This window comes from Streptosporangium sp. NPDC049644 (assembly GCF_040675205.1).
Lineage (GTDB): Bacteria > Actinomycetota > Actinomycetes > Streptosporangiales > Streptosporangiaceae > Streptosporangium > Streptosporangium fukuiense.
In genome coordinates, this window is sequence record NZ_JBFAOJ010000013.1 from 57,512 (window position 1) to 145,312 (window position 87,801).

Below are 87,801 nucleotides of genomic sequence, written 5' to 3' on the forward strand. Positions count from 1 at the left end.
ACCGAGCTCCAGGGCCAGGTCGGCGACCGCGTCCACATCGTCGTCCGCCAGGTCGGGCGCTATCTTGACCAGCAGCGGGGTGCGCTTGGGGGTGGCGTCGGCGACCTCCTTCACCGCCCGCAGCAGCGGGCCGAGCAGTTCCACGGCCTGGAGGTCGCGCAGCCCGGGGGTGTTGGGCGAGCTGACGTTGACGACCAGGTAGTCGGCCAGCGGAGCGAGCTTTCTGGCGCTGGTCACGTAGTCGTCGACGGCCCCCGACTCGGGCACCACCTTGGTCTTGCCGATGTTGACGCCGACGATCGCCGGAACGCCCCTGGGCCTGCTCAGCAGCCGGGCCGCCGCGGAGGCTCCGGCGTTGTTGAAACCCATCCTGTTGATGATCGCCCGGTTTCCCACGAGGCGGAACAGCCGGGGCCGGGCGTTGCCCGGCTGCGCGTGGGCGGTGATCGTGCCGACCTCGACGTGGCCGAAGCCGAGCGCGGACACGGCCTCCACACAGCCGGCGTCCTTGTCGAAGCCGGCCGCCAGCCCGAACGGGCCGGGGAAGTGCACGCCGAAGGCCTGCACGCGCAGTGCGGTATCGCGCGGCGCGAGGCTGCGGTGGAGCAGCCTCTTGACCACGGGCATGACCGAGAGGGCGCGGAGCGCGCGCACCGTCAGATGGTGCGCGTCCTCCGCGTCGAGGCGGCTGAGGACCTGCGAGAAGACGAATCTGTACATCACCGATCAGGTTAGTGCCGACTCGCGCCGACCAGGTCACCGGTGTGCCTGATCAGCGGGCATTCGCCGGGTTCAGCCCCAAGACGTGAGCAGGATCACCGCATCTCTCCGGCTCCTTCGCCGAGCAGTTCGGCCGCGAGGTCGGCGACCCGGCGACGGCTGTCCCTGGCCTGCTTGCGCAGACCGGTGAATGCCTGGGTGGCGGTCAGGTCGTGCTTTCCCATCAGATAGCCGATCGCCCGCTCGATGACCACGCGGTAGTCGAGGGCGTACTGGAGCTGCTCGGCCAGCGCGCTCTTCTCCTCGGCGGCCATCGCGGCGGCGAGCAGTTGCTCGATCACGTCCGCGTAGCCGTAGAGGGCTTGAATGTCCGACTCGTCCCACTGGTAAACCGTGGCCTGGTAGACGTTCAACGTACCCACCGGCTCGCTGCCGAGCCGGACGGGCACCCCTGCCACCGCCCGCACCTCCGGGTGGAGCCGGTCGGCGAGCTTCGGCCAGCGCGGGTCGACACGCACGTCGCTCGAGGTCACCGCGCAATTCTCTTCAAACGCGGAAATGCACGGTCCCTGACCAAGATGGAGCTGCGCGCCCTCAAGACTCCGCCCCGGGTCGTCGGTGGCGACCAAATAGCGAAGATCCTTTCCCTCCTCCGCGAACATCAGCCCCGCACCCGAATACCCGAACAGCGAGTTCACCACGTCCACGGCACGCTCCAGCTGATGGACTATGCCTATGGCGGGCGAGGTCGTCCTGAGCTTTCTCAAGCTCGCGACCAGCGCTTCCGGATCAATGTGAGTCATATGCGGGGCGCCTTTCAGCGTCGACCTGGTTACTTGACACGCACACTACGACTGCCCAGAAATAGGAGATCTATTGGCCAGCGCCTGGAGAACCATCACCATGAGCTCGCCGAGGCGTTCCCCGGCCCGGACTTTCGCGGGTTGCCATTCATGGCTCATCCGGTCGTAGAAATTCAGGGTGCCGATCAGCCGTTCCTCGGTTCGCAACGGCACCGAGAGCACCGCGCGGACCTCCGAGACCCGCGCGGCCACGCCGGGGAACCCGAGGGGCCTGGCCGCCCTCAGGTCGTCGACCGTGACGTCCTCCCCCCGGGCCAGGCTCTCGATGGCCGGCCCGGAGCCGATCTGCTCCTGGATCAGCTCCAGGCGCCGGCCGTGGTCGTCGGAACCGCCGATCGCCCGCAACCGGTCGTGGTCGTCTATCAGCATGAGCGCCGCGCCGTCGGCGCCGAGAACGTCGGCGAGCGCACCGAGGGTGCGATCGATGAGCCGGGAGAATTCGAGGACCTGTGTCATGGGCGGGCTTCCTCCACGTCGAGGTAGCTCCGCGGACACAGGGCGGAATGATCTGCGGATCAGAGCCTAGTGCTGCCCGATGACTCCGGCCAAGCGGTTCCTTTCCCCGGCCGCATATCGCCGTCAACACATCGTCAAGCGTTCGGCAAACAGAGATCGGCAGGGTGGACCGCATGAACACCCTGTCACGTTCGGCCATCGCCCGGCGGCGGCGCACCCTGGCGCACACCGTGCTCCGCGACCTCACGGAAACCGGTGACGTCACGGTCCCTGTCTGGTGGGAGGAGGAGATCCAGCGGGAGTTCGGCGGGCTCGGCGGGTTTCTGGCCGAGCTGAGCCGGCAGTGGTGGACCGCCTACGCCGCACACCTGGACGCGCTGATCGAGCTCGGCGTCGACGACCCCTCCCAGGCGTGGGACGACGTCGCGGCACAGATGCCGCGGCTACGGGCCGTCCTCGACGCCTACCCGGACGAGGCGTCGCTCGCCGAGGCCGAGCGACGGCACTGCGACGTCCTGCGCTGGACCACCCGGCGCGAATCCAAGCCCGCGGCCTGAGGCTTTACCCGGGGTGAAAAGAATATTCACCGGAAATCGGGTAGCCATGAACGATGGTTCGATCTGTCCAAGGTGAGTCACCACCTCACGGAAATCCCGATGATCACTCCGCCGACCTGCGCCTGGGCATACGCCTGACGCTGGCGGTGGTGGCAGTGGCGATCTTCACGGTGCCGTTCGTGGTCCTGCTCGTACTTGTGAAGACCTCCTCCTCACCGCTCAGGAGCTTCGACGAGGGCATCGCCCTCCAGCTGCACGCCCAGGCACTGGAGCACCCCGGCTACACGGCCTTCCTCAACGTGGCGACCGAGGTCTTCGGCCCCTGGACATGGCGTGGGCTGGTGCTGCTGACCGCCGCCTGGCTCTGGTACCGGGGCGCGCCGCGGCTGGCCGTCTGGGCGGTCGCCACGATCACCTTCGGCGGCCTGCTGAACCTCGCGGTCAAGGGGATCGTCGACCGCGCCCGGCCCGACCTGCCCGATCCGGTGGCCTCGGCGCCCGGCGCCTCCTTCCCCTCCGGCCACGCGATGGGCGCCGCGCTGGGCGCGTGCATCCTCGTGCTCATCCTGCTGCCCTTCCTGCGGACTCCGGCCTCCCGGATCGCCGCCTGGATCGTCGCGGCGGTCATCGTGGTGTTCGTCGCCTACAGCCGGGTGGCGCTCGGCGTCCACTGGACCAGTGACGTCGTCGCCGGGGTCGCGCTGGGCGTGGTGGTCGTGGTGGGAACGGCCGTGGGCTTCGAGGCCTGGCGCCGGGGAGAGGGCCGCAAACCCGTCGAACCGCCCATGGAAGGCATCGAACCCGAGGCGTTCCGGTGAGGCCATTCGGGGTAGCTGGCGCGCCATGTCGAAAATGTCGGTGGACTTCAAAGGCGTGACGCGCCTCATCCTGGTACCGCTGGCCATCATGGCCGTCCTGACGATCGGCGTCGGACTCCTCATCACCAAGGTCCTGCAGACGACGACCCTCGTGGCGAACGATCAGGGGGTCAACGAGCAGCTGGCCCAGGGCCGCACCGCCTACTGGAGTTCGATCACCGATGTGATGTCGGGCCTGTCCGACACCCCGGTGATCATCACTGCGACCGCGTTGCTCGTCATCGGCTTCCGGCTGGTCTTCAGGCGCTGGAACGAATCGATCTTCCTCGCGCTGGCGGTCTTCTCCCAGTCGGCGATCTTCCTGCTGGCCACCGTCTTCGCCCAGCGCAAGCGGCCCGCCGTCGAGCATCTCGACCCTGCCCCGCCCACCTCCAGCTTCCCCTCGGGCCACACCAGCGCCGCTGTCGCCTTCTACTGCGGCGTCGCCCTGGTGCTGACCGTCCACACCCACCGCTACAGGATCCTGAACGTGCTGTGGTGGCTGGTCGGCCTGGGCGTCCCCCTCGGCATCGGCTACTCGCGCATGTACCGCGGCATGCACCACCTGAGCGACGTGAGCTGGGGCTTCCTGCTCGGCCTGGTCTGCATCGCGGTGGCGGCCAACGCGCTGCTGTTCCGCCCGGTGGTACGGGAGAGGGAGAAGGCCCCGAGGCCATCGGGAGCCGCCCGGTCGTACCGGGAATCAGCCGGGGGGTGAGAGAGACATTCCCCACCCACGGGGTCGCTTCACATGAGACCGTTATGAAGCAGCGCCACCAAGTCTCACACCTGTCACTTGGGGTCGCTCAATGATCGCCCTGCGCTACGAAGTAAGATAGAAACCCCAATAGGGAGATTCACCTCTCTCCGGCGGGGCACGAACAGCCAGCCGGCCGGACAGAGAGACGTTCGACGGCTACCCTCAAGGAAGGAAGCCGGTCCATGGATCATCAATCCGTCGTCTGCGCCAAATGTACGGGCGTTCTCCTCGCCACCGACTCTCGCACCTACACGGCGCAGCGGGGTCGCCTGATCCTGACCAACGGCTACTGCGGCTGCCCTGCCACGCAGGCCCCTGCCGAGCAGGTCGCCGAGCAGCAGCCCCAGCCCGTCGCGGAACAGCCCGTGTACACCCCTCAGCAGAACGCGCAGCCCGCAGGCCAGAACTCGATGGTGGTCGCCTAGCGACATCCTCGGAGGGAGCGGTCGCGGCGTCGGGGGGCGTGCGCGACGGCTCGGCCACTCAGCGGCTCCGTGTTCAGCCGCTGAGTCCCCAGGCCAGCACCACCGACAGACCGCTCGTCGCGAGCAGGCCGACGAGCACGACTATCGCAATCACCCGACGGTTCATACCCGAAAGCCTAGCCAGGCCGTTCGGGTGCTCTCGTACGTCCGCGTGCGGTCATAACCGCCGCTACGTCGGCCAGGCGGTCGGGATGAACTGCTCGCGCTCCGCGCGGATGATGTGGATCACCGCGTTGATGAGTGCCAGGTGGGTGAACGCCTGGGGAAAGTTGCCGAGGTGGCGCCCGGTCACCGGATCGATCTCCTCGGCGTAGAGTCCGAGGGCGCTGGCGAAGGAGAGGACCCGCTCGCATAGCCTGCGGGCCCGGGTGTACTCCCCGATGTCGACCAGCGCCGAGACGAGCCAGAACGAGCAGATCGTGAAGGTGCCCTCCTCGCCCGACATGCCGTCGTCCGTGTGCTCCGTCCGGTAGCGCAGGACCAGGTCGTCGGCGGTCAGCTCGTCGGCGATGGCCAGAACGGTGGCGCGGACCCGGGGATCGCTGGGCGGCAGGAAGTGCACCAGCGAGACGAGCAGGAGTGACGCGTCGAGAGCGTCGGTGTCGTAGTGCTGCTTGAACACGCCTCGCTCGCTGACGCCGTTGGCGCACACGTCGACGTGGATCTCGTCGGCGATCGCCTGCCAGCGCGTGGCCAGCTCGAACTCCTCCCTGAGCAGGGCGAGCCGGGTGCCCCTGTCGATCGCCACCCAGCACATGATCTTCGAGGAGGTGAAGTGCCGCGGCTCTCCGCGCACCTCCCAGATGCCCCGGTCAGGCTCCTGCCAGTGTCTGATGGCCGACTCGACCTGCCGCTTCAGGACAGGCCAGATCCGCTCGTCCAGGCGGTCCCGCGACCGGGTGTGGATGTAGAAGGAGTCGAGGACGGCGCCCCAGACGTCGTTCTGGCGGTGCTGGTAGGCGTCGTTGCCGGTCCGGACGGGCCTGGCCCCCTCGTATCCGTGAAGATGGTCGAGGATGTGCTCCTTCAGCTCGCGCTCACCGTCGACGCCGTACATGACCTGGAGCTCCTCGTCCCGCTCCGCGACGTCGGCGATGAACCAGAAGAAGTCGTCTGCCTCCCAGTCGAAGCCCAGCGTGTAGAGGCCCCAGAGGGCGAGGGTCGAGTCCCTGATCCAGGAGTAGCGGTAGTCCCAGTTGCGGCTGCCCCCCGGGGTCTCGGGCAGGGAGGTGGTCGCCGCCGCGATGAGCGCGCCCGTCGGGGCGAAGGTCAGGCCCTTGAGGGTGAGGGCGCTGCGCTCCAGGTAGCTCCGCCAGTGGTGGTCGGGAAAGTTTCCCCTGGCGAGCCAGTGCTGCCAGTGGTGGGCGGTCCACACCAGCCGCTCGTAGGCCTCCGCGAAGGTGTACGGCGGCTCGTGCACCGTCCACGACAGCGCGCAGAAGCGCGTGTCCCCCTCCTTGAGGAGGGTGCGCGCCGTCGCCCGCCCGGCCTCGAACCCCAGCCGCAGGTCCGTGGTGAGTTTGAGCTCCAGACTCTGCCCCGCCGCCCTCGCGACACCCTGGTGGTAGCCCCTGTCGGTGTACGACCAGCGGGCGGGGATGCGGCCGTAGTCGAACATCGGCTCGCAGCCGAGCGTGACCTGTGCCTCCCCGCTGACGCAGCGCACCGTGCGGAGCAGCACGTGGGAGGCGTCGTAGTCGGTCGGCGCCCTCCGATGCGTGTGGGAGAGCTCCTCGTGGTGGTGCCAGGGTCCGACCAGGAGCAGGTCGCGCACGATGATCCAGCCGGTGGGCGTGCCCCAGCTCGTCTCCAGGATCATGGTGCCGGGCAGGTAGCGGCGCGCCGCGGGCACCCTCATGTCCGCGGGACCGAACCGGAAGCCTCCCGCGCCCCGGTCCAGGATGGCGGCGAAGACGCTGGGGGAGTCCATCCTGGGCAGGCAGAGCCACTCGACGTTCCCGCTCGGCGCGACCAGCGCGGTGACCTCGCAGTCGGACAGGAACGCGTACTCGGCGATGGGCGGGAAAGGGGAAGGGCCGTGCGGCGCGCTCATCGATGGATTCGCGGTCATAAGCCCTTTCCTCTCCCCGGCCGCCCTGCCGGGAACGGCTGTCACCTGCCGGACATATCCGCTCGTCACGCCCGTCGTTATGAGATTTCCGGCCCGCGGCGGGGAACCGGGCTGTCCGCTTCGCCAGGCCCCCGCCCGCCGGCCCCCCGGGTCAGGTGGTGGTCTCCACCATCTCCTGGAATTCCCCGGGAAGCTGTGCCAGAACATGGTGGAAAACCTCGCCGTCGATCAGCTCACGCAGCGTGGTCAGCACCGCTCGCACCCCGGCGGTGGCCTCCTTCGTGGTCAGGCCGGTGTGCTTGCCGACCCGGGTGACGAAGTCGCGCAGCCCGAAGTCCTCGATCCTGTCCCGTACGTGAAGCGAACCCCGCAGGGGTTCCGGCAGTGATGCCGCGAGACGCCGGGCCACCCCCGCGCTCAGCCGATCTCCCAGCGTCTCCACGGTCGCGCGGGCGAGGTCCGCCGCCTCCTCACGCGACAGGGCCGCGCGCTCCGCCACGGTGTGAACGAAGTCCCTGTATTCCATGTCGTCCCCCTCGACCGGCTAGCCTTCCCGGTCGGTGCGAGAATGAACGCCCAGGTCACGACCTGTGTCCACGTCTCGGGGAAGCCGTCTGCCTCGCCCCGGCGCGGTACCCCTGCGGGCTGACCCCGCGTACCCGCTTGAAGGCCGTGCTGAGCGCGAACGAACTGCCGTACCCGACCTGAGCGGCCACCGCGCCGACCGTGGCGTCGGTCTCGCGCAGCAGGTCGGCGGCCATGGCCAGCCGCCAGCCGGTGAGGAAGGCCATCGGGGACTCGCCGACCAGCTCGGTGAAGCGACGGGCCAGGGCCGCGCGGGAGACGCCGGCCCCGGCTGCCAGGGCGGCCACGGTCCAGGGGTGGGCGGGGTTGTTGTGCAGCATGCGCAGGGCCTTGCCCACCACGGGATCGCTGTGGGCGCGGTACCAGGCGGGGGCACCGGCCTCGGGACGGGAGAACCAGGCCCGCAGGACGGCGATGAGCAGCAGGTCGAGCAGCCGGTCCAGAACGGCCTCCTGACCCGGCTCGTCCTTGACGATCTCGTCGGCGAGCAGCGGGATGATGGGGCAGCTCCAGGCACCTTCCGGCAGGACCAGCAGCGTGGGCAGCGCCTCCAGCAGACGCCGGCTGATCTCCCCGCGCATCTGGTAGGCGCCGGTGAGGATCACCGCCGACCCGTCCGGGCTGTTGCCCCAGGTGCGGACGCCCAGGTCCATCGCCTGGGCCAGGTCCCGCCCGTCGAGGGTGGTGCAGTGCTGCCCGGGGTGGATCACCACCTGGGGAGGTGTGGCCGGGTCGTCGGCGACGGTGTAGGGATCGGGACCACGGATGATCGCGACGTCCCCGGGCCCCAGGCGCACCGCTTCGCCGCCGTCGGGGACCACCCACGCCTCGCCCCGCACCATGGCCGCCAGGGCGAGCGGCGCCCGATCCCGGATGCGGAGGGACCAGGGCGGGCTCAGGATCGAGCGGAGCAGGAACGCTCCCCGGGCCCTCGGCCCGTCCAGGAGGTCGGTGAGTGCGTCCACGGATTCACCCTAGACGCTGAAACATGGAATCGAGCTTCTCAGCCATGGACCGTCTCACCGTGACCCGGTTCACTGAGGGTATGAGGGAGCCCGGGGATTTCACCGGCTACCCGCGCGAGACCGCCGCCACCGGCGTCTGGGGCGGTCGGCGGGGCGCACGGGCGCCGTCCCGCTGGAATTTCGACGACGGTCATGGAGGATGTGATGTTGATGCTGTTCCGGGGTGTCGCATTGGTCGCGGCGACGATCACCGTGGGGCTCATGGCGGGCCTCTTCTACGCCTACACCTGCTCCGTCATGCCCGGCCTGGGCCGAACGGACGACCGGACCTTCGTCGGCGCCATGCGGCGGATCAACGTGGCGATCCTCAACGGCTGGTTCGCCGTCTGCTTCGGCGGTGCGCTGGTGCTGACCGTCCTGGCCGCGCTGCTCCACCTGCACCGGGAGGGACGCCCCGTGCTGCCCTGGATCGTGGCCGCGCTCGTCCTGTACGCGGTGGTGCTCGTCATCACCATGCGGGTCAACGTGCCGCTCAACAACGCGCTCGACGCGGCCGGGGAGCCCGACGGCGTCGCCGACCTCGCGGCGGTGCGCGAGCGGTTCGAGGCGGTGTGGGTTCGCTGGAACCTCGCCCGCACCGTGGCGTGCGTCGCCGCCTTCGGCTGCCTCACCTGGGCCCTCGTGCTGTACGGGCGCATCGGTCCGCCGGGCGGCTCGTGACACGGTCGGGCTACCCACCCTCCCGGATTCCCGTTACGGGCCCTGACGCCAGGCGGCGAGGGCCGCGTCAGCGGGCCAACATCAGCGCACCGCTCAAGCCCGCGGCGCCGCCGCCGATCACCACAACGTCCACGGTCTCACCGGGCAGTACGTCGCTCGCGTAGCGGGAAGTCCGCACAGACATGTCGCGCCCTTTCCTCGTGCGTGGCCCCGGCCGTTCCGGGCCTTCCGCAAACGACGTTGAACCCGCTTTGCGGGAGGGGCATAGAATATTGCGTATGACGCGAGAAAATGGAGAGCTGGACGGCCTCGTACGCAAACGCATTCGCGCCCTGCGGGTCGCGCAGGGCTGGTCCCTGGAAGAACTGGCCACCCGCGCCAACCTCAGCCAGTCCTCACTGAGCCGCATCGAGAACGGTCAGCGCCGCCTCGCCCTGGACCAGCTCGTCACTCTCGCCCGAGCCCTGGACACCACCCTCGACCAGCTCGTCGAGACCGCCACCGACGACGTCGTCACCAGCCCGATGATCGACGGCGCCCACGGCCTGATGCGCTGGCCGGTGAAGGCCGACCCCGGCATGAGCGTGGTACGCCAGCGCATGACCGAACCACCGCCCGACAATCCCGCCCGCATGCGCGCCCACCCCGGCCGGGAATGGCTGGTCGTACTCTCCGGCACCGCGCTCCTCATGCTGGGCCACCGGCGCTTCCGCCTCGAGACCAACCAGGCCGCCGAGTTCCCCACCATGATGCCGCACGCCATCGGCGCCGAAGGCGGGCCGTGTGAGGTTCTGGGCATCTTCGACCGCGATGCCCGCCGCGGACACCAGCGCGACACCCCTGACATCCGCGAATGACGACGACGCGCGCCCTCGGCACGGGTGCGTCTTGCGCGTCGGGCACCGCCACACGCTGACATCTTGCGCATTCCGGGAGCCGTCCTGCCGGGTAAGCAAACCCGGCTTACGGTGACGACATGACCCATGGACACCCGCACACCCGCCCCCACGGCGCGCAGCACGGTACGCAGCACGGCGCGCAGCACGGCCACCACCGGCAGGACGACGCCGACCAGGCGGAAATCCTCGACCTGGACGCGGAGATCCTCGCCGAGCACATCGCCGCCATCACCGCGTGGCTGCCCCTGAAAACCGGCCCGCGCCGGATCGTCGACCTGGGCTGCGGCACGGGAGCGGGCACCTTCGCCCTGCTGAACCGTTTCCCCGAGGCCCACGTCATCGCCGTCGACACCTCGCCCGGCCACCTCCAGCGCCTGCGGGAGAAGGCGCGCGCCCAAGCTCTGGACGACCGTGTGCGCACCGTGCGGGCCGACCTCGACGCCGCCGACTGGCCCGATCTCGGCACGCCGGACCTGGTGTGGGCCTCGGCCTCGATGCACCACATGGCCGACCCCGGCCGCGCCCTGCGCAACGTCCACGACATGCTCCCGTCCGGCGGCCTGTTCGCCGTCGTCGAGCTGGCCGGGCTCCCCCGCTTCCTGCCGGAAGGCGCCCCCGAGGACCGGCCCGGCCTGGAAGAGCGCTGCCACGCCTCGACCGACCACTTCCACGCCGAACACATGCCCTACCGCGGCGCCGACTGGGGACCGATGCTCACCGCCGCCGGGTTCACCCTCGACGACGAGCACACCGTCACCGTGAACATCGACGGTGCCCACAGCGATGCCATCGGCCACTACGCCCTGAACGCCCTTCGGCGCATCCGCGGCGCCGCCGCCGAAGCGCTCCCGGCCGAAGACCTCGCCGCGCTCGACCGGCTGCTCGACACGGACGGCCCGCACAGCGTCCTGCGCCGCGACGACCTCTCGGTACGCACCGAACGCACCGTCTGGGCCGCACGCCGCACCTGACCCTCGACGACCGCGTTCCGCGCCGTGGCCGCCGAGGTGCCGACACCCCTAGTGTGATCCGCCGCGCAGCAGCTCGACGATCGCGCCGATGTCGGCGCCCTCCCAGCCGCGCTCGGCCGCCTCCTCGTAACGCCGCTCGACCAGCCGGGCGATGGGCAGCTCAAGGCCGCTCGACTCGGCCAGTTCGGCGGCGAGCCGCACGTCCTTGGCGGCGAGCCTCGTCGTGAACCACCCCCGGTGGTCGCCGGCCAGGACGTCGTCGATCCGGTTGTGCAGGGCGGGCGCGACGGTGGGCCACTGGAAGAGGAAGTCGTGCAGCAGCATGTTGTCGAGGCCGGCTGCCTGGCTCGTGGCCGTCACCTCGGCGAGCACCGCGATCCCGGACATGAGCAGGTAGTTGTTCAGCAGCTTGAAGGCGAGCGCGGCGCCGGGGTCGGCGCCGCAGTAGGAGTAGGAGGCGAAGGCCTCCGTCCACACCGGCTTCAGCGCGTCGACGAGGTCGCGCTCGCCGCCCACCAGGACCGTGGCCTTCCCTTCGGCGACGGCCGAGGGACCGCCGAGCACGGGGGCCGCCACGAATCGGCCTCCCGGCACCAGGTCTCGTATCTCGCGGGCCGTGGCCGGGGCGACGGTGCTCAGGTCGGCCACGACCGGCCTGGTCGACTCGATCGGACCGGCCTGGACGAGCTGGGCCATCACCTCGCGGACCGCCCGGCCGTCGGCGAGTGACAGCAGCACCGCCTCGGCCGCCCGCGCCGCCTGGCCGAGCGAGGCCGCCTCGACGGCGCCGAGGCTGACCGGCTCGTCCGCTCTGCCCGGCGTGCGGTTCCACACCGTGACCTGGAAACCGAGCCCCAGCAGCCGCCGGGCCAGCGCCCGCCCCATCATGCCCATCCCGAGCACGGCAACGCGCATAGGTCATCCCCCCTCCACGTCATTATGCTCACCGGGGTTCCGGCGGCCGTGCCGCCACGCGGACCGCCGGCCACTCCACCGGCGGTGGCCTCAGAACGGGTAGACGTGGGTCTCGGTGGCCTTGACCGACGCCCAGATCCGCTGCCCGGGGGTGAGGTCGAGGTCGGCGACGGCGGCGGGGGTGATGTCGGCCGCGGCGGCGATCGGCCCGGCCAGGTGGATGCGGACGCTGTCGCCGTGCCGTTCGATGCCCTCGATCGTGGCCTGCCAGAGGTTGCGCGGGCTGCCGTCGGGGCGGGTCCGGTACAGCGCGACCGCGCTGGGCGGGAAGGCGACGAACGCGGGGCCCTCCAGATGCTCGGCGACGCTGAAGAGCACCTCTCCGACGGAGACCTGCTGTCCGGCGGCGGTGCCCCGGTAGAGGTTGAGGCCGACCAGGCGGGCGACGTAGTCGGTGCGTGGGCGCCGGGCGACCTCGGCGGGGGTGCCGTGCTGCACGACGGCGCCGTTCTCGATGACGACCAGGCGGTCGGCGAGCACCATGGCGTCCAGCGGATCGTGGGTGACCAGGACCGTCGCGCCGCCGAAGTCGGCCAGGTGGCGGCGGAGCTGGGAGCGGATCTCCAGGCGGGTGTGGGCGTCCAGGGCCGCCAGCGGCTCGTCCATCAGCAGCAGGCGAGGCTGCACGGCCAGGGCGCGGGCCAGTGCGACGCGCTGGGCCTGACCGCCGGAGAGCTGCCGGGGTCTCATCGTGGCGTGCCCGGCCAGTCCGACGCGCTCCAGCCAGGCCGCGGCACCGCGCCGCGCCTCCGTCCTGGAGGCGCCACGGCAGCGGGGCCCGAAGGCGACGTTGTCCAGCGCGGACAGGTGCGGGAAGAGCAGGTAGTCCTGGAAGACCACGCCGATCGGGCGTCGTTCGGCCGCCATGGTGTGCAGCGCCTCGCCGTCCAGGCTGATCCGCCCGCCGGACAGGGCGGTGAGCCCGGCCAGCGCGCGCAGCGCCGTGGTCTTGCCCGCGCCGTTGGGGCCGAGCAGGGCGACGACCTGTCCCGCGGCGACCTCCAGCTCGATGTCCAGGTGGAAGTGTGGCCTGGTGACGACCAGATGCGCGCTCAGGGTCACGGGGCACTCACCCACCGCTCGCGCAGACCGGCCAGGATGATCACCGAGACGGCGAGCAGGACGAGGCTGAGCACGATCGCGGCCTCGGGTTCGGTCTCCAGGGCCAGATAGACGGCCAGCGGCATGGTCTGGGTCCGGCCGGGGAAGTTGCCGGCGAAGGTGATGGTGGCGCCGAACTCACCGAGCGCGCGGGCCCAGCACAGCACGGCTCCGGCGACGATTCCGGGGGCGATCAGGGGCAGGGTGACCCGGCGGAAGATGATCCAGCGGGACGCTCCCAGCGTCGCGGCGGCCTCCTCGAAGCGCAGGTCGGCCGCGCGCAGTGCGCCCTCGACGCTGATGACCAGGAACGGCATGGCGACGAACGCCTCGGCGACGACGACTCCCGCCGTGGTGAACGGCAGGGTGACGCCGAAGGTGGCGTCCAGCCACTGGCCGATCAGGCCGCGCCGCCCCAGCACGAGCAGCAGGGCGACGCCGCCGACCACCGGGGGCAGCACGAGGGGAACCGTGATCAGCGCCCGCACCAGGCGACGGCCGGGAAAGTCGACACGGGCCAGCAGCCAGGCCAGCGGCACGCCGAGCAGCAGGCATACCAGCGTGGCCAGGGTCGCGGTCACCAGCGACAGGCGCAGCGCCTCCAGCACGTGGGGCTCGCCCAGCCTCTCGACCAGCGTGGACCAGGGGGCGCGTACCAGCAGCCCGGCCAGAGGCAGTGTCAGGAAGACCATGCCGGCCATCGCGGGCAGCACCAGCACCCAGGGCAGGCGCCCCGCCACCCCACCGGAAGAGGCACCCGTCACGCCACGTGCCCTGCCGCTCACCTGGCTGTCAGCTCGCCGTACGGGCGTGGTCGGGGATCTCCACCACGACGTTGGTGGACTTGATCACGGCGACCGCCATCACCCCCACCTCCAGGCCCAGCTCGTCGGCGGCCTGGCGGCTCATCAGCGACACCACCCGGTAGGGACCCGCGGCGATCTCCACCTGGGCCATCACCGCGTCCTTGATCACCTCGGTCACGATCCCGCGGAAACGGTTCCGCGCCGAGGAGAGCCCGGAGCCGTTCTCCGACTCGATCTGGGCACGCGCGAACGCCGCCAGATCCGCGCCCGCCACCATCCGGTGACCGTGCTCGTCCCGCCGGGCCGCGAGCCGCCCGGCGTCCACCCAGCGGCGGACGGTGTCGGGGCTCACCCCCAGCAGCGCGGCGGCCTCACTGATCCGAAACGTCGTCACGCCAATCACCATACCTTTGCATATGCGGGCCTTTATCCCCATATCTCATGGCAGGCGCCCGCCCCGGGGCGGGCGCCCATGATCTAGCACCTCATCCTCGCCCTCCACGGAAGCCGGTCGAGCCCTCCCGCTCACCCGTCGTCGTGTTCGGCGACTCCCCGGCATGCTTCCGAGGGGCCGAAACGCTCGGCGGGAGCGGGTGGGCCGTTTCGGAGGCCCTCGTCAGTCACCGGTCAGAACGGTTCCGAGGCTCAGCGCGAGCCGGCGGGCGAGCCCGGTGTTGCGGCGGTGGCCGAGCCGCTGGACGGCCGTTTCCAGAGCCTTGCGCTCACCGACGACCACCACCCAGGACCGCGCCCGGGTGATCAGGGTGTAGAGCAGCTTGCGGCGGAGCATGACACCGCCGGACTCGGTGACCAGCGGCGCGACCACGAAGGGATATTCGCTGCCCTGGGAGCGGTGGACGCTGATGGCGTACGTGTGGGTCAGCTCGTCGAGCTCGCCGAAGCCGTACTTCACGATCTGCCCGTCGTCGGTGCGGATCTCGACGAGCCGCTCCTCGGGGGTGATGGCGGTGACCGTGCCGGTGTCCCCGTTGAAGACACCCTTGTCGTAGTTGTTGCGGATCGGCATGACCCGGTCGCCGACCCGGAAGACCGAGGCGCCCGACCAGTGCTCCGCGACCCCCTCGCGAGCCGGGTTGAGCCGCTCCTGGATCATCCGGCCGATCTCGGCGGTCCCGGTCAGGCCCCTGCGCATCGGGCACAGCACCTGGACCTGGTCCGGACTCACCCCCTGCTTGCGCGGGATCGCCACCGTCGCCAGGTGCATCACCCGCTCGGCGACCTGCTCGGGATCGTCGACCTCCTCGAACCAGAAGCCCCCGCCACCGGGGGTCGGAGGCACCTCTCCGGCCCGGATCCGGTGAGCGGCCCTGATGATCCCGCTCCCCTCGGCCTGGCGGAAGACACGGGTCAGTCGGATCCGCGCGATCTCCTCGACGCGCAGCAGGTCGGCCAGCACGCTGCCGGGGGCGATGCTGGGTAGCTGATCACTGTCGCCCACGATCAGCAGGTGGCTGCCCACCGGGATGACCGCGGTGAGCCGGGTGGCCAGGTGCAGGTCCAGCATGGAGGCCTCGTCGACCACGATCAGGTCGGCCTGCGCGGGCGTCTGCTCGAACAGCGCGCCGCTGTCGGGGTCCGGCTGGTGGGCCAGCATCCGGTGCACGGTCATCGCGGGCATGCCGGTGAGCTCCGACAGGCGCTTGGCCGCCTTGCCGGTCGGCGCGGTAAGGGTCACCGAGCCGCCCATCGCCTTCGCGGTCGCCGCGATGGTCCTGACGGTATGGCTCTTCCCGCAGCCCGGACCGCCGGTGATGATGGACACGGTGCTGGTCAGCGCCATGTTCACCGCCGCCCGCTGATCCTCGTCCAGCCCGGGATCCTCCTGGAAGGCGCGCATGGGCAGCGTCGAAGTGGCCTGGATGAGCCTGGTCAGCTGGGCGGTCAGGGTGAGTTCGCGGCTGTGCGTCTCCTTCAGGTACACCACGGCCTGCCCCCGGTCGTCGGGCGACACCTCGACGACCACCCTGCGGTCGGCGACGAGGGCGTCGACCGCCCGGCGGACGAGGTCGTGGTCCTGCTCGACCAGTTCGGCGGACTGGGTGACCAGCGCGACCAGCCGTACGTAGCAGTGCCCGTCGCGGCCGGCCGCCGTCTCCAGCCTGTCCAGGATCGCCGCCTTGATCCGCTGCGGGCTGCTCTCGGAGACCCCGGAGCGCAGGGCGATCCTGTCGGCCGTGGCGAACGCGATGCCCCTGACCTTGCCGATGAGCCGGTACGGGTCACAGGTGAGGACGTCGCCCGACTCGGCGCCGAACACCTGGTAGATCCTGGCCGCGAGCAGCGGGCTGATCCCGAACCCCTGCAGGGTCACCATCAGCTCGGCGATCGCCTTCTGCTCATGCCACGCGTCGGCGATCTGGGCCTGCCGCGCGGGGCCGATGTTGACGACCTCGGTGAGCCGTTCGGGCTCGGTGTCGATCACGGTCAGCGTCGTCTCGCCGAAGTGGCTGACGATGGCGTGGGCGAGTCGCGGCCCGATACCCCGGATCAGACCGGAGCCCAGATAGATCCGGATGGCCCTGACCGTGGCCGGGACCAGCCGCTCGCAGGCCGTGACCTCGAAACGCCTGCCGTGACGCGGATGCTCGCCCCAGCCGCCGATGAGCCGGAGCGTCTCCCCCGGCTGGACCCCGCCCAGCGCCCGGCCGGAGGCGACGAAGCCGGGCATGCCCTCGGCGCTCATCCGCGCGATCGTGTACTCGTCCTCCCGGACGTACACCAACTGCTCGACAGACGCCTCCACGACAGAGAGCCAACCCTCCTCTTCGCCCTTAGCGCATCAGACTAGGTGACCCGGTATCCCCGCAAGGCGTCATGCCCCGGACATCGCGCGCTCGGCGGGGCGGGTCAGGGGCACTGTGCTTTGCCGCTCTGAGGGCTCCTGCCTGAAAAACGCGGGCATGCCGCGTCACGTACCCGCACGGGGTGCTTCCTCACCCCCGTGCGGTACGTCTTCGACGGCACGGTGGCCCCGGACCAGGGCTACCGTGCCCGCTCAGAAGTGGCCGATGCCGGCCGAGGTGGAGGTCAGCGCCCAGCGGTGCGGCAGGGCCGTCTCCACCTCCCGCATCTGCGCCTTCAACCCTTCGATCGTCCGGTCACACAGGAGCACCGGCTCGGGGGTCGTCCAGGTGGCGATGGCGTGGAAGAGGCGGCTGCCGGTGTCGTACAGGACGGCCCAGCCGGGCCAGGTGATCTCCAGCATGGCGGCCTCGGCACGGGCCTCGTGGTCCCAGGTGTAGTGCGGGACCGGGACGGCGGCGTGGCCGTCGCGGTGGCGTCCGCGAGGGCGAACGGGTCGTCGCCGGATCACGAGATCACCTGCCTGGCCTGCTCCTGCGCCTGCTGGGCGATGGCCTCCTGCCGGTCGGTCTCGGCCCGCAGCGCCTCCAGACTGTCGGCGTCGACCGTGCGCTCGGCTCCGGCGTGGAACGCGGCCGGGGAGAAGGGCTTCTCCCGACTGGCCCACAGCCGTCCGGCATCGCTGAGGATCAGCCGCCAGCCGGGAATGGTGGTGGATTCCGGGGTGGCGGACCTACCATCGTCCATTGATTGGATCTCCATCCGATCAAGGGCCCGTCTGTTCGTTGGTAGCGGAGGACGGGCCCGCTTCATGTGGTGGGGAAAGGCGTGGAGGGGTGTGCCGTACGGGCCAGGTGGCCGGTACGGAGACGGGGTGATCGCTACACGGTGCAGGACACAGACGGCCGGTCGCCGGGGACGGGGCGCAAGGCGACGTACGGTGCCGAACCGGGACGCTCTGAGGTGGACGCGCGCAGGGCGAAGGCGGCAGGGCTCCTGTCTGAGCGACGGCGCCGATACGGCGGGCACGACAACCGTGGCCTGCTCGGAACAACGCTGGACGGGTACCGGCGGAACCACCTTGGCCGGGGCCACTGAAGCGGGCGACTCGAAGCAGGGCAGGGAGCGGTCCCCGGTACGGCGGGCCTCCAAGCGCGTAGCCATCAGACCTTCGGAGGGCTGTGCGTACTCGTGATCGGCGGGCTGGCCGGGGCAGCCGTGCGCGTAGGGGGCGTGTCCGCAGGCGGCACACCCCATCGGCATCGGCGGCGCGTCCAGAAAGCAGCCGCAGCCACTCGCCGTGGCCCGGTCGAGAACCGGAGCACTAGGGTTGTTCACGGATCAGGACTCACTTCCTGCTCAAGGGCCCGTTGTCGGTGGGCAATACCGATGGCGGGCCCGATTTCTGTTGATAACTTTGCTGGCCTACTTGCCTGTTGGCCAGCAGGCGAACTGGGGTGCAGGCCTAGTGGCATGGTGTGATGCCCATCGACCCTGATTCCTATGAACCCCTGTACCGTCAGGTCGCCGGCGATCTACGCCAGCGGATCACCAGCGGTGCCCTGCCCCCTGGCCAGAGGCTTCGGTCGGAGCCTGATCTGGCACATGAGTACGGCGTGGGAGTTGACGCGCTGCGTGATGCTCTCGCGGTGCTCCGAAGTGAAGGCCTCATCCGGACAGTGAGCCGCGAGGGTTCCTACATCCGTGAGCAGACAGAGCCGACCGTGGTCCCCGTCGAGGGTCCGGCGCGAATCCGGGTGCGCCTCCCGACTCTGGCCGAGCGGAAACGTCTGCGACTGGCAGAGGGAGTGCCTGTCCTGGTCGTAGACGACGGAGAGACGCATGTCCTGGCAGCATATGAGACAGAGATCGAGATCTCATGACGTGCCACGTGCAACCCCCCTTTCAGGGTTGCGCCCTCTGGGCCTCCTATGATGGCGCGGGAATCCCACGAAGACAATCACATTTAATAAATGACCGATAAGTCCATGCGCCGGGAAGATCAATGCGGAAAACTATCCGCATGAAGCACTCCACCGTTCGGCTGCGCCGCCTGTCACGCGAGCTACGCATATTGCGCGCGACCACAGGAATGACGACAGAAGCCGCCGCCGAACAGCTCGGCTGGTCGCGGAGCAAGCTAAATCGGTTCGAAACAGGAAAAGGCGCACCAACACCTGCCGATGTGACAGCGATCTGCCACCTGTACTGCGCGGAAGCGGCAACCACCGAAGCCATGGTGCAACTCACCCGCGAAGTCGCCCGACGCGGCTGGTGGACGGCTTACTCCGATGTGTTCACCGGGTCGTACGTCGAGTTCGAAGCAGCAGCCAAGACGATCTGCCACTGGGCACCACTGGTAATCCCCGGCCTGCTCCAGACCGAGAACTACGCCCGAGAGATCATCAGAGCAGGTCACCCGGATCGGCCTGACATCGAACTGACGCGCCGCGTCGATGCCCGCATGCAGCGCAAGACCACCTTGCTCGGCACCCATGCCCCGATGTTGCACGTCCTCATCGGCGAAGGTGTCCTCCACTACCCGGTGGGCTCAGCCAACGTCATGGCCCATCAGCTTGGCGAAATCCTGCACGCTATGGACCAGCCGAACATCACCATCCAGCTCCTCCCATTGAAGGCCGGCGTTCATGGCGGCACGGAGGGAGCCTTCTCGGTGCTGTCCTTCGGCGACGACGATCCAGATCTGGGCTATGCCGAATGCCCAGCGGGCGAGGTATACGTTGAGGACAGCGAGCAGATCCGGCGACTTGTGCTGACATTCAAGCGTCTTACCGACGCGTGCCTGTCCCCCGAAGAGTCCGCGGCGTTCATCGCCGCGACGAGGAGCAAACATGATCTCCCCTGACCTGTCCAGCGCCACATTCCGCAAGTCCACCCTCAGTGGACCCAACAATGATTGCGTCGAGGTGGCGACCAACCTTCCCGGCATCATCGCCGTACGCGACAGCAAGAACCCCTCCAGCCCCATGCTGACCTTCACCCCGGCCGCCTGGAGCAACTTCCTGACCGGCATCCGCAACGGAGAGATCTGACCGGACACCGAGCGCCACATGATCGGCGCCATCCGGTCGTGCGGCAACACGAGCCCTCATCGAGCACCTAGTGCGGTGTCCACGTACGTTCGCCGGGTTCGACAGCACACCGTCTCAGAGATGACTTCGGCCAGGGCCGTCCCGGACGCCCGGAAAAGGTTCGTGGTCACCGCACCAGACGATCGCTGTGACTTGTATCCAAGCTGCCCGAGCTGACTTCTCGATCGGGCGGGTCAAAGACCTAAACCGTAAAAAACAGACACCTTGCCCCCTCCTGCCACTCCGGGCAGGCTGTTCACCTTGTCCACGATCGATGGGACGAGTGCCTGGTCGTCAAGTTTGACATAGTAGCTCTCGTAGTACTCATCCAACGGCTTGGGCTTGGCATCGTCGTCCTTGCCCTGAGGATCAGGATTCACCGCGCGCGACAACAGGGTGTCGAACTTCTTGGACATCCACATGTTATGCGCCTGATCCGCGAAATAGATGCGCTTGACGCCCTTCATTCTCTTCAGTAGATCCTCGATCGCCTTTCTCTCGCCGGCCGTCGCCCTGGCTCGCTCCTCGCAATATCCCGGTCTTCTGCTGTTGTCACACAGGATGACGGCTATATCGGCCTTACCCTCCCAGAAAGGGGTGGGTATGACACGGGCAATGTGGATACCGGGCAGTGCCTTGATCGCCGAGTCGAAGGCAGGTGCGTCACTCCACCGATGTAGTCTTCCGGTGAATGCCTCTGGCACATCGTTTTCTTCTATGACCCCCGTCAGACCGGGAGCGTCCGCCAGCATCTTGGCCAGCGCCTCTTGTTTACTCTTATAGTGGAGATCTAAAATCTGCGGCATCTGCCGTAGTCTCTGCTCGATCGCGCGTCTCTGTACCGGAGTCGTTTCCTTGCCTCCGCAGGCGTCCGAAATGCCGCCCTTGATGCACAGATGAATGAAGAACTGGCCACCTTCCGGCCAAGGACTGACCGGGGCCGCGAGGATTTTCGGGAACCGGTCTGCCTCGGCAGCCGAGGTGCCGAGCAGGAGAGCTGTCATCGCTACAAAAACGAGAAGTACGCGGAACACAGGGGCAACTATGTCAGAAAATCCTAATACACCCATGCAAAACTCTAAAAGGTCAACACCAGCCCCACCGTCCGTAGAAGAGTTCACATCCATGTCGTAGTCATCGCCGTGCTTCTCTCCCGCCGCGCCCAGGAACCCCACCGAGAGCTCAACGTCCTTTGCGTCGACGGACTTGGTGAAGCAGTACACCCCTTCGCCGTCATCTTCCGGAGAGGGCGTCCCCCCATCCTTGAACGCGATGTCTCGGTAGAAGGACAGCACGTCGGCTCGCAGACCCGAGGAGCGACAGGTCTGCCAGACGGTCGTTATCCGGTCGTCGTTTTCACAAGAGCTGCGGCATTCCTCCCGTGGGGGGAAGCTCAGCGACGAGCAGGCGCGTGGACGTCACCGGTAACACCAGCGCCGACGGCACCCGCCTCCAGCTGTGGGACTGCGCCGGCGGCGCGAACCAGAAGTGGACGATCTCCTGACCTGAGTGTCGCGGACCTGCCCCGTCCAGCCGACGGGGCAGGTCCGCGGCCTTTTGTTGCCGGCTCGCCGGTACGGTGCCCCGCCACCGCATTCCTGGACGGTCTGACGATTCCGCGGAGTTCACCAAGAACCTAGAATCACCATTGTCGTCAGGCACAACGGCGGCAGCCCCGAGTCGTCAGGATCCCCACGATGCTGAAAGCCGGTCCGTCCCAGGAGGAGATCCGCCGGCACAATCTGGGCACCCTGCTCCGGCATGTCCACCTGGGCGGCCCGATCTCCCGCACGGTGCTGGCCGACCGGATGGGCCTGAACCGCAGCACGATCATGGCACTGACCGCGGAGCTCACCTCGGCGGGCCTGGTCCGCGAGGAACTTCCCACCGACACCCGCCGGGCGGGCCGGCCGTCGCTGGTGGTCCGGCCGGAGTCCGACCGGGTGTACGTGCTGGCGTTCGACGTCGCCGTGGACCGGCTGGTCGCCGCCAGGGTCGGGCTGGGCGGAAAGATCCTGGACCGCAGGGAGGCGGTCCGGACCCGCGCCGGGGCCGACCTCGACGACGTGGTCGAGGTGCTCGCCGGGCTGGCCCGCCGGATACACCGCGAGGCGGCTCCGGACTCGGTCTGCGTCGGAGTCGGCGCGGCCTACTGCGGCATGATCCGGCCCGGCGACGGGATGGTGCGTTTCGGGCCGAACATGGGCTGGGTGGATCAGGCCTTCGGTGCCGAACTCGGCCTCAGGCTGGGGCTCGGACTGCCGGTCTCGGTGGGCAACGAGGCCCACCTGGGCGCGCTGGCCGAGCACGAACGCGGGGTGGGCATCGGCTTCGCGAACCTGGTCTACCTGCACGGGGATGTCGGCGTGGGCGGCGGGATCATCGTCGGCGGCAAGCTGCTGGACGGCGACGGCGGGTACGGCTGCGAGCTCGGACACATGATCGTGAACCCGTACAACGGGCGGCCCTGCGGATGCGGCTCGCGGGGCTGCCTTGAGGCGGAGGTCGGCGAGCAGGCCCTGCTCGACGCCGCCGGCCGGGCCTCCGAGCTGGTCGGCCACGACGGCATACGGGCCGTGGTGGACGCCGCCGACCACGGCGACCTCGCGGCCCAGAACGCGCTGGACCGGATCGGCGACTGGCTCGGCATCGGGGTGGCGAACCTGATCAACCTCTTCAACCCCGGATTGGTGATCTTCGGCGGAATGCTGCGTGACATCTACCGGGGCTCGGCGGCCCAGGTCCATCGCCGGGTGGCGGCCAACGGGCTGCTGATCTCCCGGGAGAAGGTACAGCTCCGCACCTCGGCTCTCGGGAACGACGTCACCCTGATCGGCGCGGCCGAACTCGCCTTCTCCGAGATACTGGCCAGCCCCCTGGAAGTGCTCGCCCGTACGACGTCATGACCAGGCGTTCTCCCTGACCGTCACCGATCGAGCCGCTGCCCGCGACCTCCCGGGGAACCGGTCGGCCCCATTTTGTAACAGACCCTTAACCACCATATGGCCCATGTCCCGATTGACTTGGCAGTCGGCGACCCACCACCGCACCTGAGCACCCGCAGACACCCCCACCCGATCCGGGTCGAGGCTCACCCGCCCGCTCCGGCCGTGCTTCGAGGACCTCTCTCACCCCCGACATTCCACACATGTGCGGAAATGCCGTGGGCACAACTGGTTGACAACCATACATTCATGACCAAGACTAACTGAAAGTTTGCAATCAACGGTCGATGGCCGGTTATCCAAGAGCGCTCCCGAAAGAACAGAGCGGGAAGCAGCATGCGTTTCTGATGCCAATTCGTCCGTGGTTAGAAAGGTTCTTTTCAGCATGTCCTCAAGAGACTCGCAGTCCCCCATGGCCTGGAGCGCCAAGAAACGCTTTTTGACGCTCGCGTTGAGCGTCGGACTTCTGGGAAGTCTCAGCATTCCGGCGGCCACCACCACCTTCGCCGAGTCCACCGACATCGCAGCGACCGCCCAGTTGCTGGCAGCGCAGTCAACGACGCTGCCCAGCGGCCGGACCACCTACCGGACGATCACCGACTACAACGACGAGATGCTCGCGCTGAGCAATCAGCACCCCGACCTCGTCAAGCACATCACGCTGCCGCACAAGACCCGCCAGGGCCGCGATGTTCACGGCATCGAGGTGACCCGCGACGTCAACGCCTCCGACGGCAAGCCCGTTCTGTTCATGATGGGAATACACCACGGGAACGAATGGCCCTCGGGTGAGCACACCCTGGAATTCGCCTACGACCTGGTGAACAACTCCGGAAAGGATCCGAAGATCAAGCGCCTGCTCGACCAGGCGCGGGTCATCTTCGTCCCGGTCGTCAACGTGGACGGGTTCGTCATCAACCGGCGCACCAGCTGCGGCATCTCGCCGACGTGCGCCAGCAGCGGCGGAGTCGACCTCAACCGCAACTACCCCTTCGGCTGGGGCAGCAACGCGGGCTCCAACGTGACGAACCGCGGCCCGGCACCGGCCTCCGAGCCCGAGGTGCGGAACATCATGGACCTGACCACGGCCAACCAGGTCACCGTCCTGATCACGAACCACACCTCCGGTCACACCCTCCTCCGTCCGCCGCTGGAGAAGCGTGCGGGCGACACCCCGGACGAGGCCGTCTACGCCGCCCTGACCGACGCGATGGCGGCCAAGAACGGCTACACGGGCATGAAGTCGGGCTTCGACTACGAGACGACCGGCGAGACCCCGGATTGGTCGTACTACGCCACCCGCGGCCTCGGGTTCACGTACGAGATCATGAAGACCCAGTCGACCAACAACACCTACCCCGAGGTGATCGAGGACTACCTCGGCACCGGTCGCTACGAGGGCAAGTCGAACCGTGAGGCGTTCATGGTGGCCCTGGAGTACGCGGCGGACCCGGCGGGACATTCCGTGATCACCGGCAAGGCGCCGAAGGGCGCGGTGCTGACGATCACGAAGGACTTCGATCTGTGGACCGCGCCGATCCGGCAGTCCAGCACCGTCCTCGACCCGCCCCAGGCGGTCCCCACCCACCTGGAGTCCAGCCTGATCGCCCCGACCAACGGCAAGTTCACCTGGCACGTCAACCCGTCGGTGCGGCCGGTCCCGGCCTACACCGAGAACGGTGTCGTCGCCACCGGCCCGGGCAACTTCCTCCAGGAGAGCTGGACGCTCACCTGTGCCCGCCCGAACGGTGAGGTCCTTGAGACGGTGAAGGTCACCGTCGACAGGGGCGAGCAGGTCGATGTGCGGCTGCAGGAGTGCAAGACCCGCTTCAACGGCAACGGCCCGAAGCACTGAGCGTGCCCCGATAAGCCGGGCGGTCCCCTGTGGGGGGCCGCCCGGTACCGCTTTCGCCCACACTCTTGAAGTCATGCGGCCAAAACCCGATCACCTTGCCCGCCGGGCGGTGAGAATCATCGCTGGGTCCGTCACTCCACGGGGAAGGGAAGTTCAGGAATGGGGCACGCCAGGGAGACCGGCCAGCCGCTCGCCGTGCCGGACGCGTCGCGGATCGCCGCGAACCTGCGCGGGCTCTTCGACGATCACCGGCTCTCCCCCTCACAGCGCCGGATCGCGCGCTACCTGCTTGAACACGCGCAGGAGGCCGTCTTCTTCACCAGTGCCGACATCGCCGAGCGGGTGGGCGTCAGCCAGCCGTCGGTCACCCGCTTCGCCGCCGCGCTCGGATTCAGGGGGTTCCCTGAGTTCCGGGACGCGCTTCGCTCATCGGTGTTCGGCGGCGTACAGCCGGCGCCGCCCGCGGAGGACCTCAACGAGATCCAGGAACTGGTCAACTCCGAGATCCGCGACCTTGAGCGGCTGCGGGACAACCTCCGGGACCTGAGTCAGCTCCGCGAGGTGGCGGGTCGACTGGCCAGGTCGCGTCCTCTCCTCGTGATGGGACTGCGGATCTCCGCACCGCTGGCGCACCTGTTCGGCCATCTCGCGGAGAAGGTGCTCCCAGACGTACGGGTACTGGACATCGCGGGCTCGATCGCGGAGGACCGGCTGAGCCGGGCGGCGGAGTCCGGAGCCGAATGGGTGCTCGCCATCGGGCTGCCGCGCTACCCGCGCGAGCTGGAACAGGGGCTCACCTGGGCGCGTCGGGTCGGGCTGAAGATCGCCCTCATCACCGACCAGCCGGTGGGCCGGCTCACCGAGCTCGCGGACGAGGTCCTGCTCGCGCCGGTGAGCTCTGATTTCGCCTTCGACTCCCACGCCGGTCCCACGGTTCTGTGCACCGCGCTGCTCCACACCATGCTGGACACCCTGGCCACCGAAGGACAGACCCGGCTGGAGTCCTTCGACGACAGCGCGACGGAGCGCCAGATCTTCCTCCCCTACTGAAGGCACCTAACGGGGCCGCTCGTTCACGTTCAGAGGAGATCGGCGTCGCGCACCTTCATGGCGACCTGGACACGGTTGTCGGCCCCCAGCTTGGCGAAGATCCGGGTGATGTTCGCCTTCACCGTCGCGACGCTCATGTAGAGACGTTCGGCGATCTCGGCGTTCGAGCCGCCCCGGGCCACCTCGATCGCGACCTCGCGCTCGCGTTCGGTGAGCTTGGCCAGCTCCCGCCGCGCCTCCGCGCGCCGCGGTTCGTGCCTGCCGGTGGCAGCCGCGATCACCTGGTGTGTGACACTCGGCGACAGCACCGGCTCCCCCTTCGCCACGGCGCGGACCGCCTCGATCATCTTCGGTGGCGGCGTGTCCTTCAGCAGAAAGCCGTCGGCGCCGAGCCGCAGGGCCCGGAGCACCATGTCGTCGGCGTCGAAGGTGGTGAGCACGAGGATCCGGGGCGGGGTCGGCCGGGCCAGCAGCAGCTCGGTGGTGGTCAGCCCGTCCTGGTTGGGCATCCGGATGTCCATCAGCACGACATCGGGCCGCAGGTCACGGATCACGCCCATGGCCTGCAGGCCATCCCCGGCCTCGCCGACGAGCTCCAGGTCGGGCCCGCCACCGAGAATGAGACGCAGCCCGGTCCGTACCATCGGGTCGTCATCCACGATCACCAGTCGGATCACAGTGTCAAGCCTCCCATGGCAGCCGAACGTCGAGGACGAAGCGTCCGTTCTGGACGGCATGGCTGATGGTGCCACCGGCCATCCGGGTCCGTTCGGCCAGGCCGATCAGCCCCAGCCTCCCGCCGGGGCCGGCGGACGTCCCGGCCGGCGCCGGGTTGCTCACCCGAATTCGCAGACCGTCACCCGGCCGCCCGCCTAGCTCGGCCGTCACCCGGCTGCCCGGCGCGTGCTTGCGCGCATTGGTGAGGGCCTCCTGCACGATCCGGTACGCGTGCCGGCCGGTCTGCGTCGGCAGCAGTTCCCGGTCGTCGATGGTGTCGTCCACCTCGACCTGCTGGCCGGCGGCGCGCACCTCGTCGAACAGGGCGTCCACGTGGGCCAAATTCGGCTGCGGGGCCTCCAGGGCGCCGTCGGACCGGAGCGTGCCGAGCACGCCGCGTAGCTCGTTCAGCGACTGGTGCGCGTTCTCCTGGATGGCCAACGCGGTCTCGCGGGTCTCCTCGGCAGTGAGGTCGGTCCGGTACGCCAGGCCGCCGGCGAGCATCGACAGCAGGGAGATACGGTGCGCCAGGACGTCATGCATCTCCTGGGCGATCTTGGCCCGTTCCGCCAGCTTGGCCTGCTCGATCCGCTGCAGTTGCTCGCGCCCCGCGGCCAGTGCCGCCTCTCGCTGTGAGACGGCCAGGTCACGGCGCCCGCGCAGGTACAGGCCGAAGACGGCCAGCCCGCCGAGGACGACGGTTCCGGTCACCACGGAGACGACGGTCGCCTGGTTGACGCCGTTCCAGCTGGAACGTGCCACCAAACACAGCCAGGACACGACCATGACCGGGATGAACTGGCGCCACCGACGATGCGTTCCCAGGGACACGTACGCGACCTGGGCGGGGCCGGTCGCCGTGGTGGAGAAAACGGTCAGCAGAGCAGTCGCCAGCGCGGTCTGCCACGGCCGGCGACGCCGCCAGCGGATCAGGACCAGCCCGATCACGCCGAGCCCCACATCGGCCAGTGCCCATGCGAGCCGGTCACGGTCCTGGGAGACGACCACGGCCAGGATGACGCCGTAGAACAGCATCGGCAGCACGGCGCACAGGTAGCGCAGCGCGATGCCCAGCTGATTCTCCGTACGGCCATCCACAGCCCACAGCTTAGGGAGCGGCGGGCCGATGCCTTAGCGACCTGGGTCGATACCCAGATCGCCACAGGTCGAGAACCGGGGAGAGGGATCTGGCCCCGCGTCCGGTCGCCTTCGACCTGGGTTCGATGGCCTGTGGCCGCACATCCGGTGGACTGGATCCGTGATCGAATTCAGCCACGTCAGCAAGGTCTACAGAGGTGTCAAGGCACTCGACGACGTGTCCTTCACCGTCGGAGCGGGAAGCATCACCGGCTTCCTCGGGCCCAACGGCGCCGGAAAGTCGACGGCCATGCGCATCCTGGTCGGGCTCTCCCGCGCCACCTCGGGCGCGGCCACCGTGCTGGGCCGGCCGTACACCGAGCTGGACTGCCCGGGTTCCCAGGTCGGCACGCTGCTCGACGCCGGCGCCCAGCATCCCGGCCGCACCGGGCGGGAGATCCTGACCCTGGGCGCGATGACGCTCGGCCTGCCGAGGTCGCGGGTCGACGAGGTCCTCGACCTGGTCGGGCTGACCGGCCGGGAGAGCCGGCGGACTGCCGGCGGCTACTCGCTCGGCATGAGGCAACGTCTCGGCATCGGTCACGCGCTCCTCGGCCGGCCCAGGGTGCTCATCCTGGACGAGCCCGCCAACGGTCTCGACCCCCAGGGCATCCAGTGGATGCGCGGGTTGCTCCGTGGCCTCTCCGGCTCGGGTTGCTCAGTGCTGCTCAGCTCGCACCTGCTGCACGAGGTGGAGCAGGTCGCCGACCACATCGTGATGATCGGCCGCGGCCACGTCCTCGCCCAGGGCACCGTCGGCGAGCTCAGCCGGGGCCGGAGCCTCGAACAGACCTTCCTCGAACTGACCGCGAACGCCGACCGGAGCCCCGAATGACCTCCTCCCGGAAAGACTCGATGAACGGCACCAGGACGGACGACGCCAGGAGTGTCGGCTCGAAGACCCGGGCACCGATCCCGTTCCGCCGGCTGCTGTCGGTCGAGACCCGCAAGCTCTTCGACACCCGCAGCAGCAAGATCATGACCGTGAGCCTGGCCACCCTGGTGATCGCGTCCATCATCGGTCGCGGCGTCGTCTCCGGTCCGGAGCTGCACACCTTGATCGGAACCGCCGGAATCGGACTCGGGACCTTGCTCCCCGTGCTCGGCATCCTTACGGTGACCGGCGAATGGAGCCACCGCACCGCCCTGACCACCTTCGTGCTCGAACCCCGGCGCCGGCGGGTGCTGGCCGCCAAGTGCCTGCCGCCGTTGATCACGGCCGTGACCGCCTCCCTGTTCGCGATGCTGGTCGCGGTGCCGGCGACGGCTGTCATCGCCGGTGTTCAGAACGTCCCGGCCGGCTGGGGGGTCGCGCCCCTCGCCCTGCTCGGCTGGACCGGGACGAACGTTCTCGTGGTCGCGATGGGGCTCGCCGTGGGCATGCTGCTGCTGAACGCGCCGGCCGCGATCGTGATCTGCCTGTCGACCCCGATCCTGTGGGCCGTGGTCGGCAGGCTCGGTGCCGTCGGCGAGGTCCTGACCGAGTGGTTCGACCTGAACACCACCGTCACTCCCCTGACGGCCGGCGACATGACCGGCGACGACGCCGCCCGGCTGGCCGTGTCGACGATCTTCTGGATCGTCATCCCGATGACGGCCGGCGCGGTGCGCGTGATCCACAGGGAGGTGAACTGACCCGGGGCTGGGTGATCAGCCCGGCTCCGGCCCGGCCCTCCTTCGCCTGCCCACCGGCTTCCGAGGTCGGCGGGCCCGGACGCTCGTGCACCATGAGGCCGAGCCGTTCGGCCTTCACCCAGGCGAGGATCTCGTCACGGTCCATGTCCGACCCTCCTTGTTCTCCAGCCCTCAGGTGTCGGCCGGACCTGCCGTCGTGACCGCGCTCAGCCTGCGCCGCAGGTGGGCACGTTCGGGTTCGGTGCCGGCCAGGTCGAGCGCCTCCCGGTAGGCCGCCGCTGCCTCCGGGAACGAGTAGCCGGCCGTGTTCCTCACGGAACATCGACTCCACGGACGACCTGGCACCGGCGGCCCGCTCGTCCATCGGGGTCAGACCTCGAACTCGGCGACCGGCCGCACGCAGAACTCCTCTCATCACCGGAATGTTCCGAGAGACGCCCCTGACCTGGGCAAACGATCTACCTGGCGACTCGGCGCGGGAATCCGAACCGTCCGTCAACGACGGGACAACGCAAAGTTACGAATCCAGGATGGCGACAGGCCCCGGACGGCGCATTGCAGTTAGCGGGTATGCCGGGACTGCCGTTGGCACCGGGCCCGAATGGATGCTGCCGGCGCAGACAACGGGCGGCGGGCGCGGCATCGTAGAAGGCGAAAGCAGCTCACTGGACCGGACCGCCGGCGATGACCGTCAAGCCGGAGCCGGTGTCCTTCGAAAACCCCTGTGATCGTCAAGGATCGAGGTAACGGTCATGTGTCAGCACAAGCCTCCGTGCCCGCCCGCGAACGCCCCTGATCACGACGCGGCCCGCCTCGTGTCGTTCCATCCGGAACAGGGATGGGGGCTGCTCTGCAACGGCGTGGTGCTGTTCGAGGACAGCGGCGAGCTTCTGCCCGACGGGCGCAGCATCCCCGCTCACCGGGATTCCTATGCGCAGGCGGCCTGAACTCGCGTGCCGCCGGTGTCCCGCGGCGCCTGGCCGGTCGGCTTCCCCGGCCCTGCCGGGGAACGGCTGCCCGGGGGGATGGCACCGGCTACGGCGGCTCCTTCGTGGACTCGGCGAGCCCGTGGCCCGAGCCGTCCGCGCGACGCGCGCCCGGCGGGCCTCATGGACGCTGTCGCCCGACATCTCGTCGACGCCCGTGGCGCGGCATCTCGTCCGCGCCCAGCTCACCGACTGGGGATACGACGGGGAGAGCGACATCGCCGAACTGCTCGTCAGCGAGCTGGTCACCAATGCCCTGCTCCATGGACAGGGGGTACCGGTCATCACCCTTTCCTTCCGGGAGGGCACGCTGCGCTGCGAGGTCGAGGACGAGAGTCCGGCCCTGCTCCAGGTGCGCGAGGAACCCGACAACGACGAGAACGGCCGCGGGTTGCTCCTCGTCGACATGCTGTCCCGTTCCTGGGGCACCGGCCGCACGCGCACGGGAAGGCCCGGAAAGGCCGTCTGGTTCGAGTTGCCCGCCCATCCGGCGTACCAGGCTTCTTGACCGGCCATCCGCGATGATCCTCGGCGGAGGCCGGGAGCCCGACCGATAGCGGTCACTCGCGCGGGCGAGGTCATCCCAGTGATCGACAAGTCGTCCTTCAGGATCGGACCCTAACCTCGCTCCTGGGTTCCGCGCCTGACGCGACAGGCACTGGGCCCGGGCATACGAGCGACGATGAGGAGCTAGATCTTGACGACGTCCGGAAGCAGGCGGGCGATGGTCCTCAGCATGACCCGGCTGTTCTCGATCCTGCAGCTTCGCGCCCCGCTTGTGGGACTCCTCGGCGTCACGGTGATGATGGTCGTGGGTATGCGGTTTGGGTTTCGTGACTGGGACCAGGGCCCCGGCGCTGCCTGGCTTGTCTCCCTCGGCATACCGGCCGCGGCGTTGCTGGTGGCTTTGTCCATCTTCGCGGTGGCGCTACAGCCGCAGACGCAGTTGCGGGACATGAACCGGATGCTGACCGGCCAGAGTTGGGCGCACTGGCACTACGACGAGGCCGACTGGAAGGCCGCGAACTATATCGAGGGTCGCCGCGAACGGGAACAACGGAACCCGTACACCGTCCCGTTGTGCGCGGCGGCGGTCGGTCTGGTGATGGTGGCCGCCGGAGCCGCCGCAGGCGCGCACGGGGTCATCGTCATCGGTGTAACGATCGCCTTCGTAGCGCTCCTGTACCTCGCGGCCGTGGGAACCGCCCTGCTGAGTCACGGCACCCTGATGGCGCGCGGCCGCCCACGGGGCGAGGTCTACATCAGCTCGCTCGGCGTCTACCGTCGGCCGGGCGGCTATGCGGCACTGCATGCGTTCGGCTTCAGGCTGCGCGAGGTGGATTTCGTCGACGCCACCAACGAGACCCCCGCATACTTGCGGTTCACCGTGAGGGCGAAGGGCGAACTGTGGCCGCTCACTGACGTCGTGGTGCCTCCCGGGCGAGAGGAGGAGGCGCGGGCGCTGGTCCAGCGGTTCCAGACCGAGGTGCTCACGTCGCGCTGAAACGGCGGCCTTCTCCCGAACGTCGGCGGGCCGAGCGGCGCGCGCGTGCCCGAAGTCGGCAATCACGGCAGGGGAGTGATCCAGGCCGACCACGTCGTAGCCGAGCGCTGCCGACCGCAACGCCCGGGTGCCCTGGCGGCAGCCCGCACACACGGCCGGCCCCGAAAGGGAAGCATTCTGGCACCGTTCGGCAACTGTTTGCACTGTTATATTCAAAAGCAAACAGTTGGAGGTTGAGCCATGTGCATCCCCATCCCCTCCGCGTCCCCCTACCACCCCGATCACGCCGCGCCAGGCAGGGTCCGCCGTCTGATCCTGACGGCCGCCGGCCCGCTACTCCTGCTGATCGTGCCCATGACCCTGGTCACCCTGTACGGGGAGCGCCTTCCCGACCGCGTTCACATCCAGAACTGGGCCGTCGACACCGGCCACGAACCCACCTGGCAGGGTTGGGTCTCACAACCTCTCTGGGGGGTGATGGTGTGGTTCGAAGCGCTGCTCATCGTCTCGTTCCTGCGCCACTGGCGCCTACCTCAGGTCCAGCGGGCCCTGGTGGCCGGGAGCTTCCTCATCGGCGTGGCCGCTCCGGTGTCCGGCGCGCTGTGGCTGCTGATGCTGCTCGACGCCCCGGGTGCCGTGGCCCGGCCCGCCTGGCTCCTGACGGTGGAGATCGCCGCCGCCGCGGGGGCGCTCGCCCTGGGCTGGGCTGCGGCGGGTCCGCTGCCGCCGTCGCCCGAGACCACCGCCGTACCGCCGCCGCATGCGCCCACCATGACGCTCGGCCCGTGGCAGCGTGCCATGTTCGTGACCTCCGCCTGGTCGGCGCGGAGACTGCTGGTCGCCACGGTGCTGGCCGCGGTCACCGCATGGACCGTGTCCGAGGGCTCCGGTGCGTGGCAGGGTACGACGGTGCTGGCGCTGTGGACGGTCTTTGAAATGGCACAGGCGCGTACCCGTCTGCAGATCGACGGCTCGGGGGTCACGGTGAGGGTCCCCTGGCTACCCGCCCTACGCCGGACGGTACCGTACCCGAGAATACGATTCGCTGAGGCCAGGAGCGAAGCTCCCGCCGGGCGGTACAGGCTGGACGACAGCGATGCGGGCTGGGGTGTCGTCGGCGGGAAGGGGCCGGTGCTCGTCCTGTCGTTGAGTGACGGCCGGCGGTTCGTCTACTCCACGCGCGAAGCGAAGACGGCGGCCGCGCTGGTCAACGGATGGTTGAGCAGACAGCGACAGGTGGAGACGACGTAGTGCTGATCACAGTTGACCCCTCATCGGCACAGTCGCTCGCCGACCAGGTGGCGGCCTCCGTACGCGCCGCGCTGGCCAATGGCACGGCGGCCCCCGGAGACCGGCTCCCTTCGGCGCGCAACGTGGCCACCACCCTCGGCATCAACCTGCACACCGTGCTACGGGGCTACCAGCAGTTGCGCGACGAGGGACTGGTGGAACTACGTCGTGGCCGAGCGGCTGTCATCACCGACACGGCCGACCGGTTCCGCCTCCGACTCGCCGCGGCGGCCGAGGAGTTCGCCAGGGTCGCTCTGCACACCGGAGCCTCCGAGGAGGAAGCACTCGTCGCAGCCCGGAAGGCGTTGCTCGCCATGCGAGCCTGAGCGGCAGCCTCCCGCCCCGACGCCTCGCACCGCGGCACGGTCGCAGCCGACGATGTCCTCCGATGTCCTCCCCGCATGACGAGTCCCAGAGTTCAACCGGCGGCTATCCACCGGTCAGATCCACGGCAATCTTCGTCGGGCACGCTCGAACACGTGACCCACATCCTGAAAGCCGCGCTGTCGGTCGGCACAGTCGCCGCCGCCCTGCTCGCCGCCTCCCCCGCGGCGGCCTTTCCCGCCGTTGGGCATCGGGGCGATCCCGCGGTCGTGACGACGGACAACGAGACGCCCGCCCTTTATGACGACGAAGAGGGAGGCAACGCCTCCGGTGACGACCCCGCCATCTGGGTCCACCCGAAGGACTCCCACAGGTCGATCGTGATCGTGACCGCCAAGGAGGGGGGCCTGCGCGTCTACGACATGAGATCCCGGGAACTCCAGTCGCTGGCCGCGACCGAGGCCCCGCGGGCCGACACGGCCACAGGCCGGTACAACAACGTCGACATCGCCTACGACATCACGCTCGCCGGCCGTGTGGTCGACGTCGCGGTCGTCTCGGACCGCTACAACGACCAGCTCCGGTTCTTCGTCATCGACCCGGCCGGCGCCGCGGCGCGTACGCCGCTGACCGAGGTCACCGCGGCTGATCAGCGGTTCCTGTTCAACCCTGACCGTAAAGCCGTCGACGAGGAGCACACGGCGTACGGACTCGCCGTCTGGCAGCCGAAGCGCGGTGAGACGTATGCCGTCGTCACCCAGGAAGGTGCCACGACCCTCGCGACCGCGCGCATCGTCGAGGTCGACGGCAGGCTCGGCTACACGAGCGTCAGGAAGCTGACGATGCCGAGCACCTTCAAGCTGCCGGACGGTTCGACCTGGTCCCCGTGCGAGGAGCCGGGCGTACTGCCGCAGTTCGAGGGTGTCGCGGTGGACCAGAAGTCGGGCGTTCTCTATGCCGCGCAGGAGGATGTCGGCCTGTGGCGGCTGCGGCTGCCGCTCGGCTCGGGCGGGCAGCCGACGCTCATCGACAAGGTCACCGACTTCGGCGTCCACGACGCCTACGACGAGGAGTCCGAAGAGTGCCGGCCGATCGACCCGAAGGCCAAGGGATTCGGCGGCAACCGGCTGACCGCTGACGCCGAGGGCGTCGACGTCTACTACGGCCCGGGCTCGACCGGATACGTCATCGTGTCGAGCCAGGGAGACGACACGTTCGCGGTCTACGACCGGCAGGGCAAGAACGCTCCGGTGGGCGGCTTCCGGGTCAAGGGCGCCAAGGGGGCCGACGACGTCAACGGCTCTGACGGGCTTGCCGTGACGAACCGTCCTGTCGGTGACTACCGCCGGGGCCTGCTGGTCACGCACGACGAGCCCGAGACCGGGCCCGACGTCGACGACGAACGTGACGCCACGAACTTCTCCTACGTCTCGTGGGGTGAGATCGCCGACGCCCTGTCGCTCAAGGTGACCACGAAGGCCGGAAACGACCCGCGGTTCCGCTGAGGCGGACCGCCACAGACCGATCGCGTGAATCAGGGACGCTCTCGGCTGACAAGGATCTCAATCGGAACGCCTCGGGGCATGGTCCTCCGAGGCGTTTCCGTTTTTCCGCTCGGTCGATCCCCGGTAGCCCCGGAAGCGGCACCTCAGGCGAAGCCCGCCGCCGCGTGGGCCTGGAAGCCCTCGCTGAGCCGTCTCCGCGTCCCCGCCGGCGACACCGTCTCCGTGGATGTGCCCCCTGCCGCCGTATGCGGCGAACGAGAGGAACGCAACCGTTCGGCCCGCGCACTCGAAGACAAGGTCAGGAAGAGCCCGGCGCGGCTCGCAACACGCCGAGTTCCCCGTTCATAGCGTCGAGAAAGGCTGCCACGGTGCGCAACTCCTCCGGGCTGAAACGCCGCAGGGCGTTGTCCGTGCTACGGCCGAGCGGGCCGAAGAAGGCCGCGGCGAACTCCCTCGCCGCGTCGAGGTAGTGCAGGTGGACCACCCGCCTGTCGTACACATCGCGAACCCGGCGAATGTGCCCGGCCCGCTCCAGCCGGTCGAGGCACGCGGTGACGGCACCCGACGTGAGGTTCAACTCCTCCCGCAGCCGCCCCGGAGTGATCGGCGACGGAGCGTCGAAGATCTTGATGAGTGCCTGGACATCGGTGATGTGCAGGCCGTGCTCGTGGGCGAACTCGTGGGCGACCCGGTTGAACTCGGCGTTCATCCTGCGCATTCGCACCGCGAAGGACTGCAGGTCGATGCCTACCTCACGATCGCCGTTCATACCGCCATGCTACATTAATTCAACGATTGAGTATCTTGATAGTTGAGCTACATAGCATCACGGAAAGGTGATCTTCATGGCACGGCAACCGATCCGCTGGCTTGTTCCGGCACTGCTGGTGCTGGTCTGGCTGGCCGTCGGCGGGGGGCTGGGGCCGTTCGCCGGCAAACTCACAGAGGTGTCCACCAACGACCAGGCTTCGTTCCTACCGCAGAGCGCGGAGTCCACACGCGTACTGGAGGTGCAGGAAGGATTCCGCCAGGGTGAGACGCAGCCACTCATCGTGGTGTGGACCGCGGGCGGGAAGAAGATCACTCCCGAGCAGAGCGCAGCGGCGACTCGGGCGCTCGCCTCGCTGCGCGGCACGGAGGGCGTCGTCGGAACCCCCACTCCCGCCATCGGATCGAAGGACGGCCAGGCCCTGCAGGGCGTGATCCAGTTCAGTCCCGACCTTGAAGGCCCGCTCGGGGAGATCCTGGACCGGACCGGTTCGGCGGTGGCGGTCGACGGCCTGCGGGCTCAGCTCGCGGGACCGTTGGCCACCCGAGCCGACCTGTCCGGCGCTTTCGCCGGGATCGACGGCCTGCTTCTCGGGGTGGCGCTGATCACCGTGTTGATCATTCTGCTGGTGGTGTACCGAAGCGTGCTGCTGCCTCTCATCATCGTCACGGGCTCGGTCTTCGCGCTGGGCCTGGCATGCGCGGTGGTGTACTTCCTGGCCGACCGCGACATCGTCCGGGTCGACGGCCAGGTGCAGGGCATCCTGTTCATCCTGGTCATCGGCGCGGCCACCGACTACGCGTTGTTGCTGACCGCCCGATTCCAGGAGGAACTGGCCGCGACCGGCGACCGCTTCGCCGCAGGCCGGGTCGCGCTGCGGCGCTCGTTCGAGCCGATCGTCGCCAGTGCCGCCACGGTGGCCCTGGCCCTGCTCGCGCTGCTGCTCAGCAACCTGACCAACAACCGCGCGCTCGGCCCGGTGGGTGCCATCGGCATCGTGTGCGCCGCCCTCAGCGCGCTCACCTTCCTGCCCGCGGCTCTCGTCCTGCTGGGCCGCGCCGCCATGTGGCCGGCGAAGCCGCGGCCGGCCAACGCCGAGGCCCGCGGGATCTGGGGCCGGGTGGCCGCCCTGGTCGACCGCCATCCGCGCCGGCTCTGGATCGCGACCATCCTGCCTCTCATCGCCCTCGCCCTCTTCGCGCCGCAACTGAACGCCAGAGGCGTGCCGCTGGACGAGACCTTCGTGAACGACACACCGTCGGTGGCGGCACAGGCGGCGCTGAGCGAGCACTTCCCCGGAGGCTCGGGGCAGCCCGCGGTCATCGTCACCCCCGCCGAGCGTGCCTCGGCCGTGGAGAAGGCGGCCGACGGCGTCGAGGGCGTGTCCGACGCCGCGGCGGTGACCCAGAGCGGGCGACCGGGCGACACCACCAAGATCGTCGATGGACTCGCGCTGGTGGAGGCGACGTTGAGCGACGCGCCGGACAGCGAAGCCGCCCAGAACACGGTCAAGCGACTGCGCGCCGCACTCGCCTCCGAGAACGGCGTCATGGTCGGCGGGTACAGTGCCCAGCAGTACGACACGACGGAGACCGCGAAGAACGACACGCTGCTCATCGTCCCGGTCGTCCTGGCGATCATCCTGCTCATCCTGATCGTCCTGCTGCGCTCGCTGGTGGCGCCCGTGCTCCTGGTCGTCACCGTGGCGCTGAACTTCCTGGCCACCCTCGGCGTCTCCACGCTGGTCTTCACGCACGTGTTCGGATTCACCGGCAGTGACGCGTCCGTGCCGCTGTACGGCTTCGTCTTCCTGGTCGCGCTGGGGGTGGACTACAACATCTTCCTCATGTCCAGGGTGCGCGAGGAAACCGCGCACCACGGGGCGGAGAAGGGGGTGCTGCGCGGGCTGGTCACCACCGGCGGGGTGATCACCTCGGCGGGCGTCGTGCTCGCCGCCACCTTCGCCGCGCTGGTGGTGATCCCCCTCGCCTTCCTCGTGCAGATCGCCTTCATCGTCGCCTTCGGCGTCCTGCTCGACACCCTGGTGGTGCGGTCTCTGCTGGTCCCGGCGCTGGTACGGGACCTGGGCCCGCGGGCTTGGTGGCCCAGCCGCCTGGGCCGTACCGAGGTACGGCAGGAGTCCCGGGAACTGACCGGGGCGTCAAGGTGACACCCGGCCTGGGCGGCGGCGATCCCCTCGTCTCGTGAGTCGGCGGTAGCGGCCGAGGGCGGCGGCGGCCAAGGAGCCGCAGCCCTCGGCCCGGCGTTCGTGGCGGCGGCACAGGCGGGGCGGCCGGGATCTGGTCTGCGGCCCGGCCTCGGGTTACCCTGATCGCACTGTGCTCTGAGCTTCAACGTGTCCGAATCCCATCCGCGCTGGAGAGCGTGTGCCCGTCTCTAGGAGCCCGTGGCGGGCGCCGGTCGCCCTGGCGTACGCGACCTTTGTGCTGGCCGGGTTGAACGCCGGTGTGGGCGGAGTGCTGCTGCCCGCGCTGATCGGCGACTACGGCGTCGACATGACGACGATCGGTATCACCTTCTTCGTGTCCTCCGCCGGGTTCATGCTCGCCGGATCCGCTACGGGCCCGCTGCTTGAGCGCCTCGGTACGCGCCTGGCCCTCGCCATCGGCGGCGGCCTGTACGTGATGGCCACGCTGTACATGGCAAGCCGCCCGCCGTTCGTGGCCTTCCTGGCAGTGCAGCTGATGGCCGGCTACGGCATCGGCGTGCTGGAGTCGGTGCTCAACGCCTACCTCACAGAGCTGCCCTCGGCCACGACGCTGCTCAACCGCCTGCACGCGTTCTTTGGTGTCGGCGCGCTTCTCGGCCCGTTGACGGCCGCCTGGATGCTGACCTTCCTGCAGTGGACGGCCGTGTGGCTGGTGCTGGCGGTGACGTGCCTTCCGCTGGTGGCCGGCTTCCTGATGGCCTATCCCAGGCGCACCCCCGCGGGTGACGGTGCGGCCGAGCATCCCGTGCCGGCGGGGCCTCCGTACCCAGACGCCTTGCCGCCTCCAGCAGACCCCGAGGGCTCCGAACCGGAGCGGGGCGGCCTGCTGACCGCCGTCATGCGCTCGCCCGCGGTGGCACTGGCCTCGGGGTTTCTCGCCGTGTACGTCGGTCTGGAGATCAGTGTAGGCAACTGGGGGTTCACCTTCCTGGTCGAGGAGCACGCGCAGACCGGCCTGACCGCCGGGTACATCTCCAGCGGTTACTGGCTCGGGCTGACCCTGGGCCGGTTCCTGATCAGTCCGGTCGCCACCAGGATGGGACTGACCGCGGTCGGCATGACCTACGCCTGCCTGGCCGGCGTGACGGCGAGCGCGGTCCTCACCTGGGCGGCACCGGGGGCGGCCGTGGCCACCGCCGGTTTCCTCCTGCTCGGCTTCTTTCTCGGGCCCGTCTTCCCGACGGCCATGGCGGTGGTGCCTGACCTGACCACGGCCCGGCTGGTGCCGACTGCCATCGGCATCATGAACGGGATATCGGTCATCGGCGGCGCGGTGCTCCCCTGGCTGACCGGCGCCATCGGACAGAGCGCCGGGATCTGGACCCTGATGCCCTCCGCCGTGCTCCTCGCCCTGCTGCAGTTCGCCCTTTGGCGGATGATCGTCGCCCGGATGACCGCAGAGAGACCCGACTCTGTCATATAAAGCATCCTTTTCACATACCGCAGAAGTTGTACTCGACATACCGCAATAAGCGCAGAAAAGATCAATTTTGTGCGGTATTAGAGGGTGGCCATCCGGCCGGATAGGATCGCATCGATCTTAAACCCCGGCACGGATCATGCCCGTAGCGTATGTGCGCCGTGGGCACCCACAGAAAGGTCGATGCGCGCAGTCAGCGTGATCGAGCCGAGTAAAGACCGGTTCTGAGTGACGGCACCGCTGCCCTGAATCAATTCGCAGCAGTCACCCGGTCCCCATCAAGCCGAGCGGTTCATTTATTTCATCAAGCCAGGAGAACACATGCAATTACGTCATGCTGCTCTGTCGGTATTCACATCCTTACTTGTACTCGCGTCCGGTGCGGCGGTGACCGCGTCCCCGGTTTCCGCCACAGCGGCCTCGGTGACCTCGACCACCTCGGTGCAGAGCACCTCGGCGGCGACAGGGGGCCGGTACTTCCCGGCACGGGTGCGCCTGCTGACCAACCAGGCGGTCGAGCCCGGCGCGACGCTGACGGTGCCGGTCGCGGGTGTCTCCTCGCTGCCCGTCTCGGGAATCGAGTCCGTCGCGATCAACGTGACCGCGAAGGGCAACGGCGACTCCGGTTCGGTGGTGGTCTACCCGTCCGGAGAAGCGGAGCCGAACTCGGCCTCCGCCGGCTACGACAGGGTGCACTACGCCGCCACGATGCTGGTGACCAAGATCGGGGCAGACGGCCAGATCAACATCGCCAACCAGGGCACGACCAACGTGAACGTGTTCTTCGACCTTCTGGGCTACACCCTGAAGGAGCCCAACGGCCAAGGCCTGGCGTACGTCGGTCTGAACCAGCAGCGGATCCTCTCCCCCACCGGCATCGGCGCCGCCGGGAACATGGAACTTCAGCCGATGGGCAAGGGAGGGGTCCCTTCCTCGGGTGTCAAGGCCGTGGCACTGATGGTCACCGCCAAGGGCTCCTCGACCGGTACGGTGCGGGTCTACCCCGCCGGCGCCGGCTGGCCGCTTGAGGCCAGCATCGACTACCCGCAGAACGTCCCCCAGCACAACCTGGTCATCGCCGAGCTCGGTACCGACGGCAAGGTGAACGTCCACAACCTGAGCTGGGGCAGTGCCGAAGTCGCGGTCGACGTGGTCGGCTACTTCACCGCCACCGCCGACGCGCCGCGGAGCGCGGTTCTGCGCTCGGTCTCTCCCCTCCGGATCGCGGAGAAGCTGGTGATCCCGGCAGGCGGTGACAAGGTCGTGGACCCCCGCGGCATCAACGGAGTCCCGGTTCTCAACACCACCTCCGTCGGGCTCGGCGTCACCGCCCTCGGCGTCGGCTCGGGCACCGTGCAGGTCCACCCCGCCGGCACCACCACCCCGGCGGGGCAGACGCTCAGCTACGCCCCCGACACCGAGGTCACCGGTTTCACGCTGACCCAGCTCGGGAGCGACGGAAAGGTCAATCTCCACAACACCGGATCCAGCCCCGTCACCGTCTGGGTCGACGCCCTCTCCTACGCCGAGCTGGTCAACCGTGTCTTCCCCACCCCGGCGAGTCCCGGTGAGGCCATCGAGAACATCACCGGTGTCGCGGACCTGAACACCGGCGTCACCAGCGACAGCGACAACATCGCCATCACCTCCAAGACCGACGACTCCGGCACCACCACGCTGAAGGTCTCCCGGAACCCGCAGCAGGGCGTCACCGTGACCGGTGACGCCGGGACCACCAACCTGAAGCTGCCCGCCTCCGGGACCGCGTCGCGCACCGCGGCCGGCACCATCATCTACAGGGGCACCACCGACAACTACTCCATCGGAGTCCAGCCCACCGCCGACGGCGGCTTCCGTACCTTCGCGCACCTGAACAACGCCTCCGCCCCCACCGGCTACTCCTTCCCGATGTCCCTTCCCAGCGGAGCGCGCCTGGCCATCGACGACCTGGACGGCAGCGCGCTCATCGTCAAGGAACACGAAACCGGCGTCGAAGAAGTCGAACTGCTCGAAGAGGTCACCCGTATCGAGAAGCCGTGGGCCAAGGACGCCTCCGGCCGTAGCTGGCCCACCAGCTACTCCATCGAGGGGAACACCCTCAAGCTGAACATCGACCTCACCCCGGCCGCGGGCGCGTCCGGCAGCACCGTCTCACCGGCCTTCCCTGTCGTCGCCGACCCCTCGGTGAAGCGGAACTGCGGCATCATCACCTGCTCCTGGTACTTCAGCAAGGCGACCACCCGCTCGATCAAGTCCAAGTTCGACACCCGGGGCTGGACGGTGGGTACGGCCAGTGGCATCATCTGCGGCCTCATCCCGCACGCCGTGGCCAAGGGTGCCTGCGCGATCGCCGTCGCCTACTACTACAACAGCGCCTTCAACAACACCCGGGCCGCCTACGACCGCGGCGGGTGCCTGGTGGTGAGAGTCAACGTCTTCAACGGCGCGACTCCCTACACCGCCTGGAGAACCGTCCGCTTCGCCAACGTCGGAATCACCAACAAGTACTGCTACAGCAAGTAATCGACGGCCTTTCGCAGCGGACCGGTCGTGAGGAAGGCCCAAGAGCTGGATATACCAGCAGACCCACCGGGGTCTACCTGGAATCGAACCAGGTTAGAAGGAAGCTCTCAGATGGCCTCACGACCGGAATGCAAGGAAAGCGGGAAGGCTAGGAGCCAAATCGGGTGTGAGAAGGAAGCCCTCCCATGGCCTCGCGATCTTCACGATATCAGGCGGGAATCAGTTCGTGCAGCGTCCCGGGCGTGTACACCCGCGAGCCCGGCGGCAGGTCGGCCGGCGCCGCCAATCCGATGTAGGTGGTGTGCTCCGCCGAAGAGCCTCTCTTACCCAGCAGATCTGCCAGGTATCGGACTCGCAGGTAGTCGCGTTCCACGATCGAACGCGTCAGCAACGAAGTGGTGACCCGGTTGCCCTCCACCTGGTTGAAGCCGGGACGCCCCTTCAGGTAGAGGTGCAGCCACTTCACCCGCCATTCGCCGTTGTCATCACGGAGAAAGACAAGCGGCAGGGCGATCCGGCCCGAGCCCCGCAGGTCGGACTTCGTACGCACGGTACGCGGCTCGAACGGTCTGCCTTCCTGCCCGGCGTCCCTGGTCATATAGCCGAAGAACGCCTCGGCGGCCTCGTCGAACGGCTCTCCGTCGTAGATGTTGACCTGCGGAATGATGATCGGTCGAGTCGCGTCGGCGAGACGGATGTTGATGAACTCCGACGCGCCGTGGGGTGCCTCGGTGAGGTCGCCGGAGTACTCGGCGAAGTCGTTGCCGTAGTTCGTCCACGAGATGTGCGTCGCGTTGCCGTAGGAGGCGTCGAGCATGAGCGCGGACAGGTCGTAGTCGGTGCGCCGCTCAGCCTGCCGCCAGTGGACGAAGAATCTGAGCAACTCCCCGTCCACCGTCGAAAGTGAGCCGCGGGGCAGCATGCCGAGCCCGGGCGAGACGGCCTTGCCCGAGAGCGGCAGGGCGACGTCGAGCACGTCGGGATCGACGATCAGTTCGCCGGGATCGGGGAGGCGGCGGACGATCTCCTCGTCCAGGATGGCGAGCGCCCGCGACAGGATCTCCTCCTCAAGCGGCGAGCGGGAGTCGGGCGTCGTCCATGCCCTGCCGTACCGGTTGGTGAAGACGCGGCCGGAGGCGGGGGCGAGCCGGTTCTGGAGGTGCTCGCGCAGGGACAACAGGAGGCGGCCGGAGGCGCCCGCCACGGCGTTCTCCGCGGCGTCCAGCACGGTCGGCGCGGAAAGGCCGATCCGCAGCAGGTGGTCGAGGCGGCGCAGCAGCGCACCGGGCGCCTTCCCCAGCAGTTCGACGGCGTCGGAGGTACGGCCCGCCGACAGGGCGGCCTCGACGCGGCTGTCGAAGCCGACGGCCCTACGCACGCCTCTGGCCACCTCGAAGACGGCGGCGGCACGTGGGAACCGCGGGTACTCGTGGGGATGCAGCCGCTCGCCGAGCCGCTTCCACTGCTCCCGATGGCGTGGCACGTCACCGAGCTTGGCCGGGGAGGCGACGGTGTCCAAGGCCTGCAGCAGGGCGCGACGCTCGGCGCGGCGGAACGAGCGGATCCTGGTGGGGGTGGCCAGCGTGACATCGCCGCCGGAGCAGCCGCAGGCGAGCCGGAGCACGTCGGTCACCGTGTCGACGAGCAGCGGCCGGCCGGCGGCCAGCCGTACCTCGTTGATGACCGCGCGGTTCTCACGCATGGGGATGCGCTCCGGCTGGTCAGCGCAGAACGACGCCAGGGAGCGCAGCGCCGCCAGATCCTCGGCGGCCGGCGGCACCTCGGAGCCCGCCAGCGAGAAGTAGAGCTCACGCGCCTCCGATTCCAGGCTCCCGCCCAGCTCCAGCACGGTCACCCGGTCCCCGGCCAGCGGGATCAGCTCGGCGTGAGCGGCCAGCAGGTCGGCGTAGGTGTGCCGGTAGCGGCCATAGCCCGGCAGAGTCAGCAGGTCGAGCGTCGGCGACTGGACCCGCGCGGCGGCGACCGGGTCGAGCAGGGCCTCACGCAGCAGACCGGCCCAGAACTCCAGGGTGTCGGGCACGTTCGCGGGAAAGTCGACGAAGTAGGCGTTGTGCTGGACGTGGTCGCCCACCAGGCCGCGGACGGTGGCCAGGACCCGTACGCCGAGATCCGACACGGTCTCGCCGGGCAGTCTCGTCAGGTGTTCGAGCAGAGCCGCCGAGCACTTGAAGCCGACGCTCAGCAGCGCGGCGTCGAGCTGACGGGCGGCCGCCTCCCCCCGGCCCGGCGCGAAGGCGTCGGGAGCGTCGACGGGAACCCGAAGCCGCCTGGCGATGACGAGACTTTCAAGATTTTCCACGAGCGCACTTTATAACCGGAACACGCCTGTATTCTGCGGGTTTTCCGGGAGGCGATGACGTCTGTCACCTCAGTCGATCCGACTTCGGAAGGCGAAAGCCGACGTCTGCTCCCGAACCATCCGAAGCGGGACCGGAACGCAGCATTTTCAATGCACTTCCAGCCCGTCTCCATGTGGTTCCGCGGCGGTCTCGCGAAGACGCGTGGTTGCCTTCTTCGGTGACAGACCGGTGTGTTCTCCGGCGAAGGCCAGGATGTCCGCGGTCAGGGCGCGCTCTTTGCTCGCGGGAGAGGCGGCGTGGGCGGTGTCGGGCTCTCGACGCATGAGGATCGGCCGGTCACCGCTGGTGGCGTGTTGGAGGGCCGCGCACATCTTGGTGACGTGCGCCTCTCCGGTCTGCAGATCGGTCACCGCGCCGGTGAGCAGGAATGCGGGATAGGAGTCTCCGGGGGTGACGTTGTGGTACGGGGAGTACCCGAGTAGCCATTGGAGTTGTTCGGGCTGGGAGGCGGTCCCGAATTCGTCGGTCCATGTGCACCCCAGGCCGAAGTGTTCGTAGCGCACCATGTCGCACAGCGGGCCTTCGGCGATGACCGCGGCGTACAGGTCCGGCCGCTGTGTGGCGGCGGCGGTGACCAGTAGCCCGCCGGCGGATTGGCCAAAGATCGCCAGTTGGTCGCGGGTGGTTCGGCCGGTGTCGATGAGCCAGGTCGCGGCGTCGTTGAAGTCGCTGACCGCGCGATGTTTGTGTGCTCCGCGGCCTGCGTCGTGCCAGCGTTGGCCTTCTTCGCCGCCTCCACGTACACAGGCGACCGCGTAGGTGCCGCCGGCGCCGACCCACGCGGCCGCCGCGGGGAAGAACCACGGGCGCATCGGCATACCGAAGCTGCCGTAGCCGTAGAGGAGGGTGGGGCGGGGGCCCTGATGTTCTTCAGCCGGGGTGAACAGGAACAGGGTGATCTCGGTACCGTCGCCGGCGCGATAGCGAACGCTGCGGCTGTGAATCTCCGGAGTGTGTCCGGCTGTCGTGGCACCGGTTTCCTGTTCCGTCCTCCCGCTGGTGGCGTCGTAGCGATAGATGGTGGGGGGCGTGGTCGCGTCACAGTAGCTGAACCACGCGTGATGCCCGTGTGGGACGTTCGTGCGCAGGGACGACACGACGCCCGCACCGGGAAGGGGCAGACCGGTGAGCAACCGGCCACTGGCCAGGTCGTGCAGTGTCAGGGTGGAGATGCCGTGGCGGGTGCGTGCCACCAGCAGAAGGGGCCGTGGAAGCGCCGGGTCGTCCAGGACCAGGCACTCGTCCAAGGGGGCTTGGGGATCCTCGGCTACCAGCGCGCGCCACGCGGCCGGGTCGGTGTCGTGCCGGTGCGCCACACAGATGCGGCCACACGGGGCCTGGTGGTCGGTGACCAGCAGCAGATCGTTGTCCGCGAGGAAGCGCGGGAGGACACGGGCGCCTATGGCGCGTCCGTCCACGGCCTTGACGAAATGCGGGGCTTCCGGATCGACGAGCTCGGCCACGTACACATCGTTGTGTGAGGCGGGGCCGGCCATCGCGGTGATCGCCAGACAACGGCCGTCGGCGCTGACCGTGAGCCCGTAATAGTGGTCCGGGGCATCGTCGCCGCCGAACACCACCGCGTCGGTCTGCCAGGGTGAACAGATCCGGTGCAACCTCACCCGCCGCTGCAGACGCATGTCGCCCGGGGCCAGTTCCTCATCGGGAACACGGCTGACGTAGTAGAACGCGTCCCCTCCGGGCAGCCAGGCGAGCGAGGTGTTACGGGCGCGCGGCAACGGCCCGTCCAGCACCTCACCGGTACGCGCGTCCAGCACCAGGATGTCGCTGCCGGGCTGCTCGGCGACCTCCATCTGGACGGCCACACGTTCGCCCTCGCGCGACGGCCACCAGGCATACAGCCCGGTGTGGCCGGACGGATCGATCGCTACCGGATCGACCAGCACCCGCCTGTTCCCCTCGGTGTCAACGACGAGCAGGCGCCGTTGCTCGTCCCCACGGAGCTGCTCGGCAAGGAACATGACCGAACCGCGCACCACCGGAGGCTCCGACACGCCGAAGGATGACACCTGATCCACCAAGGACGCCCACGATCGCCTCTCACGCCATCCGGCGCGATACGCGCGGAAGAGATGATCCTGTGCCGCGGCCCAGTCCCGCACGCGCGCGTCATCGCCGTCTTCCAACCACCGGTAGGGATCGGGGACCGGGAATCCGAACAGATCCTCCACCGCATCGCTGCGCCAGACGGCAGGGTAGAACAATCGCACCACAGACGCCCCCCGATGCATAGCCCCGCCTGCAACAGGTCGAGGCACTGCGGCCTTTACGCACCGCAGCACCTCGGCTCATTCAGCTACGACTCGCCGCGAAGAATGTCCGCCTGCCAGCCGCGTACGCCCCCAAGGCGGGTAGTCGGAGTGGAATCACGATACGGTAGGTAGCCATTCATGTCAGCCTCCCGGATTCGTCGATTCGCCCGGAATGAGCGATTACGACGACAAGTATCCCCGGGCTCGGGATCGATAAACACCGGCGTCGCCCTCGACGGTGAGCGCCAATCCTCACTGGATCCTCGGCGCACGGACCTGCCATATCGACTATCCTCCCGCTAAAATTTCAGGTAAAAGAAAAAGGCATACTGGAACGCCCTGTTCGGATCGATCTCAATTCGGAGCCTTTCGAGATGGCCCCAGGGCTGACGGTGTTCTCGAATCGTGAGACCGAGAACGACCGGCAGGTCGCCGAAATCACCGCGGGCCCGGCGGTTTCCCTCGGACCCGCCGGCGTCCGGCGGATCCGCGCCCCGGACGAGGACGGCCTGCGGATCGCCGCGTGACATCCCCCTTGGACGTACCACCGATCTTCGCCGCCAAGAATCAGCGATGATCAGCTAAGCAACGGTCAAAGACCGACATTTCCCGACAGCGAGCCGGGAACGTCACCGCCGGCCAGAACCCCGCCTCGTCCGCTCCGCTCGCGGCCGAACCCAAGGAACATCTCCTCGCATTTTCGCCTTTGGAATAAGCGATCTACCTTACCGTGCGAGCAAGTTGGCGGAAGTGAGATGGATTGCATTCCATTCACACGTTAAATTGCGGATACATCCGACTCTGAGACTGTTTTTCCGAGGTCGCGTCGGTAGAGAGGGATCACGACCGGGGAGGACCGACTCGAAGTCGCTCGAAGGACGCACGCTATGACGGTATATGCCTATCGATGTCCGCACTGCTCAGAAATCGAGGTCACTTTTCGGATAGGCACCGCACCCGCTGCGGTGCCGTGCCCGGACTGCGGCGCGGCCTCGGTTCGGGCGTTCTCAGCGCCGATGCTGGCGCGCACCCCGGCCGCCGTGGCCGCTCGGTTGCAGCGCGCGGAGCGCAGCGCCTCCGAGCCCGAAGTCGTCACGTCCCTGCCGCGGCGCCGCGCCGGAGGCGCGGTGGCCGTCCATCCCGCTACCAGCCGCCTGCCGCGGCCGTGACCGTCTCGCAGCGCCGAAAGGAACCCAGCCGTGCCAGAGTTGATTTTCCCGCTCGACTCGAAGAGGAAGTTCACCGACCAGGCCAAGATCGGTCACAACCGTTGGCACCCCGAGATCCCGCCGGTGGCATGGGTCAAGCCCGGCGACAGCTTCCGGGTCCACTGCCGGGAGTGGTTCGACGGTGCGATCCACAACGACGACTCCGCCGAGGACATCCGTGACGCCCCGTTGACGAAGGTGCACGCGCTCAGCGGCCCGTTCGCGGTGGAGGGAGCCGAGCCGGGCGACCTGCTGGTCGTGGACATCCTCGACCTGGGGCCCATCCCTCAGGAGGACAGCGGCCCGCTGGCCGGCCAGGGCTGGGGTTACACCGGAATCTTCCCCACCAGGAACGGCGGCGGGTTCCTCACCGAGCAGTTCCCCGACGCCTACAAGGCAGTCTGGGACTTCTCCGGTCAGGCTGCCACATCACGCCATATCCCGGCGGTGTCGTTCACCGGCATCACCCACCCCGGACTCATGGGCACCGCGCCGTCAGCGGCGCTGCTGTCGAAATGGAACGCGCGGGAGTCGGCGCTGAGGGCCACGGACCCGCAGAGAGTGCCGCCGCTGGCCCTGCCTCCCGAGCCCCAGGACGCCGTCCTCGGCTCCGCTTCCCCGTCCGAGTTCGACCGGATCGCGGCCGAGGCGGCCCGCACGGCACCGCCGCGAGAGAACGGCGGCAACCAGGACATCAAGAACCTCACCCGGGGTTCCCGAGTCTTCTACCCGGTGTACGTATCCGGCGCGAACCTGTCGGTCGGCGACCTGCACTTCTCGCAGGGCGACGGCGAGATCACCTTTTGCGGTGCCATCGAGATGGGCGGGTTCATCGACCTGCGGGTCGACGTCATCAAGGAGGGCATGCAGACGTACCGTGTCGGCGAGAACGCCATCTTCATGCCGGGCCGCACCGGCCCTCAGTACAGCGAGTGGCTCGCCTTCTCCGGGGTGTCCGTCACCCTGGACGGCGAGCAGCGCTATCTCGACTCGCAACTGGCCTACCAGCGGGCCTGCCTGCACGCGATCGACTACCTGACGGCGTTCGGCTACAGCCCCGAGCAGGCGTATCTGTTGCTCGGCGCCGCGCCGATCGAGGGCCGGCTGTCAGGGGTGGTGGATATTCCCAACTCCTGCGCCACCGTCTACCTGCCAACCGCGATCTTCGACTTCGACGTCCGTCCCGGCGCGTCCGGCCCGCTCCGCGTGCCGCAGGGCACCAGCGCACCGCACGCCGGCTTCGACTGAACCGCTGCCCGCCTCCCACGGCCCGATCACGGGGACCCGCATCGTGGACCCGTCGTCCCGAACGCGGGCATGTGCGGCATGCCCGCCGGCCGGCCCGTCCTCACCCCGTCCGCAGGCCTTCGTCGTGTTCCAGGAGGTCGAAGCTCAACACCGACTCCTGCCGCTCACGGAGGAGCTCACGTTCACCTCGTAGTCATCGTCCTCCGTTTCCAGGAACAACACCGAGAGGTGAACATCTCTACCGTCGACGGATTTGACAAAGCAGTTCACCACTCCGCCTTCATCCTTCGGAGAGGGTTTCCAACCGTCCACGGTCGCGGCGTCTTGATAAAAGGACAGCATCTCGGCCACCTGGCCCGAAGGGCGGTAAGCCTGCCTGACAGTCACCGTCCGGTAGACACTGTCACAACCGGATCCGCGTCCCCCCTGGGGCTTCGCGTGCGCCGGATGAGCATCGAGGATGTCGAGCTTGCCCAGGGAGGCGATGAGCCGGTCATCCTCAGCGGTACACCCATCGGTTGACGCCGAAAAAGCGACAAAAGCCACTAAGGCGGCACCGACCCCCATGCAGACGGCCACGAGCACCGCGATCGTTGAGCGCTTCATCATCAAAATCTAGCGCCCCTGCGCATTCATTCAACTGGGAAGCCCTGGCCACTCTGGAATGCCCCGGAGTCATGCGGTCGTTTCATTCGACCGACCCGCGAGGGCCCCGTATCGGCCGACCCGCCCTGCCGGCAGCGCCGCCGTCGACCAGAACCAAGAAAGCCCCGGCCGTGATCGGCTCGGGGCGTTCGTGCTGCTCAGCCGCTGCGCTCAGAGGCGGGGTCGAACCGCCGACCTTCCGCTTTTCAGGCGGCGCGATCAGCCTGCTCCGCTCGTTCGGGGGCGAAAAGGCGATGACGTCATCCGCCTTGGGCGCGTACGTCCCGTCGGCCGCCTTGCCGGTGACCGCGTCACTCATCTTCAGTGTGGGCGTCACCGCTCCGCTCGGTTCGCTATAGGACTCTTTTCCGGTCATCTTGGAAATCAACGGCCGAGGCATGGCCGGGCAGGCGGAAGCCTCGGGCCGGCCCCGAACCGGGCGACCTCAACTCCCGAACGGCCAGACGGAGATGCGTAACAGGCCCTAAACCCGAGGCCGGAATCCCAACACGATATTGTCTGACTTCATCGATTTACCACTCTGAAAACACATGTCAAGACATTGATCGCGCCGTAAATTCATGAAATATCAGACGTATCCCCGCAAGTGAAACACAGAGGAGCATCCGGTGAAAATCCCCCCGATCACCGCAAGAGCCTCACGATCCGCCGGTCGTCCGGCAGTGGCGCTGGGAGTCGCCCTCGCCTTGGTCGCGATGAGCGCCATCCAGGCCACCGCGGCCCCCGCTCCCGCCTCCCCCGAGAACGCCATCACCCGAGCCATCGAGCCGGCCGGCGAGGTCCCGGGCGGTTTCGCCTCCTGGAAGGACCTGGTGGCCACCCAGGAGAAGCTGGTCAAGGCCGCAGACCGCGTCACCGCCGCCGTCAGGACGCAGGGCGACATCGGGTTCGCCGGCATCATCGCGGCGCCGGAGAACCGCGAACTGCGCGTCTACTGGAAGGGAGACACCCCCGAGCGCATCGACGACCTGGTCGGCCGACTGCGCCGGGACGTCCCGGTCAGTGTCCTGCCCGCGGCCTACTCGGCCCGGGAGCTGGAGAGCGAGATGAACCGTCTCGGCCGCACCTCCGGCGGCGCGATCACCTCGATCGCGCCGAACGTCGACGGCTCTGGCCTGACGGTCTCGGGCGCCGCCTACGGCCTGACCCGCTCGAGGGTCGCCGGCTCGGCGGTACCGGTCACCGTGGAGGCCGGCGTCACACCGACCCCGGCCAGCCGCTGGGACGACGCCGCGCCCTGGCTGGGCGGCGCGGCCTGGCGCACCACCGGCACCGGCCGCGGCTGCTCGACGGGCTTCGCCGTCACCGCCGGCGGGACGAGCTGGATGCTGTCCGCGGCCCACTGCGGCAGCATCGGGCAGACGGCCACCGACCCGACCGGCCAGGTGATCGGCCCGATCACCTATGCCAACACCAGCCGCGACGTGATGCTGATCCGCGCGAGCACCGCCGGCCGCGTCTACAACAACAACCCCGGCACCGTATCGCCGGAGTTCAGCAACCCGGTCGTCGGCACCTCCGCCTCCTACGTGGGCATGTGGCTCTGCACCTCCGGCGCCTACTCGGGCACCGTCTGCCTTTGCCAGGTGAAGATGACCAACGTCACGATCTACCTTGCCGAGAGCGCGCTCTACGGCCTGGCCCTTCTTGAGAATCCGACGCGCAAGAACGCGGCCGGCCAGGGCGACAGCGGCGGCCCGGTGGAGACTCCCGAACCGTCCGGCACCACCCGGCAGTACGCGGTGGGGGTCATCTCCCTGATCGACACCGGCGCTCAGGTGCCCTGCACCGGCTACGTCCCCACCGGCCGCGTCTGCTCCTGGCGGCTGTACTACGCGCCGTGGAGCAACGCAACCGCCGCCTTCCCGGGAATCGCCATCGCGACCGGCTGACGAATCGATCAAGCCGATCACCGCGTGAGCCGCGGTAGCGGCCATCTGAAGCGTGACGTGCATGGCAGGCATCAGGCCTCGTGTTGATACCTTCCGTCATCAGGAAGAAAACCCGCTTCGTACGGCGCCGCACCAGGACGGCTGCGACATCATGGCCAGGAGGTTCCCGCTTGCCTGCCACGCGAGTACGTCCCCATGTCGCGCGAGTACTGGAGCGCACCCGCGCCATGGTGTTCGTTTTCGACAGCGTGATCTGCGACCTGTTCGCCGGTGTGGACACGTCGGCGATCACCGACGACATCCGCGCGCGCCTCCCGGCCCCACATCCTGCGCCGCTGCTGGACAGCATCGCCTTCCTCACCGCGACCAGTCCGCTGTGGCTGGTGGCCTACGCCCACCAGGTCAGTGCCGCCCACGGCGACGAGGCGGAGGACATCCTGCGCGCGGCCGAGACGACCGCGGTCACCACGGCCGTTCCCACGCCCGGCGTACGCGAGGCTCTGCTGGCCTGTCAGGCCGGTGGTAGGAGCGTCGCCGTGGTGGGCAGTCGCTACTCCGCCACCATCGAGTCCTATCTGGACCGGCACGAGCTGCGGCAGTTGGTGGGACCGGTCATCGGGTACCGGCATCACCGTCCTTCGAGCGGATCGATGGGAACCGCCCTCGTACGACGGGCGAGAAAGGCACTGGCCGTGAAACCCGCCGAATGCGCCGTGGTCGGCGCCTCCGTCCGGGCGATGATGATCGCGGCGGACCTCGGCACCCGGGCGATCGGCGTCGCCGGCCTGCGTGACAGCCGCAAGCACATGACCGAGATCAACGGCTCGGTCGTCGTCTCGTCCCTGCCCCACTTGGCCGACGCCGTCGCCACGGTCCCCATCAATGAGGGCATCACAACATCACCCATGTAGTGCGACCCCCTCCAACGTCACCATGGGGAGCGACCTACCCGTATGAGATCACCTGTACGGGACCGCCTGTCCTACTTCGGCTGATGCTTTACGGGCAGCCTTGCACCTCACCCCATTCATCCGGCTCCCGGACAGGGACCGGCGAAGCGAACCGATCGGCCGGGAATCGACGTCTATGGACTGTGAGGCTTTCCACTTCGATCGGTCTCGGCCTGACGGCGGCCGGGGTGTGCGCGGCGGCCGTGGTGCTCTCGGGAGCGATCAGCGAGTCATCGCCCGTACCGGCCACCTGCCCGCAACGCTGGGGCAGCGACGACATCGGCGGCTGGGTACCCACCGCCGCCGACATCGACGGCGTGGAGGAGTCACTCGTCCCCGGCTCACCGGTGAAGGCTCTCATCTGCGCCTATCCCGGGGACAACACGCGTCCGGGTGGTGAGCGACTGGCCGGTTCGCGAACGCTCACGGACCAGGCGGCGGCGATGGCCGGTGACCTCGCATACCTCCCGGTGACTACCGCCGACGCGGGTCGGGCATGCACGGCGATGGGGGGACCGATGACCAACTACCTCATCCGGTTCGCCTACCCCGACGGCCGCGCCCTGTGGGTGGGCAGCGCCGAGGAGGTCAATCGCTGCGTGAGGACCACCAACGGCACTGTCAGCAGCAACTCGTACGCCGGGCCCGCCATCACCACCGCCTACAAGGACGGAATCTGGCGGCCCGTACCGCCGGACGACCCCTGCCGAGGCCCCGGCGACCGCCGAGGTCAGGACGAGCTGATGGTTCCCGGACGACCCGGCCGACTCACCGTGTGCAGGGACGCCACGTACGTGAGGCCGCCCTACCGGAAACGGCATGGCAGGGACGTCGCCCGCGCGCTGGCCGCGACACTGAACTCTCTGGACACCTTGCCGAGCCAGAACACATGCCAGGGACTCGGCGGCGCCAACGAACGCGGCATCCGGCTCGTATTCGACTATCCGCAAGGACCGGCCGCCGCAGTAACGATCTCGATGAACTGCGCCCCCGCCATCAACAACGGCCTGCTCCAGGCCGACCTGGGCGACCCCGTCCGCGACCAGATCCTCCGCCTCGCCCCATCTTGACAATGGACCATGCGGGCGAACCCTGATGATCTTGAGCGCATGGCGACCGTCATGATGCCCTCACCTGGTACTTCACCGGTTCTCGCTGGACGGGCCGCCGTGTGCGGGTACGGCGGGTTTGGTGCGGCAACGACGACTGCGGCGCAAAGACCTTCGCCGAGCAGGTCCGAGCAGGTGTCCGGGCTGACCGTCCGCTGCGACCTTCCGCCCTTGGCTCAGCGATCGCGGTCGAAGCGATCGCGGTCGATGTGTTCCCGGGCGAGCAGCTGGGTGAGAACCTGCTGCAGCTCGTGTTCCGGCTGCTGGGCCAGGACACCGGCGCGCCAGGCGACGAATCCGTCCGGCCGGACGAGGCTCATGCCGGTGCTCGCGATGCCATAGGTGTCCAGGAATCGGTCCTCGGGGTCGTGGAGCTCGACACCGATATGGTGAATGTCCAGCTCGACGCCCAGCGATGCCGCCGCCGTCCTGGCCGCCGCCGTCCAGTCCCCGCCATCCGGGGCGACCAGGACGGTGAACGCACCGGTGAACAGGTCGAGCGTGGACAACTTCGTCCGAGCCCGGTCCAGCCATACATGCGGTGCGCGCAGACCGGGACGCCCGCTGGGCTCGCGAGGGTCTTCGACCGGCTCGTCCGGGGTGGAGGTTTCAACGCGGACTGCTGCGGAGTCGTACCGGTATCCGAAGATCATGGTCAGGTCCTCGATCGCCGTGAGATCGTCCGCCGTTCCTTCGTGACGGGCGTTCAGCAGCCGCATCGCCTGGTCCAGGGTGACCTGCGCGACCGGTCGGCGCTCGTTCTCGTAGGTGTCCAGCAGCGACTGTCCTGCCTGGCCCTTGAGGACGGCGGCGAGCTTCCACGCCAGGTTGTGCGCGTCCGCGATGCCGGTGCCGGCGCCGTAGGACCCTGTCGGGGGGAAGACGTGGGCCGAGTCGCCGACGAGGAACACCTGGCCGGCCCGGTATCGGCGGGCCACGGACGCAGCGAGCCTGACATCCATCGGCTTCCGGCTCCAGCCGGGTACGGGGGGCACCAACGTGATGTCCAGGTCCGCGATTCCCACGGCGCGACGGGCCAGTTCGACACAGCGCTGCTCGGTGAAGTCCTCGATGCTGTCACCTTGCCTCGGTTGGAAGGGCACCCCGAGCATCCACCGTCCGGCCTGCCGCAACGGCGCCAGGGCCGTGCCGGCCGTCGGCTGGTCGAAGTAGGCGAGCAGAAACCCGCGTCCCCGCAGCGCGTCGCCGAGGTCGGCATCGAAGAGGAAGTGCGCGGCATGGCCCAGGACTCCGGGGCCGTCCACGCCGATGCCAAGCCGGTCACGGATGCCCGCGCGGTTGCCGTCCGCGGCGACGAGGTAGTCGGCATGAACGTGGTATTCGGCACCGCTGCCGAGATCCCGCACGATGGCCCGTACATCGTCCCCGTCGGAGTCGAAGGAGACCAGCTCGGCGCCGAACCGCACGTCGGCGCCGCCGCGCTCGGCGGCGGCGCGCACGACGAGCTCCAACTCGTCCTGGTCGATCAGTCCCCAGTCGGTGGGGCTGAGCGACTGTGGCGGGCGGACGTGAGCGAGCAGATCGATGCGGAAGCGCTCCTGGCCGACCAGGGTGTCCGCGCCGATCATCTCCGGCCTGTCGGCCAGGATCGAGGTGCGGGTGCGGATCTCCTCTTCCAGGCCGACGGCGCGGTAGATCTCCATCGAGCGCGGGTTGAACGCCCGCGCCTGCGGCATGATCGCCGTGGACGGGTGCCGTTCGACCAGTATCGGGCGGATGCCAAGACGCGCGAGGAACAGCGCCGTGGACAGGCCGGTGATGCCTCCTCCCACGATGAGCACGGCGGTGGTGTGGTCGTGCGGTGCGGCCATCGTTTGCCATCTCCTGTCTGTTTCTGTTTCACCGCGCAAAACGGACGAATCACGTCAGGTCTGGACCTGCGGCGGCCGTAACGACCTTGCGGTGACTACCGCGTCGACTGAACTCCCCAAGCTACGATCAACCGTTCACTCCACTGTGTCAAGTAGATGCTTGATTAGTAGGAGTGTTCAGTTGATTGTCTTGAGTGCGACTATGATCGTGGCGTGTCCACGTCGAAGCCACGTCGCTCGCCCAAGCCGCAAGAGCGGCAGCGCGATCCGGACCGCACCCGCAAGCTCATCCTGGACGCGGCGGCGGCCGAGTTCGCCGCCCACGGGTTCGCGGGCACCCGGACCGGCGCGATCGCAGCCCGGGCCGGCGTCAACCAACAGCTGATCTGGTACTACTTCGACGGCAAGGAAGGCCTGTACCAGGCCATCTCGGAACGCTGGCGGCAGCGCGAAAGCGAACTGGTCACGTCCGACACGCCATTGCCCGAACAGATCCGCCGGTACGCACTGGAGGCGTTGAACAACCCGGACGGTGTCCGGCTGCTGGCCTGGGGCGGCCTGGAGTACACCGGCCCTGAAGACGATCCCGACCAGGCACCCCGCGCGGAGCGGCTGCAGCGCTTCATCGACCAGGTCCGCGCCCAGCAAGAAGCAGGCCGGCTACCCGCCGAGATGGACCCGGCCTGCCTGACGATCATGCTGGTCGCCGCCGCCATGGCCACTACCAGCCTCCCGCACGTCATCGAGGGCGTCTGCCGGGTCGATCCCCGCGCTCCCGAGTTCGTCCACCACTACGCCGAGCAGCTCGCCGTCCTCGCCCGGCTCCTGGGACTCGATCCGCCATAGAGCGAGGGCCCGGCCAGGGGTGCGGTACGCCGGTCCGGTATTCGAGTGCTCCGCGGTTCAACCTGTCACCTGCTCGCGGCGCTCGTCGAACTGGATCGCACGGTAGGCGCCGATGCTTACCCGCACCGCCACGTCACCCCCCGACCTGATGTCACAGGACCTCCGTGACCTCCTCGGCCCGGCCCCGCCTGGCGTAGCGCGGTGCCCGGCCTTGCCGGGTACACCAGGCCATGGCGATCGGGTGGGCACGCAGCTCGCGCCTACCGGATCCCGGCTGCCGAGCGACCCGTTGCGGTCAGCCGGGTGTGCTGATCCTCCAGTGGTAGCCGTCGGGGTCGGTGCAGTGCCCGGCGTAATCACCCCGGTCGGTTCGGGCCGCTGCGGCGGTGACCCGGCCGCCGGCAGAGTCCGCGGCGGCTAGAAGAGCGTCGACGTCGTCACGGGAAGCGGCGATGTGGGTGAGTACGAGCGCCGAGAAGCCGTCACCGTGCTCGTCGACGCCGGCGTCCTTGGCAAGGGCTTTGCGTGGCAGCAGGCCCAGCCGACACACGCCGTCGGCGATGGCGAAGTCGAGGAATTTGTCGCCGTAGTCATGTTTGACGCTCATGCCCAGCGTCTCATAGAACGCCCTGGATGCCATCGGCTTGGCGACGCCGAGGTAGATGGCGGTCTCGATCGGCTTCGGCGGGTCGGGGACGGGATCGGTGTCCTTCTTGGAGGCCGCGGTCAGCTTCCACACGGCCCCGTCCGGTGCCTGGTAGACGGCGGTGAACTCACCGAAGAACTGCTTCCTCGCCGGCTTGACGACCGTCGCGCCCTTGGCTGTGGCGGCATCGAGAAGGGCCTTGACCTCGGCGGGCCGGTTGACGATGGAGGACAGGACGTAGCCACGGAAACCCAAGGTCGCCGGGTCCGTACTGGAGTCGGTGGCGAGCGCGTCGATCTGGCGGAGGGCGAGCCGCCCGGTGCCGTGAAGGTCGAGGCCGGCGGTGTGGTCGTCGTCCGTGGCCGTGGCTGAGAACGCGGACGTGTAGAAGGCACGTGCGGCTTCTACCTGCGGTACACCGAGAGTGATGATGTCGACAGAGAGCGGCATCGGTGGTCCTTTCGTGCTTTCAGTGTGAAAGTCGTGCGGGTCGGCTCAGGCGGATGCGCTGGTTATGCGGATGAGGTTGCCGGCGGGATCACGGAAGGCGCAGTCACGGACTCCGTAGTCCTGGTCGATGGGTTCCTGGACCACATCGGCACCTGCGGCCTGCAGACGGTCGAACAGCCCGTTGAGGTCGTCGGTGGCCAGTGTGACGGCGGTGTAGGCGCCCTTGGTGATGAGTTCCAAGATGGTGCGGCGCTCCTCATCGGTGATGCCCGGATCGGCCGCCGGCGGGTGCAACACGATGGAGGTGCCGGGCTGTCCGACCGGGCCGACGGTGATCCAGCGCATGTCTTCGTAGCCGGCATCGGCCCGGACCTCGAAGCCCAGGATGTCGCGATAGAAACCTAGAGCGGTCTCGGGGTCGGTGTGCGGGAGGAAGGCGTGCTGAATGGTGACGTTCATGCCCGGCACGCTACGCATGACTACCGGGCGCGGGCTTCTCGATTCTTGACCGGTCTGGTCACCTGCTTGCTCAGACACGGCGGAATACCCGCTGCGGCCTGGGAATGGTCACGCCGGTAGACGCTCGGCGGCACGCCGACCAGTTCGGTGAACCTCGTACTGAACGTGCCCAGTGAGGAGAAACCCACCTCGAAACACACTTCAGTGACGCTGAGGTCTCCGCGGCGCAGCAGCGTCATCGCCCGTTCGATCCGCCTGGTCATCAGATACGAGTACGGAGACTCACCGTAGACGCGACGGAACTCTCGACTCAGGTGCCCGACCGACATATGCGCCCCAGCGGCCAGCGCCTGAAGGTTCAGCGGCTTGGCGTACTCACGATCGATCCGGTCCCGGACACGACGGATCACGGCGATGTCCTGCAACCGTTGCGCCTCCGCACGCCCGAGACCCATACGCACCATCTTCCACCTCGCCTGCCGCGCGGGCGACAGCCGGCAGTGTGGGCCCGTGCGACGAGGTGCGTCCCGGAAGCGCGGGGCGAGCATCGATCAAGAATCGAGAAGCGCCGGCTTCGCGGCACGGCTAGCGTCACAACCACTTCACAGCGATGACGACGAGGAGAGTGACAGCGGTGAGCAAGAAAAGCACGGACGGTTTCTCCGAGGAAGAGCATGCCGCCATTAAGGAGCGCGCCGCGGAACTGAGGAAGGAGGCGAACCGCGGCCGTGGCAACAAGGCAGCCGCCGAGGAACTCGATGTGCTGTCGAAGATCGCGGAGATGGAACCGTCGGACCGCACGATGGCCGAACGCATCCACGCCATTGTCACCACCAACGCCCCAGAGCTGTCGCCGAAGCTGTGGTACGGACAGCCGGCCTACGCCAGAAAAGGGAAGGTTGTGTGCTTCTTCCGTAGCGGGAACACGGACAAAGAGCCCTACTCAACCTTCAGCTTCACCTCCGCAGCAAAGCTCGCCGACGACAGCGGCCTGTGGCCCACCTCCTTCGCTGTGACCGAGTTGAGCGACGAAGTCGCGAAGACGATCACCGCCCTCGTCAAGAAGGCCGTGAGCTGAGGCGCCGCCTCGACGGTAGTCAGCGAGGCCGGGAGCCGACGCCGTACTTCGCCTGGCAGCGTGCCTGATGGGCGCGGGCTCGTGAGGTCGCCGGGCGGCCGGAAAAGGGGCGCGACACCTACAACCCCGAGCTCGAACCGGCCAACGTCGCGGTTCACCAGGTGGCGGTGGCGGCCGAACTGGAGGACGCCGGTCACACGCTCCGGGTCGGGACAGCGGTCGGCACCTCCCCGCTTTCGAGTGAACGACGTGCTCGGCGCAGAACCCCGCGGCCAGCAGGCCACGCCATCGGGCACGGTCGAAACCCAGGTGAATGGCCAGTTCGGTGGAGTTGGGGCCGGGAATGAGGTTGGCGGCGTCCATCAGGTCGACGAAACGCTCGTCACTGACCCAACCGCGTCGCCGTACCAGCTCATCGCGCATCAGCGCGGTGCGGTGTGCGCGGCCGGCCCGCCGAAGGCGATTGTCCCCAGCGTGAGGAACAGCAGCGCCACCTCCAGCGTCGTACGCCAGGATCCGCCGCTTGGTTCGGGATCACCGCTCCGATCGCCGACCTCGCTCTCATCTGCCACTGTCGCTCTTTCCTCGGCCTTGGGGATCCGCCGGACCGCAGCCAGGTCGGTGAGACGAGGGCCCGCGGTCGCACGGCGAGTCCAATACGTCAAATTCGTTTGATGTATTATCACGTCATGGCATCCCCCGCTCAAGTGGTTCCAGACTTCGTACAACTGGCCGCACACCCCGTGCGGTGGCGACTGCTGAGCGAACTGGCCACCGGCGACTATCGGGTGCGTGAGCTGGTGGAGCTGATCGGTCAGCCGCAGAACCTGCTCTCCTACCATCTGCGGTTGCTACGCGGCGGCAAGCTGGTGAGCGCGCGCCGCAGCAGCGCGGATGCGCGTGACACCTATTACCACTTGGATCTGGAACGCTGCGCTCAGGCGCTGACCGATGCCGGCGCCGCTCTGCATCCGGCGCTCTACCCCGACCCCACCCCGCCGCCACGCCATACGGGACCTGCGCCCGCCGTACTGTTCACCTGCACCGGCAACAGCGCCCGCTCGCCGATCGCCGAAGCCCTGCTCCGCCGCCACGCCGACCACGTCGAGGTCACCAGCGCGGGAAGCCACCCCCGGCCGCAGCTCCACCCCCATGCTGTGCAGGCCTTAAACGAGGGCTACGGCATTGACCTGACAGGACAGCGCCCACGATCCCTGGCGACCATGACCGACCGCCACTTCGACTACGTGATCAGCCTGTGCGACAAGGTCCGCGAGGTCTGCCCCGACTTCGGCGGCCGCACCCGGCGCATCCACTGGAGCATCCCCGACCCCGCAGCGCCCAAGGCCGCCCAGAAGGACGCCCACCGCGCCTTCGTCCATACCGCGGCAGAGATCGATACCCGTGTCCGCCACCTACTTCCGGTCCTGACCCCCTAGGAGGCCCTGCCATGACCGCACCCGATCAGCTCGCCGGCGTCCGCTACCTCGTCGACGACGTGCGCGCCTCGATCGACTTCTACACCACCCACCTGGGCTTCACCTTGCACCTGGACGCCGCGCCCGCCTTCGCCGACGTGGTCCGTGGTCCCCTGCGGCTGCTGCTATCCGGACCCACCAGCTCCGGCGCCCGCGCCACCCCCTCGGGCACCCCCGCCGGCCGAAACCGCATCCACCTCATCGTCGAGGACCTCGACACCACGATCGACCGGCTCCGCAAGGCCGAACTGCCATTCCGCAGTGACGTGGTCGCCGGCCCCGGAGGACGCCAGATCCTGCTCACCGATCCCGCCGGCAACCTCGTCGAGCTGTTCGAACCAGGCCCCACTCCAACCAGCCGCCTGCCAGCTTGACCCTGATTCGCCACCTGCCGCGCTCCCCGTTCCCGATCGGCCCGCACACGAGCAGAATCGGACTGCGTCGAACACGGCTCACTGCGGCGATCATTGGCATGAGCTCGTCTCACCGCCGCGGGCAACCGGCGCACCGCAAGCAGCAGTTCACCGAACGCTCCGATTGCTGGAAGGAGCACGGCCTGGTCTTCCCGTCCCTACGCGGGACCCCCATGGAGCCGGAGTGAGTCCATGTGCGGGGACGTTGCTGTCAGGGCTGCTGTCACCTCAACCATGGTCACCGGTGGCAAGTCCCGACGAAGGAGGGGCTTGGCGTCGATCACCCCGGCAGCCAACGGTGGCTACCGAAGTCAGCGATCGTCACGGCCTCAACCCTGATCACCTGATCCGTAGTCGAAACCAGATCGTCCACCGACGTCTCGTCGCACCTGGTGAGAACGTCTTTGACCGTGATCAGCGCCTCTGGGCGTCTACCGCCGTCTCAGGGCGCCGTCAGCACCCGCGTTGGCAAGGTCCCGCCCTGCTCGCCCCTCCGATCTACCGGCACACGGCAGTCCACAGGCAACGGCCCTACAACGGACCCACAGAAGGTATGTACGGCAGGGCCGTGGAGCGGGCGGCGGCGTCGGCCGGTGACGGAGCCGGGCAGAAGCGGTCCCGCCCAGGCAGTGCCCCGGTGGCTAGGAAGGAGCTCATCGCCTCGTCGGCGCAGCTGCCCAGCCCGACGACGCCGTGGCCGCCCTGGTCGACCGTGATCATGGCGGCCCGCCGCCCGAGGGCGGCGCGCAGGCCGCGCGCGCTCGCCAGGGGCGTGGCCGGGTCGCGGGTGTTCTGCAGGATCAGCACGTTGCGCGGCCCGTGACCGGTGACCGTCACCGGCGGCTCCGCCGGTCGGGTGGACCACGCCGCGCACGGCCAGAGGTTCGAGGGCATGCCCGCCGTCACCGGCCACACCTGCCGGTCGGCTGCGACCTGCCGGGCGTGCAACGCCACGCTGCGCGGCCAGGCGACGTCGTCGCAGAGCACCGCGTAGAGCGCGGCGACGCGGTTGTCCGCCGGTATCTGCGCCGTCCCGGTGCCATTGCCGCCGACGGCGCCGTCGGCAGCCCTGCCGACAGAGCCCAGCCGGTCCAGTCGCCTCAGGATGGCGGGGTCCACGGTGGATCCTGAGACGGCGGCCGTGAGCTCCTGCCAGAACTCGGCGATGAAAGGGAGGTCGCCGTCGAGGTAAAGCCCCACTCGGGTGATCTCGCGCAGTGCGTTGCCGTCGAACACGGGGCCGCCCGGGTTCGGCAGGGGCCGCCTGTCGAGGGCCGCGAGCAGCCGGTCGTAGGTGCGCCGCACCTCGTCCGGTGTCGCGCCGAGGTGGTAGACGGCGTCCCGCTCGGCTGCGAAGGCCAGCAGGTCGGGCAGGCGCACCGCGATCGCCTGGCTCCAGGTTCGCCACATGTCCCGCCACACCAGGTCCGGATCGACGGCGCTGTCCAGCACGATCCGATCGGCGCGTCCCGGGAACATCGAGACGTAGACGGCTCCCAGATAGGTGCCGTAGGAGAGGCCGAAGTAGGACAGTTTCGGCTCACCGAGTGCGGCTCGGATGCGATCCATGTCCCGGGCTGTGTTGGCCGTGGTGATGAACGGAAGCAGATCGCCGGAATACTCGGCGCACGCGGCTGCGGTGTCCCGTGCGAAGGCGACGTTGCGCCCGATGCCGCCATCCGGCCCCGGGTAGGGCAACAGCAGCGTGAACTGCCTCATGAGATCGAGGCCACAGGTGACCGGGGTGCTGTGGCCGACCCCGCGCGGATCGAAGCCGATCAGGTCGTACCGATCCAGGACCTCGCGCGGCAGTACGACCGCCAGCCGGCTGGGCAGGTCCAGGCCGCTACCGCCCGGGCCGCCCGGATTGGAGAGCAGGATCCCGCGACGCGCCCCGGGGAGCGCCGTGCCGATCCGGGAGATCGCGATCTCGATGCTCCGCCCGCGCGGGGCACGGTAGTCCAGCGGCACCTGCAACGTCGCGCACTGCTGGCGTGGGTCGCGCGAGACGCCGCCGGATTCCACCGGCAAGCACTCGCCCCAAACCGGAGCCGCTCCCCTGGCTTCGGCCACCGCCGACTCCGGCGTGCCGATCCGGGCCTCGGCCGACGTGGGCACACCTGCCGCCACGATGGCCACCGTCGCCACGGCGATGAACGATGTCAGATTTGATCGCACTGATACCCCTTTTCGAAAGGAACAGCTGCTTTCTCAATGACTGTGAAATCGGCACCGCCGGGTACATGAGACTCTTCGCTTGATCACGCGGAGAAACAGGGGCCGTGGTTCGCGGTGGGAGTCGAGCAGGCGGACGCCACCCGTGACGCCCTTCGTCCAACGATCCGGAGCGCCGCCTTGATGAGAGTCGGCCGGGAAAACGACCGATTCCACGGGAATTCCCGTGCGCCTGACGGCCGGCGGAGATAACGTCCGCCACCGCCACCCGTGATTCGACCGCTCTCAGCAGGTCACGGGGCCTGATCGGCCACTACACCGACGTCGTGCGTTCGACGATGTGACCCCCGCGGCCGGGTCGCGGTCATGACGAGGCCGGTGCTGCCGCGCCGGACGTCAGAGCCGCCTGTACGATGCGGATCGCCTCGCCCGTGTCGATGCCGACGCTGGCGATCACGGCCGCGTAGTCGGCGGCGGCCCGGCGAGCTCGCTCCCGGCTCTCCTCGCCGGCGGCCGAAACGAACGAGCCCGCCCGCCCGCGTGTCTCGATCAGCCCCGCCTCCTCCAGTTCCCGGTAGGCCCGGCCGACCGTGTTGACGGCCAGGCCGAGGTCGGCCGCGAGGTGGCGGATGGTCGGCAGCCGGGCGCCCACGGCCAGCGTGCGGTCCTGGATCTGCCGGGCGAGCTGGGCTCGTAGCTGCTCGAACGGCGGCACCGGCGAGGTCGCGTCGATGACGATCATCGGACGCTCATGACCTGTCGGGCCACCGTCGCGCTCGGCGGCGTCCTGAAGCGGAGCGCGACGAGGGCGACCATGCTCAGGATCACGTAGGCGACCGCAGCGGCGCCCCACCAGCCGGGCGCGGCGCCGAACAGCAGCACCATGGGCAGCGACCACTGCACGTTCGGCGTGGTGAGCTCGCGGGCGTCCTCGACGCGCATGATGACGTCGGCGGTGAGCGACTCCTCGTCCTCCGCCACGACCGGGTGCCGTAGCAGGTGGCGCAGCTGCAGGGCGGTGATGCCCGTCGCGCCGAGCAGGCCGATCAGCACGACGACGGCCAGCTGCCGCACGGTGGGGTCGGGAACGGCCAGGGCGCTGCCTGCCAACACCATCGCACCGGCGAACGTCACGACCGCGAAAACGGCGTACGGCCGGCCGAGCACGGTCCGCCAGCCGGGCTGGATCGGATGGGCGGCCCTGCGCGACAGCGTCGCGCCCGCCCGCTGGTCGACGCGTCGCACCCACCGGTCGAGCAGCGACTGTGCCAGCAGTAGCCCGGCCACCGACGCGGCCAAGGCCAGCAGCGGCAGCGGGCGATACGGCTGGAGGTCGCCGAAAGCGGAAGTGGCGGCCAGCGCGCTAACGATGATCAGCGTGGCCAGGATGACGTAGGTGGCCAGGCGGGCGCGGCTGCGGACCGCTAGCCGGCCGGCGAGCAGCGGGGTCGGGCGGGCGTCGGCCAGGCCGTGCCGGGCCAGCCACGCGCTCGCCAGTCGCAGATCGGTCGCACGCGCCGGCGGGCCGTCGTCCGGTAACGGCTCACGGGTCATAGCGCCTCCTTTTGTCGCAAGCTTTGTAGCATTATGTTGCGTCATACTTTGCGACAAAGTCAATGCCTCCTGGGCTCTCGTCGTTCCGGTGGCGCGAGCCCCGGCTCAGCGGCGGCCGTCGCCGTGGACCATCAAGTGGACGGCGGCCGGCGTCGTCACCGCCTCGGGCATCTCCTCCCTGGTGGCGGTGATTTCGAAGATGCACCGCGGCAGTGTGCGCCCCCACCCGGCCGTGGCGTCGGCGGCCTCTTCATTGGCCCTGACCAGCACCGCGCCGCCGTGAGCACCGATCGCCGCTGTTAGCATCCACGCATGTCAGATGACAAGGGTGCGATATTTGCGTACACCTCGGAGCGCGAGGCCCTGGAAGGCTTCCTCGACTACCAGCGCGAGGGGTTGCTCCTGACGATCGAAGGGCTCGACGATGCTACGGCGCGAAAGGCACCGACCGCGAGTTCGTTGTCACTACTGGGGCTGATCAAGCACGCCGCGATCTGGGAGCGCCGCTGGTTCCAAGTCATCATGGCCGGACGCGAGCTCCCCGAGAACTGGCCCGCCGTCAAAACCGACCCTCGCGACGCCGACATGATGGTCGACGAGAACGACACAGTGGACCACTGGGTCGCGTACTACCGGGAGCAGATCGAGGAGTCCCGCGCCATCGCGGCTTCGATGGATCTTGACAGTCCCTGCGCGCGCAAAGACATCATCGAGTGCAACGTGCGCACGTCCTGTTCCACATGATCGAAGAGACTGCGCGCCACGGCGGACACGCGGACATCATCCGCGAGAGCCTCGACGGCACCCGCCAGAGCTGAGCGTCATCTCGCCGGACGAACTCGGCCGATCCAGACGACCTGGACCAAGTCATCGCGGCCGTGCTCAGCAAACGATGTATCGTTCTCGCGGCCCTCATAGTGCTCATAGCCGCTACCTTGATCCTCACCGATTGGGAGTCTCTTCACGCGGCTCGTGGACCTTTTGACGGCCCCATTGACGCGACGGTCGCGGGTAGCCTGCCTGCCTTGTCTCCGCCACACTTGCGTGACCTTGCTGCTCAACCTCGGCGTGCCGCCCCAGGTCGTCCGAGACATCGTCGACCACAGCGACATCGAGGTGACCATGACCATCTACGCCCACGTCTCCCTCGACGACAAGCGCAATACCCTCGGCAAGCTCGGAGACGCCCTAGGTCGAATCAACCGACCGTTGATGCCCCGTCCTCAGATCAGGACGGGGCATCACACCGTTAGACGACAATCCCGGATCGGCCCGCAGAGTGGTGAACATCCGGGCGACAGAGGATCACCTCAGTACGACATCCACCTCGTGCTCCTCGAAGACGGTGCGGATGACATCGAAGTAAGTCGAGTCGGCACCCGCTCCCTCGAATGAGAAGGCGAGAGATTCCCGAGCAATATGCGAACGGTGCCAGACCAGCGTGAAAGGCGCCTCCGCCCCGAAACCCCCACACAGACAGTCGCTCAGCGCGTCGAGATTCCAACCGAAGTAACCACCCGGCCCGTTGACCGCCTCCCCGATCGCCAGGTAGAAGCTCACTTTGTCGGTGACGTGTGTTCCGTCGAGACCGTAAGTGCGTCCCGATGAGCGATCGGGGTGACCTGTCCGCCAGCGGCTGTTGTGGAAGACGATGGTCAGCCACTCTTCTCTGTCCGCCCCCGTGTAGCCGGCCCATTGATTGATCCGGTCGGGCCTGGCCGTACGCCAGCGCTCCCAGACATGCCGCGTACGAGAGGAGGGGACGTAGTCCCCACAGCGGGCGACCAGGTCCACCCGTTCACGGCCGAGCGGTGAGGGCCGCCAATTGATGATCTCGCCCATCCGGAACTCCGCGAGCGAATTCCCTGCCGTATCGAGTATCCGGAGCGCACCCGGCCCCAGCGGATTCCTCCGGCGGTAGCGCTTGGACCCGCTGAGGTAGTGACGCATCCGCTGGGAGGGAAGGCAACCCAGGATTTCGACGGTCCCAAGTTCGTCGTCCTCCGACTCCTCGACGAAGACGCCTTCGGCATCAATACAGGAGCCGCAGATCTGCTCATCTGCGTCAATCAGGAGGAACTTCGGCTGGACATCATCCACGTGTCTCACGCTCACCGGTAATCGGATGACGTTGCTGTCAGTGTTGCTGTCACTGAAGATCAAAAAAGCCCCGAACGATGATCGCTCGGGGCGTTTGTGCTGCTCAATCAGTGTGGTCAGGGGCGGGGTCGAACCGCCGACCTTCCGCTTTTCAGGCGGACCGATCACCCTGCTCCGCTCAACAGCTACGAGGTCAGAAGGCTGTGGACGGCTGCCGACGTCCCTACCACCGACGAACTTGATGAAGCAGTTGACCATGGTGAACGTTGCCGTCAAGATCGCCGTCGGCGTTCAGCGGGGAACGACCTGCGCCCGGACGCCGGGCAGGTCGTCGAACGCGGCGGACGAATCCATCGTGATCAGGATTCTGGCGGTGGCGGCCGCCGTCGCGGCGATCAGCAGATCGTACGCTCCCCGCGTCTTTCCCGACCGGCGCACATGCGCCAGAAGACGAGCGTGAACCCTGGCGACGTCCACCGTGTACTCCTCAACCGGAATCAACCCCAGAACCTCATCCACGAAAGCCTGTCGCCCGGGACGGCGCGCCTCATCCGCCAGCTCCACGCCGACGAGCAGCTCGGCCACGGTGATCGCGGCGACCGCCACATCGTCGGCATCCCCGATCACCGCGTCCACGGAGGCCCTGCCCCGCTCCGCCGCGATCAATACGCCGGTGTCCAGGATCAGGCGTCGGGCCACGTGCTCCTCATCTCGTCGTCGACGGCCTCCCGGGCCGCCGCGACATCGGCCTCGAAATCGGCGTCCAGCGTCCCCGCAGCTCTGGCCAGGAAGGCTTTGACCATACGTCCCGGCGCCGTGGGCGCGGGACCGATCACCGCGATCCGCTTACCTCCCCGAGTGACCACGATCGTCTCCCCTCGCTCGGCCTCGTCCAGAACGACCGCGAAGCTTCGAGATGCCTCGGTAGCAGTCATCACCTTCATGAAATCAGACTATCTGATTTTTAACGGGGGCTCGTTGATCGTTCTTACCGGCCATCGGACACCCTGGGTCATAGATGAACAGGGCTCGCGACTTTTTCCGTATCCGCAAGGCCGCCGGCCTCGGCGAGACGCGCTTTCACGACCTCCGGCACACCTGCGTTGCCCTGCCGCTCAACCTCGGCGTGCCGCCCCAGGTCATCCGCGACATCGTCGACCACAGTGACATCGAGGTGACCATGACCATCTACACTCACGTCTCCCTCGACGACAAGCGCAACGCCCTCGGCGGACATCGCACGTACACGAATAAAGTGTCCCAGAGGTCCTCCGGGACGCTTCATTGCCGACGCCCGTTAATAGCACCACTTTTCGCAATGGCGATGCCTGGTCGGCTCTGGTTCCTCACCGCACAGCAATGTGAGTCGTATCCGCTGCCGGGCCTTGCGCTCCGCCAGGTTGGCATCCTCACCGATGCCCGAATAGGACCCGCCCATATCGTGCCTGAAGCGGCGGCCATCCTGCTCCTGCAAGCGAAGCGGCATTGTGTTGTCCGTCCTGCTCACATTCTCATGATCCTGCGTTTGGGCGGGATCGTCCAGGACACGAAAAACCTGGGGGGTTCGAAGCAGCGGAGACGTTGCTGTCATCAGAGATCAAAAAAGCCCCGAACGATGTTCGCTCGGGGCGTTTGTGCTGCTCAATCAGTGTGGTCAGGGGCGGGGTCGAACCGCCGACCTTCCGCTTTTCAGGCGGACGCTCGTACCGACTGAGCTACCTGACCTTGGTGGTGGATCGAACACCTACCTGAGCGGTCCTGACGGGACTTGAACCCGCGACCTCCACCTTGACAGGGTGGCGAGCACTCCAAACTGCTCTACAGGACCTTGCTTGGCTGGGGCTTTTGTCCCCGGCCTTTCTGGCTTTGCCAGCCTACCAGTTCTTCGGAGGTCTTCGACCTTCCGTTTCCCTGGCGAGCCTTGGCTCTGCCGGTGCCCCCAACGGGATTCGAACCCGTGTCGCCGCCTTGAAAGGGCGGTGTCCTAGGCCACTAGACGATGGGGGCTCGGGACTCGCGTCCCGTTCCTTCGCCGTGCTCCGCTGGAGACCTCTGAAGCATAGGGGACTTTTGCCCCGTTGCCAAAGCGGCTTTCCGGCCTACGGCGTCGGTGTGACGGTGATGGACCCCGTTGGAGACGGGGCGATCGTCGGCACAGGAGAAATTGTACGGCCAGGCTCGGTCTCAACGTGACGCTGGATCTGAACCGACTGCTCACCGAGCCCTCCCAGGGTGATGTCGTCCCAGGCCCGCAGGCGGTGCGTGTCGGCGTCGAAGTACAGGACCGAGGCCGCGACGGGGGTGGGCTCGTCGTGTTCGAGGGCTCGCAGCCCGGCGCCGCCGGTGGATCCCTGGACCAGGAGGCGGCTGCCGGAGGGCAGCAGTTCGGTGGATCGCTCGTGCGAGTGGCCGGTGAGGATCATCGGGGCCGCGCCGGAGAATCCCTTGGCGATCGTCGGGTCGTGGACGGCGACCAGGTCGACCTGCTTGGGGAGCCGGGCCAGCTTGGCGGCGTGCGAGCGGCCCAGCGCGTCGAGGGATTCGAGGTTGGAGTCGACGGAGACGGACTTGTCGGGGGTGAACCGAGGGTCGCCCAGGCCGTAGATGCGCAGCCCCGCCACGGTCTTGGCCGAGTCGTCGAGGACGACCGCGCCCTTCTGCCTGCGTACGGCCCGCTGGGTGGTCATGGAGTCGTGGTTGCCCCTGACGAAGACGTACGGGACGCCGAAGGTGCCGATCTCCTCGACGAACTTGTCCTCGGGGCCGGTGCCGTGGTCGGTCAGGTCGCCGGTGTCGACGATCGCGTCGATCTTGAACTGGGTGGTGATCGAGCGGATGAGGTTCCAGGCGATGGGGCTGAGATGGATGTCGGAGACGTGCAGTATCCGGATCGAGGTGGGGTCGGCGTCGTAGACCGGCAGCGCGGAGACGACGTCGTAGAGCTGGGAGACGTTGTTGACGAGCTTGGCGAGCTGGACCCGGTAGGACTCGAACCTGGTCACGATCGACTCGGCGTCGCCGACCAGTGTCGGCGCGTTGGCCAGCAGGCCGGTGTACTTGGGCTCCACCACGGAGTCCGGCCGGAAGGTCAGGGCGACGGCAGTGCCCGTGCCGGCGATCGCGACGGCGACGGCGAGCGTGCCCGCGAGGGCGGGTCCTGGGCGGCGGAAGACGATCAGAGAGGTGACCAGGGCCCCCGCCAGGCCGCAGAAGGCGGCGCGCATGATCAGCGTCCTGACCCCGTTGCCCAGTTCCTCCTCCAGGAGCGCCGGGAGCCGGTCCGCGGAGAACCTCGGGTCGTCCAGGAACCCGCGCGCCCGGTCGGGGTTGATGTTCTCCAGGGTCACCCGGAGGCCGACCGGGGCGTTGTGCGTGTCGAACAGAAGTGTGCCGAAAGGGTGAGCGTCCAGCACGGTCTCCCCGGTCCACGAGGGCTCGGCGGACATGCCGAGCTCCACCGGACCGACATTGGACCGTACGGCCCCGCCGAGCATGATGCCGAGCCACGCACCCGCCAGTGCGACGGCCGTGACGGCCGTACCGCGGGCGATCCGCCTGCCCGCGCGACCGGTGGCGAGCCGGCGGGTCCTCTGGGTCCAATCAGCGAATTTCATGGGCCTCCACCTCGCCCCGGGATCGCCGGGGCAGAATGACAGGTGTGATCGAGATCTCGCGGGAGAAGTTCGAGGAGCTCGTGGCCGAGGCTCTGGACACCATCCCCCCCGCGCTGACAAAAATGATGGACAACGTGGTGCTCGTCGTCGTCGACGACCCACCCGAGCCAGATCTTCTAGGTCTTTACACCGGCATTCCCCTCACCGAACGTGGCGGCTGGTACGCAGGAGTGTTACCCGACCGGATCGAGATCTACCGCAGGCCGATCTGCTCGATCTGCGAGACCGAGGAGCAGGTCATCGAGGAAGTGCAGATAACGGTCGTGCACGAAATCGCCCACCATTTCGGCATCGACGATGACCGGCTGCACGAGCTGGGCTGGTAACTAGCCCTGCACAACACATCAAAACCACCGTTCCTGAAATATCACAGCTTATCATTACGGTTTGCATGCGCTTGATTGCTTTCGGTTGCGCGTCGGCCCCACAGCAGGCACCGTAGGTTACACAGTGAACACCCACAGTCAGTGTGCCTGCGAGCTCAGCGGAGTCCTATGGCGGCGACCAAGTCCGGCCGACCACCCGGGCGGCACCGCCGTCCGGCGGAACGCCAAGCGACCTACGGCGAGGTCATCGCCATCGGCGAGTTCCGCGCGCTCTGGATCGGCCAGGGGCTCTCCCTGCTCGGCGACCAGCTCTCCCGGGTGGCGCTGTCCGTCCTGGTCTTCGAGCGGACGGACTCACCCCTGGCCACGGCGTCGGTCTACGCCCTGACCTACCTGCCACCGATCATCGGCGGGCCGCTCCTCGCGGGACTCGCCGATCGCCACGCCCGACGGCGCATCATGCTCGTCTGTGACGTGCTCAGGGCCCTCCTGGTCGCGCTCATGGCGATCCCCGGCACCTCGTTCGCCATGCTGTGCGTGCTGGTCTTCTGCGTGGTGCTGCTCAGCGCGCCGTTCTCGGCGGCGCGGGCGGCGCTGCTGCCGGAGCTGCTCACGGGCGACCGCTACGTCGCGGGCTCCGCCCTGCAGAACATGACCAACCAGGGCGCGCAGATGCTCGGCTTCGCCGCCGGCGGCTTCCTGATCATGGGAATGGGGCCGTATCGCGCGCTCGCCCTGGACGCGGCGACCTACCTGGCCTCCGCGCTCATCATCGTCTCGGGTGTACGGAGGCGTCCCGCCCCCATCTCCGCCGACGAGAACCGGCCCTCGATGTGGACGATGACCCGCGCCGGCGCCAGGCTGGTCTTCGGCGACCCCCGGCTACGGACGCTGGTGCTCTTCGCCTGGCTCTGCGGCTTCTACGTGCTCCCCGAGGGGATCGCGGCCCCGTACGCCGGTGAGCTGACCAGAAACCCCCAGCAGCTCTCCCTGGTCACCGGTCTGCTGATGGGTGCCATGCCCACCGGTACCGTCGTCGGCGCGTTCCTGTTCAGCCGCTACGTCAGCCCGTCGAACCGGCTGCGGTCGATGGGCTGGATGGCGATGCTGACCTGCGCGCCGCTGATCCTGTGCGCGGCACGGCCGCCGCTGCCCGTGGTGCTGCTGCTCTGGTTCGCCTCGGGACTGGGCGGGGCCTACCAGCTCGCGGCCAACGCCGCGTTCGTGCAGTGCGTCCCCGCCGAGCGGCGGGGGCAGGCATTCGGGCTGGTCCAGTCGGGCCTGCTGGCCTCCCAGGGCGTCGGGATCCTGGTGGGCGGGGCCGCGGCCGACCATCTCGGCCCCGAGATGGTGGTGGCACTGGCCGGCGCGACCGGACTCGCCGTGGCGGTCGCGCTGGCCGTGCTCTGGAGGGGATCCCGCAAGGAGATCATCGAGAGGGTTCGCGCCGAGGCGAACTCCTGACTCACCCCTGGGAGCGGGGGTCGTCGCTACGCGGCGGCACCGTGCCGTACGGGGCCGAAGGGGGCTGGGGAGCCTGGTAGGGGGGATACTCGGGGGCCTGCTGGTGCGGAGCGCGGTGCTGGCTGGTGGCCTTGGCCCAGCCCTGCTCGGCCTTGGTCTTGGCGTCCACCCAGATCGGGTTGTCCTTGTTCTTATCGATCAGGTCCTGGAGGACCGACCTGTCCTTGTTCTCCTCGGGCAGGAGCACCCAGCCGATCGCGTAGATCGCCACCCCGAGACCACCGAAGAAGGTGGCGATGGCGAGGGCCGCACGGATGATGTTGGGGTCCACTCCGGCGTAGCGTCCGAGGCCGGAGGCCACGCCGGCGACGATGCGCCCGTCCCTGGTTCTGCGGAGCTGCTTGACGCCGGAAAAGTCGTTTTCGTTCATGTATTAAGACTGCCCCGTGGCGGGTCCTCATCACATCGGGACTTCCCCTGGCGCAACCCTGACATCCACCCTGTTCGTCCCGGCAATACCCTGACAGGGCCGAACAGAGAGGAAAACCCATGGACGACCTCCTGCGTATCGACGACACGCTCTCCGAGGAGCAGCGGCTCATCCGCGACACCGTGCGGGACTTCGTCGCGGACCGGGTGCTCCCTCATATCGGTGACTGGTTCGAGGAGGCCGTCTTCCCCGCCCGCGAGCTCGCCCCGGCGCTCGGCTCGCTCGGCGTGCTGGGCATGCACCTTCAGGGGCACGGCTGCGCGGGCCTCGACGCCGTCTCGTACGGGGTGGCCTGCCGCGAGCTGGAGGCGGGAGACTCCGGGCTGCGGTCGTTCGTCTCCGTGCAGGGCTCGCTCGCGATGTTTCCGATCTGGAAGTACGGCTCCGCCGAGCAGAAGGACGAGTGGCTGCCCCGGATGGCCGCGGGCGACGCGATCGGCTGCTTCGGCCTGACCGAGCCCGACCACGGCTCCGACCCGGCCGGCATGCGCACCCACGCCAAGCTGGACCCCTCGGGCGACTGGATACTCAACGGCGCCAAGATGTGGATCACCAACGGCTCGATCGCCGACGTCGCGGTGGTCTGGGCGCAGACCGAGGACGGCGTCCGCGGCTTCGTGGTGCCCACCGACACCCCCGGCTTCACCGCCCCGGAGATCCACAAAAAGATGTCCCTGCGGGCCTCGGTGACCTCGTCGCTCTACTTCGACGACGTCCGCCTGCCCGCCTCCGCCGTACTTCCCGGGGTGCGCGGCCTGAAGGGCCCGCTGTCCTGCCTGTCCGAGGCGCGCTTCGGCATCCTGTGGGGCGTGGTGGGGGCGGCCCGCGCCTGCCTGGAGTCCGCGGTCGACTACTCCACCTCCCGTATCCAGTTCGGCAGGCCCATCGGTGGCTTCCAGCTGACCCAGGAGAAGCTCGCCTGGTCCTATGTCGGACTGGGGCAGTCACAGCTCACCGCGCTCCATCTGGGCCGCCTCAAGGACGCGGGGACCCTCACTCCCCGCCAGGTCAGCTTCGGCAAACTCGCCAACGTCCGCGCCGCCCTGGACATCGCCCGCCAGGCACGCTCCATCCTGGGCGGCAACGGCATCACGCTGGAGTATCCGGTGATCCGGCACATGAACAACCTGGAGAGCGTGCTGACCTACGAGGGCACCCAGGAGATCCACACGCTTGTGCTCGGTGAGGCTCTGACCGGCATCCCCGCCTACCGCTGACGCTTCCGCGTCGCGTACGCCCGAGGGGCCCGGGTCCGGCGCGTTCGGGCTACCTCCGGCGGGGGTGGCGCTGGGGCAGGCCGCAGGGGCGCCACTCGGGGGCCTGGGCGGCCCGCTCCAGCTTCTCCGCCCAGGAGACTCCGGTACGCAGGTAGAAGCGGAACAGCTCGGCGGCGGCGCGGGCGTCGGCCAGCGCGGCATGGGCCCCGAGGAGCGGGATACCCGCGCGCTCGCAGCAGGCGGCGAGCGTCCACCGGCCGTCGGGGATGAAGCCCGGTGCCAGCCGCTGCGTGCACAGCGTCTCGGTCACCCACTCGCTGCCGGGCAGGTGCCGCAGGAAGCGCAGGTCGAAGGAGGCATTGTGGGCCACCAGGACCCGGCCGGCGATCCGCTGCCAGACCTCGTCCAGCAACTCCTCGATCATCGGCGCGCCCGCGACCATCGCGCCGGTGATGCCGTGGACGTGCACGGCCCCGGTGCCGCGCCCCGGATCGACCAGCGAGTGCCACTCGTCGACGGTCTCGCCCTGGGCGTTCAGCGAGACGAGCGCTATCTCGCAGATCCGGTCGCCCCTGGAGGGCGAGAAACCGGTGGTCTCCACGTCGACCACGACATACCCTTGCCGCGTGGAGACATGTGCGCTGCGGGCGGGCTCAAGCCCCGAGCTCGTCATGCCCGCCACTCTAGGAGCCGTTCCCGCCCTCCACCTGCCGTTCCGCAAACAGGTGACCGCGAATAGGCCTGGCGACGGACGTTAGTGGACACTATCCTCGGTACGCTGTCACCTGCGGGGCGTTAGCTCAATGGTTAGAGCTGCGGACTTTTAATCCGTAGGTTCTGGGTTCGAGTCCCAGGCGCCCTACCGCTGCCTGACCTGGCGAAACGATCGATTAATGATCGCCAGGTCAGGCCCGGTGACAGCTTGAAGGGATTGCGGAACCTCGCGGAAATCCGTAAGTCAGCCGAGCCCCGGGCGCAATGAAACCCCCGCCGTGGCGACGGAGGCTCGCGCCCGCACCTGACGCCTACTTCTCGTCGATCACACCCACCGGGCCGCTGTAGACGAGCAGGAACAAGTCGGCCGGCAGCAGTATGTCAGCCACCTCCACCACCCGATCACCCGCCGGATACCGGCGATCGACCGTGATCATCACACTGCCGGGCGGCTGCTCCAGACGAGCACACTCCTCCGCCGTGCCCAGCCGCGCGCCGACGGTCTCCACGAAGCCGTCGACCACCACGCCGATCGCGAGCATCCGCTCCACCACGCCATGACCGCCGTGCGGCCCCTCCTCCGGGACGACGACCGCCGTACCGCGGGTCACCTCAAGCGGCTCCCAACTGGTGCTCAGCATGACCGGCTGCCCGTCGGCTTTGAACACGTAGCCGGTGCGCATGACATCGGGCCGGCCGTCGCCAGGATCGGCCAGGCCGAGTCGCTCGCGGACGTCGGCCGGTGCGACGACGGTCCGGGAGTCGTAGTCCCAACTGCCGCGGCGCCCCTGCCGCTCCATGTCCGCGGCGAACGGGCGCCCCCTTGCAGGTTGCGATACCAGCTGCGCACCAGGCGTTGCAGCTGAGGGCGAGCACGAACATAGGTGCCCGACCCGTCTCGGGCCACTGCCGGCCCCTCAGCGATCAGAGTGCGGGCGACGCGAACTGCTGTGCCGTCGGAAATCCCGTACTGACGCATCAGCTCCGGGCGCGACGGAAGACGACTCCCAGGCGGGAGCTCTCCGCTGGCGATCCTCAGCCGGAGCTCTTCCACGATCTGCATGTACAGCGGGCGATTCACCAGTACACGTTGACCAGCTTGCAAATTGTGGAACCAGGAAACACGCCTGAGTCCACAATCCAAGGTGGTCCACCATGCCTGTCCAAACGACCCCGTACACGACAAGCCTGCCCGGCATCGCCGACTCCATCCCAAGCGCGCAAGCCTGGATCCGCAGCGTCGTCGCCTCCACCGACCGCTCCACCATCGCCGACGACGTTGCTGGCCGCTACCAGCCTTGCCGTCGCGGTCCTGCTCATCATGTACGCCGCGGCCCGCTCGCCCCGCCCCGCCGTTATGCGCCTGTGCGCCTACGGCTGCGCGGTCACCGCGATGATCACGATCCTCAGCATGACCGGGTTCTGATCGGTACGGCTGGCAACCGGATGCCAGCCATACCTTCGTCCCCACTCAGCGGGACGCGAGGGCCACACAGGTTAGCGCCGATAACCGATAGTGACGGCCAGCGCCCGCACACCAGACACCCGAGGATGCCGGGTGATCAGATCCACTGCCATCGCGCGGATGCCTGGCCGAGCGCGCACTTCCCCGAGCGACTCCCGGCACGCATTCAGCAACGCCGACGCGGTCTGCTCAGGCTTGCCCCACTGCCACCACGCCCGCGCCAGGTCGGTGTACAAACGCCCCCGCCGCTCGGGGGTAGGCAGCTGGCTGGGGTGCACGCCACGCCCCGCGCGCAGAGCCGCCCCTGCGTCGCCGAGGGACCAGTGCACGCCGATCTCATAGAGGCTGACGTGCGCGCTGGTGAACGACTGACCGGAGTCCGCGGGGGCAGCCGGTTGGCGACGCGAACAGCTTGCCTGATCATGCCGAGAGCACGATCCCGATCTCCTGCCTGCGCGGCAGTGTAGGCGCAGGTGCACAGCATCTGGGCGTAGGCGGCGGCGCGGGCCGACGTATCAAGACCTGCGGTTTCCAGACGGTGAGTGGCCTGCAGGGTGAGCCGGTCGGCGATCTTGTGACGGCCGTCGTGGCGCAGCACGATGCTCAGCGCACATGCCGAGGTGGCCATGCTGATCGGGGAGCCGGACAGACCCGCGAACGTGCTGGCGCGGTCTGCAGTGATCCTGCTCGCCTCGTATCGGCCGATCTTGCTCAGGGCCTCGGTCGCCACGTCGTAGCATGCGGCGGCCTGCGCGTAGGCGGCCGGCGTCGTTCGGGTTTCGGCCGCTTCGTGGGCCAGGGCGAGCATGTCGGGCAGCTCGGTGACAAGCTGGGCGAGATCGCCGCTGTCGAAGTTGGCTCGGGCCCGAGCCAGCCGAGCGGCGATCTGCGCTGAGACGGGAGGGCTCGACGGCGTCGGCAGGACCGCTAGCGCGTCATCGAGCTGGGAGAGCAGGTGAGCGGGGATAGCGAGCCCGGCGGCGCATCGAGTCGTCCTCCTTCGCTTGATCCGTCGTTGCTATCACCGTAACCGCCGGAGCGATCAAAGCACCGAGGACATATCCGGGCACTCCGGCTGCCTCGGCGACGTCGCGCAGCATCTGAAGGTCGACCCCGGCCCGCTTTCCCGTCTCCAGCCGGGAGATCGTCGACGCCGAGTAACCCGCCGCCTGCCCTAGGTCGGATTGCTTCCAGCCCCATAGCTGCCGCGCGAACCGGATGACGCCGCCGACATCGCGGTTGTCGATCAGCGCTCGAAGCCGCGGCGACCGCCATTGATGATCGTTTGCGCTTTCGTGTGTGCTCTGTTGCCCGCCCATCGCGGCTCCCAGTGTCACGACACACTTGTCCCTGCTCACCGTACGCTCACAGCCCCGGCCCGGCGGGCTCGTGTGCAGATTCTGCACACGGCGTGCAGGTCTGGCACGCGCGCTGGTCGGGCGCCGGCATCGGCGCTCATCTGGCAGCGGGCCGACCACGGCACCGCCTCGAAGGGAGCTCTCGCCCATGACCCTGACTCAACAGGTGGCCTGCACAGACGTCACCATCGACCCGGACCTGCTGGACCGCATACGGCACGAGCTCCTCGCCGTCCCCGCCGACGACTGGGTGGTCGGCTACGGCCAGTACCAGTCGGGCGGCTGGGGAACCCTGTCACTGCTGAACGCGACCGGTCGCGCCGCCGACGTGACCATCTCCTCAGGCATCCGCTGGCCGGCAGGTACCGGACCGAGGCGCGGCTCCCGGACCGCACACCGGCTCCGAAGCTGCGCTGGCACGGCGAAGGGGCAGGCTGGGTAATCCTGATCTTCGACGACGTCGCCGGGACTCACCCTGACCTTTCCCCCGACTCGCCCGACATCGACACCACGGTCACCGCTCTGTCGGCGATGACCGAGATTCTCACTCCCACTCCTGTGCATGACCTACCGCCCGCCTCCGCTACTCGCGGACAGTGGTTACGCGGCTGGGCGGAGCTGTCGCAGTCGCCTCCCGATGAGCTCGGGCAGTGGGAGCGCCGCCATCTGCCCGCGCTGACCGACCTGGGGTCTCGGTGGGTGAGCAGCGCGGACGGCGCCACGCTGGTACACGGCGACGTTCGCCCGGACAACCTGTTGATCACCTCGGCGAAGACCGTGATGGTCGTCGACTGGGCGCAACCCTGCAACGGGGCAGCTTGGCAGGACATCGTGGATCTGATTCCCCATCTGATCATGGCGGACCATACTCCCCGGGCGGCGGAGGCAGTCTTGGCCGGCGTCCCAGTATGGGAGGCCGTCTCACCTGAAGTGATCACCGGCTACGCGGCGGCCTACGCCGGGTACTGGGCGCGCGTGGCTCGCCGGCCCGTCCCTCCGGGCGTGCCCAACCTGCGGGCTTACCAGCGGCGAGCCAGCCAGGCCGCACTCGCCTGGACGAGGTACCGCGTTGGCGGGGTGGGGCAGCAGAGGTTATCGGCCGCCGCTACGCGGTGAACCTCAACCTGAGAGCGGCGAGGCCCGGCTTACGCTCAAAGCGTCATACACGAAAACGCGCGTTACAAAACACAAAACGGCCCTCGCGGTGCAGCAGTCCACCGTTACGGATCCGGCGGGTTCTGCAGCCGACGCGCGACCTCGGCGGCGAGGGCCTGGACGTCGACCATGCCGTCGGCCTGCTCGCCCAGGTCAGGACGGAAGGTGTGCTTGCAAATTCATTGATCATCAGCGAACGGGTGAAATGTCAGTAAAGTGCGTTCGAAAATCATCTGGATGAGGTGCTGATGTTACTGAATATCCTCGACGTCGAGGCGACCTGCTGGCCTGGTCGTATCGCGCCACCCGGTCAGATCGCAGAGATTATCGAAGTCGGCCTGTGCGTCGTGGACCTCACCACTCGGACTCGGGTGTCCCGGCACCGGATTCTCATCCGGCCGGAGCGTTCGACGGTCACAGATTTCTGCACTGAGCTGACTGGTCTTACCCAGCGCGAGGTCGACCAAGGCCTCTCCTTCTCCGAGGCGTGCGCCCTGCTCATCAGCGATCATGAGGCGAGAACACGGCACTGGGCGAGCTGGGGCGACTTCGATCGCAGGCAGTTCACCGAACAGTGCGCCGCCGCAGGCGTCTTTTACCCTCTCAGTCCTTCTCATACCAATGCCAAACAAAAATTTGCCGCCGCCTACGGTCTTTCACATGGGCCCGACCGCCCCGAAGCCTTCCGACTCGCCGGCCTTCCCTTGGAAGGCAAAGAACACCGTGGAGTTGACGACGCCTGGAATGCCGGCGCCCTGGTGCTCAACTTGGTCGCACGCAATGCCTGGCTCTGACCACAGCGAGCCCGCGTATCACCACGTTCTCCCTCAGTGGTGCCCCCCCCCGGCTATCGCCTGACTGTTGGTGATCATCGCAAAGGGTTGGGGGCGATCGGCGGTCCAAGGCTTCGTGCCTCGGCCCTGGCCCACTGGACAGCGTGGCCGACCTTGTTTCGCTCTGACGGCACGGTGGGAACATCGGAGATTGCCGAAGACACAGCGAGCGGGCCAGATTCCGATACGGGTCCGGAACAGCCGGCCGTCCTCGGCGACGCCGTACCTGTCGATGTGCTCGCGCAGGATGGCCACCGGCTCCGGAGGGATCGGCACGGTCCGGGTGGCTTTCTCGTCGCGGTGCTCGAGCCCTCGTTCGTCGTTGGACTCCCCCGAGTCGGTGTACGGCCCGCCGCCCGCTCCGCCCGGCGGGGTGTGCGGCGTGGGCGCCGGTCCCGGCCGGCGGCGGGAACACAGGCCGCCCGCCGCACCAGACCTCACCCACCGGCCAAGGACGCGCCGTCACCGGCCCCGCCACCGCGTCCACACAGAGGACGGGCTCCGGTGGCCGCCCGGTTCCCGCCATCGTGGCCAAGGCCTGTATCAAAGATCTTGTGACAGGATCGCGGGATGCTGCGACTCACCGATTTCATCATCGACTGCCCGGACACGATGAAGCTGGTGGCCTTCTACTCCGAGATGACGGGCCGCCCGATCAAGGAAGGCAGCCACGAGAACTGGGCCGGCATCAAGTTCGGCGAGGTCGAGCTGGCCTTCATCCGGGTGGACGACTATCGCGCACCGCAGTGGCCCGACAGCGAGCACCCCAAGCAGTTCCACCTCGACTTCGAAGTGGACGAGATCGAGTCCGAGCAGCGCCGCGTCCTCGACCTCGGCGCGACGCTGCGGCAGGACTTCATCGGCCCCGACGGCTACGGCTGGCGGGTCTACACCGACCCGATCGGCCACCCCTTCTGCCTGTGCCGCAACAAGGGCGTCATCTGGACCGACCAGGGCCTGATCTGGCCCAAGCGCGACTAGGCCTGTATCAAAGCCATATGCCCTACTGCGTGACGACTTTGAGACAGGCCCTAGCTATGGGTCAGCCACCACACCCATACAGGTCGCGATCGCGCTGTGGCTGATCACCGAACCGGTTGACGGCGATCGAAGGTCCGGGCTTCCTTCGTCAGCCTGGCCCACCGTCTCGGAGGGCGTGGAGGGTGCACAGGCCGAGGAGGCGGGGGCCACTGGGCACGAGACCGAGAGGCCGAATCTCAGGTGCATCCGTACTGGTTGACTCCATGATCGTCGTGCCGGATTCGCGCCAGACGCAGCGGGCGATCATGGTGAATCACGGGGAACAGCGGGGAGTCACACCGCCCCTAGCAGGACCTACGATTCCGCAGGTCAGCGCACGAAGATCAGTGGCCGCTTCCCAAGCTGATGGCTTCAACTCACCGGACGTGGCAGCTTCGGGTAGTGCAGGACCTCCACGTACATGATCCGTCCCTCAACGACGTCAAGGATCAGATCACCTCTCGGCGGAAGCAGCGGCACGCATCTGAGCCCGGGCCCGTACGCTCCGTCCGGCCGCTCGGCCGTGTAGAAGCTCTGGCAGAAGTCATCACCGCATCCACACTCCTCATAGAGTTGGATGTCCCAGGCGGAGACGGCGAGATCCTCCTCCCCTTCAGCAGCGGGGCGTTCCCCTCCCTGGAACAGGTGTTCGGCACGCCGCCGTCGGACTCCACCATCCGGCGGGACTTCTGATCAGCTGCGCCTTCGAATCGCCCGAGCCAGAGCGCGCGTGCGGCGGCACGTGTGGGACCTGATCGCCGCCTAAATTCGAAGAGTGACGATCGCGCGCTATCAGTGAGCCGGGAGACCGGGTTCAGCGTACGTTTTCGTCACGCTGATCTCCTTCACGACGCTCGCATCATAGTCGGCTCGGTGGATCCAGGATCAGCCGGAGCAGTCCTGAGCAGAGGTGACGGAGGTCTGGACACGATCGTCACCGACTTTGACCGCCTCGACGTGGAAGCAGCTTCTGAGCACGCCGCCTCCGAAGGACTCCCGCGTCGTGGCGACCGTCTCGACGCTGACCCGGACCCTCGGCCGTTGCTTCGTGATGCGCGACACGAGCACGTCGTAGGTGTTGCCGAGGTTGCGGATCTGCTTATCCGTCGGCCATCGGCCGGCGACCAGGGCGCCCAGTTCGCCGGCGAAATCGTCGGCGAGCCTACGGGTCTTCGCAGTGGCTTGTGCCGTCGTTTCTTCGTGCTGACGATGGTAGAGCAGGGTCCATCCTAAAGGCGCCACGACGGCGACGACGATGAGGACCAGGAGCGCGAAAAAGGCCAGTAGAAAGAAGCGTTTCGAGTTGGTGGTCATGTGAACCTCCAGCCGTCGCCAGTCTAGTCCTCTCCGGACCGCTTCACGCGAAAGGACCGCCCTGGACGGGAATGGACCTGCCCAGGGCGGGGGGCGTCACCAGCCGGTGTAATTGATGGTGGCCAGATGGCTTTGCAGGACTTCTGCGTAAGCCGTCGTTCCCTGCGTGTTGGGGTGCACGCTCTCACGACTGACGCAGCGTGGCGCCTCGTTCTTCCACACGCATTGGGGGATCGTCGGGAAGTCCCCGCCCTGCCCGGTTCCTTGTTTCGGCACGACGAACCAGCTTCCGTTGGCCGCGTTCGCGCAGATGCCATGGCTGTCGAACTTGGCTATGGGGTTGGCGTAACTGACCCCCTCGGAAGCTCGGGCGGTGACCAGGGCCGCCTGTTTGGTGGCGGCGTAGTCGGCGAGACCGTCGAGCATTTCTCTCTCATCGACGTTGAAATAGTAGAGCGCGGCCTCGCAGAGGCTGTTGCCCTTGTCGGCGGTGGTCATCAGCCTCGGGTATCCCATGAGGACAATGGATGCCTTCTTGGCGCGCGTGCCGTTCCCCACTTTCGTGGCGACGCCGGACAGGACGGGCCCGACCCAACTCATGGCATTGTCGATGTCTGTCTCGCGGTTCGCCTTGTATGCCGCGTCGCTGCAGTCGACGGGCAAGGCGCAATCGGTGAGTGCAGGCGCGAAGCCGGCGTCGTTCCCGCCGAACGTCATGGTGACCAGTGTGGTGTTCTCGTCCAGGTACCCGGCTTCGAGTTGGGAGACCTCCCGGTAGCGTCCGTCGGCGTTCCCCACGTAGGTATCCCAATTGTACTGGTCGCTCCAGTACGACGGTTTGCTTTCGAATTGGCGGAAGGCGAAGGCTCCGGAACAGGCGAGGAATGCGAAGTCGAGACGAGGGTCGAACCTGTCGGCGAGCGCACCCACGGTCTCCGTCTCACCGGGGAGGACAGTCTTTCTGGCCCAGGCGTTCCTGCTGCGGCGACAAGCGTTCCAGCCAACCTTCAGGTAATTGTTGTCTGTCTCCCTGTAGTAGTCACCGGCGCCCTCTCCAGACGAGAACGAGTCGCCCATGGCCACAACGAAATGTTTTGGTTTTCCCGGGAGCTTTTGGAAGGCGATGGCGTCCCAGGCGATGGGGAAGGTTCCGTTCCCGTCGAAGTTCAGCGTGCTCAGGGCGACCTTCGGCACGCCGTCGAACTGGAATGCCCCGAGGCTCTGCCAGGAGTTCTCCTCACGTCCAACGGACAGATACCGAGTATGGGTGGTTCCGTTGCCAAGATCGATGGTGTACGGGGCCTGGTGGGACTCGGCCCGCCGTTTGGGTACGTGCACGAGGACCCGGGCCCAACCGTGGATCGGGTTGCTCGAGTCGAGGGCCCAGGTGCCCTTTACCTCCATGACCTGGCCGTTGTTGGCGAGGTTGCGGGTGTAGCCGAACCATTCGTGACCGCCGAATCCGTTGCCGAGTTGCTGGAAGTCGGCTCTGGCCGGTACGCGTCCGGCCGCGTCCTGACCGAACTCGAAGGTGAGGGTGCCGTTGTTGGTCCATCCGCTGTTGTCGCAACCGCCGCGGATCGCCGGAACGGACTTGAGCACATCGTCGACGACGAGGGCACCGGCGGGCAGCCCAGATGTCAGGCACGGTGTCCAGTGGTCGGTCGGCTCGTCCCGTTCCTTGGCGGCCCATGTGTTGTCGTACCGGATGTACGCCTCGTTTCCGCAGGTGGCGGCGCAGTCGGATTTCCATGCCTTCGGCATGTGCCACCAGCATTTGAAGTCGCTTCTCATGCAGGTGCCGTTGGTCACGGTGCTCCCGCTCGATGTCCCCGGGAAGCAATCGTTGTCCTCGGCGCCGCTTCCTGCGGGTGCGATGTAGCAGAAGGCATTGATGTCCACCGCCCAACCGCCCGCCGCGCCGAGCGTGGGGACGATCTCCCTGCGCAGGCTGTCGCTTATCCACCATGGCGCGTTGTAACCGGCTTGGTCGGCCCACTTCTCCTGGGTGGCGTCCCAGTACGTCTTGGCGATCGGCCAGGCCGACCAGCCCAGCACCTTCTCCTGATAGGGCCACCACTGCGGATGCGACGCGTCCGCGTAGTTGTTGCCGTCGAGGAAGGGGTAGCGGCCCGCGTGCCAGTCCGGGTTGGTGGGATTGTTCGCCCAGCCGACGCCCCAGGCTCCGTTGTTGGGGTTGCCATTTGAGTCGTTGCCGTCCTTGGCCGATTTGGGGTGCCAGCCGGAGTTGTACGCCCACACGGCGAAATACCAGTTCTCGATCTTGGACGGGTCGCCATTGTTGATCTTCGCCTGGCCGCCGGTGTCCTGCAGAATCTCGTTCCACTTCGACGCCAGCGTCTGCATGCCCGCCGCGATGTTGGTCACATAGTCGAGGGCGACGGCCTTCTGTTTGTCCGGGGGCCACAGGGTCTCTCCCGGCCGGGCGTGACCCGCCTTGCGCATGTGGTCGGTCTGCTGGCTGATGCCGTAGCCGCAGTCAGCCTCGGAGAAGTCGACTTCCCAGTCATTGGAGGGGTTCGTGTCATACAGCTTGAGCCCGTAGTAGTTGCCGATCAGCGGATTGCCGGTCTCGCCCTCCAGCACGTTGCGCTGCGCTTGCCAGAGGTTGGATTCCTGGGCCAGGACACCAAGCATGATCGATACTGGGATCCGTCCGCCTCCGATGAGGTCGGGCGCGGGGAACATGTCCTGCGGGTTCCATGGAGCCAGCCCGGACCCCTTCCACGAGGTCGTGGCGGTGCCACGGGTGATGTTCAGCCGGTCCTTGAAGACAAGCTGGTCCACCGCCCACTCCACCTGGCGCCAGTGCGGCTGGTAGACCTGGATCGTCGGGTCGTTGCGCGGCACTGCGCAGGTGTAGCCCGTGTCCACCGTGCCGCCCGTCGAAGCCGCGACCGAGGCACCTTCCGGCGCCGGACGTGCCACGGCCAGCCGGGGGTTGACGGCGCGGCCCGTGTCCGCCTGCGGCGACACGCGCGCCTGCGGCGACACTTCGAAGGCGACCTCAGCTCCGGTGGCCACCACCCGGGCCGTCACATCCACCGAGGACTCCCCGGACTTGTCCGCGCTGGGACCGGAGATGGCGGTGTCCTTCGGGTCACCGAGCCGACCGGCCCGCAGGCTCCTGCTGGCCGCGCTCTCGACCAGCAGGCCGCCGTCCGAGGAAACCTCGGCGTGAGGAGGCGCCGGCAGGATCGAGACCTCGTGCGGCAACGACCCCACTTGCTCCGCCTCCCCCAGCAGGAAGACCTTGCCGTTGTCGCCGGAGCGAACGGAGAGCTTGCCGAGAGTTCCCGTCGCCAGCGTACGAGTCGAACCGGCCCGATAATGGCGTACGGTCACCCGCGCCCCGTGCTGCTCCGCGAAGGCGACGCCCCCGTCGGCGGTCGGGCGCAGGTCGAAGGGGACAGAGTCGGCCGTGGCCAGCCGCTTGATCTTCCCAGACGCGGACACCTCGACGAGTTGGTTGCCTTTGGCCGCGAAGACCTTCGTGCCCGCTGCCACCGCGGAGGTGACCTGACCGGCGGTGATGACCCGTTCGGCCATCGCCTTCTTGGCGGTGTCGATACGCAACAGCCCGGTGGATGCGCGCCCTTCGATCGTGCCCTGTGTGAGGACCGCCTGATCCCCCGATCCGCAACCGGGGTTGTAGTAGGCCAGGCTCGTCTGCTGTTTGAGCTTCGTGACCTCGCCCGTGTCCACGTCGATGATCGCGGCGAACGCGCCTCTGCTGAACAGGTGCGGTCGGTTGGTGAAGTGGCGCGGGGCGTAGACCGCGACGATGCTCTTACCTGAGCCGGTGACGCAGACGTTTCCGACCCACTGGTTGGTGTCCATGCCCGGCTCGCTGAGCGTGGCTACCGTGCGCCACTGGTAGCCCGAACTCTGCTCGGCGGCCAGGACGTGGAAGCCGCTCGCGTCACCCGCCGAGGTGACCGCCACGTCCTTTGATGTCCGCCAATCCTTCGGCAGGAGCCGATCCGCCTGATCGGCCTGGATCGCCGAGCGGTCCGGGGCCGGCGTTGGCGAGGGCGGGGCCGTTTGTTTGGTGGGAGCATCTACGGCGTCGGCGGTACCCGCGGGTAGTAGCCCGGCGACGACGACGGCCGCTATGCATAAGGCACGCGAAGGAAGACCCTTTCTGGACAATGCAGGCTCCATGCTTTGAGGGGCTTACAGGTTGTCGGTCATGGTCACGGACTGTTCGATCGTGAGGCTGTTCTGGGTGAGGCATGCGTCCTGCAGGTGCGGCCGTTTACGGAGTGACCAGACCGCCCTCGATGGGGTTCGGTTCGGAAGGCATAGACCGTGAACCAGGTGCGCAGCCAGCGCGGCGCCGAGTCGCTGATAAATGGCGACGAACAGGGCGCAGCCATCGCTCCAGCTGGACTTTTCAGCTCACCGCGGTCATGGTGATCGGCCGGCCCGCTCGCCGTGCGCCTCCATCGTGGGCGTGGCTCGTGTGCCGCCCAGGTGGCCTATTCATGCAGGAATGCCCCGACTTCTCAAGCTGCAGGCTTTCCGAGACGGTTGTGCGGGAACAGCGTAAAGGGACGCACCAACCTCCGCTATTCCCACACAGCGTTTCCGTTTGCAGGCATCTCACCTGAGGCGCCATCTTGATCCAGACGAGGTTCAGCCGGCCTTGATGATTGCCTTGGCGTTGTTGACCCAGTCGCCGAAGATGCGCTTGGACTCGTCGATCTTGGCTCGATTATCGTCGAGTAGTTGCTGTTCGTACGCCTTCCGGACCGTCTTGTATACCCCCACAAGATTTACTTTGCTCTGGCAGTTCGCGTCAGCTACGGCCACTCGTTTTTCCTCGGCCGATGCGGGTGTACCAGCGTCACGCGACTGCCACCTGGAATCATTTTTCGAGGTGACCGGGTGCTGGTATGACGTCATACCCGCGTCATGCATGCATGTGCGCCATGCAGTGATCGCTGCTCGTACTCGACTGTCCCCCAGTGCGCGTGAGCGCGAGCCGACCGCAAGACTCCGAGGGTCGGCGGGCAGGGCGCCGCCGGCCTTGCCGTAGATGCTCTGATCGGCCTGACGCACACATCCTCCGGCCGGGACGGCACGTCCTGTCATGGTCTGAGCCGTACCGCCGTAGAATGCGGCCTTTTCCTCGGGAGTGGGCTCGTGCTTCGATTGGGCGTCGGTTGGGGCAGTTTTCGCCGAAGGGAGGCGTGGGTAGCCCGACTCGGCAGCGATCTCGGGATCCAAGTATTCGAAGTTGTCGAATTCACGATAATCCTCCGGACGCCACGTACGAATAGTGCTGGCCGTCCACTGAGCAAAGCCGAGCGACCGCATACATGTGGCCGCTGCGACATCCTGAGCTTGGTCGATGATCTTGATGTCGCTCATCGACGTGAGATGGGAGTCGAGCGGCATCGGTACATGGGTGGAATTCGTGACCTTCACGATCTCACCTAGCACGGGCTCGCGCACTTCTCCGGGCGGACCGACGGTCGAGCGCACATCGGAAGGAACCGGAGGTCCCACGGTCGAGTCAGTCCTAGCGAACGCCGACCGCTGCTCCTGGGACAGTTGGGTAAAAAACCCTACAGCCGCGACCGCGGCCGTGGCCACAGCCGCTGTCGCGACGGCTGCAGCGCTCCCTCGCCGAAGTGTCATGCGCCGTTCCTCCTCCAGTAGCACCTGTGATATATGCCGCTGCTGTCGCCGTAGACGCACCGGTCCATGTGGAACTGTGTCGTGTAGAGACCGTTCACAGAAGCTGTGGAAAAATTTACGCCGAGGGTAGCCTGGTAGGCGTTTCCGGAACATCCCGGCAGGTTCACCCACATGTTGAACCACTGGCCGTAGTAGTTACTGTACTCATCGTCGAAGCGCCAGTATTGCTGCGTCTCGTTCACCCACTGATACTGCATCGGAGTGCTGCACCCGCCGTCGCTACCCGGACCCGTATGGCTGTCCCAGCGATCGAGAACCTTCCCGCTGTTGTTATTCACTAGATAGTAGTAGCCGTTTGATATGTGATGGTCCGACCACCACTGGTTGGCTGAGCCGCTGTTTGACGGGTACGCGATAACGTTAGCCAGATTCGCCGTACTGGAGGCTTGTACCTCCAGGAACAAGTAGCCCAGCCCGTAATTGCCGGCGGTCCCCCACCTGTTCACCGAGTCGGCGTGGGCAGCATTTCCAGGAAACACTGTGAGCGCGGCAGTCGCCACTGCCAGCACTGTTGCACCTAGTCTGGATACGGTGCGGCGCATACTACCCTTCAGCTGCACTTCTCCTCCTCTACTGTCCTGTATGGCAGGTGCGATACTGAGGAAGAAAGCTGGAGGTTATGCCGGATCGGAGATCACGAGTCCGGTCTCGGCGATGAACCCGTCCAACAGGTCGGACCGGTACTGCAGC

At 67.9% G+C, this 87,801-nt stretch carries 88 protein-coding genes, 6 tRNA genes and 4 pseudogenes (1 of these 98 running past the window's edge); 49 read left to right on the forward strand and 49 right to left on the reverse strand.

Going from position 1 to position 87,801, the window contains the following annotated elements; all coding sequences use genetic code 11:
* From AB0J58_RS10150 to AB0J58_RS10160, 3 genes are all read right to left on the reverse strand, one after another.
* Positions 1-720, reverse strand: partial view of a quinone-dependent dihydroorotate dehydrogenase gene (locus tag AB0J58_RS10150; protein ID WP_364212871.1) — the 5' portion only. 366 nt of this gene lie to the left of the window's left edge; only the first 720 of its 1,086 coding nucleotides appear in the window; it begins with the start codon at positions 718-720; its stop codon lies off the left edge, out of view.
* 95 nt (positions 721-815) lie between these two features.
* Positions 816-1,523: a GAF and ANTAR domain-containing protein gene (locus AB0J58_RS10155; RefSeq protein WP_364212873.1), complete on the reverse strand. Its 708-nt coding sequence runs from the start codon at positions 1,521-1,523 to the stop codon at positions 816-818.
* 45 nt (positions 1,524-1,568) lie between these two features.
* Positions 1,569-2,039, reverse strand: a complete 471-nt coding sequence (locus AB0J58_RS10160; RefSeq protein WP_364154270.1) for a GAF domain-containing protein — start codon at positions 2,037-2,039, stop codon at positions 1,569-1,571.
* 173 nt (positions 2,040-2,212) lie between these two features.
* Between AB0J58_RS10160 and AB0J58_RS10165 the strand changes: the two genes are divergently transcribed.
* From AB0J58_RS10165 to AB0J58_RS10180, 4 genes are all read left to right on the forward strand, one after another.
* Positions 2,213-2,596, forward strand: a complete 384-nt coding sequence (locus AB0J58_RS10165; RefSeq protein ID WP_364212876.1) for a hypothetical protein — start codon at positions 2,213-2,215, stop codon at positions 2,594-2,596.
* Between the two features lie 53 nt (positions 2,597-2,649).
* Positions 2,650-3,414, forward strand: a complete 765-nt coding sequence (locus tag AB0J58_RS10170; RefSeq protein ID WP_343972684.1) for a phosphatase PAP2 family protein — start codon at positions 2,650-2,652, stop codon at positions 3,412-3,414.
* Positions 3,415-3,469: 55 nt separating this feature from the next.
* A complete protein-coding gene (locus tag AB0J58_RS10175; RefSeq protein ID WP_364212879.1) occupies positions 3,470-4,171 on the forward strand; it encodes a phosphatase PAP2 family protein in 702 nt (233 codons plus the stop codon).
* A 224-nt stretch (positions 4,172-4,395) separates the two neighbouring features.
* On the forward strand, positions 4,396-4,638 hold the full coding sequence (locus tag AB0J58_RS10180) for a hypothetical protein (protein WP_343972678.1): 243 nt from the start codon (positions 4,396-4,398) through the stop codon (positions 4,636-4,638).
* Positions 4,639-4,867: 229 nt separating this feature from the next.
* On the opposite strand, the gene AB0J58_RS10185 is transcribed toward AB0J58_RS10180, so the two are convergent.
* The 3 genes from AB0J58_RS10185 to AB0J58_RS10195 form a co-directional block, all read right to left on the reverse strand.
* Complete coding sequence (locus AB0J58_RS10185) at positions 4,868-6,769, reverse strand: glycoside hydrolase family 15 protein (RefSeq protein ID WP_364212882.1); 1,902 nt, start codon at positions 6,767-6,769, stop codon at positions 4,868-4,870.
* Between the two features lie 151 nt (positions 6,770-6,920).
* On the reverse strand, positions 6,921-7,295 hold the full coding sequence (locus AB0J58_RS10190; RefSeq protein WP_364212885.1) for a DUF2267 domain-containing protein: 375 nt from the start codon (positions 7,293-7,295) through the stop codon (positions 6,921-6,923).
* A gap of 55 nt (positions 7,296-7,350) precedes the next feature.
* The gene (locus tag AB0J58_RS10195; RefSeq protein ID WP_364212888.1) at positions 7,351-8,319 is read right to left on the reverse strand and encodes an AraC family transcriptional regulator; all 969 of its coding nucleotides are present in this window, start codon (positions 8,317-8,319) and stop codon (positions 7,351-7,353) included.
* Positions 8,320-8,523: 204 nt separating this feature from the next.
* On the opposite strand from AB0J58_RS10195, the gene AB0J58_RS10200 reads away from it, so the two are divergent.
* From AB0J58_RS10200 to AB0J58_RS10210, 3 genes are all read left to right on the forward strand, one after another.
* Positions 8,524-9,039, forward strand: a complete 516-nt coding sequence (locus AB0J58_RS10200) for an anthrone oxygenase family protein (RefSeq protein WP_364212891.1) — start codon at positions 8,524-8,526, stop codon at positions 9,037-9,039.
* Between the two features lie 278 nt (positions 9,040-9,317).
* A complete protein-coding gene (locus tag AB0J58_RS10205; protein ID WP_364212894.1) occupies positions 9,318-9,896 on the forward strand; it encodes an XRE family transcriptional regulator in 579 nt (192 codons plus the stop codon).
* A 119-nt stretch (positions 9,897-10,015) separates the two neighbouring features.
* Positions 10,016-10,909 carry an L-histidine N(alpha)-methyltransferase gene (locus AB0J58_RS10210; RefSeq protein ID WP_364212897.1) on the forward strand — a complete coding sequence of 298 codons (894 nt, stop codon included), beginning with the start codon at positions 10,016-10,018 and terminating at the stop codon, positions 10,907-10,909.
* A gap of 48 nt (positions 10,910-10,957) precedes the next feature.
* Here the strand turns inward: AB0J58_RS10210 and AB0J58_RS10215 are convergent, their stop codons facing one another.
* The 7 genes from AB0J58_RS10215 to AB0J58_RS10245 all read right to left on the reverse strand — a co-directional run bounded on the left by AB0J58_RS10215 (position 10,958) and on the right by AB0J58_RS10245 (position 17,361).
* Positions 10,958-11,824 carry an NAD(P)-dependent oxidoreductase gene (locus AB0J58_RS10215; protein ID WP_364212900.1) on the reverse strand — a complete coding sequence of 289 codons (867 nt, stop codon included), beginning with the start codon at positions 11,822-11,824 and terminating at the stop codon, positions 10,958-10,960.
* A 90-nt stretch (positions 11,825-11,914) separates the two neighbouring features.
* Complete coding sequence (locus AB0J58_RS10220; protein WP_364212903.1) at positions 11,915-12,946, reverse strand: ABC transporter ATP-binding protein; 1,032 nt, start codon at positions 12,944-12,946, stop codon at positions 11,915-11,917.
* Positions 12,943-13,686 (reverse strand): molybdate ABC transporter permease subunit, encoded by a 744-nt coding sequence (gene modB, locus AB0J58_RS10225; RefSeq protein WP_343972853.1) that lies wholly within the window; start codon positions 13,684-13,686, stop codon positions 12,943-12,945. The genes AB0J58_RS10220 and modB overlap by 4 nt, the downstream gene beginning before the upstream one ends.
* A 91-nt stretch (positions 13,687-13,777) precedes the next feature.
* Complete coding sequence (locus AB0J58_RS10230) at positions 13,778-14,185, reverse strand: TOBE domain-containing protein (RefSeq protein WP_364212906.1); 408 nt, start codon at positions 14,183-14,185, stop codon at positions 13,778-13,780.
* A 222-nt stretch (positions 14,186-14,407) separates the two neighbouring features.
* Positions 14,408-16,555, reverse strand: a complete 2,148-nt coding sequence (locus AB0J58_RS10235; RefSeq protein ID WP_364212909.1) for an ATP-dependent RecD-like DNA helicase — start codon at positions 16,553-16,555, stop codon at positions 14,408-14,410.
* 252 nt (positions 16,556-16,807) lie between these two features.
* Complete coding sequence (locus tag AB0J58_RS10240; RefSeq protein ID WP_364212912.1) at positions 16,808-17,125, reverse strand: hypothetical protein; 318 nt, start codon at positions 17,123-17,125, stop codon at positions 16,808-16,810.
* Positions 17,122-17,361, reverse strand: coding sequence for a hypothetical protein (locus tag AB0J58_RS10245; RefSeq protein WP_364154245.1), 240 nt, complete (start codon positions 17,359-17,361; stop codon positions 17,122-17,124). The genes AB0J58_RS10240 and AB0J58_RS10245 overlap by 4 nt, the downstream gene beginning before the upstream one ends.
* A 734-nt stretch (positions 17,362-18,095) precedes the next feature.
* On the opposite strand from AB0J58_RS10245, the gene AB0J58_RS10250 reads away from it, so the two are divergent.
* The 3 genes from AB0J58_RS10250 (at position 18,096) to AB0J58_RS10260 (ending at position 19,667) form a co-directional block, all read left to right on the forward strand.
* Entirely contained in the window at positions 18,096-18,497 is a 402-nt protein-coding gene (locus AB0J58_RS10250; RefSeq protein ID WP_364212915.1) for a winged helix-turn-helix domain-containing protein, read from the forward strand.
* Positions 18,498-18,637: 140 nt separating this feature from the next.
* Positions 18,638-19,480, forward strand: a complete 843-nt coding sequence (locus AB0J58_RS10255) for a helix-turn-helix transcriptional regulator (RefSeq protein ID WP_364212918.1) — start codon at positions 18,638-18,640, stop codon at positions 19,478-19,480.
* Complete coding sequence (locus AB0J58_RS10260; protein ID WP_364212921.1) at positions 19,467-19,667, forward strand: DUF397 domain-containing protein; 201 nt, start codon at positions 19,467-19,469, stop codon at positions 19,665-19,667. Before AB0J58_RS10255 ends, AB0J58_RS10260 begins: the two co-directional genes overlap by 14 nt.
* Positions 19,668-19,900: 233 nt before the next feature.
* Here the strand turns inward: AB0J58_RS10260 and AB0J58_RS10265 are convergent, their stop codons facing one another.
* Positions 19,901-21,001 (reverse strand): permease-like cell division protein FtsX, encoded by a 1,101-nt coding sequence (locus AB0J58_RS10265; RefSeq protein WP_364212924.1) that lies wholly within the window; start codon positions 20,999-21,001, stop codon positions 19,901-19,903.
* 86 nt (positions 21,002-21,087) lie between these two features.
* On the opposite strand from AB0J58_RS10265, the gene AB0J58_RS10270 reads away from it, so the two are divergent.
* The 4 genes from AB0J58_RS10270 to AB0J58_RS10285 all read left to right on the forward strand — a co-directional run bounded on the left by AB0J58_RS10270 (position 21,088) and on the right by AB0J58_RS10285 (position 25,556).
* Complete coding sequence (locus tag AB0J58_RS10270; protein ID WP_364212927.1) at positions 21,088-21,210, forward strand: RICIN domain-containing protein; 123 nt, start codon at positions 21,088-21,090, stop codon at positions 21,208-21,210.
* Positions 21,211-21,403: 193 nt separating this feature from the next.
* Entirely contained in the window at positions 21,404-22,612 is a 1,209-nt protein-coding gene (locus AB0J58_RS10275) for an ROK family transcriptional regulator (protein ID WP_364212930.1), read from the forward strand.
* Between the two features lie 490 nt (positions 22,613-23,102).
* The gene (locus AB0J58_RS10280; RefSeq protein ID WP_364212933.1) at positions 23,103-24,506 is read left to right on the forward strand and encodes a M14 family zinc carboxypeptidase; all 1,404 of its coding nucleotides are present in this window, start codon (positions 23,103-23,105) and stop codon (positions 24,504-24,506) included.
* 159 nt (positions 24,507-24,665) lie between these two features.
* The gene (locus AB0J58_RS10285; protein WP_364212937.1) at positions 24,666-25,556 is read left to right on the forward strand and encodes a MurR/RpiR family transcriptional regulator; all 891 of its coding nucleotides are present in this window, start codon (positions 24,666-24,668) and stop codon (positions 25,554-25,556) included.
* A gap of 29 nt (positions 25,557-25,585) precedes the next feature.
* Here the strand turns inward: AB0J58_RS10285 and AB0J58_RS10290 are convergent, their stop codons facing one another.
* Positions 25,586-26,233: a response regulator transcription factor gene (locus AB0J58_RS10290; RefSeq protein ID WP_364212940.1), complete on the reverse strand. Its 648-nt coding sequence runs from the start codon at positions 26,231-26,233 to the stop codon at positions 25,586-25,588.
* A 4-nt stretch (positions 26,234-26,237) separates the two neighbouring features.
* On the reverse strand, positions 26,238-27,371 hold the full coding sequence (locus AB0J58_RS10295) for a histidine kinase (RefSeq protein WP_364212943.1): 1,134 nt from the start codon (positions 27,369-27,371) through the stop codon (positions 26,238-26,240).
* A 160-nt stretch (positions 27,372-27,531) separates the two neighbouring features.
* Here AB0J58_RS10295 and AB0J58_RS10300 point away from each other — a divergent pair, with 160 nt between their 5' ends.
* Entirely contained in the window at positions 27,532-28,245 is a 714-nt protein-coding gene (locus AB0J58_RS10300; RefSeq protein WP_364212946.1) for an ATP-binding cassette domain-containing protein, read from the forward strand.
* Positions 28,242-29,045, forward strand: a complete 804-nt coding sequence (locus AB0J58_RS10305; protein WP_364212949.1) for a hypothetical protein — start codon at positions 28,242-28,244, stop codon at positions 29,043-29,045. Before AB0J58_RS10300 ends, AB0J58_RS10305 begins: the two co-directional genes overlap by 4 nt.
* Positions 29,046-29,216: 171 nt before the next feature.
* Here AB0J58_RS10305 and AB0J58_RS10310 read toward each other — a convergent pair whose 3' ends face one another.
* Positions 29,217-29,360 carry a hypothetical protein gene (locus AB0J58_RS10310; RefSeq protein ID WP_364212952.1) on the reverse strand — a complete coding sequence of 48 codons (144 nt, stop codon included), beginning with the start codon at positions 29,358-29,360 and terminating at the stop codon, positions 29,217-29,219.
* A gap of 437 nt (positions 29,361-29,797) precedes the next feature.
* On the opposite strand from AB0J58_RS10310, the gene AB0J58_RS10315 reads away from it, so the two are divergent.
* The 6 genes from AB0J58_RS10315 to AB0J58_RS10340 all read left to right on the forward strand — a co-directional run bounded on the left by AB0J58_RS10315 (position 29,798) and on the right by AB0J58_RS10340 (position 34,654).
* Positions 29,798-29,992: a DUF5999 family protein gene (locus AB0J58_RS10315; RefSeq protein ID WP_350927781.1), complete on the forward strand. Its 195-nt coding sequence runs from the start codon at positions 29,798-29,800 to the stop codon at positions 29,990-29,992.
* Between the two features lie 121 nt (positions 29,993-30,113).
* Positions 30,114-30,539 carry an ATP-binding protein gene (locus tag AB0J58_RS10320; protein WP_364212955.1) on the forward strand — a complete coding sequence of 142 codons (426 nt, stop codon included), beginning with the start codon at positions 30,114-30,116 and terminating at the stop codon, positions 30,537-30,539.
* 228 nt (positions 30,540-30,767) lie between these two features.
* The gene (locus AB0J58_RS10325; RefSeq protein WP_364212958.1) at positions 30,768-31,535 is read left to right on the forward strand and encodes a hypothetical protein; all 768 of its coding nucleotides are present in this window, start codon (positions 30,768-30,770) and stop codon (positions 31,533-31,535) included.
* 240 nt (positions 31,536-31,775) lie between these two features.
* Positions 31,776-32,786 (forward strand): hypothetical protein, encoded by a 1,011-nt coding sequence (locus tag AB0J58_RS10330; RefSeq protein ID WP_364212961.1) that lies wholly within the window; start codon positions 31,776-31,778, stop codon positions 32,784-32,786.
* The gene (locus AB0J58_RS10335) at positions 32,786-33,151 is read left to right on the forward strand and encodes a GntR family transcriptional regulator (RefSeq protein ID WP_355630729.1); all 366 of its coding nucleotides are present in this window, start codon (positions 32,786-32,788) and stop codon (positions 33,149-33,151) included. Before AB0J58_RS10330 ends, AB0J58_RS10335 begins: the two co-directional genes overlap by 1 nt.
* A gap of 153 nt (positions 33,152-33,304) precedes the next feature.
* Positions 33,305-34,654, forward strand: a complete 1,350-nt coding sequence (locus tag AB0J58_RS10340) for a phytase (RefSeq protein ID WP_364212965.1) — start codon at positions 33,305-33,307, stop codon at positions 34,652-34,654.
* Between the two features lie 298 nt (positions 34,655-34,952).
* Here the strand turns inward: AB0J58_RS10340 and AB0J58_RS10345 are convergent, their stop codons facing one another.
* A complete protein-coding gene (locus tag AB0J58_RS10345; RefSeq protein WP_364212968.1) occupies positions 34,953-35,423 on the reverse strand; it encodes a MarR family winged helix-turn-helix transcriptional regulator in 471 nt (156 codons plus the stop codon).
* Positions 35,424-35,499: 76 nt separating this feature from the next.
* On the opposite strand from AB0J58_RS10345, the gene AB0J58_RS10350 reads away from it, so the two are divergent.
* The 3 genes from AB0J58_RS10350 to AB0J58_RS10360 all read left to right on the forward strand — a co-directional run bounded on the left by AB0J58_RS10350 (position 35,500) and on the right by AB0J58_RS10360 (position 41,596).
* A complete protein-coding gene (locus AB0J58_RS10350; protein WP_364212971.1) occupies positions 35,500-37,593 on the forward strand; it encodes an MMPL family transporter in 2,094 nt (697 codons plus the stop codon).
* 217 nt (positions 37,594-37,810) lie between these two features.
* Entirely contained in the window at positions 37,811-39,076 is a 1,266-nt protein-coding gene (locus AB0J58_RS10355; RefSeq protein WP_364212974.1) for an MFS transporter, read from the forward strand.
* A 420-nt stretch (positions 39,077-39,496) separates the two neighbouring features.
* Positions 39,497-41,596, forward strand: a complete 2,100-nt coding sequence (locus AB0J58_RS10360; protein WP_364212977.1) for a hypothetical protein — start codon at positions 39,497-39,499, stop codon at positions 41,594-41,596.
* Between the two features lie 208 nt (positions 41,597-41,804).
* Here the strand turns inward: AB0J58_RS10360 and AB0J58_RS10365 are convergent, their stop codons facing one another.
* Together AB0J58_RS10365 and AB0J58_RS10370 are read right to left on the reverse strand one after the other, a co-directional pair.
* The gene (locus AB0J58_RS10365; protein WP_364212980.1) at positions 41,805-43,916 is read right to left on the reverse strand and encodes a hypothetical protein; all 2,112 of its coding nucleotides are present in this window, start codon (positions 43,914-43,916) and stop codon (positions 41,805-41,807) included.
* A gap of 147 nt (positions 43,917-44,063) precedes the next feature.
* On the reverse strand, positions 44,064-46,208 hold the full coding sequence (locus AB0J58_RS10370; protein WP_364212983.1) for a prolyl oligopeptidase family serine peptidase: 2,145 nt from the start codon (positions 46,206-46,208) through the stop codon (positions 44,064-44,066).
* A 416-nt stretch (positions 46,209-46,624) separates the two neighbouring features.
* Here AB0J58_RS10370 and AB0J58_RS10375 point away from each other — a divergent pair, with 416 nt between their 5' ends.
* From AB0J58_RS10375 to fmdA, 3 genes are all read left to right on the forward strand, one after another.
* Positions 46,625-46,777 (forward strand): hypothetical protein, encoded by a 153-nt coding sequence (locus AB0J58_RS10375; protein ID WP_364212986.1) that lies wholly within the window; start codon positions 46,625-46,627, stop codon positions 46,775-46,777.
* Positions 46,778-47,137: 360 nt separating this feature from the next.
* Positions 47,138-47,419 carry a zinc ribbon domain-containing protein gene (locus AB0J58_RS10380; protein ID WP_364212989.1) on the forward strand — a complete coding sequence of 94 codons (282 nt, stop codon included), beginning with the start codon at positions 47,138-47,140 and terminating at the stop codon, positions 47,417-47,419.
* A 30-nt stretch (positions 47,420-47,449) separates the two neighbouring features.
* Positions 47,450-48,706, forward strand: a complete 1,257-nt coding sequence (fmdA, locus tag AB0J58_RS10385; protein ID WP_364212992.1) for a formamidase — start codon at positions 47,450-47,452, stop codon at positions 48,704-48,706.
* A 144-nt stretch (positions 48,707-48,850) separates the two neighbouring features.
* Here the strand turns inward: fmdA and AB0J58_RS10390 are convergent, their stop codons facing one another.
* Together AB0J58_RS10390 and AB0J58_RS10395 are read right to left on the reverse strand one after the other, a co-directional pair.
* A complete protein-coding gene (locus AB0J58_RS10390) occupies positions 48,851-49,315 on the reverse strand; it encodes a hypothetical protein (protein WP_364212995.1) in 465 nt (154 codons plus the stop codon).
* Positions 49,316-49,522: 207 nt separating this feature from the next.
* Positions 49,523-49,585: transfer RNA gene (locus tag AB0J58_RS10395), tRNA-Phe, on the reverse strand.
* A 482-nt stretch (positions 49,586-50,067) separates the two neighbouring features.
* On the opposite strand from AB0J58_RS10395, the gene AB0J58_RS10400 reads away from it, so the two are divergent.
* The 3 genes from AB0J58_RS10400 (at position 50,068) to AB0J58_RS10410 (ending at position 53,284) form a co-directional block, all read left to right on the forward strand.
* Complete coding sequence (locus tag AB0J58_RS10400; protein ID WP_364212998.1) at positions 50,068-51,264, forward strand: hypothetical protein; 1,197 nt, start codon at positions 50,068-50,070, stop codon at positions 51,262-51,264.
* Positions 51,265-51,434: 170 nt separating this feature from the next.
* A complete protein-coding gene (locus AB0J58_RS10405) occupies positions 51,435-52,175 on the forward strand; it encodes an HAD hydrolase-like protein (RefSeq protein ID WP_364213001.1) in 741 nt (246 codons plus the stop codon).
* A 182-nt stretch (positions 52,176-52,357) separates the two neighbouring features.
* A complete protein-coding gene (locus AB0J58_RS10410) occupies positions 52,358-53,284 on the forward strand; it encodes a hypothetical protein (RefSeq protein ID WP_364213004.1) in 927 nt (308 codons plus the stop codon).
* Positions 53,285-53,499: 215 nt separating this feature from the next.
* Here AB0J58_RS10410 and AB0J58_RS10415 read toward each other — a convergent pair whose 3' ends face one another.
* Entirely contained in the window at positions 53,500-55,155 is a 1,656-nt protein-coding gene (locus AB0J58_RS10415) for an FAD-dependent oxidoreductase (protein WP_364213007.1), read from the reverse strand.
* Between the two features lie 213 nt (positions 55,156-55,368).
* On the opposite strand from AB0J58_RS10415, the gene AB0J58_RS10420 reads away from it, so the two are divergent.
* Positions 55,369-56,001, forward strand: coding sequence for a TetR family transcriptional regulator (locus AB0J58_RS10420; RefSeq protein WP_364213010.1), 633 nt, complete (start codon positions 55,369-55,371; stop codon positions 55,999-56,001).
* A gap of 295 nt (positions 56,002-56,296) precedes the next feature.
* Here AB0J58_RS10420 and AB0J58_RS10425 read toward each other — a convergent pair whose 3' ends face one another.
* From AB0J58_RS10425 to AB0J58_RS10435, 3 genes are read right to left on the reverse strand one after another with little or no spacing between them, the layout of a single operon-like run.
* A complete protein-coding gene (locus AB0J58_RS10425) occupies positions 56,297-57,097 on the reverse strand; it encodes a VOC family protein (protein ID WP_364213013.1) in 801 nt (266 codons plus the stop codon).
* A gap of 45 nt (positions 57,098-57,142) precedes the next feature.
* Positions 57,143-57,556, reverse strand: coding sequence for a VOC family protein (locus AB0J58_RS10430; protein WP_364213016.1), 414 nt, complete (start codon positions 57,554-57,556; stop codon positions 57,143-57,145).
* Positions 57,557-57,576: 20 nt separating this feature from the next.
* Entirely contained in the window at positions 57,577-58,011 is a 435-nt protein-coding gene (locus AB0J58_RS10435; RefSeq protein ID WP_343972847.1) for a helix-turn-helix transcriptional regulator, read from the reverse strand.
* 179 nt (positions 58,012-58,190) lie between these two features.
* Here AB0J58_RS10435 and AB0J58_RS10440 point away from each other — a divergent pair, with 179 nt between their 5' ends.
* The gene (locus AB0J58_RS10440) at positions 58,191-58,634 is read left to right on the forward strand and encodes a DUF1801 domain-containing protein (protein WP_364213019.1); all 444 of its coding nucleotides are present in this window, start codon (positions 58,191-58,193) and stop codon (positions 58,632-58,634) included.
* Positions 58,635-58,952: 318 nt separating this feature from the next.
* Here AB0J58_RS10440 and AB0J58_RS10445 read toward each other — a convergent pair.
* Positions 58,953-59,057, reverse strand: a pseudogene (locus tag AB0J58_RS10445) (chromate transporter); the annotation flags it as partial.
* A complete protein-coding gene (locus AB0J58_RS10450; protein ID WP_364213022.1) occupies positions 59,057-59,206 on the reverse strand; it encodes a hypothetical protein in 150 nt (49 codons plus the stop codon). The pseudogene AB0J58_RS10445 and the gene AB0J58_RS10450, both read right to left, overlap by 1 nt.
* Positions 59,207-59,323: 117 nt before the next feature.
* Here AB0J58_RS10450 and AB0J58_RS10455 point away from each other — a divergent pair, with 117 nt between their 5' ends.
* The 3 genes from AB0J58_RS10455 to AB0J58_RS10465 all read left to right on the forward strand — a co-directional run bounded on the left by AB0J58_RS10455 (position 59,324) and on the right by AB0J58_RS10465 (position 60,713).
* Positions 59,324-60,073, forward strand: a complete 750-nt coding sequence (locus AB0J58_RS10455; RefSeq protein ID WP_364213025.1) for an ArsR family transcriptional regulator — start codon at positions 59,324-59,326, stop codon at positions 60,071-60,073.
* A gap of 11 nt (positions 60,074-60,084) precedes the next feature.
* Positions 60,085-60,486, forward strand: coding sequence for a VOC family protein (locus AB0J58_RS10460; RefSeq protein ID WP_364213032.1), 402 nt, complete (start codon positions 60,085-60,087; stop codon positions 60,484-60,486).
* Between the two features lie 98 nt (positions 60,487-60,584).
* Positions 60,585-60,713: a hypothetical protein gene (locus tag AB0J58_RS10465; RefSeq protein ID WP_364213034.1), complete on the forward strand. Its 129-nt coding sequence runs from the start codon at positions 60,585-60,587 to the stop codon at positions 60,711-60,713.
* 343 nt (positions 60,714-61,056) lie between these two features.
* Here the strand turns inward: AB0J58_RS10465 and AB0J58_RS10470 are convergent, their stop codons facing one another.
* The 4 genes from AB0J58_RS10470 to AB0J58_RS10485 all read right to left on the reverse strand — a co-directional run bounded on the left by AB0J58_RS10470 (position 61,057) and on the right by AB0J58_RS10485 (position 64,560).
* Complete coding sequence (locus AB0J58_RS10470; RefSeq protein WP_364213037.1) at positions 61,057-62,703, reverse strand: alpha/beta hydrolase; 1,647 nt, start codon at positions 62,701-62,703, stop codon at positions 61,057-61,059.
* A 361-nt stretch (positions 62,704-63,064) separates the two neighbouring features.
* The gene (locus AB0J58_RS10475) at positions 63,065-63,442 is read right to left on the reverse strand and encodes a GntR family transcriptional regulator (RefSeq protein WP_364213040.1); all 378 of its coding nucleotides are present in this window, start codon (positions 63,440-63,442) and stop codon (positions 63,065-63,067) included.
* Positions 63,439-64,254, reverse strand: a complete 816-nt coding sequence (locus AB0J58_RS10480; RefSeq protein ID WP_364213043.1) for a hypothetical protein — start codon at positions 64,252-64,254, stop codon at positions 63,439-63,441. The genes AB0J58_RS10475 and AB0J58_RS10480 overlap by 4 nt, the downstream gene beginning before the upstream one ends.
* A 105-nt stretch (positions 64,255-64,359) precedes the next feature.
* A complete protein-coding gene (locus AB0J58_RS10485) occupies positions 64,360-64,560 on the reverse strand; it encodes a hypothetical protein (RefSeq protein WP_364213046.1) in 201 nt (66 codons plus the stop codon).
* A 6-nt stretch (positions 64,561-64,566) separates the two neighbouring features.
* On the opposite strand from AB0J58_RS10485, the pseudogene AB0J58_RS10490 reads away from it, so the two are divergent.
* A pseudogene (locus AB0J58_RS10490) lies at positions 64,567-65,072 on the forward strand (DinB family protein).
* 154 nt (positions 65,073-65,226) lie between these two features.
* The gene (locus tag AB0J58_RS10495; protein WP_364213049.1) at positions 65,227-65,649 is read left to right on the forward strand and encodes a tyrosine-type recombinase/integrase; all 423 of its coding nucleotides are present in this window, start codon (positions 65,227-65,229) and stop codon (positions 65,647-65,649) included.
* On the opposite strand, the gene AB0J58_RS10500 is transcribed toward AB0J58_RS10495, so the two are convergent.
* From AB0J58_RS10500 to AB0J58_RS10515, 4 genes are all read right to left on the reverse strand, one after another.
* Positions 65,560-66,354: a barstar family protein gene (locus AB0J58_RS10500; protein WP_364213052.1), complete on the reverse strand. Its 795-nt coding sequence runs from the start codon at positions 66,352-66,354 to the stop codon at positions 65,560-65,562. The genes AB0J58_RS10495 and AB0J58_RS10500 overlap by 90 nt on opposite strands.
* 113 nt (positions 66,355-66,467) lie before the next feature.
* Positions 66,468-66,533 (reverse strand) — tRNA-Phe (locus AB0J58_RS10505).
* 112 nt (positions 66,534-66,645) lie between these two features.
* Positions 66,646-67,053, reverse strand: coding sequence for a PIN domain-containing protein (locus AB0J58_RS10510; RefSeq protein ID WP_364213055.1), 408 nt, complete (start codon positions 67,051-67,053; stop codon positions 66,646-66,648).
* A complete protein-coding gene (locus AB0J58_RS10515) occupies positions 67,038-67,298 on the reverse strand; it encodes a type II toxin-antitoxin system prevent-host-death family antitoxin (protein WP_364213058.1) in 261 nt (86 codons plus the stop codon). The genes AB0J58_RS10510 and AB0J58_RS10515 overlap by 16 nt, the downstream gene beginning before the upstream one ends.
* Positions 67,299-67,372: 74 nt before the next feature.
* Between AB0J58_RS10515 and AB0J58_RS10520 the strand changes: the two are divergent.
* A pseudogene (locus AB0J58_RS10520) lies at positions 67,373-67,498 on the forward strand (hypothetical protein); the annotation flags it as partial.
* Positions 67,499-68,005: 507 nt separating this feature from the next.
* Here AB0J58_RS10520 and AB0J58_RS10525 read toward each other — a convergent pair.
* The 4 genes from AB0J58_RS10525 to AB0J58_RS10540 all read right to left on the reverse strand — a co-directional run bounded on the left by AB0J58_RS10525 (position 68,006) and on the right by AB0J58_RS10540 (position 69,968).
* Positions 68,006-68,079, reverse strand: a tRNA-Phe gene (locus AB0J58_RS10525).
* Positions 68,080-68,107: 28 nt separating this feature from the next.
* Positions 68,108-68,182: transfer RNA gene (locus AB0J58_RS10530), tRNA-Asp, on the reverse strand.
* 106 nt (positions 68,183-68,288) lie between these two features.
* A tRNA-Glu gene (locus AB0J58_RS10535) sits at positions 68,289-68,361 on the reverse strand.
* A gap of 92 nt (positions 68,362-68,453) precedes the next feature.
* Positions 68,454-69,968 (reverse strand): metallophosphoesterase, encoded by a 1,515-nt coding sequence (locus AB0J58_RS10540; protein WP_364213061.1) that lies wholly within the window; start codon positions 69,966-69,968, stop codon positions 68,454-68,456.
* A 44-nt stretch (positions 69,969-70,012) separates the two neighbouring features.
* Here AB0J58_RS10540 and AB0J58_RS10545 point away from each other — a divergent pair, with 44 nt between their 5' ends.
* On the forward strand, positions 70,013-70,354 hold the full coding sequence (locus tag AB0J58_RS10545; protein ID WP_343963276.1) for a metallopeptidase family protein: 342 nt from the start codon (positions 70,013-70,015) through the stop codon (positions 70,352-70,354).
* A gap of 168 nt (positions 70,355-70,522) precedes the next feature.
* Positions 70,523-71,818, forward strand: coding sequence for an MFS transporter (locus AB0J58_RS10550; protein WP_343963275.1), 1,296 nt, complete (start codon positions 70,523-70,525; stop codon positions 71,816-71,818).
* A gap of 1 nt (position 71,819) precedes the next feature.
* On the opposite strand, the gene AB0J58_RS10555 is transcribed toward AB0J58_RS10550, so the two are convergent.
* Positions 71,820-72,248 carry a PspC domain-containing protein gene (locus AB0J58_RS10555; RefSeq protein ID WP_364213064.1) on the reverse strand — a complete coding sequence of 143 codons (429 nt, stop codon included), beginning with the start codon at positions 72,246-72,248 and terminating at the stop codon, positions 71,820-71,822.
* Positions 72,249-72,367: 119 nt separating this feature from the next.
* Between AB0J58_RS10555 and AB0J58_RS10560 the strand changes: the two genes are divergently transcribed.
* Positions 72,368-73,525, forward strand: coding sequence for an acyl-CoA dehydrogenase family protein (locus AB0J58_RS10560; protein ID WP_364213067.1), 1,158 nt, complete (start codon positions 72,368-72,370; stop codon positions 73,523-73,525).
* A gap of 49 nt (positions 73,526-73,574) precedes the next feature.
* Here the strand turns inward: AB0J58_RS10560 and AB0J58_RS10565 are convergent, their stop codons facing one another.
* Positions 73,575-74,198, reverse strand: coding sequence for a 3'-5' exonuclease (locus tag AB0J58_RS10565; protein WP_364213070.1), 624 nt, complete (start codon positions 74,196-74,198; stop codon positions 73,575-73,577).
* 116 nt (positions 74,199-74,314) lie between these two features.
* On the opposite strand from AB0J58_RS10565, the gene AB0J58_RS10570 reads away from it, so the two are divergent.
* Positions 74,315-74,387 (forward strand) — tRNA-Lys (locus AB0J58_RS10570).
* A gap of 163 nt (positions 74,388-74,550) precedes the next feature.
* Here the strand turns inward: AB0J58_RS10570 and AB0J58_RS10575 are convergent.
* On the reverse strand, positions 74,551-75,039 hold the full coding sequence (locus tag AB0J58_RS10575; protein ID WP_364213074.1) for a UTRA domain-containing protein: 489 nt from the start codon (positions 75,037-75,039) through the stop codon (positions 74,551-74,553).
* A gap of 137 nt (positions 75,040-75,176) precedes the next feature.
* Positions 75,177-75,302: pseudogene (locus AB0J58_RS10580) on the reverse strand (GntR family transcriptional regulator); the annotation flags it as partial.
* Between the two features lie 216 nt (positions 75,303-75,518).
* Between AB0J58_RS10580 and AB0J58_RS10585 the strand changes: the two are divergent.
* On the forward strand, positions 75,519-75,665 hold the full coding sequence (locus AB0J58_RS10585; protein WP_364213077.1) for a hypothetical protein: 147 nt from the start codon (positions 75,519-75,521) through the stop codon (positions 75,663-75,665).
* A gap of 451 nt (positions 75,666-76,116) precedes the next feature.
* On the forward strand, positions 76,117-76,599 hold the full coding sequence (locus AB0J58_RS10590; protein WP_364213080.1) for a hypothetical protein: 483 nt from the start codon (positions 76,117-76,119) through the stop codon (positions 76,597-76,599).
* 40 nt (positions 76,600-76,639) lie between these two features.
* Here AB0J58_RS10590 and AB0J58_RS10595 read toward each other — a convergent pair whose 3' ends face one another.
* Complete coding sequence (locus AB0J58_RS10595; protein WP_364213083.1) at positions 76,640-77,023, reverse strand: helix-turn-helix transcriptional regulator; 384 nt, start codon at positions 77,021-77,023, stop codon at positions 76,640-76,642.
* 187 nt (positions 77,024-77,210) lie between these two features.
* On the opposite strand from AB0J58_RS10595, the gene AB0J58_RS10600 reads away from it, so the two are divergent.
* The 4 genes from AB0J58_RS10600 to AB0J58_RS10615 all read left to right on the forward strand — a co-directional run bounded on the left by AB0J58_RS10600 (position 77,211) and on the right by AB0J58_RS10615 (position 80,031).
* Complete coding sequence (locus AB0J58_RS10600) at positions 77,211-77,504, forward strand: hypothetical protein (RefSeq protein ID WP_364213110.1); 294 nt, start codon at positions 77,211-77,213, stop codon at positions 77,502-77,504.
* Between the two features lie 2 nt (positions 77,505-77,506).
* Positions 77,507-78,178, forward strand: a complete 672-nt coding sequence (locus AB0J58_RS10605) for a phosphotransferase (RefSeq protein WP_364213107.1) — start codon at positions 77,507-77,509, stop codon at positions 78,176-78,178.
* Between the two features lie 287 nt (positions 78,179-78,465).
* On the forward strand, positions 78,466-79,011 hold the full coding sequence (locus AB0J58_RS10610; protein ID WP_364213086.1) for a 3'-5' exonuclease: 546 nt from the start codon (positions 78,466-78,468) through the stop codon (positions 79,009-79,011).
* A 609-nt stretch (positions 79,012-79,620) separates the two neighbouring features.
* Positions 79,621-80,031 (forward strand): VOC family protein, encoded by a 411-nt coding sequence (locus tag AB0J58_RS10615; protein ID WP_364213089.1) that lies wholly within the window; start codon positions 79,621-79,623, stop codon positions 80,029-80,031.
* Positions 80,032-80,955: 924 nt separating this feature from the next.
* Here the strand turns inward: AB0J58_RS10615 and AB0J58_RS10620 are convergent.
* From AB0J58_RS10620 to AB0J58_RS10635, 4 genes are all read right to left on the reverse strand, one after another.
* Entirely contained in the window at positions 80,956-81,384 is a 429-nt protein-coding gene (locus AB0J58_RS10620; protein WP_364213092.1) for a hypothetical protein, read from the reverse strand.
* 96 nt (positions 81,385-81,480) lie between these two features.
* Positions 81,481-85,350: an SGNH/GDSL hydrolase family protein gene (locus AB0J58_RS10625; RefSeq protein WP_364213095.1), complete on the reverse strand. Its 3,870-nt coding sequence runs from the start codon at positions 85,348-85,350 to the stop codon at positions 81,481-81,483.
* 693 nt (positions 85,351-86,043) lie between these two features.
* The gene (locus AB0J58_RS10630; RefSeq protein WP_364213098.1) at positions 86,044-86,838 is read right to left on the reverse strand and encodes a hypothetical protein; all 795 of its coding nucleotides are present in this window, start codon (positions 86,836-86,838) and stop codon (positions 86,044-86,046) included.
* Positions 86,839-87,047: 209 nt separating this feature from the next.
* Positions 87,048-87,671 carry an RICIN domain-containing protein gene (locus AB0J58_RS10635; protein WP_364213101.1) on the reverse strand — a complete coding sequence of 208 codons (624 nt, stop codon included), beginning with the start codon at positions 87,669-87,671 and terminating at the stop codon, positions 87,048-87,050.
* Between the last annotated feature and the right edge of the window lie 130 nt (positions 87,672-87,801).

What these genes read in the sequence shown, in the direction of transcription:
- AB0J58_RS10610 (WP_364213086.1), top strand. Translation starts at nt 78,466, where the DNA reads ATGTTACTGAATATCCTCGACGTCGAGGCGACCTGCTGGCCTGGTCGT.
- AB0J58_RS10455 (WP_364213025.1), top strand. Translation starts at nt 59,324, where the DNA reads ATGGCATCCCCCGCTCAAGTGGTTCCAGACTTCGTACAACTGGCCGCA.
- AB0J58_RS10435 (WP_343972847.1), bottom strand. Translation starts at nt 58,011, where the DNA reads ATGGGTCTCGGGCGTGCGGAGGCGCAACGGTTGCAGGACATCGCCGTG.
- AB0J58_RS10305 (WP_364212949.1), top strand. Translation starts at nt 28,242, where the DNA reads ATGACCTCCTCCCGGAAAGACTCGATGAACGGCACCAGGACGGACGAC.
- modB (WP_343972853.1), bottom strand. Translation starts at nt 13,686, where the DNA reads ATGGCCGGCATGGTCTTCCTGACACTGCCTCTGGCCGGGCTGCTGGTA.
- AB0J58_RS10275 (WP_364212930.1), top strand. Translation starts at nt 21,404, where the DNA reads ATGCTGAAAGCCGGTCCGTCCCAGGAGGAGATCCGCCGGCACAATCTG.
- AB0J58_RS10475 (WP_364213040.1), bottom strand. Translation starts at nt 63,442, where the DNA reads ATGATCGTCATCGACGCGACCTCGCCGGTGCCGCCGTTCGAGCAGCTA.
- AB0J58_RS10350 (WP_364212971.1), top strand. Translation starts at nt 35,500, where the DNA reads ATGGCACGGCAACCGATCCGCTGGCTTGTTCCGGCACTGCTGGTGCTG.
- AB0J58_RS10155 (WP_364212873.1), bottom strand. Translation starts at nt 1,523, where the DNA reads ATGACTCACATTGATCCGGAAGCGCTGGTCGCGAGCTTGAGAAAGCTC.
- AB0J58_RS10165 (WP_364212876.1), top strand. Translation starts at nt 2,213, where the DNA reads ATGAACACCCTGTCACGTTCGGCCATCGCCCGGCGGCGGCGCACCCTG.
- AB0J58_RS10595 (WP_364213083.1), bottom strand. Translation starts at nt 77,023, where the DNA reads ATGGGCGGGCAACAGAGCACACACGAAAGCGCAAACGATCATCAATGG.
- AB0J58_RS10200 (WP_364212891.1), top strand. Translation starts at nt 8,524, where the DNA reads ATGTTGATGCTGTTCCGGGGTGTCGCATTGGTCGCGGCGACGATCACC.
- AB0J58_RS10430 (WP_364213016.1), bottom strand. Translation starts at nt 57,556, where the DNA reads ATGAACGTCACCATTCAGCACGCCTTCCTCCCGCACACCGACCCCGAG.
- AB0J58_RS10205 (WP_364212894.1), top strand. Translation starts at nt 9,318, where the DNA reads ATGACGCGAGAAAATGGAGAGCTGGACGGCCTCGTACGCAAACGCATT.
- AB0J58_RS10415 (WP_364213007.1), bottom strand. Translation starts at nt 55,155, where the DNA reads ATGGCCGCACCGCACGACCACACCACCGCCGTGCTCATCGTGGGAGGA.
- AB0J58_RS10465 (WP_364213034.1), top strand. Translation starts at nt 60,585, where the DNA reads ATGAGCTCGTCTCACCGCCGCGGGCAACCGGCGCACCGCAAGCAGCAG.
- AB0J58_RS10555 (WP_364213064.1), bottom strand. Translation starts at nt 72,248, where the DNA reads ATGAACGAAAACGACTTTTCCGGCGTCAAGCAGCTCCGCAGAACCAGG.
- AB0J58_RS10400 (WP_364212998.1), top strand. Translation starts at nt 50,068, where the DNA reads ATGAGCGCCATCCAGGCCACCGCGGCCCCCGCTCCCGCCTCCCCCGAG.
- AB0J58_RS10425 (WP_364213013.1), bottom strand. Translation starts at nt 57,097, where the DNA reads ATGCCGCTCTCTGTCGACATCATCACTCTCGGTGTACCGCAGGTAGAA.
- AB0J58_RS10215 (WP_364212900.1), bottom strand. Translation starts at nt 11,824, where the DNA reads ATGCGCGTTGCCGTGCTCGGGATGGGCATGATGGGGCGGGCGCTGGCC.
- AB0J58_RS10190 (WP_364212885.1), bottom strand. Translation starts at nt 7,295, where the DNA reads ATGGAATACAGGGACTTCGTTCACACCGTGGCGGAGCGCGCGGCCCTG.
- AB0J58_RS10615 (WP_364213089.1), top strand. Translation starts at nt 79,621, where the DNA reads ATGCTGCGACTCACCGATTTCATCATCGACTGCCCGGACACGATGAAG.
- AB0J58_RS10180 (WP_343972678.1), top strand. Translation starts at nt 4,396, where the DNA reads ATGGATCATCAATCCGTCGTCTGCGCCAAATGTACGGGCGTTCTCCTC.
- AB0J58_RS10460 (WP_364213032.1), top strand. Translation starts at nt 60,085, where the DNA reads ATGACCGCACCCGATCAGCTCGCCGGCGTCCGCTACCTCGTCGACGAC.
- AB0J58_RS10485 (WP_364213046.1), bottom strand. Translation starts at nt 64,560, where the DNA reads ATGCTAACAGCGGCGATCGGTGCTCACGGCGGCGCGGTGCTGGTCAGG.
- AB0J58_RS10170 (WP_343972684.1), top strand. Translation starts at nt 2,650, where the DNA reads ATGGTTCGATCTGTCCAAGGTGAGTCACCACCTCACGGAAATCCCGAT.
- AB0J58_RS10160 (WP_364154270.1), bottom strand. Translation starts at nt 2,039, where the DNA reads ATGACACAGGTCCTCGAATTCTCCCGGCTCATCGATCGCACCCTCGGT.
- AB0J58_RS10550 (WP_343963275.1), top strand. Translation starts at nt 70,523, where the DNA reads ATGGCGGCGACCAAGTCCGGCCGACCACCCGGGCGGCACCGCCGTCCG.
- AB0J58_RS10325 (WP_364212958.1), top strand. Translation starts at nt 30,768, where the DNA reads ATGACCCGGCTGTTCTCGATCCTGCAGCTTCGCGCCCCGCTTGTGGGA.
- AB0J58_RS10185 (WP_364212882.1), bottom strand. Translation starts at nt 6,769, where the DNA reads ATGACCGCGAATCCATCGATGAGCGCGCCGCACGGCCCTTCCCCTTTC.
- AB0J58_RS10245 (WP_364154245.1), bottom strand. Translation starts at nt 17,361, where the DNA reads ATGGACGATGGTAGGTCCGCCACCCCGGAATCCACCACCATTCCCGGC.
- AB0J58_RS10480 (WP_364213043.1), bottom strand. Translation starts at nt 64,254, where the DNA reads ATGACCCGTGAGCCGTTACCGGACGACGGCCCGCCGGCGCGTGCGACC.
- AB0J58_RS10260 (WP_364212921.1), top strand. Translation starts at nt 19,467, where the DNA reads ATGATCTCCCCTGACCTGTCCAGCGCCACATTCCGCAAGTCCACCCTC.
- AB0J58_RS10345 (WP_364212968.1), bottom strand. Translation starts at nt 35,423, where the DNA reads ATGAACGGCGATCGTGAGGTAGGCATCGACCTGCAGTCCTTCGCGGTG.
- AB0J58_RS10560 (WP_364213067.1), top strand. Translation starts at nt 72,368, where the DNA reads ATGGACGACCTCCTGCGTATCGACGACACGCTCTCCGAGGAGCAGCGG.
- AB0J58_RS10250 (WP_364212915.1), top strand. Translation starts at nt 18,096, where the DNA reads ATGCCCATCGACCCTGATTCCTATGAACCCCTGTACCGTCAGGTCGCC.
- AB0J58_RS10390 (WP_364212995.1), bottom strand. Translation starts at nt 49,315, where the DNA reads ATGATGAAGCGCTCAACGATCGCGGTGCTCGTGGCCGTCTGCATGGGG.
- AB0J58_RS10620 (WP_364213092.1), bottom strand. Translation starts at nt 81,384, where the DNA reads ATGACCACCAACTCGAAACGCTTCTTTCTACTGGCCTTTTTCGCGCTC.
- AB0J58_RS10330 (WP_364212961.1), top strand. Translation starts at nt 31,776, where the DNA reads ATGTGCATCCCCATCCCCTCCGCGTCCCCCTACCACCCCGATCACGCC.
- AB0J58_RS10375 (WP_364212986.1), top strand. Translation starts at nt 46,625, where the DNA reads ATGGCCCCAGGGCTGACGGTGTTCTCGAATCGTGAGACCGAGAACGAC.
- AB0J58_RS10315 (WP_350927781.1), top strand. Translation starts at nt 29,798, where the DNA reads ATGTGTCAGCACAAGCCTCCGTGCCCGCCCGCGAACGCCCCTGATCAC.
- AB0J58_RS10210 (WP_364212897.1), top strand. Translation starts at nt 10,016, where the DNA reads ATGACCCATGGACACCCGCACACCCGCCCCCACGGCGCGCAGCACGGT.
- AB0J58_RS10380 (WP_364212989.1), top strand. Translation starts at nt 47,138, where the DNA reads ATGACGGTATATGCCTATCGATGTCCGCACTGCTCAGAAATCGAGGTC.
- AB0J58_RS10600 (WP_364213110.1), top strand. Translation starts at nt 77,211, where the DNA reads ATGACCCTGACTCAACAGGTGGCCTGCACAGACGTCACCATCGACCCG.
- AB0J58_RS10565 (WP_364213070.1), bottom strand. Translation starts at nt 74,198, where the DNA reads ATGACGAGCTCGGGGCTTGAGCCCGCCCGCAGCGCACATGTCTCCACG.
- AB0J58_RS10540 (WP_364213061.1), bottom strand. Translation starts at nt 69,968, where the DNA reads ATGAAATTCGCTGATTGGACCCAGAGGACCCGCCGGCTCGCCACCGGT.
- AB0J58_RS10575 (WP_364213074.1), bottom strand. Translation starts at nt 75,039, where the DNA reads ATGGAGCGGCAGGGGCGCCGCGGCAGTTGGGACTACGACTCCCGGACC.
- AB0J58_RS10255 (WP_364212918.1), top strand. Translation starts at nt 18,638, where the DNA reads ATGAAGCACTCCACCGTTCGGCTGCGCCGCCTGTCACGCGAGCTACGC.
- AB0J58_RS10515 (WP_364213058.1), bottom strand. Translation starts at nt 67,298, where the DNA reads ATGAAGGTGATGACTGCTACCGAGGCATCTCGAAGCTTCGCGGTCGTT.
- AB0J58_RS10285 (WP_364212937.1), top strand. Translation starts at nt 24,666, where the DNA reads ATGGGGCACGCCAGGGAGACCGGCCAGCCGCTCGCCGTGCCGGACGCG.